At 68.3% G+C, this 114075-nt stretch carries 104 protein-coding genes, 1 tRNA gene, 4 pseudogenes and 2 riboswitches (2 of these 111 running past the window's edge); of the genes and pseudogenes, 46 read left to right on the top strand and 63 right to left on the bottom strand.

What is annotated here, in order from left to right:
• Nucleotides 1–629, top strand: the 3' portion of a protein-coding gene (locus GKO32_RS02460; RefSeq protein WP_154755061.1) for a beta-ketoacyl-[acyl-carrier-protein] synthase family protein. It extends 619 nt beyond the left edge of the window; only the last 629 of its 1248 coding nucleotides appear in the window; its start codon lies off the left edge, out of view; the stop codon is at nucleotides 627–629.
• Nucleotides 630–669: 40 nt separating this feature from the next.
• Here the strand turns inward: GKO32_RS02460 and GKO32_RS02455 are convergent, their stop codons facing one another.
• The 3 genes from GKO32_RS02455 to GKO32_RS02445 form a co-directional block, all read right to left on the bottom strand.
• Nucleotides 670–1266 carry a hypothetical protein gene (locus GKO32_RS02455; RefSeq protein ID WP_312867439.1) on the bottom strand — a complete coding sequence of 199 codons (597 nt, stop codon included), beginning with the start codon at nucleotides 1264–1266 and terminating at the stop codon, nucleotides 670–672.
• A gap of 85 nt (nucleotides 1267–1351) precedes the next feature.
• Nucleotides 1352–1855, bottom strand: a complete 504-nt coding sequence (locus GKO32_RS02450; RefSeq protein ID WP_312867438.1) for a DUF3145 domain-containing protein — start codon at nucleotides 1853–1855, stop codon at nucleotides 1352–1354.
• Between the two features lie 190 nt (nucleotides 1856–2045).
• Nucleotides 2046–3515 carry a S8 family serine peptidase gene (locus tag GKO32_RS02445; RefSeq protein ID WP_154755060.1) on the bottom strand — a complete coding sequence of 490 codons (1470 nt, stop codon included), beginning with the start codon at nucleotides 3513–3515 and terminating at the stop codon, nucleotides 2046–2048.
• A 187-nt stretch (nucleotides 3516–3702) separates the two neighbouring features.
• Here GKO32_RS02445 and GKO32_RS02440 point away from each other — a divergent pair, with 187 nt between their 5' ends.
• The gene (locus GKO32_RS02440) at nucleotides 3703–5058 is read left to right on the top strand and encodes a hypothetical protein (RefSeq protein WP_312867437.1); all 1356 of its coding nucleotides are present in this window, start codon (nucleotides 3703–3705) and stop codon (nucleotides 5056–5058) included.
• Here the strand turns inward: GKO32_RS02440 and GKO32_RS02435 are convergent.
• Complete coding sequence (locus GKO32_RS02435) at nucleotides 5055–6449, bottom strand: dihydrolipoyl dehydrogenase family protein (protein ID WP_154755059.1); 1395 nt, start codon at nucleotides 6447–6449, stop codon at nucleotides 5055–5057. The genes GKO32_RS02440 and GKO32_RS02435 overlap by 4 nt on opposite strands.
• A gap of 83 nt (nucleotides 6450–6532) precedes the next feature.
• On the opposite strand from GKO32_RS02435, the gene GKO32_RS02430 reads away from it, so the two are divergent.
• Nucleotides 6533–7174 (top strand): histone-like nucleoid-structuring protein Lsr2, encoded by a 642-nt coding sequence (locus GKO32_RS02430; protein ID WP_312867436.1) that lies wholly within the window; start codon nucleotides 6533–6535, stop codon nucleotides 7172–7174.
• A gap of 67 nt (nucleotides 7175–7241) precedes the next feature.
• Here GKO32_RS02430 and GKO32_RS02425 read toward each other — a convergent pair whose 3' ends face one another.
• Entirely contained in the window at nucleotides 7242–8576 is a 1335-nt protein-coding gene (locus GKO32_RS02425; protein WP_154755058.1) for an NtaA/DmoA family FMN-dependent monooxygenase, read from the bottom strand.
• A 9-nt stretch (nucleotides 8577–8585) separates the two neighbouring features.
• Nucleotides 8586–9647, bottom strand: a complete 1062-nt coding sequence (locus GKO32_RS02420) for an LLM class flavin-dependent oxidoreductase (protein WP_154755057.1) — start codon at nucleotides 9645–9647, stop codon at nucleotides 8586–8588.
• 127 nt (nucleotides 9648–9774) lie between these two features.
• Between GKO32_RS02420 and GKO32_RS02415 the strand changes: the two genes are divergently transcribed.
• From GKO32_RS02415 to GKO32_RS02405, 3 genes are all read left to right on the top strand, one after another.
• Nucleotides 9775–11007 (top strand): sensor histidine kinase, encoded by a 1233-nt coding sequence (locus GKO32_RS02415; protein ID WP_312867435.1) that lies wholly within the window; start codon nucleotides 9775–9777, stop codon nucleotides 11005–11007.
• Between the two features lie 27 nt (nucleotides 11008–11034).
• Nucleotides 11035–11679, top strand: coding sequence for a response regulator transcription factor (locus GKO32_RS02410; protein WP_154755055.1), 645 nt, complete (start codon nucleotides 11035–11037; stop codon nucleotides 11677–11679).
• Between the two features lie 114 nt (nucleotides 11680–11793).
• Nucleotides 11794–12204, top strand: coding sequence for a YjbQ family protein (locus GKO32_RS02405; RefSeq protein WP_154755054.1), 411 nt, complete (start codon nucleotides 11794–11796; stop codon nucleotides 12202–12204).
• A 22-nt stretch (nucleotides 12205–12226) separates the two neighbouring features.
• Here the strand turns inward: GKO32_RS02405 and GKO32_RS40400 are convergent.
• Together GKO32_RS40400 and GKO32_RS40395 are read right to left on the bottom strand one after the other, a co-directional pair.
• Nucleotides 12227–12541, bottom strand: a pseudogene (locus GKO32_RS40400) (ABC transporter permease); the annotation flags it as partial.
• Nucleotides 12542–12601: 60 nt separating this feature from the next.
• Nucleotides 12602–13243, bottom strand: coding sequence for a hypothetical protein (locus tag GKO32_RS40395; protein WP_376765918.1), 642 nt, complete (start codon nucleotides 13241–13243; stop codon nucleotides 12602–12604).
• Nucleotides 13244–13367: 124 nt separating this feature from the next.
• Between GKO32_RS40395 and GKO32_RS02395 the strand changes: the two genes are divergently transcribed.
• Nucleotides 13368–14051, top strand: coding sequence for an HAD family hydrolase (locus GKO32_RS02395; protein WP_312867434.1), 684 nt, complete (start codon nucleotides 13368–13370; stop codon nucleotides 14049–14051).
• Here GKO32_RS02395 and GKO32_RS02390 read toward each other — a convergent pair.
• Nucleotides 13958–15508: a nitrilase-related carbon-nitrogen hydrolase gene (locus tag GKO32_RS02390; protein ID WP_154755052.1), complete on the bottom strand. Its 1551-nt coding sequence runs from the start codon at nucleotides 15506–15508 to the stop codon at nucleotides 13958–13960. The two genes, GKO32_RS02395 and GKO32_RS02390, sit on opposite strands and share 94 nt — an antisense overlap.
• Nucleotides 15509–15606: 98 nt before the next feature.
• On the opposite strand from GKO32_RS02390, the gene GKO32_RS02385 reads away from it, so the two are divergent.
• Nucleotides 15607–16608 (top strand): AraC family transcriptional regulator, encoded by a 1002-nt coding sequence (locus tag GKO32_RS02385; RefSeq protein WP_166459334.1) that lies wholly within the window; start codon nucleotides 15607–15609, stop codon nucleotides 16606–16608.
• 9 nt (nucleotides 16609–16617) lie between these two features.
• Here GKO32_RS02385 and GKO32_RS02380 read toward each other — a convergent pair whose 3' ends face one another.
• A complete protein-coding gene (locus tag GKO32_RS02380; protein ID WP_312867433.1) occupies nucleotides 16618–18369 on the bottom strand; it encodes a proline--tRNA ligase in 1752 nt (583 codons plus the stop codon).
• Nucleotides 18370–18479: 110 nt separating this feature from the next.
• Between GKO32_RS02380 and GKO32_RS02375 the strand changes: the two genes are divergently transcribed.
• Complete coding sequence (locus tag GKO32_RS02375; RefSeq protein ID WP_154755050.1) at nucleotides 18480–21458, top strand: AfsR/SARP family transcriptional regulator; 2979 nt, start codon at nucleotides 18480–18482, stop codon at nucleotides 21456–21458.
• Here GKO32_RS02375 and GKO32_RS02370 read toward each other — a convergent pair.
• On the bottom strand, nucleotides 21437–21745 hold the full coding sequence (locus GKO32_RS02370) for an ArsR/SmtB family transcription factor (protein WP_154755049.1): 309 nt from the start codon (nucleotides 21743–21745) through the stop codon (nucleotides 21437–21439). The two genes, GKO32_RS02375 and GKO32_RS02370, sit on opposite strands and share 22 nt — an antisense overlap.
• 109 nt (nucleotides 21746–21854) lie before the next feature.
• Here GKO32_RS02370 and GKO32_RS02365 point away from each other — a divergent pair, with 109 nt between their 5' ends.
• The gene (locus tag GKO32_RS02365; protein ID WP_154755048.1) at nucleotides 21855–22595 is read left to right on the top strand and encodes an SDR family NAD(P)-dependent oxidoreductase; all 741 of its coding nucleotides are present in this window, start codon (nucleotides 21855–21857) and stop codon (nucleotides 22593–22595) included.
• Here the strand turns inward: GKO32_RS02365 and GKO32_RS02360 are convergent.
• The 6 genes from GKO32_RS02360 to GKO32_RS02335 form a co-directional block, all read right to left on the bottom strand.
• Entirely contained in the window at nucleotides 22564–23757 is a 1194-nt protein-coding gene (locus tag GKO32_RS02360; protein ID WP_154755047.1) for an FAD-dependent monooxygenase, read from the bottom strand. The genes GKO32_RS02365 and GKO32_RS02360 overlap by 32 nt on opposite strands.
• An 81-nt stretch (nucleotides 23758–23838) precedes the next feature.
• Nucleotides 23839–24042, bottom strand: coding sequence for a hypothetical protein (locus GKO32_RS02355; protein ID WP_154755046.1), 204 nt, complete (start codon nucleotides 24040–24042; stop codon nucleotides 23839–23841).
• 53 nt (nucleotides 24043–24095) lie between these two features.
• Nucleotides 24096–24965: a non-homologous end joining protein Ku gene (gene ku / locus GKO32_RS02350; protein WP_154755045.1), complete on the bottom strand. Its 870-nt coding sequence runs from the start codon at nucleotides 24963–24965 to the stop codon at nucleotides 24096–24098.
• Nucleotides 24966–25039: 74 nt separating this feature from the next.
• Nucleotides 25040–25495: a mycothiol transferase gene (locus GKO32_RS02345; protein WP_312867432.1), complete on the bottom strand. Its 456-nt coding sequence runs from the start codon at nucleotides 25493–25495 to the stop codon at nucleotides 25040–25042.
• 9 nt (nucleotides 25496–25504) lie between these two features.
• On the bottom strand, nucleotides 25505–26872 hold the full coding sequence (locus GKO32_RS02340) for a vWA domain-containing protein (protein ID WP_154755044.1): 1368 nt from the start codon (nucleotides 26870–26872) through the stop codon (nucleotides 25505–25507).
• Nucleotides 26869–27744 (bottom strand): AAA family ATPase, encoded by an 876-nt coding sequence (locus tag GKO32_RS02335; RefSeq protein WP_154755128.1) that lies wholly within the window; start codon nucleotides 27742–27744, stop codon nucleotides 26869–26871. The genes GKO32_RS02340 and GKO32_RS02335 overlap by 4 nt, the downstream gene beginning before the upstream one ends.
• A 194-nt stretch (nucleotides 27745–27938) precedes the next feature.
• Here GKO32_RS02335 and GKO32_RS40390 point away from each other — a divergent pair.
• Nucleotides 27939–28388: pseudogene (locus GKO32_RS40390) on the top strand (PhzF family phenazine biosynthesis protein); the annotation flags it as partial.
• Between the two features lie 90 nt (nucleotides 28389–28478).
• Here the strand turns inward: GKO32_RS40390 and GKO32_RS38655 are convergent.
• Entirely contained in the window at nucleotides 28479–29228 is a 750-nt protein-coding gene (locus tag GKO32_RS38655) for an IclR family transcriptional regulator (RefSeq protein ID WP_154755043.1), read from the bottom strand.
• A 175-nt stretch (nucleotides 29229–29403) separates the two neighbouring features.
• Between GKO32_RS38655 and GKO32_RS02320 the strand changes: the two genes are divergently transcribed.
• The 9 genes from GKO32_RS02320 to GKO32_RS02280 are packed head-to-tail and all read left to right on the top strand — an operon-like array spanning nucleotide 29404 to nucleotide 37668.
• A complete protein-coding gene (locus GKO32_RS02320; RefSeq protein WP_154755042.1) occupies nucleotides 29404–30663 on the top strand; it encodes an MFS transporter in 1260 nt (419 codons plus the stop codon).
• On the top strand, nucleotides 30663–31373 hold the full coding sequence (locus GKO32_RS02315) for an alpha/beta fold hydrolase (protein WP_166459333.1): 711 nt from the start codon (nucleotides 30663–30665) through the stop codon (nucleotides 31371–31373). The genes GKO32_RS02320 and GKO32_RS02315 overlap by 1 nt, the downstream gene beginning before the upstream one ends.
• Nucleotides 31370–32116, top strand: a complete 747-nt coding sequence (locus GKO32_RS02310) for an SDR family NAD(P)-dependent oxidoreductase (protein ID WP_154755040.1) — start codon at nucleotides 31370–31372, stop codon at nucleotides 32114–32116. Before GKO32_RS02315 ends, GKO32_RS02310 begins: the two co-directional genes overlap by 4 nt.
• A gap of 17 nt (nucleotides 32117–32133) precedes the next feature.
• Nucleotides 32134–32751, top strand: coding sequence for a nuclear transport factor 2 family protein (locus tag GKO32_RS02305; RefSeq protein ID WP_312867431.1), 618 nt, complete (start codon nucleotides 32134–32136; stop codon nucleotides 32749–32751).
• Nucleotides 32752–32759: 8 nt separating this feature from the next.
• Nucleotides 32760–33590: a sugar phosphate isomerase/epimerase family protein gene (locus GKO32_RS02300; protein WP_166459332.1), complete on the top strand. Its 831-nt coding sequence runs from the start codon at nucleotides 32760–32762 to the stop codon at nucleotides 33588–33590.
• Nucleotides 33587–34462, top strand: coding sequence for an intradiol ring-cleavage dioxygenase (locus GKO32_RS02295; protein ID WP_154755037.1), 876 nt, complete (start codon nucleotides 33587–33589; stop codon nucleotides 34460–34462). Before GKO32_RS02300 ends, GKO32_RS02295 begins: the two co-directional genes overlap by 4 nt.
• The gene (locus tag GKO32_RS02290; protein ID WP_154755036.1) at nucleotides 34459–35517 is read left to right on the top strand and encodes a maleylacetate reductase; all 1059 of its coding nucleotides are present in this window, start codon (nucleotides 34459–34461) and stop codon (nucleotides 35515–35517) included. The genes GKO32_RS02295 and GKO32_RS02290 overlap by 4 nt, the downstream gene beginning before the upstream one ends.
• A 35-nt stretch (nucleotides 35518–35552) precedes the next feature.
• A complete protein-coding gene (locus GKO32_RS02285; RefSeq protein WP_154755035.1) occupies nucleotides 35553–36902 on the top strand; it encodes an MFS transporter in 1350 nt (449 codons plus the stop codon).
• Nucleotides 36903–36915: 13 nt separating this feature from the next.
• A complete protein-coding gene (locus GKO32_RS02280; RefSeq protein ID WP_154755034.1) occupies nucleotides 36916–37668 on the top strand; it encodes an SDR family NAD(P)-dependent oxidoreductase in 753 nt (250 codons plus the stop codon).
• 1 nt (nucleotide 37669) lies between these two features.
• Here the strand turns inward: GKO32_RS02280 and GKO32_RS02275 are convergent, their stop codons facing one another.
• From GKO32_RS02275 to GKO32_RS02265, 3 genes are read right to left on the bottom strand one after another with little or no spacing between them, the layout of a single operon-like run.
• A complete protein-coding gene (locus GKO32_RS02275; RefSeq protein WP_246243046.1) occupies nucleotides 37670–38323 on the bottom strand; it encodes a nitroreductase family protein in 654 nt (217 codons plus the stop codon).
• Nucleotides 38320–39204: an alpha/beta fold hydrolase gene (locus GKO32_RS02270; protein WP_154755033.1), complete on the bottom strand. Its 885-nt coding sequence runs from the start codon at nucleotides 39202–39204 to the stop codon at nucleotides 38320–38322. The genes GKO32_RS02275 and GKO32_RS02270 overlap by 4 nt, the downstream gene beginning before the upstream one ends.
• Before the next feature lie 53 nt (nucleotides 39205–39257).
• Nucleotides 39258–40217: a LysR family transcriptional regulator gene (locus GKO32_RS02265; RefSeq protein WP_154755032.1), complete on the bottom strand. Its 960-nt coding sequence runs from the start codon at nucleotides 40215–40217 to the stop codon at nucleotides 39258–39260.
• A 109-nt stretch (nucleotides 40218–40326) separates the two neighbouring features.
• Between GKO32_RS02265 and GKO32_RS02260 the strand changes: the two genes are divergently transcribed.
• Nucleotides 40327–41196, top strand: coding sequence for an alpha/beta fold hydrolase (locus tag GKO32_RS02260; RefSeq protein ID WP_312867430.1), 870 nt, complete (start codon nucleotides 40327–40329; stop codon nucleotides 41194–41196).
• Complete coding sequence (locus GKO32_RS02255; RefSeq protein ID WP_312867429.1) at nucleotides 41193–42605, top strand: MFS transporter; 1413 nt, start codon at nucleotides 41193–41195, stop codon at nucleotides 42603–42605. The genes GKO32_RS02260 and GKO32_RS02255 overlap by 4 nt, the downstream gene beginning before the upstream one ends.
• Nucleotides 42606–42638: 33 nt before the next feature.
• On the opposite strand, the gene GKO32_RS02250 is transcribed toward GKO32_RS02255, so the two are convergent.
• Nucleotides 42639–42992, bottom strand: coding sequence for an ArsR/SmtB family transcription factor (locus tag GKO32_RS02250; RefSeq protein ID WP_154755125.1), 354 nt, complete (start codon nucleotides 42990–42992; stop codon nucleotides 42639–42641).
• Between the two features lie 140 nt (nucleotides 42993–43132).
• On the opposite strand from GKO32_RS02250, the gene GKO32_RS02245 reads away from it, so the two are divergent.
• The 4 genes from GKO32_RS02245 to GKO32_RS02230 all read left to right on the top strand — a co-directional run bounded on the left by GKO32_RS02245 (nucleotide 43133) and on the right by GKO32_RS02230 (nucleotide 50603).
• Nucleotides 43133–44326, top strand: a complete 1194-nt coding sequence (locus tag GKO32_RS02245) for an MFS transporter (protein ID WP_154755030.1) — start codon at nucleotides 43133–43135, stop codon at nucleotides 44324–44326.
• Between the two features lie 309 nt (nucleotides 44327–44635).
• Nucleotides 44636–48295 (top strand): ACP S-malonyltransferase, encoded by a 3660-nt coding sequence (locus tag GKO32_RS02240; protein WP_208024240.1) that lies wholly within the window; start codon nucleotides 44636–44638, stop codon nucleotides 48293–48295.
• Nucleotides 48292–49776: a hypothetical protein gene (locus tag GKO32_RS02235; protein WP_154755029.1), complete on the top strand. Its 1485-nt coding sequence runs from the start codon at nucleotides 48292–48294 to the stop codon at nucleotides 49774–49776. The genes GKO32_RS02240 and GKO32_RS02235 overlap by 4 nt, the downstream gene beginning before the upstream one ends.
• A gap of 128 nt (nucleotides 49777–49904) precedes the next feature.
• Complete coding sequence (locus GKO32_RS02230; protein WP_376765920.1) at nucleotides 49905–50603, top strand: response regulator transcription factor; 699 nt, start codon at nucleotides 49905–49907, stop codon at nucleotides 50601–50603.
• Here the strand turns inward: GKO32_RS02230 and GKO32_RS02225 are convergent.
• Nucleotides 50577–51665 carry an Lrp/AsnC family transcriptional regulator gene (locus GKO32_RS02225; RefSeq protein WP_154755028.1) on the bottom strand — a complete coding sequence of 363 codons (1089 nt, stop codon included), beginning with the start codon at nucleotides 51663–51665 and terminating at the stop codon, nucleotides 50577–50579. The genes GKO32_RS02230 and GKO32_RS02225 overlap by 27 nt on opposite strands.
• Nucleotides 51666–51744: 79 nt before the next feature.
• On the opposite strand from GKO32_RS02225, the gene GKO32_RS02220 reads away from it, so the two are divergent.
• Together GKO32_RS02220 and GKO32_RS02215 are read left to right on the top strand one after the other, a co-directional pair.
• On the top strand, nucleotides 51745–52650 hold the full coding sequence (locus GKO32_RS02220) for an NADP-dependent oxidoreductase (RefSeq protein WP_312867428.1): 906 nt from the start codon (nucleotides 51745–51747) through the stop codon (nucleotides 52648–52650).
• A gap of 46 nt (nucleotides 52651–52696) precedes the next feature.
• A complete protein-coding gene (locus tag GKO32_RS02215; RefSeq protein ID WP_154755027.1) occupies nucleotides 52697–54121 on the top strand; it encodes a hypothetical protein in 1425 nt (474 codons plus the stop codon).
• A gap of 311 nt (nucleotides 54122–54432) precedes the next feature.
• Here GKO32_RS02215 and GKO32_RS02210 read toward each other — a convergent pair.
• From GKO32_RS02210 to GKO32_RS02195, 4 genes are all read right to left on the bottom strand, one after another.
• Nucleotides 54433–54506: transfer RNA gene (locus GKO32_RS02210), tRNA-Arg, on the bottom strand.
• 86 nt (nucleotides 54507–54592) lie between these two features.
• Complete coding sequence (locus GKO32_RS02205) at nucleotides 54593–55324, bottom strand: SDR family oxidoreductase (RefSeq protein ID WP_154755026.1); 732 nt, start codon at nucleotides 55322–55324, stop codon at nucleotides 54593–54595.
• Between the two features lie 4 nt (nucleotides 55325–55328).
• Nucleotides 55329–56714, bottom strand: a complete 1386-nt coding sequence (lpdA, locus tag GKO32_RS02200; protein WP_154755025.1) for a dihydrolipoyl dehydrogenase — start codon at nucleotides 56712–56714, stop codon at nucleotides 55329–55331.
• Between the two features lie 67 nt (nucleotides 56715–56781).
• Nucleotides 56782–57186: a nitroreductase family deazaflavin-dependent oxidoreductase gene (locus tag GKO32_RS02195; RefSeq protein ID WP_154755024.1), complete on the bottom strand. Its 405-nt coding sequence runs from the start codon at nucleotides 57184–57186 to the stop codon at nucleotides 56782–56784.
• A gap of 156 nt (nucleotides 57187–57342) precedes the next feature.
• Between GKO32_RS02195 and GKO32_RS02190 the strand changes: the two genes are divergently transcribed.
• A complete protein-coding gene (locus GKO32_RS02190) occupies nucleotides 57343–58383 on the top strand; it encodes a LacI family DNA-binding transcriptional regulator (protein WP_154755023.1) in 1041 nt (346 codons plus the stop codon).
• Nucleotides 58384–58568: 185 nt separating this feature from the next.
• Complete coding sequence (locus GKO32_RS02185) at nucleotides 58569–59195, top strand: TetR/AcrR family transcriptional regulator (protein ID WP_154755022.1); 627 nt, start codon at nucleotides 58569–58571, stop codon at nucleotides 59193–59195.
• Between the two features lie 40 nt (nucleotides 59196–59235).
• On the opposite strand, the gene GKO32_RS02180 is transcribed toward GKO32_RS02185, so the two are convergent.
• Entirely contained in the window at nucleotides 59236–59898 is a 663-nt protein-coding gene (locus tag GKO32_RS02180) for a histidine phosphatase family protein (protein ID WP_154755021.1), read from the bottom strand.
• 107 nt (nucleotides 59899–60005) lie between these two features.
• Complete coding sequence (locus GKO32_RS02175) at nucleotides 60006–61175, bottom strand: S8 family peptidase (protein ID WP_154755020.1); 1170 nt, start codon at nucleotides 61173–61175, stop codon at nucleotides 60006–60008.
• A gap of 135 nt (nucleotides 61176–61310) precedes the next feature.
• On the opposite strand from GKO32_RS02175, the gene GKO32_RS02170 reads away from it, so the two are divergent.
• Nucleotides 61311–62204: a hypothetical protein gene (locus GKO32_RS02170; protein WP_312867427.1), complete on the top strand. Its 894-nt coding sequence runs from the start codon at nucleotides 61311–61313 to the stop codon at nucleotides 62202–62204.
• Here GKO32_RS02170 and GKO32_RS02165 read toward each other — a convergent pair whose 3' ends face one another.
• Nucleotides 62205–63809, bottom strand: coding sequence for an acyl-CoA synthetase (locus GKO32_RS02165; RefSeq protein WP_154755019.1), 1605 nt, complete (start codon nucleotides 63807–63809; stop codon nucleotides 62205–62207).
• A 112-nt stretch (nucleotides 63810–63921) separates the two neighbouring features.
• Between GKO32_RS02165 and GKO32_RS02160 the strand changes: the two genes are divergently transcribed.
• Nucleotides 63922–65556 (top strand): bifunctional 3'-5' exonuclease/DNA polymerase, encoded by a 1635-nt coding sequence (locus GKO32_RS02160; protein ID WP_376765917.1) that lies wholly within the window; start codon nucleotides 63922–63924, stop codon nucleotides 65554–65556.
• Here the strand turns inward: GKO32_RS02160 and hrpA are convergent, their stop codons facing one another.
• Together hrpA and GKO32_RS02150 are read right to left on the bottom strand one after the other, a co-directional pair.
• Nucleotides 65557–69516 (bottom strand): ATP-dependent RNA helicase HrpA, encoded by a 3960-nt coding sequence (hrpA, locus tag GKO32_RS02155; RefSeq protein WP_154755018.1) that lies wholly within the window; start codon nucleotides 69514–69516, stop codon nucleotides 65557–65559.
• 308 nt (nucleotides 69517–69824) lie between these two features.
• Nucleotides 69825–70988 carry a lactate 2-monooxygenase gene (locus tag GKO32_RS02150; protein WP_312867426.1) on the bottom strand — a complete coding sequence of 388 codons (1164 nt, stop codon included), beginning with the start codon at nucleotides 70986–70988 and terminating at the stop codon, nucleotides 69825–69827.
• A gap of 148 nt (nucleotides 70989–71136) precedes the next feature.
• Here GKO32_RS02150 and GKO32_RS02145 point away from each other — a divergent pair, with 148 nt between their 5' ends.
• The gene (locus GKO32_RS02145) at nucleotides 71137–72315 is read left to right on the top strand and encodes a multidrug effflux MFS transporter (protein WP_154755017.1); all 1179 of its coding nucleotides are present in this window, start codon (nucleotides 71137–71139) and stop codon (nucleotides 72313–72315) included.
• Here GKO32_RS02145 and GKO32_RS02140 read toward each other — a convergent pair.
• Nucleotides 72269–73468, bottom strand: coding sequence for an NAD(P)/FAD-dependent oxidoreductase (locus GKO32_RS02140; protein WP_154755016.1), 1200 nt, complete (start codon nucleotides 73466–73468; stop codon nucleotides 72269–72271). The two genes, GKO32_RS02145 and GKO32_RS02140, sit on opposite strands and share 47 nt — an antisense overlap.
• Nucleotides 73469–73647: 179 nt before the next feature.
• Between GKO32_RS02140 and GKO32_RS37855 the strand changes: the two genes are divergently transcribed.
• Nucleotides 73648–73806 carry a hypothetical protein gene (locus tag GKO32_RS37855; RefSeq protein WP_166459331.1) on the top strand — a complete coding sequence of 53 codons (159 nt, stop codon included), beginning with the start codon at nucleotides 73648–73650 and terminating at the stop codon, nucleotides 73804–73806.
• Between the two features lie 49 nt (nucleotides 73807–73855).
• Entirely contained in the window at nucleotides 73856–74665 is an 810-nt protein-coding gene (locus tag GKO32_RS02135; RefSeq protein ID WP_154755015.1) for an ABC transporter ATP-binding protein, read from the top strand.
• 9 nt (nucleotides 74666–74674) lie between these two features.
• Here the strand turns inward: GKO32_RS02135 and gcvT are convergent, their stop codons facing one another.
• From gcvT to GKO32_RS02090, 9 genes are all read right to left on the bottom strand, one after another.
• The gene (gene gcvT / locus GKO32_RS02130) at nucleotides 74675–75751 is read right to left on the bottom strand and encodes a glycine cleavage system aminomethyltransferase GcvT (RefSeq protein WP_154755014.1); all 1077 of its coding nucleotides are present in this window, start codon (nucleotides 75749–75751) and stop codon (nucleotides 74675–74677) included.
• Between the two features lies 1 nt (nucleotide 75752).
• Nucleotides 75753–78569, bottom strand: a complete 2817-nt coding sequence (gene gcvP, locus GKO32_RS02125; protein ID WP_154755013.1) for an aminomethyl-transferring glycine dehydrogenase — start codon at nucleotides 78567–78569, stop codon at nucleotides 75753–75755.
• A 27-nt stretch (nucleotides 78570–78596) separates the two neighbouring features.
• A riboswitch (glycine riboswitch) is annotated at nucleotides 78597–78695 on the bottom strand.
• Nucleotides 78696–78787: riboswitch (glycine riboswitch) on the bottom strand.
• 25 nt (nucleotides 78788–78812) lie between these two features.
• Nucleotides 78813–79892 carry an NAD(P)-binding domain-containing protein gene (locus GKO32_RS02120; RefSeq protein ID WP_312867425.1) on the bottom strand — a complete coding sequence of 360 codons (1080 nt, stop codon included), beginning with the start codon at nucleotides 79890–79892 and terminating at the stop codon, nucleotides 78813–78815.
• Between the two features lie 68 nt (nucleotides 79893–79960).
• Complete coding sequence (locus GKO32_RS02115) at nucleotides 79961–80647, bottom strand: SRPBCC family protein (RefSeq protein ID WP_312867424.1); 687 nt, start codon at nucleotides 80645–80647, stop codon at nucleotides 79961–79963.
• Between the two features lie 172 nt (nucleotides 80648–80819).
• A complete protein-coding gene (locus GKO32_RS02110) occupies nucleotides 80820–81674 on the bottom strand; it encodes an FAD binding domain-containing protein (protein ID WP_312867423.1) in 855 nt (284 codons plus the stop codon).
• On the bottom strand, nucleotides 81671–84121 hold the full coding sequence (locus GKO32_RS02105; RefSeq protein WP_312867422.1) for a xanthine dehydrogenase family protein molybdopterin-binding subunit: 2451 nt from the start codon (nucleotides 84119–84121) through the stop codon (nucleotides 81671–81673). The genes GKO32_RS02110 and GKO32_RS02105 overlap by 4 nt, the downstream gene beginning before the upstream one ends.
• Nucleotide 84122: 1 nt before the next feature.
• Nucleotides 84123–84653: a (2Fe-2S)-binding protein gene (locus GKO32_RS02100; RefSeq protein WP_154755011.1), complete on the bottom strand. Its 531-nt coding sequence runs from the start codon at nucleotides 84651–84653 to the stop codon at nucleotides 84123–84125.
• Between the two features lie 209 nt (nucleotides 84654–84862).
• Nucleotides 84863–85978: an XdhC family protein gene (locus GKO32_RS02095; protein WP_154755010.1), complete on the bottom strand. Its 1116-nt coding sequence runs from the start codon at nucleotides 85976–85978 to the stop codon at nucleotides 84863–84865.
• Nucleotides 85971–87077 carry a vWA domain-containing protein gene (locus GKO32_RS02090; RefSeq protein WP_312867421.1) on the bottom strand — a complete coding sequence of 369 codons (1107 nt, stop codon included), beginning with the start codon at nucleotides 87075–87077 and terminating at the stop codon, nucleotides 85971–85973. The genes GKO32_RS02095 and GKO32_RS02090 overlap by 8 nt, the downstream gene beginning before the upstream one ends.
• A gap of 132 nt (nucleotides 87078–87209) precedes the next feature.
• On the opposite strand from GKO32_RS02090, the gene GKO32_RS02085 reads away from it, so the two are divergent.
• The 4 genes from GKO32_RS02085 to GKO32_RS02070 are packed head-to-tail and all read left to right on the top strand — an operon-like array spanning nucleotide 87210 to nucleotide 90277.
• Nucleotides 87210–87635 (top strand): hypothetical protein, encoded by a 426-nt coding sequence (locus GKO32_RS02085; protein ID WP_154755009.1) that lies wholly within the window; start codon nucleotides 87210–87212, stop codon nucleotides 87633–87635.
• Nucleotides 87632–88237 carry a DUF3558 family protein gene (locus GKO32_RS02080; RefSeq protein WP_154755008.1) on the top strand — a complete coding sequence of 202 codons (606 nt, stop codon included), beginning with the start codon at nucleotides 87632–87634 and terminating at the stop codon, nucleotides 88235–88237. The genes GKO32_RS02085 and GKO32_RS02080 overlap by 4 nt, the downstream gene beginning before the upstream one ends.
• Before the next feature lie 10 nt (nucleotides 88238–88247).
• A complete protein-coding gene (locus GKO32_RS02075; RefSeq protein ID WP_154755007.1) occupies nucleotides 88248–89528 on the top strand; it encodes a hypothetical protein in 1281 nt (426 codons plus the stop codon).
• A 2-nt stretch (nucleotides 89529–89530) separates the two neighbouring features.
• Nucleotides 89531–90277 (top strand): ESX secretion-associated protein EspG, encoded by a 747-nt coding sequence (locus GKO32_RS02070; protein ID WP_154755006.1) that lies wholly within the window; start codon nucleotides 89531–89533, stop codon nucleotides 90275–90277.
• Between the two features lie 39 nt (nucleotides 90278–90316).
• On the opposite strand, the gene GKO32_RS02065 is transcribed toward GKO32_RS02070, so the two are convergent.
• The 11 genes and pseudogenes from GKO32_RS02065 to GKO32_RS02015 all read right to left on the bottom strand — a co-directional run.
• A complete protein-coding gene (locus GKO32_RS02065; protein ID WP_154755116.1) occupies nucleotides 90317–91183 on the bottom strand; it encodes an AAA family ATPase in 867 nt (288 codons plus the stop codon).
• Nucleotides 91183–91767: a nucleotidyltransferase family protein gene (locus GKO32_RS02060; protein WP_154755115.1), complete on the bottom strand. Its 585-nt coding sequence runs from the start codon at nucleotides 91765–91767 to the stop codon at nucleotides 91183–91185. The genes GKO32_RS02065 and GKO32_RS02060 overlap by 1 nt, the downstream gene beginning before the upstream one ends.
• 4 nt (nucleotides 91768–91771) lie before the next feature.
• Nucleotides 91772–92560, bottom strand: coding sequence for an IclR family transcriptional regulator (locus GKO32_RS02055; RefSeq protein ID WP_154755005.1), 789 nt, complete (start codon nucleotides 92558–92560; stop codon nucleotides 91772–91774).
• A 9-nt stretch (nucleotides 92561–92569) separates the two neighbouring features.
• Nucleotides 92570–92947, bottom strand: coding sequence for a 4-carboxymuconolactone decarboxylase (gene pcaC, locus GKO32_RS02050; protein ID WP_154755004.1), 378 nt, complete (start codon nucleotides 92945–92947; stop codon nucleotides 92570–92572).
• A complete protein-coding gene (pcaD, locus tag GKO32_RS02045) occupies nucleotides 92944–93711 on the bottom strand; it encodes a 3-oxoadipate enol-lactonase (RefSeq protein ID WP_312867420.1) in 768 nt (255 codons plus the stop codon). Before pcaD ends, pcaC begins: the two co-directional genes overlap by 4 nt.
• A complete protein-coding gene (locus GKO32_RS02040) occupies nucleotides 93701–95026 on the bottom strand; it encodes a class-II fumarase/aspartase family protein (RefSeq protein ID WP_154755003.1) in 1326 nt (441 codons plus the stop codon). Before GKO32_RS02040 ends, pcaD begins: the two co-directional genes overlap by 11 nt.
• Entirely contained in the window at nucleotides 95019–95549 is a 531-nt protein-coding gene (pcaG, locus tag GKO32_RS02035; protein WP_312867419.1) for a protocatechuate 3,4-dioxygenase subunit alpha, read from the bottom strand. Before pcaG ends, GKO32_RS02040 begins: the two co-directional genes overlap by 8 nt.
• Nucleotides 95546–96283: a protocatechuate 3,4-dioxygenase subunit beta gene (gene pcaH / locus GKO32_RS02030; protein ID WP_154755002.1), complete on the bottom strand. Its 738-nt coding sequence runs from the start codon at nucleotides 96281–96283 to the stop codon at nucleotides 95546–95548. Before pcaH ends, pcaG begins: the two co-directional genes overlap by 4 nt.
• A gap of 10 nt (nucleotides 96284–96293) precedes the next feature.
• Nucleotides 96294–97469, bottom strand: coding sequence for a thiolase family protein (locus GKO32_RS02025; RefSeq protein WP_154755001.1), 1176 nt, complete (start codon nucleotides 97467–97469; stop codon nucleotides 96294–96296).
• Nucleotides 97469–98194 carry a CoA-transferase subunit beta gene (locus GKO32_RS02020; protein ID WP_154755112.1) on the bottom strand — a complete coding sequence of 242 codons (726 nt, stop codon included), beginning with the start codon at nucleotides 98192–98194 and terminating at the stop codon, nucleotides 97469–97471. The genes GKO32_RS02025 and GKO32_RS02020 overlap by 1 nt, the downstream gene beginning before the upstream one ends.
• A gap of 140 nt (nucleotides 98195–98334) precedes the next feature.
• Nucleotides 98335–99123, bottom strand: a pseudogene (locus GKO32_RS02015) (CoA transferase subunit A); the annotation flags it as partial.
• A gap of 98 nt (nucleotides 99124–99221) precedes the next feature.
• Here GKO32_RS02015 and GKO32_RS02010 point away from each other — a divergent pair.
• On the top strand, nucleotides 99222–100139 hold the full coding sequence (locus tag GKO32_RS02010) for a 2-hydroxyacid dehydrogenase (protein WP_154755000.1): 918 nt from the start codon (nucleotides 99222–99224) through the stop codon (nucleotides 100137–100139).
• 25 nt (nucleotides 100140–100164) lie between these two features.
• Entirely contained in the window at nucleotides 100165–100848 is a 684-nt protein-coding gene (locus GKO32_RS02005) for an HAD family hydrolase (protein WP_312867418.1), read from the top strand.
• Nucleotides 100849–100900: 52 nt separating this feature from the next.
• On the opposite strand, the gene GKO32_RS02000 is transcribed toward GKO32_RS02005, so the two are convergent.
• On the bottom strand, nucleotides 100901–101209 hold the full coding sequence (locus tag GKO32_RS02000; RefSeq protein ID WP_154754999.1) for a HesB/IscA family protein: 309 nt from the start codon (nucleotides 101207–101209) through the stop codon (nucleotides 100901–100903).
• Nucleotides 101210–101296: 87 nt separating this feature from the next.
• A pseudogene (locus GKO32_RS01995) lies at nucleotides 101297–101545 on the bottom strand (hypothetical protein); the annotation flags it as partial.
• A gap of 99 nt (nucleotides 101546–101644) precedes the next feature.
• Between GKO32_RS01995 and GKO32_RS01990 the strand changes: the two are divergent.
• Together GKO32_RS01990 and shbA are read left to right on the top strand one after the other, a co-directional pair.
• Nucleotides 101645–102076: a GtrA family protein gene (locus GKO32_RS01990; RefSeq protein ID WP_154754998.1), complete on the top strand. Its 432-nt coding sequence runs from the start codon at nucleotides 101645–101647 to the stop codon at nucleotides 102074–102076.
• A gap of 296 nt (nucleotides 102077–102372) precedes the next feature.
• A complete protein-coding gene (gene shbA / locus GKO32_RS01985; protein ID WP_154754997.1) occupies nucleotides 102373–103047 on the top strand; it encodes an RNA polymerase sigma factor ShbA in 675 nt (224 codons plus the stop codon).
• Here the strand turns inward: shbA and GKO32_RS01980 are convergent.
• The 4 genes from GKO32_RS01980 to GKO32_RS01965 form a co-directional block, all read right to left on the bottom strand.
• Nucleotides 103038–104018, bottom strand: coding sequence for a TIGR03557 family F420-dependent LLM class oxidoreductase (locus GKO32_RS01980; RefSeq protein ID WP_312867417.1), 981 nt, complete (start codon nucleotides 104016–104018; stop codon nucleotides 103038–103040). The genes shbA and GKO32_RS01980 overlap by 10 nt on opposite strands.
• Nucleotides 103997–104317 carry a WhiB family transcriptional regulator gene (locus tag GKO32_RS01975; protein WP_154754996.1) on the bottom strand — a complete coding sequence of 107 codons (321 nt, stop codon included), beginning with the start codon at nucleotides 104315–104317 and terminating at the stop codon, nucleotides 103997–103999. Before GKO32_RS01975 ends, GKO32_RS01980 begins: the two co-directional genes overlap by 22 nt.
• Nucleotides 104318–104396: 79 nt before the next feature.
• Nucleotides 104397–104855 carry a MaoC family dehydratase gene (locus GKO32_RS01970; protein WP_154754995.1) on the bottom strand — a complete coding sequence of 153 codons (459 nt, stop codon included), beginning with the start codon at nucleotides 104853–104855 and terminating at the stop codon, nucleotides 104397–104399.
• Nucleotides 104856–105170: 315 nt separating this feature from the next.
• Nucleotides 105171–105662 (bottom strand): metallophosphoesterase family protein, encoded by a 492-nt coding sequence (locus GKO32_RS01965; RefSeq protein ID WP_154754994.1) that lies wholly within the window; start codon nucleotides 105660–105662, stop codon nucleotides 105171–105173.
• A 97-nt stretch (nucleotides 105663–105759) separates the two neighbouring features.
• Between GKO32_RS01965 and GKO32_RS01960 the strand changes: the two genes are divergently transcribed.
• Complete coding sequence (locus GKO32_RS01960) at nucleotides 105760–107544, top strand: VanW family protein (protein ID WP_154754993.1); 1785 nt, start codon at nucleotides 105760–105762, stop codon at nucleotides 107542–107544.
• Here GKO32_RS01960 and GKO32_RS01955 read toward each other — a convergent pair.
• Nucleotides 107528–108244 carry a TetR/AcrR family transcriptional regulator gene (locus GKO32_RS01955; protein WP_154754992.1) on the bottom strand — a complete coding sequence of 239 codons (717 nt, stop codon included), beginning with the start codon at nucleotides 108242–108244 and terminating at the stop codon, nucleotides 107528–107530. The genes GKO32_RS01960 and GKO32_RS01955 overlap by 17 nt on opposite strands.
• 135 nt (nucleotides 108245–108379) lie before the next feature.
• Here GKO32_RS01955 and GKO32_RS01950 point away from each other — a divergent pair, with 135 nt between their 5' ends.
• On the top strand, nucleotides 108380–108565 hold the full coding sequence (locus tag GKO32_RS01950) for a DUF5302 domain-containing protein (protein WP_154754991.1): 186 nt from the start codon (nucleotides 108380–108382) through the stop codon (nucleotides 108563–108565).
• Between the two features lie 1236 nt (nucleotides 108566–109801).
• Here the strand turns inward: GKO32_RS01950 and GKO32_RS01945 are convergent.
• Together GKO32_RS01945 and GKO32_RS01940 are read right to left on the bottom strand one after the other, a co-directional pair.
• Entirely contained in the window at nucleotides 109802–110875 is a 1074-nt protein-coding gene (locus tag GKO32_RS01945; RefSeq protein WP_312867416.1) for a Glu/Leu/Phe/Val family dehydrogenase, read from the bottom strand.
• A 118-nt stretch (nucleotides 110876–110993) separates the two neighbouring features.
• Nucleotides 110994–111719 carry a tryptophan 2,3-dioxygenase gene (locus GKO32_RS01940; protein ID WP_154754990.1) on the bottom strand — a complete coding sequence of 242 codons (726 nt, stop codon included), beginning with the start codon at nucleotides 111717–111719 and terminating at the stop codon, nucleotides 110994–110996.
• Nucleotides 111720–111870: 151 nt separating this feature from the next.
• On the opposite strand from GKO32_RS01940, the gene GKO32_RS01935 reads away from it, so the two are divergent.
• Nucleotides 111871–113805: a S53 family peptidase gene (locus GKO32_RS01935; protein ID WP_312867415.1), complete on the top strand. Its 1935-nt coding sequence runs from the start codon at nucleotides 111871–111873 to the stop codon at nucleotides 113803–113805.
• A gap of 48 nt (nucleotides 113806–113853) precedes the next feature.
• Here the strand turns inward: GKO32_RS01935 and GKO32_RS01930 are convergent, their stop codons facing one another.
• Nucleotides 113854–114075: the 3' portion of an FAD-binding and (Fe-S)-binding domain-containing protein gene (locus tag GKO32_RS01930; protein WP_312867414.1), read on the bottom strand. 2550 nt of this gene lie beyond the right edge of the window; only the last 222 of its 2772 coding nucleotides appear in the window; its start codon lies beyond the right edge, outside the window — the gene reads right to left on this strand; it ends in the stop codon at nucleotides 113854–113856.

Genomic DNA, 114075 nt, shown 5'->3' with positions numbered 1-114075 from the left:
CCGGGTTCGCCCAGGCCAGGACGGTGTCGACGAACAACGGCGACCCGGCGCACGCGTCGCGGCCCTTCGACACCGCGCGCGACGGGTTCGTCCTCGGCGAGGGGTCGGGCGTGGTGGTCCTCGAGCGCGCGGACCGGGCGAAGGCGCGCGGCGCCAAGATCTACGGCCGGCTCGCCGGGTACGGGATCACCTCGGACGCTTACCACATCACCGGTAACCACCCCGAGGGCATCGGGCAGATCGCCGCGATGACGCACGCGATCCAGATGGCCGGGCTGACCAGCGCGGACGTCCAGCACGTCAACGCACACGCGACCGCCACCGTGGTCGGCGACATCGGCGAGGCGAACGCGATCCGCAAGGCGATCGGCTCACATGCGGTGGTGACCGCACCGAAGGGCGCGCTGGGACACCTCGTCGGCGGCGCGGGCGCGGTCGAAGGCATCGCGACGCTGCTGTCGCTCTACCACGGCATCGTGCCGGCGACGCTGAACCTGGACAACCTCGACCCGAAGGTCGAACTGGACGTCGTGTCCGGTGAGCCACGCAAGGGCGACTACACCGCGGCCCTGAGCAACTCGTTCGGCTTCGGCGGCCACAACACGGCGCTGCTGTTCACCGCCGCCTGAGACACGCGAATCCGGCCGGTCCCCGCGGGGACCGGCCGGATCAGCATTTGATGGCTTCGGGAGTGGTGTAACCGGCCACGGTGTCGACCTTCCAGTGGCCGGATTCCAGTGTCACCGGCAGCGTCAGCTTCCACTGCACGCAGGACGCGCCCGGCAGCTCCTGCGGGGCCGAGCGCGGGTCCTGGACGCTGGTGAACCCCAGCAGGACCCGCAGGTCCTGGCTGGACACTGCGTCGATCCGGTAGACGAGGATGCTGCCGTCCTTGGTGGACTCGAAATCCTGCAGCCAGGCCGCGCGCGATTTCGTCTGGATCCGCGCCTGGGTCACCGTGGTCTGCCACTGGTTGTAGTTGCGGTTGTTGATCGAGTCGAAATACGTCTGCAGCAGCAGCCGGATCACCTCGTGCTGCGGATGCGCCGCCGCGTCGGGGGTCAGTTCCACCGTCGACGGGCCGGGCTGCTGCCCGAGCGGGCGCGCCGTGGAGCTGGGCAGGGCGAGGATCGCGTCCGGCTGCTGATCGGGCACCCGGTAGAACTCTCTGGCCAGCAGCCCGCCGCCCACCATCAGCGACACGACCACGATGATCGTGGGCAGCAACCAGCGGTGAGGGCTCGACGAGGCCGGCACGGCTGACACATCGGCAGCCTAGTGCTTCCCGATCAACTCCCGTTCGCCAACCGGCCGTCCGCTGCACGAATGCATCGGACACCTGTCCCGAACGTCAGCCCACGCGGTGCAGCCAGGTGACGGGGGCGCCGTCACCGGCGTGCCGGAACGGTTCGAGGGCTTCGTCCCAGTTGGCGGCCAGCAGCTCGTCGAGCCGGTGCGCGAACGCCTCGCCCGCGCGGGCCTGACTCACCAGGGCACGCAACTGGTCCTCCCCGACCACGATGTCGCCGTTGGCGCTCGTCCGCCCGTGCCACAGGCCGAGCCCGGGCGCGTAGCAGTACCGCTCGCCATCGACCCCGGGGCTGGGGTCCTCGGTGACCTCGAAGCGCAGCATCGGCCACGCTTTCAACCCGGCGACCAGCTTCCCTGCCGTGCCGGCCGGCGCACTCCAGCCACACTCCGCACGGAGCTGCCCCGGTGCGGCGGGCTGCGCCGTCCACTTCAGATCCACTCGGGTACCCAACGTGCCCGAGATAGCCCACTCGACGTGCGGGCATACCGCAGACGGCGACGAGTGGACGTACACCACACCACGGGTGTTTCCACGGGTGCTCACTGCTGACCTCCGCTACTCGACGAGGGGCGTCTTCCCCTACGACCTCGCGAGCTTCGACGGCCTGGTAACTCGTGGCGTGGCCTTCCACATTGTGCACTGCGATCACCTGTTTGGCCACATGAACCTCAGGAGTCGCAGGTATCTCAAGGAAATGAGGGACCCCTTCACCCGAAGAGGTCCCTCACCGTAGTTATCCGGCTGCGCCGAGAGACCGGGCGGCCGCCACGGCGTCCACAAGCCCGGTTCCCTTGTCGTAGCTGGAAGTGTAGGACCCGGCCGCCTGGTACGGCGCGCCGTTCGAGTACTTGTACGCGGTTGCTTTGATGGCGTTCTCGACCTGTCCCGGCGTCGCACCGGGATCGGCCTGGAACAACTGCGCGACGATCCCGGTGATCTGCGGGGCCGCCATCGACGTTCCGCTGATCACGTTATAGGTCCCGAGATCCAGTGCACCGGGGCCGTTTTCCGGCTGCAGTCCCTGCGCGCAGATGGCCAGATACGGCCGGCACGAAGACACGATGTTCTCGCCCGGCGCCGACACGTCGGGCCAGCTCGCCGGGTTGCTTGCCAGGCCACGCGAGGAGTAGGCCGACACCGTGCCGTCCCGGGTGCCCGTGCCCTGGTCGTTGTAGGAGGCCACGGAAATGATGCCCGGTGTCGGGTCCTGGCCCGGCGGGTTCGACAGGTCGGCCGAACCGTCGCCGCCGTCGTTTCCGTTGGCCCACACCGTGACCACGCCCTCCGCGGCGAGCGCACGCTGTAACTGGACGGTCGCGGAGTTCGGGTCGAAGCTCCCGCCACCACTGGGACCGTAGGAGTTGTTGATCACCTTGATCGGCGGGCAGGTCGAGGCCGGGACACCCGGTCCGCACGGCGCATTGTGGTTTTCCAGCACCCAGTTCAGCGCGGCGTCGGTGCCCAGGACGAGGATCGCGAGCCCGGTCGAGAGCGAGACGATCTTCGCGCCTGGGGCGGAGCCGCCGACCTTCGTCCCGTCGGGCAGCGTGTAGGCGTTGCCGGCGGCGATTCCGGTGACATGCGTGCCGTGCCCGCCCAGCGACGTGGTGTCCGTGTCGACCGACGTGGGCACGTCGACGATGCAGGATGTGGCGGTTCCGCTGGTACACAAGCTCTTGAGGCTGCGCACGACGCGGGTCTTGCCGCCTGTCTGGAAAGCCGGGTGGGTCGGGTCCACACCGGTGTCGATGATCGCGACGGAAACCCCGCTGCCGTCCAGTGCCTTGCCGTTCGCGCCCGTCAACGTCGCCTGTGCTTCGGCGCTGCGGGTGGCCGTCGTGCCGGAACTCCCGTGCGTGGCAAGCCGATCGTTGTTCTCGACGTAGGTCACTCCCGCGACCCGGCGGGCCGCGCGGACCTGCGCGACGGTGCCCTTCGCGGCGACCACACCGATTTTCGTGAATCTGGCGAGCTCCGTCAGGCCGGCTTGGCGCACCGCGCGTTCGGCGGTGGTGACGTTCTTGGCATGCACCAGCGTCGTCAGCTCGCCGGCCGCGGAACCCTTGCCCAGCAACGTACTCAGGGTGCGGGAAACCGGGGCAAGCGATCCCGCGGCGTCCGCCGGGGCCGCCGTGCTCATGGGCAGGACGAGGACGGCGGCGATCGCGGACGATCGTTTCCACCAGGTGGAGCTCCAGCGCATTCGGCATCTCCTCGGTTGAAACGGTCAGCAGGCGAAACCTACTAACGAGTTACATCCCAAAGAGTGATGTCGATAACGAAGGATGACGCTTGGGCAGAAGGGCGTGAGATTTTCACACTGCCGGCCCATCGGCCAGTAACCGCACGCTACCGTGTGCACTCAGCAGCGACCGTTAGGGGAGGATCAGGTGCGGCTCGTCCGCCTCGGGCACCAGCCGTCTCGTGTCGCCGACGACATCCGCGCCGCGCTGGCCTCACTCGGCCGGGGCGAGACCGTCGTCGGCGGGGTCGCGCTGATCGGGGCGCGGCCGATCCCCTCGGTCCGCAGCGTCGACGCGATGGTGGTGATGCCGCGCGGGGTGCTGATCGTGCTCGGCGTCGATCTGCCTGACCCGGCGATGAAACTCGAGGCGCCGCTCACCGGACCGTGGAAAGCGGACGGGTGGCCGTTGCCCGTGCCGGACAAGGCGATGAACCCGGCCGCACCCAAACTCGCGCTCGCCGAACTGATCACCAGGCAGCTGCGGCCCAACGTGCCTGCCGCGCTGCCGATCGGCACGATCCTCGCGGTGGGCCCGTTCGTCAACGAGGTCGACCAGCCGCCCACGGACGTCAGCGGGCAGGTGCGGGTGCTGCATCCGACCGCGACGCACATGCTCGCGGCGACCGTGTCGCTCGCCGCCGCATCGCGGGCTTGTTCGGTCGAGGAGGCCCGCACCCTGCTGAAAACGCTTGCGCCGGAAGCACAACCGCTGTCGGACGAAATGCTCGCGGCGGAAGGCTTCGCCGGGGAAGCACCCGAAACGACCGAGAAAATCCTGCCGCCGTCACCGGAAAAGACAGACAAGATTGCGTCTCCGCCGCCGCCTCCTCCGCCGCTGAGACCGCCGGTCGTGGCCCCGCCGCCACCGGCGCCCGTCGAGGTCACCACCCCGGTTCCGCGCATCGCGGCGGCGGCCCCGGTCCGCGTGCCGGTCACGACGAAACCCCGGACGGTGCGCTGGCTGCCGTTCGCGGCGATCGGGCTCCTGGCCGTATTGCTGGTGACGGCCATCGTGTTCGCGATCGGTGGCACCACAGGGGAAAGCGCGGCGCCACCGGTTCAAGTTGCCAATGGCATCTCGCTGACTCAGCGTGCGGCCGCGAGCGATGGCAAATGCGCGGCGCATGCGGTCGGCGATCTGCAGGCGAGCTTGCAGAAGACGGGATGCGTCAGTATGCGGCGCGCGAGTTTCGAGGCGACGGTGGACGGGAAACCGGTCGCGGTTTCGGTGGCGGTGGTGACATTCGGCGACGCCGCGGCGGCGGCCGCGTTCAAGAAGGCCGCCGACACCCCGGGCGGCGGAACCGTCACCGATCTCGCCGGGGAAACCCGGAAATGGTCCCGCACGCCGCATTTCGACGGCACCGGCGCGTACCTGAGCGCGGCGGACGGGGCCGAGGTGCGGCTGGCGCTGGCGGCATGGTTCGACCAACCGTCGAGCGCCGAAGACCCGGCCCTGCTCCGCGCCGCACGGGCCGGGGTGACGGCGAAGATTTCCTAGAGCCCGTAGGTTTCCAGCAGCCGCAGCCAGACTTCACTGATCGTCGGGAACGCGGGCACGGCATGCCAGAGGCGATGCAACGGCACCTCACCGACGATGGCGATCGTCGCCGCGTGCAGCAGATCCGCCACGTCCTGTCCGACGAACGTGACGCCGACGAGCACGTCGCGTTCGGTGTCCACCACCATCCGCGCCTTGCCGTGATAGCCGTCCGCGTGCAGCGACGAACCGGCGACCGCGATGTCGATATCGACCGCACGGTGCGGTTTCCCGTCCTGAGGTGACGCCACGCCGACGGAGGCCACCTCGGGGTCGGTGAACACGACCTGCGGTACGGCATGGTGGTCGGCGGTGCTCGCGTACCGGCTCCACGCCGCTTCACCGACCGGCTCGCCCGCCGCACTCGCGACGATCACGTCGCCCGCGATCCGCGCCGCGTACTTACCCTGGTGGGTCAGCGGCGCCCGCCCGGTCACGTCACCGGCCGCATACAGCCAACCACCGTCCACATCAGACACCAACCCGGAGTCGCGGGTGGTCAGCGTCGAGCCCGGCTTGAGCCCGACCGCCTCCAACCCCAGCTCGTCGGTGGCCGGACGGCGGCCCGTCGCGACGAGCAGCTTGTCCACGATGAGGGTCTGCCCGCCGGTGAGTTCGAGCCGGGCCGCTCCGTCCACTTCGGAGGCCGCGACGAGCCCCGAGTTCGCGTGCACCCGCACGCCGTCCTCGGTCAGGCCCTCGACAACGAGATCGCCCGCGAAATCCGGGTACCTCGGCAGCGGGCGCGGGCCGGTGATGACGAGATCCACCTGTGCCCCGAGCCGCGCCCACGCCTGCGCCATCTCGACCCCGACGACCCCGCCACCGAGGATCCCGAGCCGGCCGGGTACCTCACTCGCCGACGTGGCATCACGTGAACCCCACACGGGGATCTGGTCGAGACCGGGGATGTCCGGCAGTTTCGGCGAACTGCCGGTGCACACGACCACGGCGTGCACCGCACGCAGCACGTGGTCACCGTCCACTGTGACCTCTCGTTCGCCGGTGATCCTGGCGTGCCCGCGGCGGGTCTCGATGTTCGCGCCGTGTGCCCACTCGACCTGACCCGAGTCGTCCCCTTTCGCAGTGAACTCGTCCCGCCGCTGGAAAACCTTGCTCGCATCGAGCGCGCCGTGCACGGGGACACCGGGCAGGCGCCGCGCGGCGGCGAGCGCGTTTCCCGGGCGCAACAAGGCTTTGCTCGGGATGCAGGCCCAGTACGAGCATTCGCCGCCGAACCGTTCATGGTCCACCAGCACCGTTTTCAGCCCGCCACGCGCGGCTCGCTCGGCGGCGTTCTCCCCCACGGGACCGCCGCCGATCACCACCACGTCGAAAGTCTCCTCGGTCATCTGCTCAGCGCACACCAGGCAAGCGCGGCACGCAAGCGGGGGGAGGTATTCTCACCGAAGCAATTCGAGCACGGGAGGTTTCGGTGGCCAAGAACACCGCGGTGCAGTTACTGGACGACCTGAACGGCGAGCCGGCCCAGGAGCAGGTCCGGTTCGGCCTGGACGGTGTCGACTACGACATCGATCTCTCCGACGACAACGCGGATAGCCTCCGGGCGCTTCTGGCGCCGTATGTTCAGCACGGCCGCCGCACCGGTGGCCGCAAGCGCCAGCCGCGCCGACTGGCCCCGCCGACTCGCGGGCGCAAGAAGGCGGCGAATTCCCGTACGGCGGCAAAGAAAACCGCAGAAGCACCGGCGAGCCGCAAGCAGGCAAGCACGAAGACGACGACCGCGGCGAAGTCCGCCACCACGAAGGCGGCTCCGGCGAAGACGACCGCGGCGAAGTCGACCGCGGCGAAGTCGACGGCGAAGAAAACCACGACAACAAAAAAGGCGGCCCCCGCGAAATCGGCGGCCACCACCGCGAAAACACCCGCCAAGACGAGCACCGCGAAATCGCGCACGACGAAGCCGGCTTCGAAATCGACGCCCGCCGCGAAGTCGTCCGGCGCGAAGACCACCGCGAAAAAGCCCGCCGCGGCGAAGAAGGCGACCACCACCGAGAAGGCACCGCGCCGGAGCACCCGCAAGGCCCCGCCGGTCCTGTTCTCGAACGCCGACTGATACACCGCTGACGAACGGGTGCGGACGGCGCGATTCGACGCGCCGTCCGCACCCGTTTTTTCGCCCGTCAAGGGCGGGTGATGCCCAGGTGGTCGCGCAGGGTGGCACCGGTGTAATCCGTGCGGAAAACACCGCGTTCCTGCAACAGCGGCACCACTTTTTCGGCGAACGGGTCGAGCCCGCCCGGCGTGACATGGGGAACCAGAATGAATCCGTCGCATGCGTCCGACTGCACGAGATCGTTGATCGATTCGGCGACCGTCGTGGGTGAGCCGATGAATGACTGGCGCGCCTGAACCTGAATCATCAATTCCCGGATCGACAGATTCTTTTCCGCCGCCAGCGCACGCCATTGCTTCGCGGTCTCCAGCGGGTCCCGGTACATCCGCACACTCGCCCGGCCGCGGGCGATCGTGTTCTCCCCGACCACCGGGTCCGCCTCGGGCAGCGGGCCGTCCGGGTCGTATGCCGACAGATCCCGGTTCCACACCTGCTCCAGAAACTTGATCGCGGTCTGGCCGCTGACCTGCTGGTGCCGCACGATCTCGGCGAGTTCCTGTGCTTCGGCGTCGGTGTCGCCGAGAACGAACGTCGCCGCGGGCATGACGACCAGGTCCGAATGGCGGCGCCCGTACTTCGCGAGCCTGCGCTTGACGTCGGTGTAGAACTCCTGGCCCGCTTCCTTGGTACCGTGCCGGGTGAAGATCGCGTCCGCCGAAGCGGCGGCGAACTCACGGCCCTCGTCGGAGTCGCCCGCCTGCAGGATCACCGGGCGGCCCTGCGGGCTGCGCGGCACGGTGAACCGGCCGGAGATGTCGAACTGCGCGTCGTGCCGCTCGAACGCACCGACGTCGCCGCGGCCGACGAACTGCCCGGATGCCTTGTCCGCCAACACATCCCCGTCACGCCAGGAGTCGAACAGCTCTGTGGCCGTCTCCAGGAAAAGCTTCGCGCGCACATATCGCTGGTCCTGCGGCAGATATCCGCCGCGACGGAAGTTCTCCCCGGTGAAGGCATCCCATGACGTGACAACGTTCCAGCCCGCGCGCCCGGCGGAAAGGTGGTCGAGGCTCGCGAACTGACGCGCGACCTCATACGGCTCGTTGAACGTCGAGTTGATCGTGCCGGTCAGGCCCAGCCGCTCGGTCACCGCCGCCAGCGCGGCGAGCACGGTGAACGTGTCGGGCCGGCCGACCACGTCGAGGTCGTAGATCTCGCCGCCCTGCTCGCGCAGCCGCAACCCCTCGGCGAGGAAGAAGAAGTCGAACTTGGCCCGCTCCGCGGTCTGCGCGAGGTGCACGAACGAGCTGAACTCGATGTGGCTGCCTGCTGCCGGGTCGCTCCACACCGTGGTGTTGTTGACGCCGGGAAAGTGCGCGGCCAGATGAACCTGCTTCGTCATCGGAACCTCCTAGGCGGCGTAACGGTTTGCCGGACGGTCGAGGCCGAGCAGGCCCCGCAGCGTGTTCGCTTCGTACTCGCGCCGGAACACCCCGCGCCGCTGCAGTTCGGGCACCAGTCCGCGGGTGATCGCGGTCAGGTCGTGCGGGATCGCGGCGGGGCGCAGCCGGTAGCCGAACACGTCCTGTGCCAGTAGCCGGTCCGCCAGCTGAGCCGGGGTGCCGACGAAGATCTCGGCGTCGGAGGTGTAGTCCTCACCGGCCACCTCGTCCAGCCGTGCCTTACGGTCTTCCGCCGCCCGCTCGCTTTCGTCCAGGAACACCACCAGATCCGTGAACACCAGCGGGCCCTTCACCGCCGCGTCCCTTTCGGTGACGAACACGACGTCGGCGCTGCGCTCGGCGAGCCGGTACACCGGATCCGCGTGCGCGAGCACCGCGACCGGCGGCTGTCCCTGCGGCGGGCGCGGCGTGATGGACGGGCCCTTGACCTTGAAGAAACGGCCCTCGAAATCGATGTAGTGCAGCTTGCCGCGGTCGACGAACCGGCCGGTGGCGACGTCGCGGATCTCGGCGTCGTCCTCCCAGCTGTCCCACAGCCGCCGCAGCACCTCGACGTAGTCCGCGACCTCGTCCAGGAGTTCCTCGGGCCGCACCTCGCGGCGGCCGAAGTGATCGGCTTCGCTCTGTGCGACGGAAATCCGCGGCCGCACCCCGCCGCGGCCCTGGCTGACGTAGTCGAGGGTCGCGATGGCCTTCGAGATGTGGAACGGCTCGGTGTGGGTCGCGATGACGGTCGGGAGGAAACCGATATTCCGGGTCAACGGTGCGATACGGGACGCGATCAGCACCGCGTCGAGCCGCCCCTGCACGCGGTCGGTGCGGTCGGTCTGCGGCCCGAGCGAGTCCTCGATGGTGACGAAGTCCAGCAAGCCGCGCTCGGCCTCGGCGGCGAGCCCGGCCCAGTAGCCGGCGGTGAACAACGCATCCGGCTGTGCGTCCGGTTCGCGCCACGCGGCCGGGTGCCAGCCGGCCCCGTCGAGTGCGGCGGCAAGACGAAGACTTCGTGACATGCCCTGATCCTTTCGCCCGAGCGGTCCTTCCCTGATTCAAGTCGCCCGGCGGCCCGGATATTTTCCGTACCAAAGAGTGGGAAAAACCCGATGGCCGGACCGGGTCCCGGCACGGCAAGCTGAGGCGGTGACCAGCACCCGCCACCTCGCCGGGCTCGAGAGCCGCCAGTTCTACGGCGAACTGGTGTGGGCGCTGGTCGGCTTCCCGCCGACGCTGGTGTTCGTGATCGTGCTCGGCGTCTGGCTCGTCCTGAGCGCGGCGCTGTCGCCGCTGTTCCTCGGTGTGCTGCTCGCGGCCGGCGCGCTGATGGCGATGCGGGAACTCGGCCGGCTGCACCGGCGGCTCGCCCGCGCCCTGCTGGACGCCCAGGTCGCCGACCCGCCACCACCGCGGGTCCGGCCGGGTCTGTGGAACTGGCTGCGCGCCCGCATCGGTGACGCGGCGGCGTGGCGAGCATTCGGTTACCTGCTCGTCCGGCTGCCGCTGTCGTTGCTGAACCTCGGTGTCGCGGCGGCCCTCGTGCTCTACGGCCTCGGCGCGCTGACCTATCCGCTCTACTGGTCCGGCACCGACGGCCGCCTGGTGCCGATCACCGATGTCCAGGTGCCGTGGCCCGTGACGCTGCCGATCGCGGTGCTGGGGGCGGCGATCGTGCTGGTCGCGCCGCGGGTGCTGCACGCGCTGACGGCGGTCGACCGGGTGCTCGTGTTCGGCCTGCTCGGGCCCACGACGCTGACCGAACGCGTTCGTGACCTGGAGGAGAGCCGCGCGAACGCGATCGAGGACGCCACCGTCCGGCTGCGCCGGATCGAGCGGGATCTGCACGACGGCGCGCAGGCCCAGCTCGTGGCGCTGGCCATGAAACTCGGGCTCGTGCGGGACGAGCTCAAGGCGGGAAACGTGGAACTGAGCGGAAAACTGGTCGACGCCGCGCACGGTGATGCCAAGCAAGCGCTTGCGGAACTGCGTGACCTCGCCCGCGGGATCCGGCCGCCGGCGTTGGACGCGGGTCTCGAGGTCGCGCTGACGACGCTCGCCGCACGCAGCACCGTCGACGTGCGGGTGCGGGTGGACCTGCCGCGCCGCCCGTCACCGGCGATGGAAACCCTGCTGTACTTCACCGCGGCCGAGCTGCTGACCAACGCCGTGAAGCATGCCGGCGCGCCGGTCGTGCACGTCGACGTGACCCCGACCCGGCTGCGAGTGTCCGACGAGGGCAGGGGTGGCGCCCGGATCGTGCCGGGCGGCGGGCTGGCCGGTGTCGCCGAACGCGTGGGGACCGTGGACGGGCGGCTGGACATCGACAGTCCGCCGGGTGGTCCGACGGTGATCACCGCGCAGTTGCCCAGCCGAAGCTAACATCGAGACTGTCTCTGGGGGTGGCTGATGCGGATCGTGGTGGCCGAGGATTCCGCGGTTCTGCGGGCCGGGCTCGTGGAACTGCTGACGTTGCGGGGCAACGAGGTGGTCGCCGAGGTGAAGGACGGGGAATCCTTGCGTCGTGCGGTGATCGAGCACGCCCCCGATGTGTCCATTGTGGACATCAGAATGCCGCCGGCGTTCACCGACGAGGGACTGCGCGCGACGATCGACCTGCGCCGGCAGGACCCGTCGCGGGCCGTCCTGCTGTTCTCCCAATACGTGGAAACCTCCTACGCCGCCGAACTACTGGCCGATCGGGCGGGCGGCGTCGGCTACCTGCTCAAGGACAGGGTGGCCGACGTGTCGGATTTCCTCGACGCGCTGCGCCGGGTCGCCGCCGGAGAGACCGTGCTGGACCCGGAGGTGGTCAGCCAGCTGTTCGGCGCCACCAGGAAAGCCGCGGCGCTGGACCGGCTCACCGGCCGCGAACGCGAGGTGCTCGCGCTGATGGCCGAAGGCCGGTCGAACGGCGCGATCGCGGCGAAACTGTTCCTGTCGTCGGGTTCCGTGGAGAAGTACGTCACGAGGCTGTTCGACAAGCTCGGCCTGCCACCGTCCGAAGAGGACAATCGCAGGGTGCTGGCCGTGCTGCGGTACCTCGGGTCGTAATACCAATCCGGCCGAAAGTAGGCCAAGCTGATCAACCGGCGGCCGGCCTACGTTGAGACGATCGCCGTGGCTGCCGGCCGGATTGGTATCGATCGGCGCAGTACGGTTGGTTGCATGTATTCGGAAGAGATCGAGGTCCGCACCGGCAGCACGCCCGTCGTGCACGACCTGACCAAGCAGGCCGAATCCTTCCTCGCCGAAGCCGGTGCGGGTGACGGGCTGCTGCACATGTGGGTCCCGCACGCCACAGCCGGTCTCGCGGTGCTGGAAACCGGCGCGGGCAGTGACGACGATCTGCTTGCCGCGCTTGACGAACTGCTGCCCCGCGACAACCGGTGGCGCCATCAGCACGGCAGCCGCGGCCACGGCCGGGACCACATTTTGCCCGCCTTCCTCCCGCCGTATGCGAGCGTGCCCGTCCTCGGCGGCGCGCTCGCGCTCGGCACCTGGCAGTCGATCTGCCTGGTCGACACGAACGTCGACAACGCGGCACGGAAGGTCCGGTTCAGCTTCCTGACCGGCTGAGCACAGGCGCCGGAATTGCCGGCCGCAGTGTCCGGCCCGGCCAGACGAGCACGACGAGCCCGGCCACGAGCAGCACGCCGAGCACCCACAGCGCCGTCGTGACATCGTGCGCGCCGGGGGTGCCCTGCAGGATGCTGCGCATGCCCTCGGTCGAGAACCGGAACGGCGTCCACGACCACAACGCGATCCGGTAAACCGGGTTCAGCAGCTCTGGTACCTGCCCGGCGACGGCGGGCGCGAGCAGGTAGAGCGGGGCGAGGATGGCCAGCGCGGCGAACCCCAGCAGCCGCAGCAGCGCACCCTGGATCGCCGCGAACGCGGTCGAGACCAGGAACATACTGCGCCAGTCGTTACCAATCCGACCACAGTCACGGCCATACGGCTTGCGTAGCAACGGTTACCCGCAGCTCAGGGTCGGCCTGCTTTTGGTCGGATTGGTAAAGCCCAGCACATCCCAGCCCAGCGGCAGGCTCGCATCCCACAGCTTGACGAACCCGGCGAGCACAGCGGTCATCAGCACCCCGCTCAGAAGGACGCGTGCCAGCCGGGCGCCGAGCGTGAGCGGGTGATCGCCGCGGCGAGCCAGCACGAGCAACACGGCGCCGGCGGCGAGCGAACCGAGCCAGGCGAGGATGCTCACGGCCAGCGGCACGACCCGCCCGGCCGCGCTCGCCGGGTGCAGGGTTTCGACCTGCGCGGGCGCCGCGGCCGTCGTGAGGATCTGCTGCACGACCTGGGTTCCGGCGGGGTTGATCGCGCCGGAGACGATCACGTTGTTCGGCTGACCGAGTTCGAGAATCCCGTAGACCTCCTTGTCCGCCAACAGTTTCCGCGCTTCGGCGGGGGCGGAGACCCGCCAGGCGAGCGTGCCGGCGCCCTGGGTGGCGACATGTTCGGCGGCGGGGCGAAGCTGCGGCGGCGCGGCGACCGCGACTGGGAGGTCGTGCGGGCTCACGGTGGCCTGGACGCCGACCGTGACCAGGCCCAGCACGATGGCGACGACGGCACCGGCGAGTGCGGCGAGCGAAGCCGGTTTCATGACTGCCTCTGGTTACCAATCCGCGGCACAGTATTCTCCACACGTTGAATTCTTCGCCACGGTAGCTCCATGCCTGAGAAAAAGTCAATGCGTGTTGAAAAGCCCGCCCGGTACCGTCGTGGGCGTGAACAAGCGACTCGTGCTGTGGGATATCGACCAGACGCTCATCGACCTTCGTGGTGCCGGCCGCGAGTGGTACGCGCAGGTGTTACCGCAGGTCACCGGGGTCGCGTTCACCGGGATGCCGCCGCTTTTCGGGCATACCGAGCTGGCGATCACGTCTCAGGTGCTCACCCTGCACGGCATCGAGCCCGACGACGAGACCGTGCGGAAGATGTGGGCCGCACTGGTGACCGCGGCCGAGCAGGCGGTCCCGACGATGACCACCCGCGGCATCGCACTGCCCGGTGCCGCAGCGGCGCTGTCCGCGCTGGCCGAGACCACCGTGCAGACCCTGGTGACCGGGAACCTGCGGGAGGTCTCGTGGCACAAGCTGGCGGCGTTCGGCCTGCATGAGCACCTCGACTTCGAGATCGGCGGCTACGGCTCGCTCTCGGCGCACCGCCCGGACCTGGTGGCGCACGCCGTGTCGCTGGCGGGGAACCGGCACAGCCCGTTCGCCGCCGATGCCGTCGTGGTCATCGGCGACACGCCGCATGACATCGACGCCGCCCTCGCCCACGGTGCGCTGGCCATCGGCGTGACGACGGGCCGCTACGACGAATCAGCCTTGCGCGACGCGGGCGCGCACGTGATCCTGCCCGACCTGTCGGACACCCAAGCCGTACTCGGCGCCGTGCTGGCCTGACGTCGCCACACGGCGAAGCCGATGACGCCGAGCGTGAGCGCGACGCAGAGCCAGGCGAAGACGTCGCCGGTAAGGCGGTACAGGGTCGTGGAACCGCGGGTGGGCACGTCTACCAGCCACGGCTGGTTGTCGCCGGGAACGGTGTCCTGCCACGAAAGCACGCGCCCCTGGCGATCGAAGGCCTGAGACGAACCGTTGAAGTCTTGCCGCACCAGCGCGTAACCGTTCTCCATCGCGCGAAGGCTCGCCATTTTGGTGTGCAGGTAGCCGATCTCCGGCCAGTCGCCGCCGGGCACGAGCACGATGTCCGCGGGAATGTGCATCATCGCTGGGAAGTCGGCGTCATAGCAGATGACGTTGGAAAGCCGGCCGTACGGTGTGTCCACCACGGGTGCCGCGCCCTCGCCGGGCACGTACGGCTCCAGGCCGGGGATGGGATGGCGCTTCTGATACGTCCACAGCGTCGCGCCGTCGGGACCGAAGAGGACGGTCTCGTCCCGTCCGTAGGGCGCGCTGGGCAGCAGGACATTCGCGGCGACGCTGAGGTAGATCCCTTCCTGCCTGGCGAGTGCCGCTGCTCCGGCGAGAAATCCGGGCTCGTCGGCGGAGCGCACCCGCGCCGCGTTTTCCGACCAGAACACGATCTTCGCGCCCGACCGGGCCGCCTGCCGGGTGTCGGCGAACAACTGGTCGGTGAGCACGGCCGAGGCGGCGCGTACCGCGGCGGGGTCGACGCGGGACACGGCTTCGAGATCGACCGGAGACGTGCCCAGCAACCGTTCTGCCTGCTCCAGCGTCGCCTTGGCCGGGTTGATCCCGGCAACGCGCACAGTCGGCGCGCTCGACGCGAAGGCCAGACTCGCCTGCCCGCCTACGAGTATCGCGGCCACCAGTGCCGCCACGGCGACCGCCGGCCGGACCCCGCCGTGCTCCCACAGCTGGTTGGCCGCGGTCGCGACGAGCCCGATGAGGAACGTGATCGGGTACGGGCCGGCGACGGAGAGCACTTGGAGCAACGCGAGATTGTCGTGCTGGGTGACCGCGAGCAGTCCGTAGGCGGTGCCGAAGGGGTTGTAGCTGCCAACGAGGAACGCCACCGTGGTCAGTGCGGCCGGGAAGGCGAGCAGCCGGCCCAGCCACCCGAGCCTCGGATACAGCAGCCGGTCCACCGCATAAGGCACCACGGCGGCCAACGCGAGCACGAACGCCCCGGCAGCCGCCGGCCAGGTCATCGGCACCGCGAGCTGCCAGGCCCACCACAGCTCGCCGACGGTACCGACGAGCCCCACCAGCGGCAGGCCGTGCCCCGCCCCGCCGGTCCGCAGAAATCTGATCAGGAAGATCTGAAAACCCCATGCGGCAAGGGAAATGTCCCACCGCCCGCCGACCGCGAACAGCTGCAGGAGCAGGCCGAGTGTGAGCCACAGATACCGGCGCCGCGTGGTGTCGATTGCCATGGTCAGCACGCTAAGGATCTTCACGAGTGCTGCCGAGCACCGTGGCGAGCACATCTCATGACCGCGGCGCGCATCCGACCGTGGGATATCGTGCGAACGTGAGCGGCTCGATCCTGCCGCCCGACGTGGCCCGGCGGCTGGTGCTGATCGGCGAACGGCAGGGCCTCGACGTGGCTTCTTTGTTGCGACGCACCGGAATTTCCGCCGGAACCCGTCCCGGCGAGGTCACGGTCGCGCAGGCCGCGGAGCTGACCCAGGAACTCTGGTGCCTCACCGGGGACGAACTGTTCGGGCTCGGCCCTCCCGTTCCGTTGCATTCGTTCCGGCTCGTCATGCGTTCGGTGCTGCACGCCCCCGATCTGCGGGCGGCGCTGCATCGGGTGGTCGAGGCCTGCCAGGTCCTGTCCACCCTGCCGCGGGTACGGGTGTCGGCCGAGGAGACCGAGGTGGAGGTCGAGCTGGACGTCAGCAGGCTGAACGACCCGGAGCACCTCGCAGCCGAACTGGTGGCCATGCTGATCCACCGGGTACTGGGCTGGCTCGCCGGGCGGCGGATCGGGCTGCGGAGGCTGGAATTGCCGTGGCCGGCGCCGCCCTCGGCCGCGGCGTACGGGACGGTCTTCGGCCGCCAGCCGAGGTTCGGCGGGGCGCGGCTGGTGCTGGCCTTCGACCAGGCGCTGCTGGACGCACCGGTGATCCGGGACGAAAAGGAGCTCGACGACTATCTCGCCGACCAGCCCAACGTCTGGTTCGTCACGCGTGACTACGGGTCCTCGGCGGCGGACCGGGTGCGCCGCATTCTCGAGCACGGGCTGCGAGGGCAGTGGCCGACCCCGGACGAGATCGGCTCCCGGCTCAGTGTGAGCCCGCAGCACCTGCGCCGCCTGCTACGGGCCGAGCACACGTCGATCGGGCAGATCAAGGAGGATCTGGTCCGCGACGCCGCCATCGCCAGCCTCACCCGTGGCGAGGAATCCGTGGAAGAGCTGGCCCGCCGGCTGGGCTTTTCCGAAGCCAGCTCGTTCCGGCGCGCCTTCCGCCGATGGACCGGCCAACCACCCGGCGCCTACCGGCGGCGGCCCGTTGCCGCATCCGGCTGATGCGGCCGGTCAGCGGCGGATGAGCTTCACCAGGTGCGTGACCACCTCGTCGACCGGGACGTCCTGACGGTCACCGGACGCGCGGTCCTTGACCTCGACCACGCCCTTCGCCAGGCCGCGGCCGACCACCAGGATCGACGGCACCCCGATCAGTTCGGCGTCGGCGAACTTGACGCCCGGGGTGGCCTTGCGGTCGTCGAGCAGCACCCGCACCCCGGCCTCGTCCAGTTCGGCGGCGAGCTTCTCGGCGCCGGAGATGACCGCCTCGTCCTTGCCCGCGATCACGACGTGCACGTCCGCCGGCGCCACCGCGCGCGGCCACACCAGCCCGAGTTCGTCGTGGTACTGCTCGGCGAGCACGCCGACCAGCCGTGACACCCCGACGCCGTAGGAACCCATCGTGATGCGGATCGGCTTCGAGTCGGCGCCGAGCGCGTCCACCTCGAACGCGTTGGTGTACTTGCGGCCGAGCTGGAAGATGTGCCCGATCTCGATCCCGCGTGCCGCGACGAGCGTGCCCTTCCCGTCGGGTGACGTGTCGCCCTCTCGGACCTCGGCCGCCTCGATCGTTCCGTCGGGCGTGAAGTCGCGGCCTGCCACCAGGTCCACGACGTGGTGGTCGGCCTTGTCCGCACCGGTCACCCACGCGGTGCCGGTGACCACCCGCGGGTCGACCAGATAGCGGATTCCGTTGTCCTGCAAAGCTTTCGGACCGATGTAGCCCTTGACGAGGAACGGGTTGGCGGTGAAGTCGGCCTCTTCGAGCAGCGCGACCTCGGCCGGTTCGAGCGCGACTTCCAGTCGCTTCTGGTCGACCTCGCGGTCCCCGGGGAGACCGATTCCGATGATCTCCCAGTCCTTCGCGCCGGGTTGGCGGGTCTTCACGATGACGTTCTTGAGCGTGTCCGCCGCGGTGAACGTGCGGCCGAGACCGGCCTGGTTGTTCAGGTACTCGACCAGCGTCGCGATGGTCGGGGTGCCGGGAGTGTGGTGCACCTGCGCGGCGGGCAGCCCGTCGACCGGGCGGGCAGGCGGCGCGGGCGTCACGACGGCCTCGACGTTCGCGGCGTAGCCCGACTCGGTACTGCGGACGTAGGTGTCCTCACCGGTCTCGGCGACGGCCAGGAACTCTTCCGAGGCCGAGCCGCCCATCGCGCCGGACGTGGCGGCCACGATGACGTACTCGATGCCGAGCCGGTCGAAGATCCGGATGTAGGCGTCGCGGTGCGCCTGGTAAGAGCGGGCCAAACCCTCGTCGTCGAGGTCGAAGGAGTACGAGTCCTTCATGACGAACTCGCGGCCCCGCAGGATGCCGGCGCGCGGGCGTGCCTCGTCCCGGTACTTGGTCTGGATCTGGTACAGCGTGACCGGGTAGTCCTTGTAGGAGCTGTACTCGCCCTTCACGGTGAGTGCGAACAGCTCCTCGTGCGTCGGGCCGAGCAGGTAGTCGGCGCCCTTGCGGTCCTTGAGCCGGAAGATGCCGTCGCCATACTCGGTCCAGCGGCCGGTGCGCTCGTACGGTTCGCGCGGCAGCAGCGCGGGGAACTGGATCTCCTGCGCGCCCATCGCGTCCATTTCCTCGCGCACCACGTTCTCGATGTTGCGCAGCACCCGCAGGCCCAGCGGCAGCCAGGAGAACCCGCCCGGGGCCACGCGGCGGACGTAGCCGGCGCGCACCAGCAGCCGGTGGCTGGGCACTTCGGCGTCCGCCGGGTCCTCACGCAGGGTGCGAAGGAACAACGACGACATCCTGGTGATCACAGGGGTACTCCTCGGGGTAGCGCGCGGGGCGCCGATAAACGACCAGCCCAGCGTAGTCAACCCCGCGCCGGTGACTCCAACCGGTTATCGCGGCACGGCATGATGGGACCATGCTGATGCGGTTCGGCATCCTGGGGCCGGTCCTCGCGGACGGCGAGGTCGGCGGGCCGCGACCACGCGCGCTACTGGCCCTCCTGCTGCTCGAAGCCGGGCGAGTGGTCAGCACCGGCCGGTTGTCCGAGGCGTTGTACGGCGACGAACCACCTGGGGCGAATGCCTTGCAGGCACAGGTATCCCGGCTCCGGCGGCGCCTCGGCGTGCCGATCGAGCGGCAGCCGGCGGGGTACCGGCTCGTGGTCGATCCCGACGACGTCGACGTGCACCGGTTCGCCCGGCTCGCCGGTGCGGGACGGCAGGCGCTGCACACGGGTGAGCACGCTGAGGCGGCGAGGCTGTTGCGGGAGGCGCTCCTGTTGTGGCGCGGCCCCGCGCTGGCCGACGTCGAGGCGCCGTTCGCCGAGGGGCAAGCCGTGCGGCTGGCCGAGGAACGTGCCACGGCGATCGAGGATCTGGCGGAGGCGGAGTTGGCGCTCGGCGAGGCCGAGGTGGCCCCCGAACTCCGGGAACTGGCCACGGCGCAGCCGCTGCGGGAGCGGACGCAGAGCCTGCTCGTGCGCGCGCTGAGCAAGTCCGGTCGGCAGGCGGAGGCGCTCGCGGTGTTCGAAGGCACTCGCCGCCGGCTCGCCGACGAACTGGGCGCCGACCCGTCCGCCGAGCTGGCCGAGGCGCATCTCGTCGCGCTGCGCGCCGAACCGTTGCGCACCACCGCGGCGCCCGCGCAACTCACCAGTTTCGTGGGCCGTGAGGACGAACTGAACCGGGTCGCGCACCTGCTGACCGGATCGCGGCTGGTCACGCTGACCGGCACTGGCGGCGCGGGAAAGACCCGGCTCGCGATCGAGGTGACCGGCCCCGGTGCGTGCTTCGCCGATCTCGCACCGGCGGACGGCGGCGCGGTGCCACAGGTGGTGCTGGATGCGTTGGGGCTGCGGGAAAAGCGGCTGTTCGGGATGGCTGCTGAGGCCGATCCGGTGCGACGTATCGTGTCCGCGCTCGCCGACCGGGAGCTGCTGCTGGTACTGGACAACTGCGAGCATGTGATCGACGAGGCGGCCGCGCTGGTGCACCGGCTGCTCGCCGGCTGTCCCGGGCTGCGCGTACTGGCCACGAGCCGTGAGCCGCTCGGCATCACCGGCGAGGCGTTGTGCCCCGTGCCGCCGCTGGCGGAGGAAACGGCGTTGCGGTTGTTCGCCGATCGTGCCGTCGCGGTGTCGCCCGAGTTCACTATGGACACCGATGTCGTGCGCCGGATCTGCGCGGCGGTTGACCGGTTGCCGCTCGCGATCGAGCTCGCCGCCGCCCGGCTGCGCACGCTTCCCTTGCCACAGCTGGAAACCCGGCTCGCCGACCGGTTCCGGTTGCTGTCGCGAGGCAGCCGCACGGCCGCGCCACGGCACCAGACGTTGGGTGCTGTCGTCACGTGGAGCTGGGACCTCCTCACCCTGGAGGAACAGCAACTGTTGCGGCGCCTGTCGGTTTTCCCGGGTGGCGCCACGGTCACCAGCGCGTCTGTCGTTTGTGGACTGTCCGAAGTGGCCGCCGATGAGCTGCTCACCGGCCTCGCCGACAAGTCACTGGTGGAGGTGCACGGCGACCGGTTCCGGATGCTCGACACCATCCGCGCCTACGCGGCCGAGCGGCTCGCCGAAGCCGGGGAGCGGGACGCGATTTCCCGCGCACACGCCGAATTCTTTCTCGACCTCGCCCGCACCGCAGACCCGCATCTGCGGCGGACGGAGCAGCTGACCTGGCTGGCCCGGTTGACGGCCGAGCACGCGAACCTGCACGCGGCGCTGCGCTGGGCGGTGTCTGCGGACGTGGAACTGGCGCTGCGGCTGGTCGGCGCGCAGACCGCGTACTGGCGGCTGCGCGGCGTGCTCAGCGAGAACATCCCACTGGCCGCACGGCTGCTGGACGAGCTCGGCCCGAGGACGCCACCCGGTCTGGAAGAGGAGTATGTGCTGACGGTGCTGAGCGCGGGACCGTCCGAAGTGGACCGTCAGCGGGCGGAGACGATCATGCACACCCTGGACTGGCCGTTGCGGCAGCCGCAGCTGCTGATCGGGTGGGCGATGTTCGCCGGCCCGCCCCGCCCTGACGAGCCGCCGACCCCGATGCAGCGGCGGCTGGGGACCGTCGACGATCCGTGGCTCCGGGCGCTTTGGCATTTCTCGCAAAGCTATCTGCGGCTGTTCAACGGCCAGATCGACGAAGCGGGGCCGGACCTGCGGGCCGCGCTGGCGGGTTTCCGGCAGGTAGGTGACCGCTGGGGCATTTCCCAGACGCTCGACGGGCTGGCCACACACGCGGATCTGACCGGAGACTGGGCCCGCGCGGTGGAGCTGACCGACGAGGCGATCGTGCTGCTGGAAGAACTGGGCGCGCTCGAGGACCTGGCGGAACTGTGGGCACGCCGTGGCGATCGGTTGTGTCATGGCGGAAAGCTGACCGATGCCGAAGTCGCCTATGACCATGCGGTGGAACTGGCGCGACGGAGTGGTGTTCCGGCGATTCTCGCGGCGACGTACTTGGGCCGCGGCACTCTCGCGATGCGACGCGGCGAGGTCGCCGAGGCGCGCCGGTGGCACGAAAGCGCGCTCGAAACCTGCGGCACGGACTGGCTGAGCGCAGGAACACGTTCGCGGGTGCTCACCGCGCTGGGCCGGGTGACGGGTGACGGGTCGCGGCATGATGCGGCGGTGCGCAGCGCGCTGGGGCAGCAGTTCGACATCGACGTCGCCGAGGCGACGGAAGGCCTTGCCGAATTCGTGGCGCGCGGAGACCCGGGCCAGGCGGCCTACCTGCTCGGCCTGGCCGAGGCGCTCCGCGGCCGGCCTCGAACCGGCGACCCGGCCCTGACCCGGCTGCGGGAGCAGCTCGGCGACAGCCCGGATTTCGCCCGCGGGAAAGCAAAGTCCGCCGCCGCGGCGCGTGACTGTCTGCGGACTTACCGCGGCGAATCCTGTTGAGCCAGGACGGCTGTGAGCAGCCCGGGGAAACGGTCCTCGAGTTGGGGACGCAGTGACACGAAGCACCGCGTCCCCTCGCGCCGGGCGAGCGCGATGCCCGCGTCGACAAGGGTCTTGACGTGATGGCTGATGGTGGACTGCGCCAGCTCGTATTCGAACTCGCCGCGCAAATGTTCCTCGCCATCAGAGAGCGTGCGCACCATCCCGAGACGCACCGGGTCGCCCAGAGCGGACAACACTCGGGGCACGGAGACATCCTGAAGATCGGGATGAGGCAACTGACGCATGTCTCGATTCTATCACCCAGATCGACCATCGTCGATTATCGAACTTCCTGCTAAGGTCCAATCATCGATGTTCGTCGAACATCGAAGGACTCTCGAGAGGAACCACTCCATGAGCACGCTGACCGGAAAGGTCGCGATCGTCACGGGCGCCTCCAAAGGCATCGGAGCGGGCATCGCCCGTGCGCTCGGCGCCGCCGGTGCAACCGTTGTCGTCGACTACAGCAGTGACGAGCAGGGCGCCGCGGCCACCGTTTCCGCCATCACCGACGCGAACGGGAAAGCAATCGCCATCCAGGCCGACGTGTCCCAGCCCGGCGACGTCACCCGGCTGTTCGAGGAAGCCGGGCCGGTCGACATCCTGGTCAACAACGCGGCCGCGTACTCGTTGCAGCCTTTCGAGGACATCACCGTCGCCGAGTTCCATCGCCAGTACGAGGTCAACGTCCTCGGCACCATCCTGACCAGCCAGGCCTTCAGCGGGCAGGCCGGTGACCGCGGCGGCGCGATCATCAACATCCTCACCGCAGGCATCACCGCGAACCTGCCCGGCCAAGCCCTGTACACCTCCACCAAAGGCGCCCTCACGAACCTGACCAGGGTTCTCGCCAACGAGCTCGCGCCACGCGGGATCCGGGTCAACGCGATCGCCCCCGGTGCCACCGACACCGAGGGCTCCCGCGCGCAAGGGTTGTTCGAGAAGGACCTGACCGACGCGGTTGTCAGCCGGACCCCGCTCGGCCGCATCGGACATCCGGACGACATCGGCCCGGTCGCCACCTTCCTCGCCTCCGACGACGCCCGCTGGGTGACCGGCGATGTCATCTTCGCGTCCGGAGGCCTCCGCTCGTAGCGGCTGGATAATCCTTGAGCGTCAACACATTCGCCGCCTTCACGGCCAGTTTCAGGAACAGCCGGAACAGCGGCCGGGCACAGAGCAGGCGGTAGGTGAGAATGCGCCGCCTGATCGCGGCGGAGGTCGCGGGGACCAGGAAACCGCCGGCGCCACGGGCCTGTTTCAAACCCGCCTCGGCGGCGCCCCGGACCTCACGCTCATAAGCCGGGAAAGCGATGCGGTGATCACCCTCGGCGGCGGCAAGCTCACCGGCCAGCACGTACGCCGTCATCATCGCCAGGCCGGTGCCGCCGCCACCGGGGCCCGCGCCCCAGGCGGCGTCACCGACCAGCGCGATCCGTCCCCGGGTGTAGTGGTCGAGATGCACCTGGCACAACGAGTCGGCGAACAGATCATCCGCCTCGTCCAGCGCCGCCAGCAGCGCGGGCATTTCCCAGCCGACGTCACGGAACTGCTCGTGCAGGATCTCGCGAACATCGCGGCGGGCAGCCGGAAGCCGCTCGGCGCGGAACCACAACCCGACATTCGCTTGCGCGCCACCGTGTTTGCTCTGCAGCATCACACCGCGGCCCGGCACGTTGTACAGCAGCCCACTGCGGTCCAGCCCCAAATGGTTCGGGGCGGTGAACCCGGCGAAATGCACGCCGGTGTCCGTACGGAAGCGCGATTCCGGCCCGAACGCCAGCGCCCGCACCCCCGAGTGCAACCCGTCGGCACCGATGACCAGGTCGAACTTGCGCGGCCCACCGTGGGCGAAGCGGACCTCGACGCCGTCGGCGACCTCGGTCAGCGACGTGATCCGGTCGCCGAAGACGTACTCGGTCCGGTCTTTCGTCGCGTCGAACAGGATGCGGCTCAGGTCGCCACGCAGGATCTCGACCTCACCGCTCATGAACTCGGCGGGAATGCTCGCGACCTGCCGGCCCCGCTCGTCGAGCACCGCCTGCGGCCCCATGTTCGTCTGGTGCCGGCGCACCTCGTCGAGCAGGCCGGACCGGCGCAGCACGTCCAGCTGGTTGCCGCGGAAATCGACCGCCTGGCCGCCGTCACGCAGGGCGGGCGCCTTCTCCACCACGGTGGTGGTGAAGCCGTACCGGTTCAGCCACAGCGCCAGCGCCGGGCCCGCGATGCTCGCACCGGAAATCAGGATGTTGCGCATTGCCAGCTCCTTCGTCGTCTCGGTGTCCCGAGCTTCGACGAAGGAGCTGACCAGGCACTGACCGTCCGCTGACCGCGGCGGTCAGGATGCTTTTGCGTACTCTTCGACCAGCACGGCCGTGCAGTGGCACTCACCATCGATCTCGGCGCAGGTGACGGTCAGGAAGTGCCGCACGAGGTCGAAATCGCCGCACTGCGGGTCGGTGCACTCCACGAAGTCGTCCTCGTGAATGACCAGCGTGCCGTGGCAGTGGTCCAATTCGCTGACGCAGCTAGCGCACTCCATGCCCTCTTGGTAACACCGCGGCATGATCGACTCGGGGACGAGCGAGCGGCGTGTCACGCACTTTTCGGCGAGCGCCTGCTCCGGCCCGTCGTGGACTTCTCCGCCGCGGGCTTCTTCGCGGGTGTCTTGCGCGCCGCGGGTTTGCGTGCCTTCTTGGCTTCCGAGACGCTCGCCTCCAGCGCCGCCATCAGGTCCACGACGTCGGACTTCGCGGCCTTCTTCTGCGGTTTCGTGGTGTCCTGGCCCTCGACTTTGGCCTGGATCAGCGCTTCGAGCGCCTCACGGTAGCTGTCCGTGTACTTGTCCGGGTCGAATACCGGCTCGGTGAGCGAGTCGATCAGTGAACCGGCCATGGCCAGCTCCTGCGAACGCACCTGCGGCGCGTCCTCCCGGAGGAACCCGAAGTCGGGCGAGCGCACCTCGTCGGGCCACAACATCGTGGTCATCACCAGCACATCCGCGTGCACCCGCAGCAGCGCAAGCGTTTCCCGCTGCCGTAACGCGACCTTCGCGATCGCCACCTGCTGCGATTTCTGCAGCGCGTCCCGGAGCAGCACGTACGGCTTGAGGGCGGCCTTCTGCGGTTCGAGGTAGTAGTGCCGGTCGTAGTGCAGCGGGTCGATCGCCTCCAGCGGCACGAACTCCAGCACATCGATGACGTTCGAGCTGGCCAGCGGCAGCCCTTCGAGGTCGGCGTCGGTGATCACGACCATCTCGCCGTCGTCGAGCTCGTACCCCTTGGCGATCTCCGCGTACGGCACTTCGACGCCCTCGATCGAGCAGAACCGCTTGTACTGGATCCGGCCGCCGTCCGACTCGTGGACCTGCCGCAACGAGACGTTCTTGTTCTCCGTCGCCGCGTACAGGTGGATCGGAATGGTGACCAGCCCGAACGAGACGGATCCCTTCCACATCGAGCGCATCGCCGGTGCCCTCCCGCCGTTTTGCGGACGTAACCCCTGGTCACACCGTACGCGGCGATCCACGATGCGACTAGTTAACCGAGGAGGACGTCGCGGGTCAGCTCGAGCTGGCCGTGGTGCTGTGCCAGCTCCTCGTAGACGTGTTGCAGCGCCGCACCCTGGGTCCGTCCGATCAGGGTGTCGCGGTAGCGCGGCATGGCCTCCTCGTGCAGTGGCGCCCTCGGCTCGGCCACCGCGACGTACTCGCGCAGCCGTCCCTTCGCCTCCTCGATCCGCGCGAGGAGGTCGGCGACCTTGCCGGAGGCACGGAACTCCGCGTCCCGATCACGCTCCAGCGGCCGGCCCGCCACCAGCCGGCCGGCCCAGTGGTCCACGACGCCGATGCAGTGCGTCACGATCGCGTACGGCGTGTTCGCGCCGGGCAGCTCGGGCCGCCGGTTCGCCAGCTCGTCGCCGAGCTCGGTCAGCACGGCCGCCATCCCGTCGAAGGCCCGGTCGGTGAAGTACAGGTACTCCTCGGTGGTGAGCACGGCCCGAGGCTATCCGGGCAGCAGCTCGGTGACCAACCGGCTCAGCTGCCGCAGGTTGCGGCATTCGTGCATCGGCACTTCGCGGGCGTACTCCAGCGCCGCGGAATCCCCTGTGCCCCAAGAGGATCGTGGCTCGGGGTTGAGCCAGTACACATGCTTCGCGCGATCCGCGATTTCCCGCAGCGCGGCCAGATTCGGGTCACCGCCGTTGGTCCGGCCGTCCCCGAGGACCAGCACGGACGTGCGCGGACCGACCGCGTCGGCCCACCCGTCGACGAAGCTGCCGAGCGAGCCGCCGTAGTCGCTGCTCATCCCCCAGCGGGTGAGCCGGGCCCCGGTCAGGATCCGGCGCGCGAGCCCCTCGGGATCGGCCGCGGTGACCAGCCCGGTGATCTCGTCGGTCAGCTCCACGAACGCGAACGTGCGGACCTTGCTGAACTGGTCGGCCAGCGCCTGCACGAGCAGGAGGGTGAACTGGGCGAACCCGGCGACGGAACCGGACATGTCGCACAGCAGCACCAGTTCCGGGCGGCCGGGACGGCGGTCGCGCAGGGCCGGGCGCATCGGCACCCCGCCGGTGGCCAGCGAACGGCGCAGGGTGCGGCGCAGGTCGATCTGCCCGCGCCGGGCCCGTCGCCGCCGCGACGCGAGGCGGGTCGCGAGCTTGCGCGACAACGGCTGGATCGTCCGCCGCAGCTCGGCCAGCTGTTCGCTGGTCGCGTTGGAAAAACTGACGAGATCCGGCTGCGGCGCCACGGCGTAACGCGCGACCCGTTCCCGGCCACGGTATTCCGCCGTCCGGCGGCGCGCTTCGGCCTGCACCTGCTCGCGGAACGACGAGATCCGCGACTGGGCTTCCTGCCGGGAAAGCGCTTCCTCGAGCCCGTCTCCCCGCTCGCCCCGCAGCGCCGCGAGCACCCGGTTCAGCAAGGCTTCCGGCCGGACCCGGTCCAGCGTCTGGTACGCCGACCAGCCGCTCATCCCACCGCCGCCGGACCCGCCATCGCCGAACGAGCCGTACTGGCCGAACACTTCGACCCCGGCGGCGGCCAGCGCCCGCATCCGCGCGGCGTCACCCTGGGCGAGGGCGGTGACGAGTTCGTTCCGCAGCTGCGCCAGATCCGGCGTCTCCGCGGCGATTTCCGCCGATCCGGTCGCGGCCGGGAAATACAGGTCGAACAACGCGTCGAACGCGGCCCGCTGACCCGTACGCCGGAGCACGGTGGCCGCCAGCGCGGCCCGCAGCTGTTCCCGATCGTCGAGCCCGAGCACGCCGACCGCAGCCGCGGCGTCGATCGTCTCCCCCGGGCCCACCGGAATCCCGTGTTCCCGCAGTGCGCCGACGAACTCGACCAGCCGGTCCGGCAACCCGCTCATGTCAGCAGCCGGTCCAGCCTCAGCTCGGCGGCGGCCTTCTGGTGGTCGCTCTGGTACTTGAGGAGCACACCCAGGGTCGATTCGACGATCTGCTCGTCGATGGTGTCCGCGCCGAGCGCGAGCAACGTGCGCGCCCAGTCCACGGTCTCCGCAATGGACGGTGCCTTCCGCAGTTCCAGTGCCCGCAGCGCGCCCGCCACGCGAACGACCGATTCGGTCAGCCGCGCGTCGAGGCCCGGCACCTTGAGCGTCACGATGTCCCGCTCGAGCTCCGGTGACGGGAAGTCCAAGTGCAGGAACAAACAGCGCCGCTTGAGGGCCTCCGACAGCTCGCGCGTCGCGTTCGAGGTCAGTAGCACGAACGGGCGGCGGGTCGCGGTGATGGTGCCCAGCTCCGGCACGGTGACCTGGAAATCGCCGAGGACCTCCAGCAGCAGGCCCTCCATCTCGACGTCGGACTTGTCGGTCTCGTCAATCAGCAGGACGGTCGGGTCAACGTTGCGGATCGCCTTGAGCAGCGGGCGGGGCAGCAGGAACTCCTCGCTGAACACCTCGTCCCGGGTTTCCGCCCAGCCCTCGTCACGGCCCGCGGTGATCCGCAGCAGCTGTTTGGCGTGGTTCCACTCATACAGCGCGCGGGCCTCGTCGATACCCTCGTAGCACTGGAGCCGGACCAGCTCGCTGCCGGTCGCCTCGGCGAGTGCCCGCGCCAGTTCGGTCTTGCCGACCCCGGCCGGGCCCTCCACCAGCAACGGCTTGCCGAGCCGGTCCGCGAGGTAGACCGTGGTCGCGACCGGGACGGACGCCAGGTAGCCGGCACCGGCAAGCCGCTCGACGACCTCGTCCACCGATCCGAACAACGGTTCCTGCATCAGACCATTGTCGGGGTCGTGCGGTGACGCGTCGAGCGTGCGCAAGGTCACTCGCTGCCTACCATGATTCCCATGCCTGAGGTTCACCTCGTCCACGTCTTCCCCGCCGGACCTGGCGGTGGAAATCCGGCCCCGATCGTCGTCGACGCCGACGGCATGTCGGATCACGAGATGTCGCAACGGACGAGCTCACCGTGGACACGCTCAGCAGCACGGTGCGTGCCCGGATCTCCGACGGGCTCGTCGAGATCACCCAGCCCGCGGGTGTGGTGGAGGAAGTGGACCCGGCGGCGATCCCGGAAATCCTGGACGTCCTCGGCATCAACGCCGCCGACCTCGCGCCGCGACCGGTCCGCAATGCCCGTACCAGCCGGGTCAAGACGCTGATCCCGCTCGCCGGTCAGTCCATTTTGGACAGCATGAGTCCGGATTTCGGGCGGGTGGAACAACTCTGCACCCGGCTGGACTCGACCGGGCTGTACCCCTACGTCCCGTCCGACCCCGCCGCCGGAGTCTTCGACGCGCGGCAATTCCCCCGCTCCTCGGGTTATCCCGAAGACGCGGCCACCGGCATCGCCGCCGCGTCACTCGCGTTCGGCCTGCTCGCCGACGGCCTCGTCTCGCCCAGCGAAACCCGGCCGATCCGCGTGCGGCAGGGACGGGCGATGGGCAAGCCATCGGAGATCATGCTGCGGTTCTCCGCCTGGGTTGTGGCTGGGCGGGCAGGTGCTCGGCTAGCCGGCCCAGCGTGCGATCCCGAGTGCGGCGGTGCGGACCGCGGGGGCGAGCCGGTCCACGGCGGACCGGGAGTGCGCCACGATGCCGAGTGCGGCGCGGACCCCGCCGTCCAGGCCGAGGATCGGGGCGGCGACGGACGCCGCGCCCAAGGTCATTTCCTCGTACGAATAAGCGACCCCGGACTTGCGGACCTCGGCCAGCGCGGCGGCGAGCCGACCCGGCTGGGTGATGGTGTGCGGGGTCATCCTGGTCAAGCCCGCCGCCGCGAGTGAACCGAGCAGCTCCTTGCCCGAGAAAGCCAGCAGGGCCTTGCCGACCCCGGTGGCGTGCAACGGAAGTCGGCCACCGATCTGGGTTTGCGTCGGCACGGCCTTGTTGCTGGAAATCTTCTCGATGCACAGCGCCTGCGTGCCTTCCAGGACGGTCAGCTGGATGTTCTCCTGGGTCGCCTGGAACAGGTCGTGCATATACGGCAACGCCGCCTCCCGTAACCCACGCTGCTGCGGCGCGAGCGTGCCGATCGTCCACAGCCGGATCCCGATGCGATAGCGGCCGTCGTCGAGCCGCTCCAGACCACCCCAGTTGCGTAGTTCGGTGATCAGCCGGCGCGCGGTCGAGACCGGCAGGCCGCTGCGCGCGGCCACTTCGGTGAGTGTCAACGCGGGATGAGCCACGTCGAAGACGTCCAGGACGGCCAGCAGCCGCCGGGAGACCGTCTGACCGGGCGTGCTGGTTCGGCCTGCCATATCTCCAACCTACGGCCGAGTGCCACTGGATGGCAACGAGTGCTGGTGCCGGATACGGGTCACAGCTCAGGATCGCCTGAGTCACCGCAACTCCACCGCAGGACAAGGAGGTTCTGAGGATGCCGAAAAACACTGGCACAGCCCGGAATCGCAGCGCCACTGAGTGGGAGATGTGATGACCGGATTCTGGACACGACAGGGCATCGTCCCGAACCTCCGCTGGGGGTTCGTGGCCCTCACCCTGTTCATGATCGGCGACGGAATCGAGTCCGGCTTCCTGTCCCCTTACCTGGCCGAGCACGGGTTCGGCTCGGGTCAGACATCGCTCCTGTGGGGCAGCTACGGCTTCGTCGTCGCCATCGCGGCCTGGCTCTCGGGCGCACTCGCCGAAGCATTCGGTCCCCGCCGCGTGATGCTCGCCGGCTTCGCGATCTGGGTCGTTTTCGAGATCGCGTTCCTGATCGCGCTGGCACCGGGGAACTTCACGTTCATGCTGATCAGCTTCGGCATCCGTGGCCTCGGATATCCGCTGTTCTCCTACGGTTTCCTCGTCTGGGTCGCCATGGACACCCCGCAGTCGGTGATGGGCAAGGCCGTGGGCTGGTACTGGTTCTTCTTCGTGCTCGGCCTCGGCGTGGTCAGCTCCTACTATGCGGGCGCGGTCATCCCGCTCATCGGCGAGTTCGCGACACTGGCGTCCTCGCTGGTCTTCATCGCCGTCGGCGGGCTCCTGCTGGCGTTCTTGGTCAAGGCACGCAAGCAAAAACCGGTCAGCCTCGGCACCAGCATGCGGTCGATCCTCAGCGCGTTCACGATCGTCGTCGAACGACCGAAGGTCGGTATCGGCGGCATCGTCCGGGTGATCAACACCCTGGGTTTCTACGCCTTCGTGGTGTTCCTGGGCACCTTCATGATCCAGGACGTCGGGCTGTCCACGCCGCAATGGCAGACGGTTTGGGGAACACTGACGCTGACGAATATCCTCGCCAACATCGTGTTCGGCTACCTCGCCGACAAGGTCGGTCGCGTTCGGACGGTGGCGTGGTTCGGCGGATTCCTTTGTGCCATCAGTGTTCCCGCCTTCTACTATGTGCCGAAACTGCTCGGCCCGAACTTCTGGGTCATTCTGGTGGTCGGCATCGTGTACGGCGCCGCGCTGTCGGGTTTCGTCCCGTTGTCGGCGATCATGCCCGCGCTGGCCCCGCATCGGGTCGGCGGCGCCGTGGCCATCCTCAACCTCGGCGCGGGGGTGAGCCAGTTCCTGGGACCGGCCGTGGCCGGGCTGGTGGCACCGATCGGGGTCGCCGGAACACTGTGGACGATCGCCGGTATCTACGTCGTCGGCATCGCACTCACCTACGGCCTGCGCGAACGAGTGTCTACTGTGGACAATGCGTCCACAGTAGACCATGACATGGTCGAGAGGAGCGCATGATGAGCACCTTCCCCACCATCGTTCTCGTGCACGGAATGTGGCACGGCGGCTGGGCATGGGAACGTGTCGCGACGCGCCTCGAGGACGCCGGATATCCCTGCGTCCGGGTCACGTTGCCGGGCAAGGAACGCGCGCCCGGTGACCCCACGTTCCGCGGCCACTGCGACCATCTCGTCGAAGTCCTCGCCCGCATTCCCGGTGACGTCGTGCTGGCCGGGCACTCGTATTCCGGGGCCCTGCTGACCGAGGTCGGCGACGCGCCCCAGGTGCGCGCCATGATCTACGTGAGCGCGTTTTGCCTCGAACCCGGGGAATCCGTGGCGTCGGTCAACGACGCCGAGGCCGGATCGCAAGCCGGCAAGGACGATATCCGGCAGGTGGGCGACTATCTGGTCATCGACCCGGAGACCGCCCGGCACGCGTTCTACCACGACTGCACGCCCGCCGACGCGACGAGCGCGTCCGGACGCCTCACGCCGGAACATGCCGGCGCACGGGTCGCCGTCATCTCCCGTGCGGCATGGCGGACGGTGGCATCGCATTTCGTCGTCTGCACGCTGGACCGCGCCTGCACACCGGAGGTCCAGCGCATGATGGCGGCCCGCGTCGGCTCGTCGAGCGAGCTCGAATCGGGCCACTCCCCGATGCTGTCGATGCCGGACGCCCTGGTCCAGACCATTATCAAGTTCACAAAGGAGCACATGTCATGAACGCACCTGTCGCGATCGTGACCGGCGGTGCCGGCGGGATGGGCATGGCCATCGCCACCGTCCTGCTCGGCGACGGGTTCCGGGTCGCGCTGCTGGATCGCCGTGATGCCAAGGAAGCCGCCGGCCGGCTCACCGGTGAGGTCATCGGCATCGCGGCAGATGTCACGGACGAGGAGTCGATCCAGGCCGCCATCGAGCAGGTGGACGTCACGTGGGGCAGGGTCGACGCGCTCGTCAACAACGCCGGGATCGAACCGCCGCATACGGTGGAAACCCTGGAGCCGGCGACGTGGCAGGCGACGTTGGAGGTCAACCTGACCGGACCGGCGCTGATGATCAAGCACTGTATTCCGTTGTGGCGGCGTCAGGGCGGCGGCCGGGTGGTCTCGATCGGCTCGCGCGTGTGGCTCGGTGGCGGGTCGACGCCCGCATATTCGGCGTCGAAAGCGGGGCTCGTCGGCCTGACCCGGGCCGCGACGCACGAACTGGGCCGGCTCGGGGTCACCGTCAACGTCGTCGCGCCGAGTTTCGCGCACACGCAGTTCAACGCGCAGAAGGCTGATCCCGAATTCCTCGAGGAATTCGCCGTCCGGTTCGCCGCAGCCTCACCCCTTGGCAGGCTGGTGGAGCCGGTGGACGTCGCGAATGCGGTGGCATTCCTGGTATCCGATCGGGCCCGGAACATCACGGGTGAGGTCATTCACGTGGCCGCCGGCACCCAACTGGCGCCGGCGATTCAATGACAAGGAGGGTGGAGAACGTGTCGACAAGTCTCGAAGACAGGCTGGCACTCCGCGAACTGGTCGACAACTGGGCCGTCTGGCGCGACGCCGGTGACTGGGACCGCTTCGCCACGGTCTGGCATCCGACCGACGGGTGGATGACCGCCACCTGGTTCCAGGGGCCCGCGGCGGAGTTCATCACGGTCAGCCGCGAGGGTTTCGACCGTGGCGTGAGCATCCTGCATTTCCTGGGCGGACACAGCGCCGACGTGAACGGCGACCGGGCCATTGCCCAGACGAAGATGACGATCAATCAACGCGCGAGCATCGACGGGGTCGACGTCGACGTGCTGTGCACCGGCCGGTTCTACGATTTCTGTGCCCGGTACGACGGCGAGTGGAAAATCGTGCGCAGGCAACCGATCTACGAGAAGGACCGGCTCGATCTCGTCGACCCGTCCGCGCGGCTGGCGCTCGATCCCGAGCTGCTGCACCGGTTCCCCGCCGGTTATCGCCACCTCGCCTACCTGCAGACCAAAGCCGGGTTCAGCGTCAAATCCGGGCTGCCGGGGCTGACCGGTGCCGCGGTGCGGCGCCTTTACGACGAGGGCGCGAAATGGCTGGCCGGCTCGGCAAACCCCGGCGACACCGAATGAGCAACGAGATGACGACGAAAACACTGAACTGCAGCGCGAGCACATTGCGTTTCGCCGACCTGCCGACCCGGATCGCCGTCGCGGCCGATGCCGGATTCGGCGGTATCGGGCTGCGGGTGACCGATTACCTCGACGCGAATATGGCCGACGGGCAGATCCGGGATCTGCTCGACCAGCACGGTCTGCGGGTGCTCGAACTGGAGCACAACTGGGACTGGGCACTGGGCGAGGACCCGGCGGAGGAAGCGATGTTGACCTTCGCCGACCGGATCGGGGCACGCCACCTCAACGTCCCGATGTTCGCCGCGCATCCACTGGCGGATCTGGTGGAATCGTTCGGTGCATTGTGTGACCGGGCGGCCGGGCACGGCGTGCTGGTCGGCTTTGAATTCCTTCCCTACAGCCAGGTTCGCACCCTGCGCGAGGTGTGGGAGATCGTCTCCGCCGCGGACCGGCCGAACGGCGGGATCACCATCGATCTGTGGCACTGGTTCCGTTCCGGCGCCAGGCCCGAAGAACTCGCCGATATTCCGGCGTCGATTATCACGACGGTGCAGCTGTGCGACGTGCTACCCGAACCGCGTCCCGATATGACCGACGAGGCCCGCCACCACCGGCAGCTTCCCGGCCACGGCGCCGGGGACACGCTCGGCGTGCTCCGTGCCTTGCGGGACAACGGCATGACCGCGCCGGTGTCGGTGGAGGTCTTCTCCGACGAACTCGACGTACGCCCCCCGGCGGAAACGGCCCGGCGCGCGTTCGACGCGGGCGTCGCGGTCCTCGAGCGCGCCGGATACACCGCGCCGTCGTGGACGACGACCCGCGAGGAGGCCCGATGAGCAAGGTGTCCTTTTCGGAGGAAGCCTCGGTTGAGGTCGTCACCGAAAGCTTCGCCGACACACCGGATCCGCGCCTCAAACACATCCTCACCAGTCTGGTCGAGCATCTGCACGCCTTCGTGAAGGATATCGAGCCCACCGAAGCGGAATGGGAACAGGCGATCGGCTTCCTCACCGCCACCGGTCACCTGTGCGACGACACCCGGCAGGAGTTCGTGCTGCTCTCCGATGTGCTCGGGGTGTCCATGCTGGTCGACGCGATCAACAACCGGAAATCCGTGGCCGCCACCGACACCACCGTGCTCGGGCCGTTCCACATGGTCGAGTCCCCGCCACGGGACCTGGGCGCGAACATCTCGCTGGACGGCAATGGTGAACCGTGTGTGTTCGCCGGGCAGGTCCGCTCCTCGGACGGGACTCCGCTGGCCGGTGCGCGGGTCGATGTGTGGCAGGCCAACGGTGCCGGATACTACGACGTTCAGCAACCCGATGTGCAGCCCGAGCGCAACCTCCGCGGGCTGTTCGAGACCGACGAGCGCGGCCGTTTCTGGCTGCGCACGGTGGTTCCCCGCTACTACCCGATCCCGGACGACGGACCGGTCGGCCGGCTGCTCACCGCCACCAAGCGGCATCCCAACCGTCCCGCGCACATCCACGTCATCGCCGAAGCTCCCGGCCACGCCTCGCTGACCACTCACGTTTTCGTCGAAGGCAGCCCGTATCTGGATTCGGACACGGTATTCGGGGTAAAGGAGTCGCTGATCCGGCCGGTGACGAATGTCGACGATCCGGCTCGCGCCGAGCACTACGGCATCGCGAACCCGTTCCGGCTCATCGAGTTCGACATCATCCTGGACCCGGTGCGGCCATGACGCACGATTTCGTCCACGAGAGCCGGCCCGGCCGGGTCGTCTTCGCGGTGGGGGCCAGAACCCGGCTGCCCGAAGAGATCGACCGTCTCGGCCTGCGCCGGGTGATGGTGGTGTCCACACCGGACCAAGCGAACCACGCCGCCGAGCTCACATCCCCGCTCGGCGACCGGATCGCGGACCTCCATGCGCACGCCGCCCGGCACGTACCGGTTCCGGTGGCGGAGAAAGCCGTCACCCGAAGCCGGGAAATCGGCGCCGATGGTTGTATCGCCATCGGTGGTGGCTCGGCGATAGGGCTGGCCAAGGCCATCGCGAAAGATACCGGGCTGCCCATTATCGCGGTGCCGACGACCTATGCTGGTTCGGAGATGACGCCGATCTGGGGCCTGACCGACGCCGAGCGCAAGACCACCGGCCGGGATCCCCGCGTACTTCCGTCCACTGTGGTCTATGACCCGGAGCTGACCCTCACCCTGCCCGGCAAGCTTTCGGTGACCAGCGGCATGAACGCCCTCGCACATTCCGCCGAAGCGCTCTATGCTCCCGACGGCTCACCGATCGTCGCGTTGATGGCGGCGGAATCGGCCCGCGCCCTGGCCGATGCGCTGCCCCGGGTGGTCGCCGATCCACGGGATATCGATGCCCGATCGGACGCCCTCTACGGGGCCTGGCTCGCCGGTAGCGTGCTGGGCGCCACCACGATGTCCTTGCACCACAAGCTTTGTCACATCCTCGGTGGCACGTTCGACCTGCCGCACGCCGAAACCCACACCGCGGTACTCCCGCAGGTGCTCGCCTTCAATCTCCCGGCCGCGCCACAAGCGCGGGCCGCACTGGAGAGCGCGTTCGGCGCCGAGCCGGCCGGGCACCTGTTCCACCTCGCCGGAAGCCTCGGTGCCGAAATGTCGCTCAAGGCACTCGGCATGCCGGAGGACGGCGTGAAAACCGTTGTCGCGCAAGCACTTTCCGCACCGTATGCCAACCCACGGCCTGTCACCGGTGCCGATCTCGAGCACATCCTGGGCAACGCCCTCGCGGGCGTAGCACCCGTATAGCGCCGCCGCGCTTTACCCTGTCCAATGGAGGACACATGCCCACCTTCGATCTGCAGAGTGTCATCGACCGGCACAAGGTCGGCCGCCTGCAACGCCGGATCCTGTTGCTGTGCCTTGCGGTCGTGACCCTCGACGGGATCGACGTCGCGATGGTCAGCTATATCGGCCCGTCGCTCATCAGCGACTGGCACATCACGAAAGCGCAGCTCGGCCCGGTCGTCACGAGCGGGCTGCTCGGCCTGGCGCTCGGTTCCCTGTTCGCCGGCCCGCTCGCGGACCGGCTCGGCCGGCGCAAGGTGATCCTCGCGTCGCTGATCTTCTTCGGGCTGATGAGCGCGGCCACCGCGCTGACCTCGGACATCCTGTGGTTCTCGATCCTGCGGGTGCTCACCGGTTTCGGTCTCGGTGCCGCACTGCCCAACGCGACGACACTGGTCTCCGAATACGCCCCTTCGCAGCGGCGCAGCCAGATGATGGCGCTGACCTACTGCGGGATGACGCTCGGCGGCGCCGTCGCCGGCTACCTCACCAACCTGTTCGTGCAGGTCGCGAGCTGGCATTGGGCCATGGTCGCCGGTGGTATCCTCCCGCTCGTGTGTGCCGTGCTCGTCGCCGTCGCGCTGCCCGAGTCGCCGAAGTTCCTTGCCCGCCAAGAAGAACGGCGGAGCGAGCTGGTCACGCTGATGAACCGCGTGGTGCCAGAACAGTTCACTTCGGACACTCTGTTCACGCTCGACGAACCGGCGGTCGCCGCCAAGGTCCGCGTCGCCGGGCTGGTCACCAGCCGCTACCGGATCGGGACGCTCACCATCTGGGTCGGCTTCGTCTGCGCCTTCTTCATCGTGTACCTGATGAACAGCTGGATGCCGATCCTGATGACCGACGTCGGTTTCTCGCTGACCGCCGCCGCGACGATGGGGCTGCTGTTACAGGCCGGTGGCACGCTCGGAAACCTCGGTATCGGCTGGCTGATGGACCGTTTCGGGCTGCACCGCACGGTCGGCATCGCGATGGCCTGCGCCGCTGCCCTGCTCGTCCTCATCGCCCTCGCACCCAAGCAGGGCCTGGTGCTCGGCACGTTGGTGTTCGTCCTGGGCATGTTCACCAACACCGTCGGCACCGGGTTCCCCATTCTGTCGGCCGCCTTCTACCCCACCTCGATCCGCGCCACCGGCACCAGCTGGGCCACCGGCATCGCCCGGTTCGGCGCCATCGGCGGTGCGGCCGCGGGCACCGTGCTCGTCGCACTGGGCTTCAACTACCGGCAGGTCTTTCTCGCCCTGCTCATCCCGGCCGCCGTCTGCATCATCGCGCTGACCGTCAAGGCACGGTATGCGGCCAAGGAAGCGGTGCCGACGGCACAAGAACTGACCCGCGCCAGCTGAGAAAGGGATTCCCATGCGCCTGCAAGAAAAAATCGCCCTGATCACCGGTGCATCCAGCGGAATGGGACGTGCCACCGCAGAACGGTTCGCCCGCGAGGGCGCGACCGTGGTCGTCGCCGACATCGTCGACGAGGACGGTGCCGCCGTGGTCGAGAAGATCCAGGCCACCGGCGGCCGGGGACACTACCTGCACCTGGACGTCACGGACGAGAGTGCGTGGACCGCCGTGATCGACGAGGTCCTCACCCGGTTCGGACGGCTCGACGTGCTGGTCAACAATGCCGGGATCAGCGGCACGTTCGACCCGGATCTGACCAGCACGCAGTTCTTCGATCAGCTCATGCTGGTCAACGCGAAGGGCGTCTTCCTCGGCATCAAGCACGGTGCCGCCGCGATGGCCCGATCCGGCGGCGGCTCGATCGTCAACCTGTCCTCGATCTCGGCCTCCGTCGGCCAGCTCGGCGTGCATCTGGGTTACGGCGCGTCCAAAGCCGCCGTGAAGTCGATGACCAGGACGGCCTCGGTGCATTACGCCGATGACGGGATCCGGGTCAACGCGGTCGCACCGGGCATGCTGCCGCCGATGCGGACCTCCCGCGGCTCGGCCGACCCGGTGTGGCGGGCCAAGCAGATCGACGGGGTGCCGATGAAACGAGCCGGCGAGGTGCGGGAGGTCGCCGACGTGATCCTTTTCCTTGCCAGCGAAGAAGCTTCTTATGTGACCGGGGTGGAAATCCTGGTGGACGGCGGGCTGACCGCGGTCTGATTCACCACTTGTCCCAGTGCAGGACGTCGTCGACCGGGATCCTCGGTGCCGCCCGGAAATCGGTGCCGACCGTGTGCGCAACCGGGATCACGGCCGCCTGCATCACGGTGTCGTACGGGATGCCGAGCAGTTCGGCGACTTCCCGTTCGACCGGCATGTTGCCGGTGGTCAGGACCGTGCCGAGGCCGTGCAGCCGGGCGGCGAGCATGAAGCTCCACACGGCGGGGAACAGCGACCCCCACTTGCCCGCCTGCCGGTCGGCCCCGAGCCCATCGGTCCGGCCCTCGATGCACGGGACCACCAGCGCGGGCACCCGGTGCAGGTTCTCGGCGAGATGACGCAGACCGCTCCACACCCGCTCCATCGACCCGGGCCGGACGTAGGCGCGTTCCATCGCGTCTGTCGACATAGGACGATCACCCTGGCCGAGTCCCTTGCGCCACAAGCGGGCCAGTGCCGCGCGTCGCTCCGGGTCGGTCACGACGACGAAGCTCCAGCCCTGCTCGTGACGCCCGGTCGGGGCCTGGGTGGCAAGCTCCACGCAGCGCCGCAGCAACGCGGGATCGACGGGCCGGTTCAGGTCGAGCCGGTAGCGGACCGACCGGGTGGTGGTCAGCAGCTCCTCGGGCGTGAGGTCGAGCATGGGAAAGGTCATCGGGTTCCTTCCTTTGCCTTGCGCAGGAACGTTTCGACAGCCAGCACCAGTTCCTCGGGTGCTTCCTCCGGAACGTAATGTCCACCGGGAACCGCATGACCGCACACCGCGGTGGGATCGGCGTGATGTTCCTGCCAGATACGCACGACATCGCGTCCACCGAGTCCGCCCGCGGCGCCCCACAGGACGAGCAGCGGCGCCTGCACCCGGATCCCCTCGGCGTGGTCCGCCTGATCACGTTCGAGATCAGAGGAAAAACCGGTCCGATAGTCCTCAAAGGACGCCTTCAGCTTCGCCGGATCGCTGAACGCGGCGACGTAGTGCTTGAAGGTTTCCGGGTCCACGGCACCGGATTCGAGCACGCCGGCGAAGAAATGGCCGAGATACGCCTCGACGTTCCCCGCAACCAGTTTCGCCGCCAGCTCCGAATTCCGGTGAAAGAACCAATGCCACATCGCACTCGCCGAGTCACGGTCGAAGGTGTCCATGACGACCCTCGTCGGCAGGATGTCCAGCAGTACCAGTGCCTCGATGTCCGAAGGACGGTCCAGCGCCCAGCGGTGCGCGACGCGAGCGCCGCGGTCGTGCCCGATCACCACCGCCGAGTCGAAACCCGCATGCCGGATCAGGCCGCTCAGATCGGCGGCGGTGGCGCGCTTGTCATACGCGCCGGAGCGGGCCAGGCCCGAGTCTCCGTACCCGCGCAGGTCCGGCACGATCAGGGTGCGGCCACGGCTCAGCGGCTCCACCACGTGACGCCAGCACGCGTGCGTCTGCGGCCATCCGTGCACCAGCACAGCAGGCTCCGGCCCGTCCCCGACGACGCGGTAAGCCAGCTCGACGTCGCCGAGGTTCACCGACTCGAGCGTGTCCCAAGGCATGGTTCTCCCCTTGCGATCATGGGTGTTTTCAGTGACCACAGTGGACGCACCGGTCAGGACACGCCAAGCGCCGGTTGCCGCCCAGTGGCAGCCGGGTGCCGGGCGAGCAGGTCGTCGAGCCTGCCGCCGACATCCGGGCAGTTCTGCCGCACCACCGAAAGAAACGCGGCGAGCACCGGTGAGGAATCGGTCACCCGGAACGACATCTGCAGATCCGGCAACCGGAAGCGGGGTTCGACGTCACAGAACCAGATGTCGTTGCGGGCGATGAGCCGCATCCGGTCGGGCCCGAGCCCCACGCCGGCACAACACGCGGCGAGCCCGGCGATCGTGTGGATGTCCCGCGCTATCGCGGCACCGTCGAGGGGGTCCGGTTCGAAAAGCGACCTCAGATAGGAACCCGCCGCGTCAGCACTGACCACGAGCGGTTCACGGGCCAGCTGCTCGATCTCGACGGACGGGCGCCCGGCGAAGGGATGCACCGTGGACACCACCGCCACCAGGTGGTCCGCGCCGATGGGCACGGTGACCAGATCCTCGGCGCCGGCGCCGCGCGGGGCGCCCCGCCCCACCGCCACGTCCAGCTCACCGGCGAGCAGCGCGGCCGACGCAGCCGAGCTCTCCAGTTCCTGGAGCGTGAGCCGGACCTTCGGATGGGTGCGGCGGAACCGGCCGATCACGCCCGGCAGCGGGGCGAGCAACGCGGAGCCGATGAAGCCGAGCCGCAGCCGTCCGGTCTCGCCGCGTGCCGCCCGGCCCGCATCGACGCGGGCGAGGTTCATCTCGGCGAGCGCGCTGCGTGCCCTGGTGAGGAACGCCTGCCCGGCGGCGGTGGGGAAAACGCCATGGGGTGTGCGGTCGAAAAGCCGCTCGCCGATTTCCCGTTCGAGCGCGGCGATCTGGGTGGACAGCGGCGGCTGGGCGATACCGAGTGACTTGGCGGCGCGACCGAAATGCTGGTGCTCGGCAAGGGCCAGTGCGTAACGAAGATGACGAGCTTCCACACAGGCCATGATACGTCCAAAGTATTGCGAAGGCACTCGTCAGATAAAGCGGTAGATGATGGGTGGCTGGTGCTGTGCCATGGTGACGTCAACGAACACGCTTTCCGAAGGGGTCCACGTGAACCGTCCCTCGTCATCCGAGACCGTCATCCTGCTGGTGCACGGGGCCTGGCATGCCGCGCAGCACTGGGCGTCAACGCAGCGGTTCCTCGCCCGCCACGGCCTGGCCAGCGTGGCCATCGACCTGCCGGGAGCGGGGCTGGACGCCCCGGCCCCGACCGGGTACTTCCAGCCCGGCCAGCCTGGGCTCGACGGCGAGAAGTCGGCCCTGCACGACGTCACGATGCGGGACACCGCCGAGGTCGTGCTCGACGCGCTGGTCAGCGCCCGCACGCGGTACCGCAATGTGGTCGTGGTGGGGCACAGCGCCGGGGGTGCCGCGGTTTCGGCCGCCGCGGAGCAGGCGCCCGAACTCGTCGACCGGCTCGTGTATCTCTCCGCGTTCGTGCCGGCTGGGAGGCCCCGGTTCGCCGACTACATCGAGGCCGGGGAAAACGCCGACGCCGTCCGGGTGCCGCCGATCGGTGATCCGGAGAAAATCGGCGCGGTCCGGATCAACCCGCTTTCCCCCGACCCGGCTGTGACCGGCGTGATCCGCAAGGCCTTCCTCAACGATCTGCCCGCGGACAGCCCGGAATCCTGGCGCCAGTTCCTGCACCCGGATCTCCCGTTGTCGACCGTGAGCACTCCGGTCCCCGTCACCCCCGAGCGCTGGGGACGGCTCCCGCGCTCCTACGTCAGGTTGACCGACGACCTCGCGCTGCCACCGGTGACCCAGGACCTGATCATCTCCGAAGCCGACCAGCTGACACCGGACAACCCGTTCGGCGTGCATTCCCTGCCGGGCGGCCACTCGCCGTTCGTGACGCGCCCCGGCGAACTGGCGACAGTCTTCGCGACGATCGCCTTGCAAGGCGGCGCCCGGTGACCGTGCTGCGTTCACCGGCGCTCGCCTCGAAACTCCTTCTGCCCATCATCTTGTCCGGTACGTTCGTCCAGCTGTTCAGCGTGACGGTCATGCAGGTGGGCGTCGTCGACATCCGGCGGGATCTGGGCGCCGGAGCCGGCGAGAGCCAGCTGGTTCTCGCCGGCTACACGCTCACCTACGCCTGCTCGCTGATCGTGTCGGCGCGGCTGGGCGACCGATACGGCTACCGGCGCATGTTCATCACCGGGATGGCGTTGTTCACCGCCGCCTCGATCGGCGCGGCCGCGGCACCCGACGCCTGGGTGCTGATCGTCGGCCGCCTGCTACAGGGTTTCGGCAGCGGGCTGATGGCGCCGCAGATCCTGTCGATCATCCAGTCCGCGGTGCCGCCGCACCGCAGGCCTGCCGCACTCGGCGCGTTCGGGGCGACCATGGCGGCGGCCTCGCTTGCGGGCCCGGTGCTCGGCGGCGTGCTGCTCCAGCTCAACCCGCTCGGCCTCGGCTGGCGAGCGGCGATATTGCTGACGGTGCCCATCGGGATCGCGGCGCTCGCACTTTCGCCCACCATTCCATCCGTCCACAGTGGACGAGAGAGGAGGCGCGTCGATCCGGTCGGGGCAAGTCTGAGCCTGCTGGGCTTCGCGCTGCTGGTGTTCCCGCTGACGATGGGACGGGACGCGGGCTGGCCACTGTGGACATGGGTGAGCCTCGGACTGGCCGTAGTGCTGCTGGCCGGGTTCGCGATTTCCCAGCGCAGGGTGGCCGATCCGCTCGTGCATCCGTCCACATTGGCCGAACCGGCGACGAGGTGGGGTCTGGGCATCGTGCTGGTCTTCAACGCCGCCGTGCCGTCTTTCACACTGCTGCTGTCGATGCACCTGCAAGGCGCGCGGGGCTGGAGTCCACTTGAGACTGGACTGAGCGTCACCCCGTATGCCCTCGGTGCGCTGGCCGGTAGTGGGGTCGCGAACAGCCTGGGCCGCCGGTTCGGTCCCTGGGCACTCGCCGCGTCCTCGCTCACCTTGGGCCTCGTGTCGCTCGTCGTGCCGGTGACCATCGGCGATCACCACCTGCTGTGGGTGTACTGGCTCGCGCTGTGCGCCGGTGGCGTCGCCTTCGGGGTGTTCACCGCGTCGGCGTTCACCCAGATCATCGAGCGGCTCCGCCCGGAGGCGGCAACCTCGGTCTCGGGTCTGCTCCCGACCGCACAACAACTCGGCGGGACGCTGGGCGTCACGTTCGCCGGCATCGCTTATGCGGCGCCCGCCGGGAACGCCGAAACGGCACTGTGGCACGCGATGACCTACGAGGCGGCGACTTTCGCGGTGGCCGCGTTGTTCGCGGCCGGCCTGATGAACCGCCGCGCGACCCGGGTGGCACCGGCTCGCCCATGCGCGGGGATGTCGTAGCGAGAACCGCCCGCAGCCAGCGGCGCCTGCGGGTCAGGTCCGGTCGCCGACCTCACTGGCCATGAGATCGAGCAACTCGCTGATGCGTTCCTCGTCGCGACGGTAGTGCGTCCACTTGCCGACTCTCGTCGAGCGCACCAGACCGGCTCGCTCCAGCGTGGCCATGTAGGCGGACACGGTGGACTGGGCCAGCCCGGTCCGCTCCTGGATGTGGCTGACGCAGACGCCGACCGTGTACGGATCGGTGATTTCCGGCTGCACCGGGAAGTTCCGCTCCGGCTCACGCAACCAGCGCAGGATCTGCCACCGCACCGGGTTCGCCAGCGCCTTGAGCGCCTCCACCACGGTGGACGAGTCCTCGGACGTGTTCGTTGCGACCACGCTCATCACGACGTAGCCACCCCCTTCACTGCCGCCGTCAAGGATAGCCGCCGTCCGCAGCCGGGTGACACGCTTGACAACTCGCATCGTAATTCTGCGATACTACGATGCGTTCTCGCGTCGTAGGGTAACGGAGGGGTAAGCACATGCCTATCGGGCTCATCGCCCTAGCACTGGGCGGGTTCGGGATCGGGCTCACAGAGTTCGGGATCGTGGGCCTGCTCCCGGAGATCGCCCGTGACTTCCAGACCTCGGAATCCACGGCCGGTCTTCTCGTCTCGGGCTACGCGCTGAGCGTCGCCATCGGGGCGCTGCTGTTCACCGCGGCACTCGCCCGGTTCGACCGCAAGAACGCCCTCCTCGGCCTGATGCTCCTGTTCATCGCCGGCAACCTGGTCTCGGCCGTGGCCCCCGGCTACGGCGTGCTGCTCACCGGCCGGATCGTCGCCGCACTGTGCCATGGCGCGTTCTTCAGCGTCGGCGCCGTGGTCGCCTCCGATATGGTCGCGCCGAACAAGAAGGCGAGCGCGGTGGCGCTGATGTTCGGCGGGCTGACCGCGGCCAACGTCCTCGGCGTGCCACTGGGCACTTTCCTCGGCCAGCAGCTGGGCTGGCGTTCGACCTTCTGGGCGATCACGGTCATCGGGATCATCACGCTGATCGGTATCCAGATTCTCGTGCCCAAGACGCCCGCCGCGGCCGGCACCAGCCTGCGGCGCGAACTGTCGGTGTTCCGGCGTGGGCAGGTCTGGTTCTCGATCCTGCTCGGAGTGCTCACGTTCGGTTCGGTGGTCGGCGCGTTCACGTATATCGCGTTCACCCTGACCGAGGTGAGTGGTTTCGCGACCACCGCGGTTCCGTGGCTGCTCGTGCTCTTCGGGGTCGGCACCTTCGTCGGGAACTTCGTCGGCGGCAAGGCTGCCGACAAGGCACTCGACCGGTCGCTCATCGGCATCCTGGCCGTGCTGACGGTGGTTCTGGCCCTCTTCGCACTGACCGCGCACAACCAGATAGCCACCATCATCGCCCTGTTGCTGATGGGCACGGTCGGCCTGTCCGGTGCACCGGGACTCCAGGTACGGGGCATGAAATACGCCCAGGACGCCCCGAGCATGGCGTCGGCCGCGACCATTGCCGCCTTCAACGTGGGCAACGCCATCGGCGCCTGGATCGGCGGGCTGACACTGGCCGCCGGGCTGGGCTTCGTGTCCCCACTCTGGGTCGGCGCGGCACTGGCCTTGGCCGGCTTGGTGGTCGCCATCGGCGCCGCCGCGACGGCACGCCGGCAGGGGCCGCCGGTACCCGCGACACCCGAAGTAACGATCGAAGAGCGTCTCTGACCACGGCCCGGATCCGGCCCCGGAAGGCGAATGCCTTCCGGGGCTTTTTCTTTTTCTCACTTGACAGCAAGACGTTCTGACATTTCCTGACATACGCCGTCTCGGGATTTTGAAAAGATTGACAAAGCAACGGCGACTTCGTCATTCCCCGGTATTGAAAACGCGTGGATCGATAGCCACTATTGGATGGCGCTGCCGTCATGTGGATCAATGGTGAATTCCACCCGCCACCTAGGGGAAAGTCGATTCATAATGACCTCAACCGATGCTTCCTGCGTTAATGTAATAACGGGCAGGGAAAATTCCCGATTGATTTCCCCACACAGCCCGATACACCCGGAAATACGGCTCGCCGGGTTCTTTCCCGGCCTGGGCAGCCGATCGTTCTACCGGGACATCGGCGGTCAATTACCGCACTCCGGTTCGCCGGAAATCGCCGCCGTATACGAGGAGGCCGCCGACGCTCTGGGGCTCAGCGGTCCGGCGGCGATCGAGTCACTGGCGGTCGACCCGGCCGCGGGACGGCTCGACCGCCAAGGGGCGCTCGGGGCCGGCGTCCTGGTGCACAGCCTGGCATTGCACGTCCAGTTACGGGCGCGGGCCGCCGCGGCGGGATATCCGCTGGATTTCCTTGTCTACACTGGGGAAAGCTTCGGAATTCTCGCCGCGGCGGTGGCGGCAGGCGCGCTGACAGTGGCGGACGGTGCCCGGATCGCTCGTACGTTCACGCCTTTGGTGCTGCTCAGTGCCGGGGAGCGGGACGGCGGCCGAATGCAAAACGAACTGCTGCCCTATCTGCCTGACTCGGTGCGCCATCGACCGGTCTCCGAACCACACCATGTGGTGGGCTTGCGCGCTACGACCCGCGCCGATCTCGCCTCCGCGGTGGAAGGGCTGCGGTTACGGTTCCCGGCACACGAGGTCGAATTGCACAAAAGGTACTCGGCACGACAGGCGAACTTCTACGTCCGCGGCGGCGCATACGGCGAATTCGCCGAGTTCATGCGGGCCAACAATCCCGGTGTCGGAGTACTCGAACTCAAAGCGCCCACCACGTTTCTCGCACATTCGGCACGAATGCGGCCGGCACGGGGCGCCTTGCGCGACTATCTCGCGGCCAACAGAATCGAGTTCACCGCGCCCAGCGTGCCCATACTGTCCAACAGCGGCGGCGGACTACTGCGTTCGGCCGACGCGGTGCAGGATGCGGTGCTCGCCATGACCGACCTCGTGATGGATTCCCGGACCACCTGCCGCGAGCTGGGCCGCATGGACCTCGACGCCATCCTCGAACTGGGCCCCGGCGGCAAATCGATCGAACTGTTGCACGACAACGAATCGCCGGCAATCGTACGGACCGCCCCGCTGTCGGCGCCTGACGCCGACCGGTTCGGCCGTTCCCTCAGTGTGGTCGGCAACCTGCTCAGCCACCTGACACAGCTGTACTCGTCCACGGGCCCCACCGACCTCAGCGTGCTCCGGCGGGCCGTCCGGGCCACCGCGACCGACGACTTCGGCCGTGCGTTGCTGTGCCGGAAGATTGCCGTGACGAGCGGGTGGCCGCAGTCGACCGCCCCCGCGCGGAGCTCGGCATTCGTACGTGGTGTCGAGATCGTGCAACACACGTTGCAGCACAGCGCGCTGATCCGGCCGGAAGCCGGCGAGCTGGTGGTCCGGGCCCGGCTGCGTAAAAGACTGTGCACCGAGCTGCCGCCGGTCCCGGGCAGGACGCAGCTCGAACTGACCGTATCCGGGCCGGATGGAAACACCAAGACCCGGCTGATCGACACCGATCTTCCCGAGGTGCAGATCGTCCACTTCGGACAACCCCATGGCGCGGACGAGACGACTTTGCGTTTGTGGATAAGGCAACTGCTGGAGTCCGGGCCACGACAACGGGAAAGATGTGGCTTCCTCGCCGGAGCATCGAAGCCGGCCGGTGACGAGCTGGCGATCATCCACCAGTACCTGCTGTTCCACGAGCTGGCCGACCAGCGTCCCGGGTTGTTCGAGCACAGCGACCTGTGCCTGCACGCCGGTGATCGTGTCGGCTGGCTCAGCGCGCTCGCCGTATCCGGCGCCCTCTCGATCGCCGATGCGCTGGCGCTGCACCGCGGTGAGCGCACCGACGACGAATTGCCCGGCCTGGTCGGGACCGCGGCCATCCCGGTCATTTCGCCGCACGGAATACCGATGCAGTCCCGGCGCGACGTGCTCGCTGCCGTACGCACAGTGCTGTCAGAGCCCGGGATACGCCCCGCGGGCTTGCGGTTGAACGCCAACTGTCACGCCATCTCGCTCGGCGGAAAATTGAACGTCGGCGATATCGATGCCGGCCCGTCTGCCGTGCAGGTGGTCACCGTGTCCGGTCCGGACGACGTCCGAGTACGGCGTGACAGTGCGCTCGACCGGTATGAGCTCTCTTGCCAGCTCCGGCGGACCAGGGAAAACACCATGGTGGTCAACACCGCGAAGCACCGGCGGATCACCATCGGGACGGTCAACGCCTACGTCCGGCCCGCTGAGTCGATCGTCGGTTTCGGTGACGGCGGCAGCGAATCGATGACGATTTTCCTTCTCGAGGACGGGCAGGACCAGGTCACCGTCCGGAAGATCCTGAGTGAATCGCTCACCACAGCCCGATGGGATCCGCGCGGCGCCGGTGTGATGCTTCCGCCGTTCGCCAAAGCGCGGAAGCAGGCCGAATTCCTGGACGGCCTGCCTGATCCGGTGCGCCGGTATTTCCCTCGGGTACTCGAAACCCGGGAGCGCCGGATCCACACGCTGACCGCGGAACACGGGTACCGCTCCGACCGTGAAGTGATCTACGAAATGACCTACGTCGCCGGCGAAGAGGTCAGCGGATTCGTGCGCCGGTACTCGCCGCCGCCCGCCGTGATCGCGCGCCTGTACGAGCAGATCATCCGGGTGTTGCGGGACCGAGTTCACAGTATCGGCCGGATTCCCGCGCCCGGGGAGACGCTGGAGACCTCCTACTTCCGCAAGATCGAGGATCGGCTGCAACTGTGCCGCCGGACGGCCCCCAAGACGTTTGGTCCGGCGCTGCTCGACAGCGAGTTCATCGTCATCGACGGCGCCTCCTATCTGAATTCGGCCGCGCTGCTGCGGCAGTTCCGGGAGAACCCGCTGTTCCGGGAGGTGCTGGAACCCCGATACCACTCGCTGGTCGTCGGTGACACCAACACGGAGAACATCAAGATCGGTGACACCCGTTCCCTGCTGCACGCCCAGCGGGTGATCGAAAGCGGCGGCAGCGCCGCGGCGGTGGACGCAGCCGTGCAGGCGATCACCGAGGAATCACTGGACCTGCGTTTCCTCGACCCTCGGGCCATCGGCTTCGCCGGCACCGGACGCGAAACCCGCGACGATCCGATGTACGACAACAAACCGTGGCACAACTCGATCGGCCACTACGACGAAATCCATTACGAGCATTTCTCCCTGTCGATGGACACGACGCCGGCAGCACCCCGGATCGCAATCCGGTTCACCACGGGCAATCCATACCAGCGGTCATACCGGGTGCGTGACCTGGTCGCGAACGGCGGCCGGGCGGACCATCGCCGTCCCCGTGGCCTGGAAGACCACTTCGCGCCGGTGATGAGCGCCGCGCTCGATCTCGCCGATCCCGACCGTTCTCATGAACGGAGCGATCCGTTCTGGCTGGTCAGATTCGTCTTCATGATGGGCCAGCATTTCACCGCCATGCCCCCGTTTCATTTCCAGCGGGAACTCGACGGCACCCTGCTGGACAGTCACCAGAACCAGCGTCGCCCGATCGCGATCTATTGCGAAGGCATCAAATGGCTCAACTGGAGCCTGCAGATGTTGCAAGGCAGACGCACGGATTTCCTGGGAATCCCGGTGGCATTGCCCGACGAACTCCGGATCGACTCCGGGACGGCGCCGTCCATCCCGCAAACTACTGAGGGGAGCTCCATCGCATGAGGACGCCCAGCGTCAAACCTCCGGTGACCGGATTGGCGGACCTGCGGACCGAAAGCAGGATCATCGCCACGCCGTGGAGCAGGATGGTGCGCGGTATCGGCCTCGGCCAGCATCCGGTCGGCTACGACGCGGCCGCCGCCGACCGGATACGCCACACCTTCGCCGCGTTGTCGGCACGCGGGGTGGAGCAGAATGCCTATGCCCGGTTCGCCCGGCTGCTCGCCGAATTCGCCTTGGAGCACGCCGTATCGGGCGCGGCGGACCCGGCACGGATGCAGGAGATCGTGGCGCAGGCACAGGCACACCCCAACCCGTATTTCCGGGTCATGGCCTGGTGTATCGCGATGGACGCGTTCGGCAAGCTCGGACTGGGCGACGAACTGATTTCCCTTCCGGGCACGGATATCGCCGGCGAGTTGCCCGCCGCCGTTGACGCCATCGAACCGGACCGCATTCGCGACGAGAACTCCGGCAGGCATGGTCACTACGAGCGATTGTCGGCGTCGTCGGCTATGTTTCTCGCGATGGCGCAACTCGGCCTCGGACACCGGCTGACGAGTGGCCGTCGCAACTACCTGCTCGACGCGCTGGACCTCCTCGACAGTGTGCCCTCACCGTTTTTCCGGGGACGTGGCGGCTCCGTCCTGATGTCGGCAGTCGCACTGCTGGGCCACGAGGACCTGTGGCGCGCGGGCGGCCGGGACCGGATCGCGGAAACATTGAATTATCTGGACCGGTCAGGCCCCGGCGTGACGGTTCCGGTTTTCCCGCAACCCATGTCGCGGGCGTTCGTCGAGATCTACCCGCTGCTCACCATGCTCAATACCATCGCGATGAGCGGCAGGGCCACGGAATATCTGCACCACGGGCGGGATCGGCTCGCACAGGCCGACGAGCTGTTGCGGGCACTGCGCCCGGTGGAGCGCACGCATATGGGGCTGTACTACATAATGGCGCTGCACAACCTGGGCCGACTGGAAGATCAGCTGCCGGCATATGACGATTTCGTCGAAGAACTCGTCGGCGAGTGGCGGAACATCGACCCCGGGAGGAACTACTTCCTGAATGGGATTTCCTACGCATATCTCATCCAGGCCGCGGTGTTCACCGGCCGGTCCGACTTGGTGACCGACGATTTCCTGAACCGCCTTGTTGACTGCTTCCCCGACCTGGACCGCACCGACGACGACCGGGTCAATCGCCCGTACCCGTTCGCTTACGCACTCAACGTGCTCGCCGAAGTGGGCCGTGATCACCTCCTTTTCGAGCCACGGCCCGCCTATGGTGGCGCTTGCGCGATCGACTGGGTGATCTCCCGGCTTTCCCCTGGCGCACACCGGGAACCTCGGCTCTACATGCTGCACCACGCGCTCATCGGTTATGCGCTGCGGCTGCGTTCGCCCGCACCGGAGGCGCCGGTGTTCCGGAATTTCCGGTTCGCCGCAGACAAACTCGCGACGGGACGCGCAATACGGGACTGAGGTCTGCTGCGATCGGCCCAAAGAACTGCGACGTGCGCCGCAAAAAATGCAATTTGCAGCCGAGAGTGTGCTACCTTGAACGAAGCTCCACAATTTCTGTCTGCATACTTTGTCATTATCTGGGGAGGATGGCGAGTGTGGTATTGATGAGGCGAGTTCTTCTTGTCGATGCCGCGAAATCAAAATCAGACTTGGCCGAATTCTTGCGGCAATCGGAATGGGCGGTCGAATACGCCGGTCACGGGCGGTCGGCGGTGGAGCGGTTGCCGGATACGGATCTGGTGCTGCTTGGCACGGACTTCGTCGACCTCGATGCACTGGTAGTTTGCCGGACGATTCGCGCGAAAAGCCGAGTGCCCGTGATCATGCTGGTCGACCGGGACAGTGAAGGCGAGCGAATACTGGCATTGCAGACCGGCGCCGACGACTGCGTGCTCAGCACCTGCGGCCACGGTGAGGTGCTGGCCAGAATGGAGGCGGTGTTGCGCCGCTGCCGGCAGTGGCCACTGTCCGCGGAAAGCGAGCAGATCCTGCAACTGGGCGGATTGCGGATATATCTGGAAGACAGGGAAGTCTGGCTGGACGAACGGCGGATACCGACCACGGCGAAGGAGTTCGATCTGCTGCGGGCACTCGCGCTGCGCCCGACGGATGTGGTGTCCCGCAAGGAACTCATGGCCGGCGTGTGGAACTGCGATTCCCGTGTCCCGACCAGGACGCTGGATACGCATGTCAGCAGCCTGCGCGCGAAACTCGGTTCGAAGAACTGGATTCTCAATGTGCGGGGCGTCGGTTACCGGTTAGCCGTGCGCCGCGCCGATGGCTGAGGGCCGGCGGCCGGCACGTTTGACGACGCGGATCACGGGCGCGGTCTGGACCTCGTGGATCTGTGGCAGGGCACCGAGGCGTTCGGTCAGATATCGGTAGAGGTCCCGGCTGTCGCGGCAGACCGTGGAGATGAGCAGGTTGGCCGGTCCGGTGGTGGCGGCGCAGAAGGTGACTTCGGGGTGGGTGGCCACGGCGGCACCGGTATCGGCGAGGTGGGCGGGGGGCACGCTGGCCCACAGCCGTGCTTCGGCGTGGTATCCCAGCGCCGCCGCGTTGACGTCGAGATCGAACCGGAGCAGGTCGGCCGCGCGCAGTGCGTGGATACGGCGGGCGACGGTGGATTCGGACCAGCCGGTCGCGACGGCGAGTGCCGGATAAGGTGCGCGGCCGTCGACGGCGAGTGCCTCCAGCAGTGGCCGATCGTCGTCGGCGAGAGTGCCCGCGCCGGCGTCGTAGGCCGGCTGCAGGGCAGCGATTTGGTGTCTGGTAAGGGATCCTGGGCCTTCGAAGCCGTGCCGGGTGGTGCTGAACACGTGCAGCACACTGTGCGCGGTGACCGAAACGACCGGCGCGGTGCGGTGCAGGCGTTGCAGGATCGGCTCGTTACTAATCCGGCCGAAAGTAGGCGGACACGGTCCGCAGCGGACCTGCTCGTAGAAACCCGTTTCCGCCGTGGCTGCCGTCGGATTGGTAACGAACGGCACAGGACGTTCGCGTGCGGACCAGGCCCGCACACTGGCGCTGATCTCGGTGCCGCCGGAGAGCAGGCTGACCCATCGGGTGTCGTCGCGGCGGGCGAGTGCGTCGGCGACCTGCACGGCGGATCCGGGCTTGCACTGCATACGGACGACCCATTCGGCCCCGTCGAGGCGGCTCGAGTCGGTGATGCCCACGAGGTTGATCACCTTGCGCTCACGCAGCCGCACGTAACGGCGCGCGACGGTCCGATCGGATACGCCGAGCACATCCCCAATCCGCGCGAAAGACGCCCGCGCGTCGACGTGCAGGGCGTGCAGCAGCTTCCGGTCGACGTGGTCGAGTGTGACGGAATCCTTCTCCATAGTCGATATTGTGCCGGATTCTTGCAGTGTGGCTGGAAGTAGTTCAGGTTCCGGCGCTCAGCGCCGATCATGGAGAACTGTGAAAGCTGTGCGATTCGCCCGCTACGGCGGGCCGGAAGTCCTGGAATTCGTCGACGTCGAGGCGCCGCATGCGGAGGCGGGCCAGATCCGCATCGCCGTGCGTGCCGCGGGCGTGAACGGGCTGGAATGGAAGATCCGGCAGGGTCTGCTGGAGGAGTTCCAGCCGCTGCGGCTGCCGGCCGGTATCGGCGGTGACGCGGCCGGCGTCGTCGATGAGGTCGGTGACGGCGTCACGGATGTCCGGGTCGGCGATGCCGTTTTCGGTTCGGGACAAGAAACTTATGCCGAACACGCGGTGCTCACGTCGTGGGCGCCGAAGCCGGAAAAGGTGTCTTTCGAGGAAGCGGCCGGGTTCCCCACCCCGTTCGAGACCGCTCTGCGGGTGCTCGATGAGGCAGAAGTGCGGCGCGGCCACACGGTTTTGGTCAATGGCGCGAGTGGTGGCGTCGGGTCGGCCGCCGTCCAGTTCGCGGTCGATCGTGGTGCCACGGTCATCGGTGTGGCGGGTCCGTCCAATCAGGACTATGTCACGTCGCTGGGCGCCGTCGCGACCACCTACGGCCCAGGCCTCGTCGACCGGGCGCGTGCACTCGCCCCGCACGGTATCGACGTTGCCGTGGACGTGGCCGGTTCGGGTGTGATCAGCGAACTGATCGACCTGACCGGGGATCCCGGCAGGGTTGTCTCCATCGCCGACTTCACCGCCCCTGCCCACGGCGCCCGCGTATCGACCGGCTTCGGCCGGGACAAGACCCCGGCCCTGCGCGAAGGCGCCCGCCTGGCCGCCACGGGCCGGCTCACCCTGCCCGTGACGCAAACCTTCCCACTCCCCCAGGCGGGGGCCGCCCAAGCCGCAAGCGCAACCGGCCACGTCCGAGGCCGCATCATCATCACCATGCCCTGAAGCGATGTCCACCGGCGCTGAATCGCCGTTCGCTAGGCTGACGCGCATGTCTGGGGACCTGACGGAAGCCGAGCTAGCGCTGGTGCAAGCGGCACGCGTCGGCGAGTGGGCGGACCTTTCGGAAGCGGAAGATCAGCAGGTACGGGGTGTCGTCTTTCGTGATCTGGTGCTGGGCAGGCTCGGCGAGGTGGATCCGCGGGGAATCTGGCTCAAGCGCGCGCACCTTGTCGGTGGGCTGGACCTGTGCGACATCGAGACCCGGTTTCCGTTGCGGCTGCTGAGCTGCCGGACCGACGAGCCGGTCCAGCTCATCCGTGCCAACTTATCCACTGTGGACCTTACCGGGCTCGTGGCGCCCTACGTCGCCGCCCAGGAGGCGACGTTCGAACACAGCTTTACTTTGCGTGACGCGCGGCTGACCAGCGTTGGACCTCCCGCGCTGCACGTCGGAGGCAGCGAGATCGGCGGCCTGCTCAACCTTGCCAGGGCGCGCCTGGCCAATACGGATGGCGTGGCGCTGCAAGGTAGCAACGTACGTACGGGCGGAGGTGTGTTCCTCAACCACCGCTTCCGCGCGGAGGGCACGGGAGATCTCGGTGCGGTGCGGCTCTCGGGTGCGTCGATCGGCGGTCAACTCAACTTCACCGGAGCCCGAATCACAAATCCGGACGGGCCCGCGCTCATCGCCGACTACCTACGCACCGAGAGCAGCGTGATGCTTGGCCAGGGTTTCGTTGCCGAGGGACGGCAGGACACCGGCACCGTGCGGCTCGTCGGTGCTCGCATCGGCGGCAGGCTCACGGCCGAGGACGGCCTGGCGCGCGCAGCCGACCACGAGCACCTGGCGTTGAACCTGTCGCAGACATCCGTCGTCGGCGACCTGCTGCTGCCCGCGTCGTTCACCGAGGGCCGGCTCGATGTGAACGGCCTGACCTACGGCGGCCAGCCACGCCTCGCCACCCTCGACGAGTGGCTGGAGCTACTGACGACCCGGACGAACTATTACGCCAGCCAACCGTACTTCCAGCTCGCGACCGCGCATGCCGCTGCGGGCCACGAACGGGACGTCCGGCGCATCCATATCGTGCGGCAGAAGGATTTGCTGCGGCGCGGGCAGCTCGGATTCTGGGGCCGCCTGTGGCATCGCATCACAGGTCTGACTGTCGGCTACGGTTATCGCCCGGCACTCGCACTTGTGTGGCTCATCGGTACCGTGCTGACGTCGGTGCTGGTAACGGTGGTCGCTGCGCGGCCGACCGGATCGTGCTCGGTGGTGGAGCGGGTCGGGCCGGCACTGAGCACGGTAACGCCGCTCGTGAAGGCCGACACGCCCGCACGCTGCCTGGTCAACACGACCACGGTCACCGGGCAGGCCGTGCTCGTGGCGAACTGGGCGCTGCAGGCGCTGGCATGGGCGTTCCTGACACTGTTCGTCGCCGGCTTCACCGGCCTGGTCCGCCGGTCGCAGTAAGGCGCACCAAACCGGCTGTCCTCGCCCGGACGCCGCATCCTCGCTCAGCATTGAAAATCATCACCATGCTGGGCGCCTTCGAGGAGAGGGCCGCGGCGGGCCGCGTCCGTGAACCTGACGCTGCCAGGCGCCACCGCGGGCTGGCCCCGGGACTTCCGGTTCTCCTCACGGACGAGCCCGAAGTCTCCTTATCGCGAGCCGGCGGGGCCGCGCACCCGAAACGCCCGAACATCTCTTGCTGAAACAATGAGGCATAAGCATGTGCCAGCCGGGGCGATGCGTACCGCCACCGCCTCTGACCTGCACCGTTGCGCCCTGGGCAGGACTCGAACCTGCGACCTAGAGATTAGAAGGCTCTTGCTCTATCCGGCTGAGCTACCAGGGCCTGACGCCGACGGCCGCTGCAGGCGCGGTCACGTCTGCAGCTTAGTCGACGTCACCCTACGTATCGCTCGACACCGGCCGAGCGTTTCAGCCTCTGCCGAGATAGGGCATCTTCGTCGCGGCGAGGGTCATGAACTGCACGTTCGCGTCCAGCGGCAAGCGTGCCATGTACAGCACCGCCTCGGCGACATGCGCCGGGTCGAAGGTGGGTTCCGGGCGCACCGAGCCATCGGCCTGACGCGCGCCCTCGCCGATGCCCGCCGTCATCTCCGTCGCGGCGTTACCGATGTCGATCTGGCCGCACGCGATGTCGAAACGCCGTCCGTCCAAGGAAATCGACTTCGTCAGGCCGGTGATCGCGTGCTTGGTCGCCGTATACGCCGCGCTCCCCGGGCGCGGCGTGTGCGCCGAGATCGACCCGTTGTTGATGATGCGGCCACCGTGGGGCCGCTGCTCCTTCATCAACCGGACGGCCGCCCGCGCACACAGGAACGCCCCCGTCAGGTTGGTGTCCACGGTGCGTCGCCACGCGGCCACGTCCAGCTCATCGACGTCACCCGATGGGCCGAACGTGCCCGCGTTGTTGACGAGCAGGTCGAGGCGGCCCCACTTCCCGCGGACCGCCTCGAACAGCGCATCGACCTGGTTCTCGTCCGCCACGTCGGTGGGCACGACAAGCGCGTCCCGGCCTTCGGCGGTCTCGGCCAGCGCATCGGGCCTGCGACCGGCCAGCGCCACCTGGTATCCCGCGCCGAGCAGGGCACGCGTGATCACCCTGCCGAGACCGGACCCGGCCCCCGTCACCACCGCGACCGGCATGAACTCAGAAGTTGATCATGTGGCCGGCGAGACCGTGGATGGCCTCCTTGACCGCCTCACCGAGTGTCGGGTGCGCGTGTACATTGCGCGCCACCTCGTGCACGGTCAGGTCCCACTGCTGGGCGAGCGTCAGCTCCGGCAGCAGCTCGGTCACGTCCGGGCCGATCAGGTGCGCGCCGAGCAGCTCGCCGTACTTCGCGTCCGACACGATCTTCACGAAGCCGCCCGGGTCCGCCAGCCCGTGTGCCTTGCCGTTCGCGGTGAACGGGAACTTCGCGACCTGCACATCGAAGCCCTTTTCCCGCGCCTGCTCCTCGGTCCAGCCGAACGACGCCACCTGCGGCTGGCAGTACGTCGCGCGCGGGATCATCGGGTAGTCCAGCGGCATCGTCTCGGCGCCGCCGATCGTCTCGGCCGCCACGATGCCCATCGACTCGGCCGCGTGCGCCAGCATCAGCTTCGCGGTCACGTCCCCGATCGCGAAGATGTGCGGCACGTTCGTCCGGCAGTACTCGTCGACCGCGATCGCGCGGCGCTCGGTCAGCTCGACGCCGGTGTTCTCCAGCCCGTAGCCCTCGACTCGCGGGGCGAAGCCGATCGCCTGCAGGACCTTGTCGGCCTCCAGCGTCTGCTGGGACCCGTTCGACGAGACGGTGACTTTGACCTTGTCGCCGCTGTCGTCGATCGACTCGACCTTCGTGGAGGTGAGCACGTTGATGCCGAGCTTCTTGTACCGCTTCGCCAGTTCCTTGGACACCTCGGCGTCCTCGAGCGGCACCATCCGGTCCAGGAACTCGACGATCGTCACGTCGACGCCGTAGTTGTGCAGCACGTAGGCGAACTCGACCCCGATCGCGCCCGCGCCGGCGATGATGATGCTGCCGGGCAGCTCCCGCGACAGGATCTGCTCCTCATAGGTCACCACGCGCTCACTGAGCGAGGTACCGGGCAGCAGCCGCGTCGTCGCCCCGGCGGCGATGATGCAGTTGTCGAACGTGACGGTCTCGCCGTTCACCTGCAACGTGTGCGAGTCGACGAAGGAACCGCGCCCGTTGTACTCGGTGATCTTGTTCTTCTTCATCAGGAAGTGCACGCCCTTGACCCGGCCGTCCGCGACCGACCGGCTGCGGTCGTATGCCGCGCCGTAGTCGAAGCGGATCTCACCGTCCGAGGAGATGCCGAAAGTCTTCGCCTCGTTGGTGACAAGGTGCGCTAGCTCCGCGTTGCGCAGGAGCGCCTTGGAGGGAATGCAGCCGACGTTCAGACAGACGCCGCCCCAGTACTTTTCCTCCACCACGGCCGTCCTCAGTCCGAGCTGCGCCGCCCGGATCGCCGCGACATAACCGCCAGGCCCGGCGCCCAGCACCACAACGTCGAAGTGTTCAGACATGTGACCAGCCTATGCCGCCTGGCGCCGACATCAGGACGCGGTACCGAGGCGCCAGGCGGGGCGGGAATCAGGCGCGTTCGAGCACGACGACCGGGATCTGGCGGTCCGTTTTCTTCTGGTATTCGTCGTAGCTCGGCCACACCTTCGCCATGACCGGCCACAGCTTGGCGCGCTCGGCGGCGTCCGCGGTGTGCGCTTTCGCCGCGAACTTGTCACCCTTGACCTGCACCTTCACCGCCGGGTTCGCCTGCAGGTTCAGGTACCAGGCGGGGTGCTCGGGCGCACCGCCCTTGGACGCGACGACCACATACGCGCCGTCGACCTCCTGGTAAATGAGCGGGGACTTGCGCTCCTGCCCGCTTTTGCGACCGGTCGTGATGAGGATCAGCGCGGGAACACCGGGCTGCCAGTCGTGACCGACTTCACCGTCGGTCTCTTCGTAACGACGGACGTGTTCGTCACCGAAGAGCATCAGTCATCTCCCATTCCTCGTCGGGCACAGCCACCTTCCCACGCCAGTCCCACACCTGCTAATCGGACCCGTTCGAGTGCATGTGACCAGGCAAAATCCGGGAACCGACTTAGAATTCCTCTCTACTGAGAGCGCTTACCGGCAGGGGGAGGACCGATGATCGCCAGGAGCCATGTGACACTCGAAGATGTCGCGCAGCTGGCCAATGTGTCACTGGCCACGGCATCTCGAGCGCTCAACGGAACCACCAAGGTCCGCGATGATCTCCGCGACCGGGTGCTGGCCGCCGCGACCGATCTGGAGTACACGCCGAACGTGCACGCGCAGGCGCTGGCCGGCGCGTCCCGGAAGGCGGTCGGTGTTGTGTGCCATGACGCCGGCGATCCGTACTTCGCCTCGGTCATCCGTGGTGTGCTGCGGGTGGCGGACCGCAACGGGCTGCTCGTGATGCTCGTGAACACGTTCCGCGACCCGGAAAAGGAAGTCGCGGCCGTCTCGGTCCTGCGCAGCCAGCGTGCGTCGGCGATCCTGCTCGCCGGCTCGGCCTTCGAGGACAAGGCTTGGGAGCGGGCGCTGGCCGCGGAGCTGGACCCGTACCGGCGCGGCGGCGGGCAGGTGGGCGTGCTCACGCGGCATCGCACGCTCAAGGCCGACAGTGTCCAGCCGGAGAACCGGACGGGCGCGAAGGCGCTCGCCGAAGCGTTGGTGCGGCTGGGACACCGGCGGTTCGCGGTGCTCACCGGCCCGCGCACGATGACCACGGTGCTCGACCGGCTGTCCGGGTTCCGGGAAGGGCTCTCCGAGGGCGGGATCGAACTGTCCGAACGCGACGTGTTCGAAGGTGATTTCGACCGGGACGGCGGTTACGCGGCAGCGCGTGCGCTGCTCGCCGCCGGGCACCGGGCGAGCTGCGTGTTCGCGGTGAACGACCAGATGGCGCTGGGCGCGATGAGCGCGCTACGTGAGGCGGGGCGCTCGGTTCCCGACGACATTTCGGTCGCGGGCTTCGACGACATTCCCGTGTCACGTGATCTGAACCCCTCTCTCACCACCGTCGCCTTGCCGTTGGAGGAGCTCGGCGAGCAGATGCTCGATCTGGCACTGAGCGGGACCCGCACCGGCCGCAGCCGGGTACGGCGGGTGGCCGCCGAGGTGGTCCTGCGGGACAGCACGGCGAAGGTCCGGCGCCGCCGCTGAAAGTCCACAATGGACTGATTACCGGACGCGGAAAAGCGCGGCCAACTCCGTCCGGCGAAAATGGCCCCCTTGCTTTTTCGGTGGGGTTCCCCCTTTTCCGGTTACCGTGGTCCAATCGACTGACGCTGGACGGAAACTGAGCGGAAAACCACTCACCCACTCGATAAGCGTGCCACGATTGCGCCATGACGACCGCATCGGAGCCCCGCTGGCGAAGACTCGAACCCGATCAACGACGGGAGCAGATCTTTGCCTGCGCCAGCCGGTTGTTCGGCGAGCGGCCGTATGCCAGTGTGTCCACTTCGGACATAGCAGCCGCGGCGGGCGTCGCACGTGGCCTGATCAATCATTATTTCGGGACCAAACGGGAACTCTATCTGGCGGTGATCCGCCGTGCGGTCACGATGCCGGCACCCGAAGCCGGCCCGTACGGTGCCGCCGATTCTTTGCCCGAAAGGGCACACGACATGGTCGACTGGTTCCTCGACATGGTGGTCAGCCAGGGAAAGATGTGGCTGGTCGCCACCTCCGAGGGCATCGGCAAGGACACCGAGGTGGACCAGATCATCATCGAAGCCGAACGTAAATCCGCCGAACGGCTGCTGGACGCTTTCGAGCTGCCGTCGGACAGCGACGCCCGGCCCCGGCTCAACGCGATGTGCCGGGCTTTCGGGGGCATGGTGAAAGCGGCCGGCCGGGAATGGCTGCTACGCGGTGAACTCGACCGGGCTCAAGTGCATTTGATGCTGTACCACACGCTGATCGCGCTTCTCGAGGATGTGTTCCCGAAAGTGCAGGCCGACGCGAGCTGACTTTGCCCCGGAAAGGAAAGTACTGGCGCGTAGTTTTCCTTCACCGATAACTCAGCAACCGGGAAGCCCGGCCGTCGAAATGCGAGTGTTCGTTGAACGACAGCAGGGAAACCCCACTACGCCCGGACACCAATTTCGTGACACCGCCGTTGACCATGACCCGCTGCAGCCGGCACAGCCCGACCGCGGGATCTCCCAGCAACTGCCCGGCGATCGTGCCGATCACACCACCCGAGGTGAACACGACGGCGTTTTCTCCCTTGCCCAGCAAGGAGACCAGCTCTGCGAGCGCATCGCACACGCGCGTGAGAAACGCGGGCCAGGTTTCCGCGCACGGACTTTTGTCCCCGGCGGCGACCCACTCCTCCAGCGCACCGTCGAGAATCGCCTGGTAGCCATGGGGATCGATACCGTGCGGCAACGCACCGGCGCCATGGCAGGCCAGCACGTCGACATGGTCGTACTCGTTCCACCGCGGGTCTTCTTTGGCCGGTGTCTTGACGCCCAGCCAGTCGAGCACGGTCTCGGCGGTCTTTTGTTGCCGCACAAGCGAACCCGAACGCACCTCGGTGAAGCGGACGTGGCGGCGCAACAGTTCCGCCCCGACGATCACGCCCTGCTCGAGGCCGAGCGAGGACAACCGGTCGTAGTCCACTTCACCGAAAGTGGCCTGACCATGCCGAATCAGGTAGATCGCTCCCATGGAAAAGCCTGTCTCGAGTTGGCTGCGCGAGTGGCGGAGCCGCAAGGATGCGGGGCTTTCCGGCCCACACCGCGCGCGGCTCCGCCTGGAGTCAACCTACCTGCCGGTCACTGACCGGTGTAGAGCAGCTTGTTCGGCGTGCCCGCCGTCGCGTTGCTGATCTTGCCCGGCGTCGCGGCCGCGGTCAGCGCGTCGGACACCTGCGCCGGGCCGGCGTCCGGGTGGTCGGCGAGGTAAAGCGCGGCCGCGCCGGTGACGTGCGGGGTCGCCATCGACGTGCCGCTGATCGTGTTGGTCGCGGTGTCACCCGTGCCCCAGGACGACGTGATGTTCACGCCCGGCGCGTAAATGTCCACCGCGGCACCAAAGTTGGAGAAATCGGCCTGCTGGTCTTTCTCGTCGCTCGCCGCGACGGTGATCGCCTCGGGAACGCGGGCCGGCGAGTAGTTGCCTGCGTCGTCGGCGGAGTTCCCGGCCGCGACGGCGAACGTGACGCCCTTCGCGATCGCGCCCTGCACGGCCTGATCGACCGCGTCGTCCGCGGAACCACCGAGGCTCATGTTCGCCACCGACGGGCCGGACGCGTTGTCCGCCACCCAGTTGATCCCGGCGATGACCTGCTCGAACGTGCCGCTGCCGCTGGCGTCGAGCACCCGCACCGGCACGATCTTGACGCCCTTGGCGACGCCGTATTCGTTACCGCCGATGGTGCCCGCGACGTGCGTGCCGTGGCCCTGCTCATCGGTCGGGTCGTCGTCGTTGTCGACGAAGTCGTGCCCACCGGAGACCCGGCCGCCGAAGGTCTCGTGCGTAGCGCGCACACCGGTGTCGATGACGTAGGCCGTCACATTGGACGCCGTCGTGTTGTACGTGTACGACGAGTCGACCGGCAGGTCGCGCTGGTCGATGCGGTCCAGACCCCACGACGGCGGGTTCTGCTGTGTGTCGGCGACGTGGACGAAATGGTTCTGCACGACGTAGGCCACGTTGCTGTCGGCCGCGAGCCGCTTGGCCTCACGTTCCGTGGCGTGCACCGAAAAACCGTGCAGTGCGGAGTCGTAGGTGCGCAGGACATCCGTGCCGTAACGCCCGGCCAATGTCTTCGAGAGTGTTTCGACGACGCCGGCTTTCTTGAGCACCACGATGTAGCTGTCGGTGACCGCGCCGGTCGTGTTCGCGTCGCGGACCTGTCCCTCCTGTGCCTGCGCGCTCGCGGTGCCGCCGGCGACGGCCGCCAGGGCCACACCAGCAACCAGCAATTTCCGAGCGTTGCTCATGAACTGTCCTCTCCACCCGACTGGTGACTAGGAGTTCATGCAATCTGGTTCTGAAACCACTCGGCAATGGTTCACAGTTACCAGTATTAACCCGCATGGGTTAGCGTTGCTCAACGGGGAAGGAGGCGTAAACCAGTGTTCGAGGCGGCAAAGGTGGACAGTTCCGACACCGCGTTCTCGAACGCACTCCGGGCGGCGATCGCGCGCAGCGGGTTGAGCCTCGACCGGCTGCAAGCCCGGATCCAGGCCAACGGCATCCCGGTCAGCGTCACCGCGCTCAGCTACTGGCAATCCGGCAAACGCCAGCCCGAACGGCGCAACTCTCTGTCCGCGGTGCGGGTGCTCGAAGACATCCTCGGGCTGCGGCCGGGTGAGCTGCTCAGCCTGCTGCCGCCCCCGCGCCCGCGTGGCACCGCGCGACGCCGCCCCGAGCCGGTGAACTTCCCGCTGGAAGCACTGCAAGCACTGCTCGAGCGGATCGGCGCGCCACACGCGCTCGAACAGCAGCACCAGCTCAACCTCGCGAGTCTGCACGATCGCTGCGAAATCGCGGAGGACGGCGGGCAACGCTCGATGACCTCGCGGGCAGTGTTCCAGTCCACTGCGGACGGTCAGGACCGGTGGTTGCTGGTGTACGACCACGGCGGCGCCGACCCGCCCCGGTTGCACGCGCTGCGCAACTGTCAGGCGGGGCGGGTCGAGGTCGACGTGGAACACGGCCTGACCGCGGCAGTGCTGATCTTCGACCGGACAATCGACCGCGGCGAGACCCATCTCATCGAGTACACGCTGACCAACGGTGGTCCGCCCTATCCCGAGTGCGCGAACACCTACTACCGCGAGTTCCGCCGTCCCGTCCGCGAATACCTGCTGGAGATCCAGTTCGACGCGGCGCCCGGCCTGTGCTGGCAGTACGCGCGGACCGACGATGCCGATGAGAAGCGGGACCTCCAGCTGGACGGGACGGGCGGAGTGCACGCGGTGGCACTGGATTTCGGGCCGGGCGTGTTCGGCATCGAATGGCGCTGACTACGCCAGCCTGTTGCGCAGCACCTTCCCCGTGGCGTTCCTCGGCAACCGCGCCAGGAAGGCCACTTCACGCGGCACCTTGTACCTCGCGAGGTTCGACCGCACATATTCCCGGACCGTGTCGGCGTCGAGCCTGGACCCCGCCGCCGGCACCACGAAGGCTTTCAGCCGCTGGCCGAATTCCGGGTCCGGCACGCCGATGACCGCCGCCTCGACGACGTCCGGGCGCGCCTCCAGCAGGTTCTCCACTTCGATGGGGAACACGTTCTCCCCGCCGGAAACGATCATCTCGTCGTCCCGGCCGTCGATGAACAGCAAGCCGTCCTCGTCGAAATGCCCGACGTCCCCGGTCGAGAGCAGCCCGTCGATCAGCTCCTTGTTCCGCCCGTCGGTGTAGCCGTGGAAGCTCAGCGCGCTGCCGACGAAAACCCGCCCCGTCACGCCGGGTTCGGTGATGCGCTTGCCCTCGGCGTCGTACAACGCGACCGTGCAGCCGACCGGCGGGCGACCGACGGTGCCCGGCGCCTTGCGCCAGTCCTCCGGCGTCGCCACGGTCGCGACAGCTACTTCCGTTGAGCCGTAAAGGTTGTGGATGACGTCACCGAAAGCCGCGGTGGCCCGGTTCCCCAGGTCCGGGGACAACGCCGAGCCGGCCACGAAGATGATCCGCAGCGACGACGTGTCGTACCGGCTGAGTATCCGCGGCCCCAGATCGACGATCCGTTGCAACATCGTCGGCACCAGCACAAGCGCCGTGCACCGGTGCTCGTGCACCCCGCGCAGCGTCGCCTCCGGGTCGAATCGCCGGCGCAGCACGACCTTGCAGCCGAGCGCGTACGAGAGAATGAACTGCGAAACCCCGGTGGCGTGGAACAACGGCGCGCCGAGATACGTACATTCCCCGGAACGCAAGGGAATCCGGTCCAGGAACTGCACCGACGACATCAGTGAGGTGTGATCACGAGGCGCACCCTTGGGAGTGCCGGTCGTCCCGCTGGTCAGCAGCACGAACCCGCCTCGGCGCTCCGGCGACGGTACCGGGCGGTCGTCCGTGCTCGCGATCAGCTCGTCCAGCACGGGGATGCGGCCCAGCGCGCGCCGGTTGTCCACCCACGCCGCGTAGCGCTCGACCTGACCGGAAACGTCGGCGAGCAGTTCTGCGAACTCCTGGTCGTAGATGAGGACGGTGGCGTTCTCGCGCCGGACCACATCGGCCAGCTGCGTGCGGCCGAACCCGGTGTTCAGCAGCACGAGGCGGGCGCCGAGCTTCCCGGCGGCCGACATCGTCAGCACCAGCCCGCGATGGTCGCGGCACAGCGCGGCGATCACGGTTCCGGTCGTCACCCCGCGGGACTGCAGGGCGCGGGCGAGTGCGTTGGACTGCTGTTCGAGCTGCTTGAAGGTGAGCGAGCCGCGATCGTCCACGAGGCCGGTCACGTCCGGGGAGCGCCGGGCCGCGACCTGCGCCGCCGCCGCGAACGGGCCGATTCTGCGCATCGCCAGCAACGCGAAGAGCCCCTCGTCCACACGCGGGAACGGAATGAGGCCCGCTCTCCACATCACCTCGATGCTGCGGACGGTCTCCGTCACCTTGCCGACGAGCATGGCACCTCCGTTGGTCCGACCGGGCGAATGAGCCTACCGGAGAGTAGTAAAGGGGCCGCCTGTTGACCAGGGGGCCGTCGAATTTGGCGGTGGCGGGGCGCAGAATCAGTTTGTGTACATTTTCGCCGGTCAGGATCGCGACGGCACGTGGTCCGTGCTGGAACCATCCGGCCGGCGGACGACCGACCTCGCGGGGCTCGCCGAGCTGGAGCGAAAACACCGGCCGCGCTGGGTTTTCGCTTCCGTCGAGCGGCTGTACCCGGAGCTGGTGCGCGGCGGCCTGCGCATCAGCCGCTGTCACGATCTGTCGCTCGCCGAGGGGTTGTTGCTGGCGCACGAGGGCCGCGGCGGGCCGCGTGGGCTGGCGGCGGCGCTGGCCAGAGCGAACGGGCAGGAGCCGCCGCCGGACGAGCCGTCGCACGCCGATGCGCAACCGGCGTTGTTCGACACCCGCGGTTCGGGGTTGCCGCCCGGTCTGTCCGAAGTGGACGCCGCGAAAATCGTGCTGGCCGAACAAGAACGCCGCATGCGGGCGAGCGAGTACTCAGATCGGCTGCGGCTGCTGATCGCGGCGGAGTCGGCGAGTGCGCTGGTGGCCGCTGAAATGGCGGATGATGGACTGCCGTGGCGAGCGGATATCCACCGTGACCTGCTGACCGAGATCCTCGGTCCGCGCGTGCCCTCCGGTCAGCGGCCGCGGAAACTGGTGGAGCTGGCCGCGCGGATCAGCGAGGAGTTCGGCGGCAAACCCGTCAACCCGGACAGCCCGCCGTCGATCGTGCGTGCGTTCGGTCGCGAAGGGATCTCGATCCCTTCGGCGCGGGCGCATGTGCTGCGCAAGATCGATCATCCCGCGGTGGCGCCGCTGATCGAGTACCGCGAGCTGTCGCGGCTGCATTCGGCCAACGGCTGGGCGTGGTTGGACGAGTGGGTGCGTGACGGCCGATTCCGCCCGGCTTGGGTGGTCGGCGGGGTGGTCTCGGGCCGGTGGGCGAGCCAGGGCGGCGGTGCGTTGCAGATCCCGAAGACGCTGCGGGTGTGTGTGCGCTCGGATCCGGGCTGGAAGCTCGTGGTCGCCGACGCGGCGCAGCTCGAACCGCGCATCCTGACCGCACTGTCCGGTGACCGGCGGCTGGCCGAGGTGTCGGCGTCGACGGACCTGTACGCACGGCTGGCCGAGGCGATGTTTCCTGCCGTGGATGAAAAATCGCGTGGGCGGGCGAAGATCGCGATGTTGTCGGCAATGTACGGCGGCACGGCAGGCGAGGCCTCATCCCTGCTCGCCTTGCTGCGCCGTCGTTTCCCGGACGCAGTGTCCTATGTGGAGCGTGCGGCGCAGGCAGGCGAACGCGGCGAGCGCGTCCGTTCCCGGCTGGGGCGCACATCGCCCGCGCCGTCGGAGGCGTGGCGCACCCTCACCGGCGCGGCCGAAGACGACGGCCGCGCCCGGCAAGCTGCTCGCAACTGGGGCCGGTTCACGCGCAATTTCGTCGTCCAGGCCAGCGCGGCGGACTTCACCGCGGTCCTCCTGGCAACCTTGCGCCGCCGCCTGCCCGAAGGCGCGCAACTGGTGTTCTTCCAGCACGACGAGGTGATCGTGCACGCCCCCAAAGCCGTCGCAAGCGAGGTACCGGCCCTCATCGACTCCGCGGTGGCCGAAACCACGGCGCTCCTGTTCGGCGCCTCCTGCCCGGTCCACTTCCCCATGCACACCGCGGTCGTCGACACCTACGCGGACGCGAAGTGATCAGGCGGCGTCCAGTGCCTTCAGGATTCGCTTCGAGGAGACCGGGTATGCGGTGCCCAGCGTTTGGGCGAAGTAGCTGACCCGCAGTTCTTCCAGCATCCACCGGACTCCGACGAGTGCGGGGCCCGGTGCGACGCCGGGCGGCAGGGCGTCGACCGCGGCCTGGTACTCCTCGTGCAACCACCGCAGGTCCCGCATCAGCTCGACGTCCTTCGCGGCGGCGGTGGGCAGCTTGTCGATCCGGCGCTCGATCGCCCGGAGGTAGCGCACCAGATCGGGCAGTCTTCCGAAGCCCGTCGCGGTCACAAAACCGGAAAATATCAAGGAATCCAGCTGCTGCCGGATGTCCGAAAGCGACTCCGCGGGGCCACGCGCGTCCGGTAGCCGGGCCTCCACGTCGTTGGCCGCACGCAGGATCCGCTCCACTTCGGACAGTACATCCAGGACAGTCGAGTTCACCCCGCCACGGACCTTTTCCAGCAGCACCGCGAATCCCGCCTCGTCCCACACCGGTCCGCCGTTGTCGGCGATCAGCTTGTCCACCGCGCAGTTCACGCAGTCCTCCAGCAACCCGGCGACGCTCCCGTGCGGGTTCCGCCCCAGCACGAGTTTCGACGCGTTCGACAGGTTGCGGCTGATGAACTTCATCGGCGAGGGCAGGTTGAGCCGCAACAGTTTGCGCGTGCCCAGCCACATCTGCTGGCTCTGCTCGATCGGTGTGTCGAGCATCCGCACCGCCACACTGTCACCCTCGTCGACCAGAGCGGGAAACGCCTTCACGTCATGCCCGCGCTGGGTGCTCGCGAACACGCGCGGCAGCTCACCGAACGCCGGCTTGGTCAGCCCGCCGCGCTCGATACTGGTCGCCGCCTTCGAGATCGTCGCCCGGACCTGCCCGCTCAACGCATGCTTGAGCGCCACAAGATCCTTGCCCTCACGCAGTTTCCGGCCCTTGTCGTCGATCACCCGGAACGTGACGCGCAGATGCTCGGGCACGGCGGAAAGCTGCCATGCGTCCGCCGGCACGGTCACCCCGCTCAGCTCCGCCAGCTCGGCCGCCAGCACGTCGAGCAACGGCCCGTCCGCCGGGTCCACACGCGACAGTACGTACTTCGCGGTGTCCGGTGCCGGCACGAAGTTCCGCCGCAGTTGTTTAGGCAGTGACTTGATCAGCGCGGTCACGAGCTCCTCGCGCAGGCCCGGTACCTGCCAGTCGAACCCGTCGGGGGTGATCTGGTTGAGCACCGGCAGTGGAATGTGGACGGTCACACCGTCGGCGTCGGCGCCCGGCTCGAACTGGTAGGTCAGCGTCAACGGCTGCGTGCCCTGCAGCCAAGTGTCCGGGTAATCGGACTCGCGGACCTGCTCGGCCGCGGAGTTGATCAACATGGCCTTTTCGAAATTGAGCAGGTCCGGCTGATCGTGCCGCGCCTTCTTCCACCAGGTGTCGAAATGCCGCCCGGACACCACTTCCTGCCCGACCCGCTGGTCGTAGAACTCGAACAACGTCTGATCGTCGACCAGCAGATCACGCCTGCGGGCCCGGTTCTCCAGATCCTCGACCTCGTCGAGCAACGCCCGGTTCTCCGCGAAGAACTTGTGGTTGGTGTCCCAGTCACCCTCGACCAGCGCATGCCGGATGAACAGCTCGCGCGACAGTTCCGGGTCGATCCGGCCGTAGTTGACCTTGCGGTCGGCCACCAGCGGTACGCCATACAGCGTCACGCGCTCGCTCGCCATCACCGCGCCGCGCTTGCGTTCCCAGTGTGGCTCGGAATAGTTGCGCTTCACCAGGTGCCCGGCGAGCGGCTCGACCCACTCCGGCTCGATACGCGCGTTGACCCGCGCCCACAGCCGCGACGTCTCCACCAGCTCGGCCGAAATCAGCCAGCGCGGCGGTTTCCGGAACAGCGCCGAACCGGGGAACACGGCGAATCGCGCACCGCGGGCGCCGACGTAGTCACCCTTTTCCGGATCCTTGAGCCCGATATGCGAAAGCAGCCCGGCGATCAAGGAGATGTGCACGCGCTGCGGATCGGCAGGCTCACTGTTGAGCGTGACGCCCAGCGGTTTCGCGAGCTGGCGCAGCTGACTGTAGATGTCCTGCCATTCGCGCACGCGCAGGTAGTTGAGGAACTTCGCACGGCACAGCTTGCGGAACTGGTTGTTGGAAAGCGCTTTCTGTTGCTCCCGCAGGTACTCCCACAGGTTCAGGTAGGCCAGGAAGTCGGAGGTCTTGTCGGTGAACCGCGCATGCTGTTGCCGCGCGGCCTCCTGCTTGTCCGCCGGGCGCTCGCGTGGGTCCTGAATGGACAGTGCGGCGGCGATGATCATCACCTCGCGGACGCACCCGTTCTTCGCAGCCTCCAGCACCATCCGGCCCAGCCTCGGGTCGACGGGCAGCTGTGCCAGACCGCGCCCGGTCTCCGTGAGCTTTCCGGACTCCAGCGCACCCAGTTCCGCCAGCAACTGCATGCCGTCGTTGATCTGACGGCGATCCGGTGGCTCGACGAACGGGAATGCGGCGACATGAGCAATCCGACCGAAAGTAGGCCCACCCTGATCAACCGGAAGTTGGCCTACGCCAGCCGGATCGCCGTGACTGCCGGTCGGATTGGTCACGTTCGACACAGTACCGAGGCCGAGCGAAGTCATCTGCAGGATCACCGACGCGAGGTTCGTCCGCAGGATCTCCGGGTCCGTGAATTCGGGCCTGGTCTGGAAATCCGCTTCGGTGTACAGCCGGATGCAGATACCGTCGGACGTACGACCGCAGCGGCCCTTGCGCTGGTTGGCCGAAGCCTGCGAGACCGGCTCGATGGGCAGCCGCTGCACCTTGGTGCGGTGGCTGTAGCGGGAAATCCGCGCGGTGCCAGGGTCGATGACGTACTTGATTCCGGGTACGGTCAGCGAGGTCTCGGCGACGTTGGTGGCGAGCACGATCCGGCGGCCGGTGTGCCGCTGGAAGACCCGATGCTGATCCGCCGCGGAAAGCCGGGCGTACAGCGGAAGAATCTCGGTATTGCGACGCTCCTGTTTGGACAGTGCATCGGCGGTGTCGCGGATTTCCCGTTCCCCGGAAAGGAAAACCAGGATGTCACCCGGACCTTCGGCGCACAGCTCGTCCACCGCGTCGGAGATCGCCGTGACCTGGTCGCGGTCCTCGTCCGGCTGATCGGGGTCCACAATGGGCCGGTAGCGCACCTCCACCGGATACGTGCGCCCGGACACCTCGACGATCGGCGCCCCGTCGAAGTGTTCCGCGAAACGCTCGGGGTCGATGGTCGCGGAGGTGATGATCACCTTGAGCTCGGGGCGGCGCGGCAGAAGCTGCTTGAGGTAGCCGAGCAGGAAGTCGATGTTGAGGCTGCGCTCGTGCGCCTCGTCGATGATCAGCGTGTCGTACTGGCGGAGCATCCGGTCGTGCTGGATCTCGGCGAGCAGTATGCCGTCGGTCATCAGCTTGACCAGCGTGTCGTCGCCGCTCGAATCGGTGAAGCGGACCTTGTAGCCGACGGCGCCGCCGAGTTCCGTGCCGAGCTCACTGGCGATGCGCTCGGCGACGGTGCGCGCGGCCAGCCGCCGGGGCTGGGTGTGCCCGATCTGCCCGCGCACGCCGAGGCCGAGTTCGAGGCAGATCTTCGGCAGCTGGGTGGTCTTGCCCGACCCGGTTTCGCCCGCGACGATCACGACCTGGTTGTCCCGGATCGCGGCGGCGATATCGTCCTTCCGCTGGCTGACTGGCAGCTCGGCGGGGTAGGTGATGTCCGGCAGGCTGTCCCGCCGTTGGCGCACCCGCTCCTCCGCGGCATCGACATCCTGCGCGATCCGCCGCGCCACACGCTCGGGATCCCGTGCCTTGCGCGCACCATCAAGCCGGCGACGCAGCCGGTGCTCGTCGCGCAACGTCAACTCGGGCAGCTTGGCCCGCAACTGGCCAAGGGGGGATGCGGTAGACATACGACGTCCAGAATAGCGCCGCGTGATCTCAGTAGCCTGCGAATATGCGGCACCTCGCAGACGACGCGCGGCGACTCGGGCTGCCGCGGGTAGTGGCCACGGCGCGGCTGGACTGCGCGGATGGATCGCGCTATGTGCTCCGCTGGTACCCGCACGGCGCCGAGGTGGAGGCCGCGCTGGCACGCCTGGTATCCGGACGTGGTGCCGGTCGCGCCCGTCGTCACTGTCGAACCAGGCCTGCTGCTGCTCGAATTCGTCCCGGAAGCGGCAGGCTGGCGCATCAGCGCGGTGCTCGACTGGGCCATTCGTCAGCCGCGCCGCAGGACGCTCGGGGAAAGCTCCGCCGGCGTGCGGTGCCCGGCCAGACCCAGCGTGAGTTCCAGTTCCGCGAGCAGGCTGCGCACCACATGCCGCACCCCGGCTTCGCCGCCCAGCGCCAGGCCATACACGTACGGCCGTCCGAGTAGCACGGCCTTCGCGCCCAGTGCCAGCGCCTTGACCATGTCGGCACCGGTGCGCACACCCGAGTCGAACAGCACCTCCGCCTGATCCCCGACCGCCTGTGCGATACCCGGCAACGCCTCCAGCGCCCCGAGCGCCCCATCGACCTGCCGGCCACCGTGGTTGGACACCACGATCCCGTCCATCCCGGCATCGACCGCGCGCCGCGCGTCGTCCGCGTGCTGGATGCCTTTCAGCAGGATCGGCCCGTCCCACAGTTCGCGCAGCAGCGGCAGCTGACCCCAGCCGTGATCGGTACCGGTGAACAGGTCGATCCAGTGCAGGATCGCCGTCGCCTCGTCCTCTTCCGGTGGCTTCTGCAGCCGCGCCCGGAAGGCCGGGTCGGACATCGCGATCGCGGTGCCTTCGTTCCTGATGAACGGCAGGTACGCGCGGTCCAGATCCCGCGGGCGCCACGCAAGCGTCCACGTGTCGAGCGTGACGACGAGCGCCGTGAACCCCGCCTTGCGCGCCCGCGCCAGGATGCTCGCGCAGACATCCGGATCGCTCGGCCAGTACAGCTGGAACCAGCGCGTCCCGGCCCCACTGGCGGCCGCGACCTGCTCGATCGTGTGGGACGCGGCGCTGGACAGCACCATCGGCACGCCGAGGCCGGTCGCGGCACGCGCCGTCGCCAGCTCCGCTTCGGGATGGACGATCGACTGCACGCCGATGGGCGCGAGCAGGACCGGGGCGGGGATCTCCGCGCCGAACAGCGTCGTGGTCAGGTCGCGGTCGGTGGCGTCGGTCAGCATGCGGGGCACGATCTTCCAGCGCTCGAAGGCGTCCCGGTTGGCCCGCATCGTCGCGCCCGTGCCGGCGCCGCCCGCGATGTACCCGAATGCCTCCGGGGTGAGCACCGCCGCGGCGGCCTCCTCGAGTGCCGCCAGATCGGTCGTCATCGGTGGGGTCTGACCGGCCAGCCCCTGCAGGTAGATCTCGTTCTGGTAGCCACCGAATCGCCCGGCCACGAGCACCTCCTCGTCGACGCTGGGCCGCAGCCTACGTGCTCGCGCTGAGCGCCGCCCGTCACATCCCGGAATAGAAACGCGCTCGCGCCCGGTTGCGGCGGAGGTGACGGCGACCCGTATTCCCCCGCGCCCAGGGACCGTACGCAGCATGGTGATCTTGGGCGGGTTGACGGCCTTCGCGCCACTGTCGATCGACATGTACCTGCCCGCGCTGCCGGCGATGACCGGCGAACTGCACGCCGCCGAAGCCACCCTCCAACTGACGCTGACCGGCTTCATCATCGGGCTCGCGCTGGGTCAGCTCGTGCTCGGACCCATCTCCGATTCGGCCGGCCGCCGCAAGCCGCTGCTCGCCGGACTCGCTCTTTATGCCGTCACGTCGCTGCTGTGCGCGGTGAGCCCGTCGGTCGAACTGCTGATCGCGGCACGCGCGCTGCAGGCACTCGGCGCCGCGGCCGGGATCGTGATCGCCAGGGCGGTCATCCGGGATCTCTACTCCGGTACGGCGATGACGAGATTCTTCTCGATGATGATGCTGGTCAGCGGCCTGGGACCGGTGCTGGCGCCGGTACTCGGCGGCCAGGTCCTGCGGGTGACATCGTGGCGCGGTGTGTTCGTCGTGCTGGCGGTGCTGGGGACGGTGTTGCTGCTCGCGACCGTGTTCGGACTGCCGGAGTCGCTCCCGCGGGAACGCCGGAGCCCGAACCGGCTCGGCGCCACACTGCGCACCTACGGCCGGTTGCTGGCCGACCGTGCGTTCCTCGGGAACGCGCTCGCGGGCGGCCTGATCTTCGCCGCCCTGTTCGCCTACATCTCGGCGTCTTCGTTTGTGCTGCAAGGTGTTTACGGGCTCAACCCACAGGTCTACGGTCTCGTGTTCGGCGCGAACGGGGTCGGGATCATCCTGGCGGGCCAACTCAACGCCCGGCTCGTCGGCCGGTTCCGGGAGCGGACGCTGCTGGTGACCGGGTTGAGCACGGCGACGGCGGGAGGGCTCGGGGTGCTCGCGGCCACGCTGTTCACGTTGCCGCTCTTCGCGCTGCTGATCCCGTTGCTGGTACTGGTTTCCAGCGTCGGCGTGGTGATGCCGAACGCGGCCTCGCTCGGCCTCGCCGGGCACGCCCGCAGCGCCGGCGCGGCGTCGGCGCTGATCGGCGTGCTGCAGTTCGCCACCGGCGCGCTGGCCACCCCACTGGTCGGCATCGGCAGCGGCGCGCTCCCGATGGGTGTGGTGATGGCCGGTTTCTCCGTCACGGCATTGGTGACGTTCTTGGCGCTGGCTAGACCAGCGAGGACAGCTCCGATTCCCGCAGCTGCTCAGGCGTGACGGGCACGTCTTCCTCCACCAGCGCCTTCAACGCGTCACCGGCATCCCAGATGTTCACGTTCATCGCGGCCGTCACCTTCCCCTGGTGCGTCCAGAACGCGATGAACTCGCGCTTGCCGAGATCACCGCGCACCACCAGCTGGTGACTGTCCACATTGGCCAGACCGCGGTACTCGCAGCCGAGACTGTACTGGTCACTGAAGAAATATGGAGCCCGCAGGTAGGGTTCGTCGTCGCCGAGCAGGCTGCCCGCGACGTGGGCGCCCTGGTTCTTCGCGTTCGCCCAGTGCTCGACCCGGACACGTTTGCTGTAGCGCGGGTGGAACTGCGAAGCGATGTCCCCGGCGGCGTACACGTGGGGCGCGGACGTGCGCAGCGTGGGGTCCACCGCGATCCCGCCGTCGTCGGCGATGTCGAGCCCGGCCGCGTGGGCCAGGTCGACCCGTGGCGCGACGCCGACCGCGACGAGCACCAGGTCAGCCGGCAGCACGGTCCCGTCGGACAGGCGGACCTGATCCGGGGTCATCTCGTCGACGCCGGTGCCCAGGCGCCAGTGCACACCGTTCTCGCTGTGCAGCTCCTGGAACACCGCCCCGATTTCCGGGCCCAGCACCGACAACAGCGGGGCACTGACCTGGTCGACGACCGTCACGTCGGCGCCGTGCCGCCGTGCGGCGGCCGCGGCTTCGGTCCCGATCCAGCCGGCGCCGATGATCACCACTCGCGGCGACTTCGAGAAGGCGTCCCGCAGCGCCAGCGAGTCGTCGATCGTGCGAAGCGTGTGGACCTGCGGCGGCGCGCCGGGCAGCAAGCGCGGCTGCGAGCCGGTCGCCAGCAGCAGCCGGTCGTAGGTGTGTTCGCCGCCCTTGTCGTCGACCACCAGGCGAGCGCCCGGGTCGACGCGGACGGCGGTCGTGCCGAGGCGCAGGTCGACGTCGTTCTCGCGGTAGAACCCCTCGTCACGGACCCAGTCCGGTTCGTCGGCGTCACCCAGCAGCACGGCTTTGGACAGCGGCGGCAACTCGTACGGACGGTGGTTTTCCGCGCCGAGTACCACGACTTCGCCCGGATAGCCGCGCTCCCGCAGGGTCGCGGCCGCGGTCGCACCGCCCAAGCCGGCACCGATGATCACGATTCGCCCGGGGTCGGACATCAGGTCTCCCTTCGCCGCTGATCTGACTCAGGTTAGCGGTGATTCGGCATTCGGGTGACTTTCACCACCCTGGCCGTCACGGTCCGCGCGAATACCGGTCACACGCACGGTCCGGGCGAACGTGCGAGAGGGGAAGGCGAGGCGAGGTGGCGGAAGAATGGTCCGTCCCATGCCGGGACATGGCCGGCAGGAAGCGCGATCTGACCGTGTTCATCAGCGAAGACAGGGTCGTCGTCATGGCACCCCCTGGCGAAGCCGCGGTGCTCGAGCCGCTCGACGTCGGACGGCTGCGCGCCGCGCTGCGGGACGCGGTCGTGACCATGGGCAAGCGGGGGTGATCGAAAACGGCCGTTCCACCAGGGCAGCGGGGTAGGTTAGCCTAACTTCATGACCGCGATCGCCGACACGACGACGACCACCAGGCTGCACGGCGCCGGCCTGACCCTGGCCTACGACGGGCGCACCGTCGCCGAAGATCTCGGTGTCACGATCCCGGACCAGTCGTTCACGGTGATCGTCGGCCCCAACGCGTGCGGCAAGACCACGCTGCTGCGTGCGCTGGCCCGGCTGCTGAAGCCCCGCAAAGGCATGGTGTACCTGGACGGCGAGGTCATCACGTCGTTACCGGCGAAACAGGTCGCGCGCCGGCTCGGCCTGCTGCCGCAGAGCTCGATCGCGCCCGAGGGCATCACGGTGTCCGATCTCGTGGCACGCGGCCGGTATCCGCACCAGCGGCTGCTGCGCCAGTGGTCGAAGGAGGACGCGGCGGTCGTCGAGCGGTCCATGGCGGCGACCGGGGTGAGCGAGCTGGCCGACCGGCTGGTCGACGAGCTGTCCGGCGGCCAGCGGCAACGGGTGTGGCTGGCGATGGCACTGGCGCAGGAAACCGAGTTGCTGCTGCTGGACGAGCCGACGACGTACCTGGACATCTCCCACCAGCTCGACATCCTCGACCTGTGCGCGAAGCTGCACGCCGAGCAGGGACGCACGCTGGTCGCGGTGCTGCACGATCTCAATCACGCCGCCCGCTACGGCACCCATGTCATCGCCATGCGCGCTGGTGAGGTGATCGCGACGGGCAGCCCGGACGAGGTGGTGACCGCGGAGCGGGTGGAGCAGATCTTCGACCTCCCGTGCCGGGTCATCCCCGATCCGGAAACCGGAACCCCACTGGTGATCCCGAAATCCCGTCGCTGACCCAGCCTTTCAGCTGCGCCGGTAGAACGGCGTGGGCACGACTTCGACCGGTTCCGCCCTGCCACGGACGTCGACGGACAGGGCTGTGCCCGGCTCGCTCAGTTCCGTTGGCACATAAGCAAGAGCGATCGGGTAACCCAGGGTGGGCGACAACGCGCCGCTGGTCACCTCGCCGACCTCACGGGACCCGTCGACGACCTTGTACCCGTGCCGGGGCGCGCGACGGCCGCTGCCACGGAGGCCGACCAGCACGTGGGTCGGCTCGCGGCGGCCTTCGAGCGCCGCCCTGCCGACGAAATCCGGCTTCTCGAACTTGACCACCCGGCCCAGCCCGGCGTCGAACGGTGACCGGTCACGACTCAATTCGTTGCCGTACAAGGGCATCCCCGCTTCGAGCCGCAGCGTGTCACGGCAGGCGAGCCCGGCGGGCAGCAGACCGTGCGGTTCACCTGCGGCGGTGAGCACTTGCCAGACCTCCGTGGCCTCCGCCGCGGGAACGTAGAGTTCGAACCCGTCTTCGCCGGTGTACCCGGTACGGGCAAGCAGTACGTCGTGGCCACGCACGTTCGCCGGCATGCTCGCGTAGTACTTGAGGTTCGTTGAGTCCACATCGGACACTTCACCGACGATCGCCGCCGATTTCGGGCCCTGTACCGCGATCAACGCCGTGCCGGCCGATCGATCGTCCACAGTGGCCTCGAACTTCGCCGCCCGCGCCACCAGCTCCGAAGCCACCCGTGCCGCGTTCCCGGCGTTCGCCACGACCAGGAACTCCTCGTCCGCGAGCCGGTAGACCACCAGATCGTCAAGCACACCACCGTCTTCGGCGCAGATCATCGTGTAGCGGGCCCGGCCGGGCTTGATCGCGGACATGGTGCCGACGAGTGCGTAATCGAGCGCATCGGCGGCCTGTGGCCCGGTCACGTGGATCTCGCCCATGTGCGACAGGTCGAACAGCCCCGCCGCCTCGCGCACGGCACGGTGCTCGGCGAGCTCGCTCGAGTACCGTACCGGCATCTCCCAGCCCGCGAAATCGGTGAACAGCGCGTTCAGTCCTTTGTGGACACCATAGAGCGCGGTGTGCATGTCAGCTCCCGTAGGCTTCGATGGGCGGGCACGAGCAGACGAGGTTGCGATCGCCGTAAGCGCCGTCGATGCGGCGGACCGGCGGCCAGTACTTCGTCTTCGGCGTCACCCCTGGTGGGTAGACGGCGAGCTTGCGGTCGTAGGGCAGATTCCAGTCGCTCGTCAGGGTTTCCGCGGTGTGCGGGGCGCCCCGTAGCGGGCTCTGCTCGACCGCCCAGCGCCCCTCGGCGACCTCTTCGATCTCGCGGCGGATCGCGATCATGGCGTCACAGAACCGGTCGATCTCGGCGACGTCCTCGCTCTCGGTCGGCTCCACCATCAGCGTGCCCGCCACCGGGAACGACATCGTCGGGGCGTGGAAACCGTAGTCTACCAAGCGTTTCGCCACATCGTCCACGGTCACACCAGTGCGCTTGGTGAGCGCACGAAGGTCCAAAATGCACTCGTGCGCGACCAGGCCGCCACGGCCGGTGTAGAGCACCGGGTAGTGCGGCGAAAGTCGCGCGGCGATGTAGTTCGCGGCGAGCACGGCCACCTTGGTCGCGCTGGTCAGCCCCTCGGCGCCCATCATCCGCACGTACGCCCAGGAAATCGGCAGGATCGACGCGGAACCGTACGGCGCCGCCGACACCGGACCTACCCCGGACTCCGGCAGGCCCGGATGCCCCGGCAGATACGGCGCGAGATGCGCACGCACCGCGACCGGGCCGACACCAGGTCCGCCGCCCCCGTGCGGAATGCAGAAAGTCTTGTGCAGGTTCAGATGTGACACGTCGCCGCCGAACTCGCCGGGCTTGGCCAGGCCGAGCAGCGCGTTGAGGTTCGCACCGTCGACGTACACCTGTCCGCCCGCCCCGTGCACGATCCGGGCGAGCTCACCGATCCCGTTCTCGTACACCCCGTGCGTGGACGGGTAGGTCACCATGATCGCGGCCAGCGTGTCCCGGTGACTGTCCACTTTGGCCTGCAGGTCACCGAGATCGACGTCACCGTCGGCGTTGCAGGCCACGACCACCACACGCATCCCGGCCAGCACGGCGGACGCGGCGTTCGTGCCGTGCGCGGACGACGGGATCAAGCACACGTCACGCTCGGGCTGCCCGTTGGCCTTGTGGTACGCGCGAATCGCCAGCAGGCCGGCGAACTCGCCCTGGGAACCGGCGTTCGGCTGCAACGAAACCTTGTCGTACCCGGTGACTTCGGCGAGCCAGCCGCACAGCTGCTCGATCAGCTCGTGATACCCGGCGGCGTCCTCGGCCGGAGCGAAGGGGTGCAGGCCCGCGAACTCGGGCCAGCTGATCGGCTCCATTTCGGCCGTGGCGTTGAGCTTCATGGTGCACGAGCCGAGCGGGATCATCCCGCGATCGAGCGCATAGTCCATATCGGACAGTCGCCGCAGGTACCGCAGCATCGACGTCTCGGAACGGTGCTGATGGAACACCTCGTGCGTCAGGTATTCGCTCTCCCGCGCGAGCCCCGGCGGCACCGCAGACGGCCCCGGCTCGACGCGAGACTCCAGCTCGAACGCGAGCAAGACGCCGCGCAGAGTGTCCACTGTGGTCACTTCGTCACAGGCGATGCGGACGTGATCCGCGTCGACGGGGCCCAGGTTGATACCGGACCGGCGGGCGGCGGCGATCACCTGCTGGGCGCGGCCGGGCACGTGCGCGAGCACCGTGTCGAAGAAGCTTTCGTGGACGACCTCGACACCGCCTTCGCGCAGCGCGGCGGCGAGACCACTGGCCAGCCCGTGCACCCGCTCGGCGATGGCTTTCAGCCCCTCGGGGCCGTGGTAGACCGCGTACATCGCGGCGAGCACCGCCGGCAGGACCTGTGCGGTGCAGATGTTGGAGGTCGCCTTCTCACGGCGGATGTGCTGTTCTCGCGTCTGCAGGGCGAGCCGGTACGCGGGGTTGCCGTCCGCGTCGACCGAGACCCCGACGAGCCTGCCGGGCAGCGAGCGCTCCAGTCCGGTGCGCACGGCCAGGTACCCGGCGTGCGGGCCGCCGTACCCCAGCGGCACGCCGAATCGCTGCGTCGACCCGGCGGCGATGTCCGCGCCGAACTCGCCGGGCGCGGTGACCAGCGTCAGCGCGAGCAGGTCCGCGGCGACTGTGTAGAGCGCACCCGCGGCCTTGGCGACGGTGCCGATCGCTTCGTAGAAACCCTTGCCCCGTAACACTCCGGAGGCGCCCGGATACTGCACGACCACACCGAAGAACTCGTCGGGAAGACCGCTGTGCAGATCACGCACATCGACCTCGATCCCGACTGCCTCCGCGCGGGTCCGCACGACCGCGATCGTCTGCGGCAGGCACTCGGCGTCGAGCACCACCCGCGGCGATTTCGCCTTGGACTGGCGGCGCATCAGCATGACGGCTTCGGCGACCGCGGTCGACTCGTCCAGCAGCGAGGCGTTGGCGGTGTCCAGCGCGGTCAACGTGGACACCATCGTCTGAAAGTTCAGCAGCGCTTCGAGCCGGCCCTGCGAGATCTCCGGCTGGTACGGGGTGTACGCGGTGTACCAGGCCGGGCTCTCCAGCACGTTGCGCCGGATGACCGGCGGGGTGACCGTGTCGCTGAACCCGAGCCCGATCATCTGCGTCAGCCTGCGGTTCTTCGCGGCGAGCACACGCAGTTCGGCCGTCGCCTCCGATTCCGACGCCGGTGGCAGCAGGTCCAGCTCGCGCGGGTTGCGGATGGCGGCCGGTACCGCGGCCTCGACCAGCGCGTCGAGACTGCCGTACCCGCATTCGGCGAGCATCTTGGCTTGTTCGTGCGCGGAGGGACCGATATGACGGTCGGCGAATCCAGACATCGGGAGCTCCTCATTCGGCGGCTGCGGAACTCCCCCTCTGTCATCGGCACCTGAGAGTTTCACCGCGGCCAGCGCGGCTTTCACCTTGGGTGAGACGCAGCTGTCGCGCCTGCTTTCCAGAGTGGCCTGGCCAGAACGGTAACTGGTACCTGAGAGATTGGCGGGGAAGTTGCTCCTTCGGTGCCCCGAATACTCGGGGACTCTCCCGCTCCGGCTCATGACGGCCCATGTTCAGTTGTGCGGTCAGTCTATCCCGGCCGCGTCGCCCGAGCCCTGGCTGTCCAGGAGTTTCCGGATTTCCGTCACCGCGGCACGACCCGCGCGGTTCGCGCCGATCGTGCTCGCCGACGGGCCGTAACCGACCAGATGCAGCCGGGGCTCGCCGACCACCCGCGTCCCGTCCATCCGAATTCCGCCGCCCTGCCCGCGCAGGTGCAGCGGTGCGAGATGGTCCAGCGCGGCCCGGAACCCGGTCGCCCACAGGATGACGTCGGCGCGCCGGCTCGTGCCGTCCGGCCAGACGATGCCGTCCTCGGTGATGCGCTCGAACATCGGCTTGCGGTCGAGGATGCCGGCGTCGATGCCCGCCCGCACTTCCGGGGTCAGGGCCAGCCCGGTGACGCTCACCACGCTGCCCGGCGGGAGTCCCGCGCGGACGCGGCGCTCCACCTTCGCGACCGACTGGCGGCCGTGCTCCGGCATCAACGTTTCGGAGTCGAACCATTCGGGCTCGCGGCGCGTCACCCACGTTGTACCGCTCGCGAACTCGGCGATCTCCAGCAGCAGCTGCACCGCCGAGGCCCCGCCGCCGACCACGACGACCTGCCTGCCGCGGAACTCCTCGGCACTCTGGAAATCCGCCGTGTGGAGCTGGCGCCCGCGGAACGTCTCCTGTCCCGGGTAGTGCGGCCAGAACGGGCGGTCCCAGGTGCCGGTGGCGTTGATCACCGCGCGCGCCGACCACGAGTCCGTCGCGCTTTCGACCAGCAGCCGCTCCCCCTCGTCGCGCACCGCCAGCACATCGACCGGGCGCTGCACGGGCAGGTCGAAAACCCGTTCGTAGCGCCCGAAATATTCCGAGACGACATCCGATGCCGGGCGGCTCGGGTCCGGCGTGCCGAACGCCATCCCCGGCAGGTCGTGGATGCGGTGCACCTTGCCGAGGCGCAGCGACGGCCACCGGTACTGCCACGCGCCGCCGGCCCGCTTGCCATGGTCGAGCACAACAAACCCGGAGCCGTTACGGAACCCCGTCCGCCGCAGGTGATAGGCGGCCGACAAGCCGGCCTGCCCCGCGCCGATCACCACCACGTCAGTTCGCACATGGTCTGGAACGGCGAGACGGGCGCGGAGCTTCCGGCTGTGTCCGGTGACACTGCCGGGCCGGCGGATTACCTGCGGCGCAACATCCGGATGATCGCCACGATCACCAGCAGGCCCGCGAGCCCGGCCAGTGCGGGAGCCAGCCGCTTCACGACCGAGGAACCCGCGAGATCGAACAGGTCGATGGCCTCGGTTTCCTTCGGCGCGGGCGACTCGACAGGCGTCCCGGCTTCGGCCGGCTTCGTCGTTTCGGCGGGCTTCGCGGGCTCGGACTCCGGCTCGGTCGTGCTTGCCGGGGTCGCGGGACTCTCCGTGGCCGTCAGCTTCTCCGCCAGGTTCGCGGCGAACTGGTCCAGGATCTTGCCGCCGACCTCCGTGATCATGCCCCGGCCGAACTGCGCCGGGCGCCCGGTCACGTTCAGGTCCGTCTCGACCGCGCCCTTGGTCTGCCCGCCGTCCTCGCGCAGCGTCACGGTGACGGTCGCGGCCGCGGTGCCGGCACCGCGCGAGTCCTTTCCGGACGCTTTGATCACGATCTTGCGGGCGGCTTCGTCCTTCTCCAGGAACTCACCAGAACCCTTGTACAGCAACGAGATCGGCCCCAGCTTGACCTTGACGGTGCCGGTGAAGCTGTCACCTTCGACCTTCGTCAGGGTGGCACCGGGCATGCAGGGTGCGACGCTCTCCGGGTCGGTGACGGCCTTCCAGACCTCGGCCGGTGGTACCGGAACGCTGAACTCGTGGTCAAGCCGCACAGCCTGACCTCCCTTCTCGACACTGCGCTGTTCGTTACCAATCCGTCGGCAGCCACGGCGGAAACAAGTGTCTACGAGCAGGTCGGCTGCGGACCGTGTCCGCCTGCTTTCGGTCGGATTGGTAACGGTGCTCTGACGGAACCTTACGCCCGCCAGAGCACCATCGGCGCCGTTACGCGGTCACCGCAGCGGAGACCGCGCGACCGGTGAGCACCCTCGCCAGCTCCTGCCGGTACTCGACATCCGAGTTGCTGTCCGGTGTCGGGTTCGTGCCCTCCGCGGCATGCGCGGCGGCCGCGCGGATGTTCTCCGCCGTCGCCTCCTGCCCGACGAGGGCCTGCTCGACGGCGGTCGCCCGCACCGGCGTCGAGGCCATGTTGGTCAGCCCGATCCGCGCCTCGGCGATCGCGTTGCCCTCGGTACGGACGGTGACCCCGACCGCGACCATCGACCAGGCCTGCGCGACCCGGTTGAACTTCTCGTAGTGCGCGCGCCAGCCGGTGTGCTTCGGCACCCGGACCTCGACCAGGATCTCGTCCGGCGCAAGCGTCGTGGTGAAGAAGTCCTGGAAGAACTCGGCCGCGGGCACGGTGCGCCGCCCGTCCTGCCCGGCGATGACCATCTCGGCGTCCAGCGCGAGCGCCGGGGCCAGCAGGTCACCGGCCGGATCGGCGTGCGCGATCGAACCGCCGAACGTGCCACGGTGGCGCACCTGCGGGTCGGCCACCGTGTCCGTCGCCTTGGCCAGCAGTGCGGCGTGCTCGGCGATCAGGTGATCACGCTGCACGTCGTAATGCGTCGTCATGGCACCGATCGCGAGCTTGTCGCCCTCGTCGCGAACACCGCGCAGCTCGGTGATCTTGCCGAGGTCGACGATCGTCGACGGCGCCGCCAGCCGCATCCGCAGCACCGGCAGCAGACTCTGCCCGCCTGCCAGCACCTTGGCGTCCTCGCCGGCACTCGCCAGCGCGCGGACGGCTTCGTCCACTGTGGACGGAGCTACGTAGTCGAACGCCGCGGGGATCACTGGGCACCTCCGGAACTGTCGATCGAACCAAGTCCACCACCGGCTTCACTCCCGAGGCCGCCGGCAGCCGTGCGGCCACGGTGGATCGCCGACCACACCCGCATCGGCGAGCACGGCATCTCGATGTCCTCGACCCCGAGATGGCGCACCGCGTCGACCACGGAATTGACCACCGCCGGTGTCGAGGCGATCGTGCCGGCCTCACCGACTCCCTTGACACCCAAGGGATTCGACGTCGCCCTGGTCTCCGTGCGATCGGTCGTGTAGCTCGGCAGATCCGCCGCCGACGGCAGCAGGTAGTCGGCCAGCGTGCCGGTGGTCAGCGTGCCGTTGTCGTCGTAGACGGCCTCCTCGAACAGCGCCTGCGCGATGCCCTGGGTCAGCCCGCCGTGCACCTGGCCTTCGGCCAGCAGCGGGTTGATCACCGCGCCGATGTCGTCCACGGACACGTACTTCCGGATCCGCACGCGCCCGGTCTCGGTGTCCACCTCGGTCGCGCACAGGTGTGTGCCGTGCGGGAAGGAGAAGTTCTCCGGGTCGAACGTCGCGTCGGCGTCGATCGAGGGCTCCATGCCCTCGGGGAAGTTGTGCGCGGTGAACGTCGCGAGCGCGACTTCCTGGATCGTCACGCCCTGGTCGGTGCCCTTGACCCCGAACCGGCCGCCACTGAACTCCAGGTCGTCTTCACCGGCTTCCAGCAAGTGCGCGGCGACCCTGCGGGCCTTCGAGACCACCTTCTCCGCGGCCTTCACCACGGCGATCCCGCCCACCGCGAGCGAGCGCGAACCGTAGGTGTCCAGGCCGCGCGGAGAGATCTGGGTGTCCCCGTGCAGCACCTCGACATCCTCGAACGGCACGCCCAGCTGGTCGGCCACGATCTGGCTCCACGCAGTCTCGTGCCCCTGGCCGTGCGGCGAGGATCCGGTGACGACCTCGACCTTGCCGGTCGGCAGCATCCGGATACTCGCGGCCTCCCAGCCGCCCGCACCCGCGCCGAGCTGGCCGAGCACCCGCGACGGGGCCAGCCCGCACATCTCGGTGAACGTGGAAATCCCGATGCCGAGCTGGACCGGATCGTTGCGGTCACGCCGCTCCTGCTGCTCACGACGCAGGCCCGCGTAGTCGAACAGTTCCAGCGCCTTCTCGGTCGCGGCCTCGTAGTTGCCCGAGTCGTAGGTCAGCCCCGCCACCGTGGTGTACGGGAACTCCTCGTGCTTGATCCAGTTCCGGCGGCGCAGTTCGAGCGGCTCGATCCCGAGTTCGGCGGCGAGCTCGTCCATCATCCGCTCGATCGCGAACGTCGCTTCCGGACGCCCGGCGCCACGGTAGGCGTCGGTGAACGTCTTGTTCGTGAACACCTCGGTGAGCGTGAACCGGTACGCCGGGATCTTGTAGATCGCGTTGAACATGAACGCGCCGAACGTCGGCACCGCCGGCGTGAACAGCCCGAAGTAGGCACCCATGTCGGCGGTCAGCTCGACCTTCAACGCGGTGAGCGTGCCGTCCTTCTTCGCCGCGATTGTCATGTCCTGGATCTGATCGCGGCCGTGATGCGCCGCCACCAGCGACTCCGAGCGCGCCTCCGTCCACTTCACCGGGCGGTTCAGCCGGCGGGCCGCCATGATCACCAGCATTTCCTCGCGGGTCACCTGCAGCTTGCCGCCGAACCCGCCGCCGACATCCGGTGCGATCACGCGGATCTTGTGCTCGGGCAGTCCCAGGGTCAGCGCCGCCATCGTCTTGAGGATGTGCGGCACCTGCGTCGCCGACCACACGGTCAGCTGGTCACCGGTGGGATCGGCCATGACCGAACGGGGTTCCATGAACGCGGGGATCAGCCGCTGCTGGCGAAGCCGCCGCCGCACCACGACGGAGTCCGCGTCGCTCTCGGCCGCCCGGATCGCGTCGTCGGCGCTGCTGCCCGTGCCGACCTCGGCGGAGTCGAACACGAAATGCGTCCACTTGTTGCTGCCGTGCTCGGGATGGACCAGCGGCGCGCCCTCGGCGAGCGCGGCTTCCATGTCGAGTGCCACCGGCAGCTCGTTGTAATCGACGTCGACCGCTTCCGCGGCGTCGTGCGCGGCGGCGGCGTTACGGGCGACCACGATCGCCACGATGTCCCCCGCGAAGCGCACCTTGTCCACCGCCAGCGGCGGATGCCGCGGCGGCGCGGCTTCGGCGTTGACCGGCATCGCGCACGGCAACGAGCCCTGCTCGTCGTCCAGATCGGCGCCCGTGAGGACGGCGATCACGCCGGGCATGGCGCGAGCCGCCTCGGTGTCGATACTCGTGATCTCGGCGTGCGCGATCGGGCTGCGCACCGTGGCCAGATGCAGCAGTCCCGGCAGTGTCAGGTTGTCCGTCCAGCGGGTACGGCCGGTGATCAGCCGTGCGTCCTCCTTGCGAACGCGGGCACGGCCGATCTCGGGCTCGATCGTCGCGGTCACCTCACTCGCCCCCGATCGCGCTCGGCGTGCGTGCCGCGTCGCCGACCCGCTCGGCCTCGGGTCCGGCACCTGGGCTCATGTGGTCCGCGGCGTCACGGACCGCGCGCACGATGTTCTGGTAGCCGGTGCACCGGCACAGGTTGCCTTCGAGGCCCTCGCGGATCGTCTTCTCGTCCGGATCGGGATTGTCGGCGAGCAGGTCGATCGACTGCATGATCATGCCGGGCGTGCAGAACCCGCACTGCAGCGCATGGTTGTCGTGGAAGGCCTGCTGCACCGGATGCAGCTGCCCGTCGCGCGCCAGCCCCTCGATCGTGGTGATCTCACAGCCGTCGGCCTGCACGGCGAGCACCGAGCATGACTTCACGCTGTGACCGTTGAGATGGACGGTGCAGGCACCACAGTTGCTGGTGTCGCAACCGATGACCGTGCCGACTTTCCCGAGTGTCTCCCGCAGGTAGTGCACGAGCAGGGTGCGGGGTTCGACCTCGTCGGAGTACTCGGTTCCGTCGACGGTGACGGTGATACGCATTGAGGCCCTCCAGTGGTGGGAGCTGGGGTGATCGGCTTCACATCGAGCGTGCTACGGAAGTCCCGCCGCGACAAGTCCTGACCGGGTGACGACTTTTGGATGGTTCCGCAGGCGCGTCGATTTCCCTTGCTTTCCACCGCTTTCGCGGAAATCCACAGTGCACGGAACGACAAGAATTCCGCGAACGATCATTCGCGTGTGGAACCAACCTAGGAGGCGTGAATCCGGCCGGACATTTCCGTGAGCCGCTGACCGCCGCCGCCCCACCGCAGTGCGATGATTTCCGCCGCGATCGACACCGCCGTCTCTTCTGGGGTGCGAGCGCCGAGGTCGAGCCCGATCGGTGAGGACAGCCGGTCCAGTTCCTCTTCTGTCATCCCGATTTCGCGCAGCCGCGCCAACCGGTCGTCGTGCGTGCGCCGCGAACCCATCGCGCCGACGTAGCCGACGTCGAGTCGCAACGCGACCTCCAGCAACGGCACGTCGAACTTCGGATCGTGGGTCAGCACGGCGATCGCGGTGCGCCCGTCGATGCGGCCCGCTTCGGCTTCGGCCTTGAGATAACGATGTGGCCAATCGACGACGACCTCGTCCGCGTCGGGGAAGCGGCTGGCGGTCGCGAACACCGGCCTGGCATCGCACACCGTCACCTGGAACCCCAGGTAGTGGCCCATCCTGGCCATCGCGGCCGCGAAGTCGATCGCGCCGAACACCAGCATCCGGGGCGGCGGCTCGAAGGTGTTGACGAACACCGACATGCCTTCGCCGCGGCGCTCGCCCTCCAGTCCGTAGTGGAGTGTCCCCGTGCGGCCGGTGGCGAGCAGGCCACGCGCGTCGTCGGCCACCGCGTCGTCGATGCGCTCGGTGCCGAGGCTGCCCTTGAGGCGGTCGTCCCAGACGATCATGTGCCTGCCGACGCGCCCGGGGTCCGCGTGCTCGATCACGGTGACCACCGCCACCGGCTGTCCTTTGTGGACGGACGTGACAACGTCTTCCAGCTCCGGCAAGGATTCCTTGTCGATCCGCTCGACGTAGACGTCGATGATCCCACCGCAGGTCAGGCCGACGGCGAAGGCGTCGTCGTCGCTGACCCCGTACCGCTGCAGCACGGGTTTGCGCTCGGCGACGACCTCCTGTGCCAGCTCGTAAACCGCACCTTCGACGCAGCCGCCGGAAACGCTGCCGACGACCTCGCCTTCCTCGGCGACGAGCATCGCGGCACCGGGTGCGCGCGGCGCGGACGAGAACGTCGACACGACGGTGCCGAGACCGACCGCCTCGCCCTCGGCCCAGCGCTTGTAGAGCTCGTCCAGTACGTCATGCATCGCGTATCTCCACGAGAAGTCGTTCCAATGTCGCCAGGCTGTGCCCGGCGAGCAGGTGGTCGAGATGCGGGAGGGCAGCCACGATTCCCGATTGGACCGGCGCGTAGCCGTCGCGCCCCGCATGAGGATTCACCCACAACACAGCGTGCGCCAATCTGCGCATTCTGGCCAGTTCCTCACCGAGCAATGCCGGATCTCCGCGTTCCCAGCCGTCGGAGAAGATCACCACGACCGCGCGCCGGGCCAGCCCGCGCTGACCCCAGCGGTCAAGGAAGACTCGGAGGGTCTCGCCGAGTCGGGTGCCGCCGGCGAAGTCGGGCACGGCCTGGCCGGCGCCGAGCATGGCGCGTTCGGGATCGCGCTGGCGGAGCTGGCGGGAAACGCGGGTGAGCCGCGTGCCGAGCGTGAAAACCTCGGTGTGTGGCGCGTTCCGCACGACGACGTGACTGAAGCGCAGCAGCGAGTCGGCGTACGGGCTCATCGAACCGGACACGTCGATCAGGAACACCACCCGGCGGGGGCGGGTGGTTTTCTTGCGGTGCGCCAGTTTCACGGGCTCGCCGCCGCCGGCGATCATGCCGCGCAACGTGCGGCCAGGATCGAGGCGGCCCTTTTTGCCGGGCTTCTGGCGTTGGGATTTCCGCTTCGGGGGGACGGGTTTGAGCGTCGCGAGCAGCTCGCGGAGGTGGCGTCGCTCGGCGGGGGTGAGCTCGGCGAGGTCACGGTGACGGAGTAGTTCGGTGTCACTGGCGGCGACGCGCAATTCTTCGGTTTCGGGCTTGCCCGTGCCGTCGGCCTGCCGCTCGCCGGACATGGCCGCCAGCTGGGCTTTCTGTTGTTTGGTGGCGGTGGCGGGGCGCGGTGAGGGCGGCTCGGCGGCGAACCACTGGGCGAACGCGTCGTCGTAACGAGGCAGGTCATCGGGGTCGGCGCAGAGTGTCACCCGGCCGGCCCAGTAGAGGTTGTTGATGTCGGTGAGGTCGATGGTCTCGACGGCCTCCAGGTAGGAATGCATCCGCTGGGGTCCGGCAGGCACCCCGGCCTCCCGCAGGGCGGTGGCGAACCCGACCAGGGAAGGGAGGGGATCAGCGGTGGTCACATTTCCATTGTGCCGCCGTTCAGGCTTTGCCGGTTACCCCCGTGCGGCCGGGCGGAATCCGCCCTCGCCGACGGGAACCGTCCGCTAGGCTCTCTACGTCAGACGGTCACCGTCCGGTAGCGGGGAGGCAGCATGCTGGAGCCGATCGGCCAGGCCACCCAGGCCGCGCAGAACATCTTCGGCGAGGTATCAACCTGGTCCGACGTCGGCTCGACGGCACACAGCGTGGCGGGCGCATTCGAGTTCCCGAGCGTGGAGGAGATCGACGGGGTGCTGGCGTCGTGGCGAGCACGCCAGGAAAGCATCGCCAAGCGAGGGACGACGCTCGAACAGTTGGTCCAGGCCGTCATGAACCCACCGGCAAACGATGATGCGACCAACGGCTACATGATGACCTGGAAACAGTCACTGACCCAACTTCGGGATCAACACAGCTCAATGCTTGCTTACATCGGGAACTACATTCAAAAGCTTGAGGCCGCGAAGACAGCCAAACAGACTGGTGAGGGCGAGACCACCGACGCCTTACGCAAGGCCTCCGGAGGCATCACCCAGTGACCAGAACGACGCGCGGTCTGATTGCCGCCCTCGCATTGGGAACTGCGCTCATACTCGCCGGTTGTTCGCAGACGACTGCTGGTACCCCGACTGGCACCACCGCTTCTGAAACATCATCCAGTTCCGGCTCAGCGATGCCCGCCCTCGACCCCGAACCCTATCGCGACAAGCCCTGCGAACTGCTTTCTGCGGACCTGCCACGGTCACTGGGCTACACAGCACCCGGCACGGCCGACATCTCAAGTCGAGTCTCAACGCTCTTCACCGGTCAAGGATGCGCCTGGATTTCCGGGGCCAAGACCATCCAGATCCAGATCCTGTTGAAGAACCAAGACCCTAACCTTCCGGGAATTACCAAGACCTTCCTGCAACGCGACAGGGGTGTTCTTGCCTACGCCGACCCGACGGAAGCGTCGGGTTACCAAGCCGCCTTCGCCGACCTGACCGACGAGCGGGCTCGAGGAAACTGTGCGGTGATAGTCGCGCTCAGCAGCGACGAGAGCGCGGTAACGCGAGCCTCTGGCTACAACAACGCGCAGGACTCCTGCGATACCGCGAAGCAGCTGGCCGAGGCTATGATCAAAACGTTGCAGGGTTCCTGAGGGGGGAGCGATGGGCGGCCTGGATGGCACCCAGATCTACAACAACTTCAACGCCGGCCGGCCTGAGGTTCTCCAGGCGATCGGCGACACGATCGCGGAGCTCTCTCGGGGGTATAGCGACGAGGCGCAAGCGATTGCGGAGCTGCAGAGCCGCATGAACAAGGCCTGGACGGGGGCCTCCGGGGACGCGGCCAGCGCGGGTGCCGGGCCGCTGGCGGTGGCCTTCAACGCCTCCTCGTATCCGCTCGATCAAACCACCAACGCGATGAACGTCCAGACCGGGTCGTTGGAGATGGCCAAGAGCACCGTCGTGCCGGTGCCGCCCGCGCCGGAGAAGCCCAGTGGCTGGACGGTGGGCCTCAAGGCAGCCATCCCGATCGTCGGCCCGTCGCTCGCCGTCGGCGACATCAAGTCGTATCAGGACGGCATGAGCCAGCACAACGCCGCCAACGAGACGAACGTCCGCGTGATGGACCAGTACTCCTCGGCCACCAGCTCCACCCAGAGCACCATCCCGATGAGCTACCAGCCCCTCCCCATCGACGGGACCTCGGTCGGCATCAAGTCAGCCGGCCTCAACGTCACGGCCGGGCACCTCAACTCCGAGTACACGACCAACCTGAACAGCCCCACCTCCACCCCCACACCATCAGCGGGCCAGGTAACCACCGGCGGGTCCATCGCCCCCTCACCGACCTTCAACGGCGGCCGGCCGGTCATCACCTCGCCGGCCCCCAGCGGCACGACGAACCCGGTGAGCACACCACCGCCCCTCGTCGGCGGGACCTCGACCCCGACGACCGGCGGCACCCGGGCCAGCACCTCCGGCCCCGGCGGGCAGAACCGGGGGCCCGGCCGCACCGGGGACAGCGCCGGGCGCGTCAGCAACGGCAACAGCGCGGCCAACCGCCTGTACGGGACCGACAACGAGAAGCTCCGTGGCGGCACAGGACGTGGCGGCGGCGCGGCCGAGGAACGGCTCGGGCGCGCCACCGAGAACGGCAAGGTCAGCGAGAACGGCAGGCTCACCGAGAACGGGAAGCCCACCGAGAACCGCCTCGGTGCCGGGAAGAACACCGGCTCGGGCAACTTCGCCGGCGCCGCCGAGGAAGCGGCCGCCAGCCGGAACGCCGCCAAGGGCGCCAACGGCGCGCCGCTCGGGACAGCGGGCCAGCGCGGCCGCGGCGAGGACGACGAGGAGCACCAGCGGCCCGACTACCTGCTGGAAGCCGACCCCGATTCAATCTTCGGCACGGACGTGCGGGCCACCCCGCCCGTCATCGGCGAATAGGGATGACGGCCGTTCGCACCGACTACCTCAGCCTCCCACTCGACGCGCTCGCGGGCGCGGTCGACGAGGAAGGGCTGGGCACGCTGCACCTCGCCCTGCGCCCGGAGCCGGTCTGGTTACCCGAGACGGAAAAAACCGCCGCGCGGCAACGGATGCGTGAGGCGCTCCGGGAAGCCCGGCTGCTGGATCACCGCGGCCGCCTCGACGCGGAATTCCTCGACTGGCTCCCGCTGCTGACCAACGCCTCACTCGAGTACTACGGCTGGGTCCACAATGGACAGAAGACCTACGGGATTCTCGCTGCGGCACGCGGACTCCAGGGCATCATCGCCGTGCGAGTCGACGACGGGATCGCCCTCAAACCCATCAACCGCGAAGCGCTCGTCGACGCGCTCGTGGCGGAACTCCCCGACGTCCGCCCCGGCGGCGGGCGCCCGTTGACGATCCGCGTCGCCGAGCTGGAAGACGCGGCCCGCGAGGACCGCATTCCCAGCTGGGACATCCGCGATCTGGTGAACGTGCTGCAACGCCCGGTCACCGGCACCGGCGAGCTGTACGTCGCCCACCGCGACGAGCTCAACCGCTACCACCGGCTCGAAGAGCCCCTGCACTACGCCGACACCGACTGGGGCCGCTACCTCAACTACACCCAAGGCACCGGCCCCGACGCGGAAATCCACCTCGCCCCCGGCTCGCCGGCCGCACTCACCGAGCATCTGCTGCGGCTGGAGCAGACACTCGCAGGCTGACCTCGCAGACTGCCCGCACCGGCCAGGCGCCTCCGGGCCTCAGGCCAGTAGTGCGTCCAGCTTCGCTCGTACGCGTTCCATGTCCTCTGTGTACTTGAGCACCGCCCCGAGGGTGCGCGCCGCCGTTTCGACGTCCAGTTCGTCCCGGTCCAGTGCGAGCAAAGCCTGCGCCCAGTCCAGCGATTCGGCCACCCCGGGCGGCTTGAGCAGCTCCAGCTCACGCAACCGCCGCACGGCGACCGCGATCTGGGTCGCCAGGCGTTCGCCCACCCCCGGCAGGCGCCGCCGCAGGATGGCTACCTCTCGGGACAAATCCGGGTGCGCCAGCCAGTGGTACAGACAACGCCGCTTGAGCGCATCGTGCACCTCGCGTGTGCGGTTCGACGTCAGTACCACCAGCGGCGGCTCCGCCGCCCGCACCTCGCCGAGTTCCGGGATGGTCACCGCGTTCTCATCCAGTAACTGCAACAAGAATGCCTCGAACTCATCGTCCGCGCGGTCGATTTCGTCCACCAGCAACACACACGGCGACTCAGTAAGCGCTTTCAACAGCGGCCGGGCGAGCAGAAATCGCTGAGTATACAAAGATTGTTCGGCCGCATCGACGTCAAGCGTCTCGCTGCCCGCTTCCAGCGCACGCAAATGCAGCAGCTGCCGCGGGAAGTCCCATTCGTACAACGCCTGCGCCGCGTCGATCCCCTCGTGACACTGCAACCGGATCAGCGGCAGCCCCAGCGACCGCGCCAACGCGACCGCGAGCGACGTCTTCCCCGTGCCCGGTTCCCCTTCGCAGAACAACGGGCGCCGCATGCGCAGCGCGAGGAACGCGGCCGTCGCGACGCCCTCGTCGGCAAGGTAGCCCGTGCCTTCGAGCGCCGTCGCCAGCTCTTCCGGTGAGTTGACCATCACGGTTCCAGCCTAGATGGCAAATCGGCGGGCGTGTCGACGTCGAAGCCGCTGCCCAGGTCGGCGCATTCCACGAGCCGCAGATCCGTCCTGGTCGCCAGCCAGTCACGGGCCCCGCGATCGCCCCGCGCGGACTCGGCGACCTCCGGCCACCACCGCTGTCCGAAAAGCACCGGATGTCCGGGAACACCGTCGTAGGCCGCCCTGGCGACGACGCCGGGTGCGGCCAGTGCGGCGAGCCGCGCGATCACGCGCGCGTCCACGTTCGGCAGGTCCACCAGGTGTACCAGCACGGCGTCCGCCGCCGGCAACGCGCGCAGACCGGCTCGCAGCGACGCGCCCATCCCGGTCTCCCAGTCCGTCGCGATCACCGCCGCGGACGGATCCGGCAGCAGGGCGCGGGCATCCTCGGCCTCGGCGCCGAGCACAACCCGGATCGGCGCGCAGCCCCCGTCGGCCAGCACCCGCAATGCCCGGCGCACCAACGGTTCCCCGTCGAGTTCGACGAGCGCCTTCGGCCGGCCGAACCGGCGGCCGGCGCCGGCCGCAAGCAGCAGACCCGCGCACCGCGCCGACGGCGCCATCGACTCAGCCACGGCGGGCCTGCGCCGGGGTGATGGCGAGGTCGTCCTCGATCCGCTTGGCCGCCGCCAGCAACAGCGGCAGCATCTCGTCCCGCACGGACTCGCGGCTCGTCCGGCTCGCGTGGGTGGACACGTTCACCGCGGCGACCACGGTGCCGCGGCGGTCACGGATCGGCGCGGCGACCGACCGCAACCCCTCTTCCAGCTCCTGATCGACCAGGGCCCAGCCCTGTTCACGCACCACGTCGAGCTCCGCCCGCAGCGCACCAGGCTCGGTGAGCGTGCGTGCGGTCAGCTTGTCCAAGACCGCCGACGACAAGTAGCTCTCGAGGGCGGCCCGGTCGAGACCGGCCAGCAGGACATGGCCCATCGAGGTGGCGTGCGCGGGAAAACGGGTGCCGACATTGATGGTCACGGTCATGATCCGGGAAACCGCGACGCGCGCGACGTACACGATGTCGGCGCCTTCGAGGACGGAAACCGAACTGGACTCGTGCACCTCCGCCGACAAACGCTCCAGATGCGGCTGCGCGACCTCGGGCAGCGTCATGCTCGACAGGAATGCATAGCCGAGTTCGAGGACCCGCGCGGTGAGGGAGAAGTACTTTCCGTCCGTGCGGACGTAACCGAGGTCGGTGAGGGTGAGCAAGAACCGCCGCGCGGCGGCCCGGGTCAGGCCGGTCACTCTGGCCACATCGGACAGAGTGAGTTCGGGGGCGCCCGTGTTGAAGGCGCGGATCACGGCGAGACCGCGTTCCAGCGACTGCACGTGGTGTGCCGCGCGTTCCTCCATACCCCTAACTTACTGGCTCATTTCCGACAAGGTTTTCTGGGCGACGGCGAACGCGGCGTTCGCGGCGGGCACGCCGGCGTAGGCACCGGTGTGCAACAGGACTTCGCCGATCTCGTCGGGAGTGAGCCCGTTCGTGATCGCGGCGCGCACATGCATGGGAAGCTCATTCTCGCAGTGCAGTGCGGTCAGCACGGCGAGCGTGATGCAGCTGCGGGTCCTGCGGTCCAGCCCGTCACGGGTCCAGATCGAACCCCACACCGACCGCGTGATGTAGTCCTGGAATTTTTCGCTGAATTCGGTGGTGTTCGCGCTCGCGCGGTCCACATGGGCGTCACCGAGCACCTCGCGGCGGACCCGCGTACCGGCGTCGAAAACGTCGTCGTTCATGCGTCCTCTTTCAGGTGGGCCAGAATCAGCTGGGTGAAGCGCCCGGCCTGTTCATAATTGCCGAGATGGGCCGCGTGTTCCACGATCTCGAACCGCGCGCCACGGATGCCGTCCGCGAGGACGCGGCCGTGCTCCAAAGGCAGTGCCCTGTCCTCGGCCCCGGAAATGACCAGGGTCGGGGCGGTGACCTTGGGCAGGCCGGGTACAAGGTCGAGATCCGCGAGCAGCTCACAGCACGACGCGTAGCCCTCGGCCGGGGTGGTGGCGGCCATCTCCAGCATGGCGGCGGCCTCGCCGGGGTTCGCGTCGATCCAGGGCCGGGTGAACCAGCGGCCGAGCGCGCCGTCCGCGATGCTCGCCATGCCCTCGATGCGCGCGGTTTTGGCTCGGTCAAGCCACATTTGGGTGTTGCCGGGCTGTACGGAGGTGCAGCACGCGACGAGAGTACGGACGCGGTTCGGGGCGTTCTGCGCCAGCCAGACCCCGGTCATCCCGCCGAGGGAGAGCCCGACGAAATGCGCCTCGGTCACGTCCAGCCGGTCCAGCAACGCGAGCACATCCTCGCCGAGGTCGTCGATACCGTAGGGACCATTCGGCGCGGGCGAGCGGCCGTGCCCCCGGGTGTCGTAGCGGATCACGCGGAAACCGTTGTCCACCAAGGGTTTCACCTGCGGCTCCCACATCCGCAGGGTGCTCCCGATGGAGTTGCTCAACACGACGGCGGGGCCGTCACCCTCGACGACGTGGTGCACCTCAACGCTCACTGCGTTCCCTTTCGTTCAACGCCCGCTCGACGAATACCCGCGCACTGCCCAGATAATCAGCCGGATCCAGCAGCTGCGCGATCCGCTCCCGGCTCAACTGCTTGCCCACCAAAGGATCCTGCGCGAGCAGATCGACCAGCGCTCCCTCACCCGCGAGCGCCCGCCGCACGCATTCGGTGACCGCGTCGTGCGCCGCGAGCCGTCCCGTTCCGGCCGCCAGTTCGGTGGTGACGCGTTCGGACAAGGCGGCCCCACCGGTCGCGTCGAGGTTCTTCCGCATCCGCTCAGGATCGACCCGCAGGCGCTCGAAACTGGTGCGCAGCCAGTGGATCGCAGAGCCGGTGCCGCGGAACAGTTCCGTGAGCGGCCGCCATTCCGCGTGCCATGATCCGGCTGCCCGCTGGTGTTCCTGGGGCATCGCGCCGAGCACCGTGCTCACCAGACCGGGCGCCTGCTGGGCGGCGGCCTGCGCGGCGATCGCCGCGATCGGGTTTCGCTTGTGCGGCATGGTGGAGGAACCGCCACTGCCTTCGCCGACTTCCGCCACCTCGGCGACTTCCGTCTGTGCCAGCAACGTGATCGTCCGGCTCACCGCACCGGCCACTCCGGACAGTTCGCCGAGCGCACCGGCGAGTTCCGCGATCCGGGTCCGCTCGGTGTGCCACGGCAGCGCGGGCTCGTCCAGGCCCAGCCGGCGGCTGAAGGCGGCGAGCACCGCCGGCCCGTTTTCGCCGAGCGACGCGAGTGTGCCCGTCGCACCGCCGAGTTGAGCCGCGAGCCGCACCCCACGCAGGCGGCGGGCCGCGGCGTCCAAACCGGACAGCCAGCCCGCCGCAGTGAGCCCGAACGTCACCGGAATCGCCTGCTGCAACAGACTTCTCCCGGCCTGCACGGTCCCGGCGTGGGCACGCGCCAGCTGGGCCGCCTCGGCGGCCGCCGCGTCCACGTCCTCCAGGAGCGGTTCCAGCGCGCGCTTCGCCAGCAGCATCACCGCACTGTCCATGATGTCCTGGCTGGTCGCTCCTAAGTGGACAAACCGGCCGGCGTAACCGGCCTGCCTGGTGAGCTCGCGGACCAGCGGCGCGGCGGGATTGCCGACGCCGACCGCCTTCGCGCCGAGCTCGGCGACGTCGAAGAACCCCTCACGGCACACCTCGGCGATACGGTCGGCGTGCTCGCGTGGAATCAAGCCGCCATCCGCCTCGGCTTGTGCCAGCGCCGCCTCGACGTCGAGCAACGCGCGCACCCACGCGGCGTCGCTCACCTCGTCGCGGACGGGACCGGCCGCCAGCACCGGATCGAACAGCTCAGACATCAAAAAATACTGTCTCGCCTTCGCCCTGTAGGCGCACGTCGAAGCGGTAACCGTCCTCGGTTTTCTGCGCGACCAGGGTGTGCCGCCGCTCCTCGGGGACCGAGCGCAACACCTCGTCGGCGGCGTTTTCCGCGGCCTTGTCGGCGAAGTAGATCCTGGTGACCACGCGGTTGAGCAGACCGCGGGCGAACACCGAGACGTCGATATGCGGGGCCTGCCCCTGCAGCGCGCCGGGCACCTGGGTGAGGATGCCGTACGTGCCGTCGCTTCCCGTCGGGCAGCGGCCGAACCCGCGGAACCCCGGCACCCGGCCGCGCGGGTCATCGGGATGGTCGAATCGGCCGTCCGGATCGGCTTGCCAGGTCTCGACGAGCGCGTCCGGCACCACGTCGCCGTTCCCGTCGTAGACGGTGCCCCGGATCCACACCGCGCCCGGCGTGCCTGCGGACACCACGGTCGGCCCGTCCTCCCACGGCAGCCCGATCGCCAGGTATGGCCCGACCGTCTGCGATGGCGTGCTCACTCGTCCTCCTCGTCCTCGAAAACGGACTGTTCACGGCCGCGCACCACGATGTCCCACTCGAACGCCAGCGCCCAGTGGTCGGTGGTGCGGCTGTGGTCGTAACGCGAGATCATCCGCTGCCGTGCCTTTTCGTCCGGGACCGAGTTGAAGATGGGGTCCTGGAAGAACAACGGGTCGTCGGGGAAATACATCTGCGTGACCAGCCGCTGCGGAAACGCTTGCCCGAACACGGAAAAGTGGATGTGCGCCGGGCGCCAGGCGTTGTCGTGGTTTCGCCACGGGTACGCGCCGGGCTTGATCGTGGTGAACTCGTACCGGCCCGCCGAGTCGGTGACCGTGCGCCCGACACCGGTGAAGTTCGGGTCGATCGGGGACGGCCAGTTGTCGCCTGTGTGCCGGTAACGCCCGCCCGCGTTGGCCTGCCAGATCTCGACCAGCGAGTCGGGAATCGGCCTGCCGTCGGAGTCCAGCAACCGGCCGTGCACGATGATGCGCTGCCCCTGCGGCTCGCCGTCGTGCTGGACCGTCAGGTCGTTGTCGTGCGCACCGACCCGGCCGGGGCCGAGCAGCGGGCCGGTGACCTCGGTCAGTTTCTGTGGCAGCAGGACGAGCGGCTGCTTCGGGTGGCGCAACCTCGTCGAGCCGTAGCCCGGCGAACCGAGCGGAGGATGCGTGCCCTCGGGATCCCGCCGATAGCGCGGCAGGATCAGCCTGTCACTGGCCGGAGCCGCCATAGTCATCTCCCTATGCTTCGAGTACGACTGCCAAACCTTGTCCGACACCGATGCAGATCGCGGCCAGGCCCCAGCCACCACCACGACGGCGCAGCTCGTGGGCGAGGGTGCCGAGAATGCGGCCGCCGGACGCGCCGAGCGGGTGCCCGATCGCGATCGCCCCACCGTTGACGTTGACGATCTCCGGGTCCACTTTGGACCATTCGGCGAGGCAGGCGAGTGACTGCGCCGCGAACGCTTCGTTGAGCTCGACCGCGGCGAGGTCGTCCCAGCCGATTCCCGCACGTGCCAACGCGATTTCCGCCGCGCGCACCGGGCCGATGCCGAACACATCGGGGTCCACCCCCGCCGCGCCACGGCCGGCAATGCGCGCGAGCGGCACCTTCCCGAGCCGGTCGGCGGCTTCCTGGTCGCCGAGCAGGACCGCGGACGCGCCGTCGTTGAGCGGGGACGCGTTGCCCGCGGTGACCGTACCTTCCTTGCGGAACGCGGGTTTGAGCTTCGCCAGCTTGTCCACAGTGGAGTCAGGACGGACACCTTCGTCACGGGTCAGCTCCGTGCCGGGCACCGGAAGGACATGCGAATCATAGAAACCGGAGTCCCACGCCTTCGCCGCATTCAGATGGCTGCGTAGCGCGAATTCGTCCTGCTCGGCACGGCCGATGCCGTAACGCTCGGCGAGCCGTTCGGTGCTCTCGCCCAGCGAGATCGTCCACTGGTCCGGCATGTCCGGGTTGACCATGCGCCAGCCCAGCGTGCTCGAATGCAACGTCTGATTTCCCGCGGCGTAAGCCTTTTCCGGCTTCTGCAGGATCAGCGGCGCCCGGCTCATGGACTCCACGCCACCAGCGACGACGAGCGAGGCATCACCGGTGGCGATGGACCGGCTGGCCTGCATCGCCGCGTCGAGCCCGGAACCGCAGAGCCGGTTGACAGTGCTGCCGGGCACACTGGTGGGCCAGCCCGCGAGCAGTGCCGCCATCCTGGCCACGTTCCGGTTGTCCTCACCGGCCTGGTTGGCGTCCCCGAGGATCACTTCATCCACAGTGGACGGATCAAGATCGTTGCGGGAAGCCAGTTCCCGGAGCACATGTGCGGCGAGGTCATCGGGACGCACCTTCGCCAGCGCCCCGCCGTAGCGGCCGAATGGAGTGCGGATCGCGTCCAGGACGAATGCGTCGGTCATCACGCCGCCTTCAATTCGCGCAGGGTCTTCAGCTCGGCTTCGCTGGGCGGTTCCGTAGTGGACAGTTCCGGGGAGACCTTCAAATCCCAGCCCGTCGCCTCGCGGACCTGCTCGACCGTCACGCCGTCATGGACTTCGGTCAGCACCAGCTCGGCGGTCTCCGGGTCGGGCCGGAACACGCCCAGATCGGTGATCACCAACGTCGGCCCGGCACCGTGGAGTCCGAGCTTCTCACGCTCTCCCTTGCCGCGGCCGTGGCCGAAGGAGGTGATGAAATCGACCTGCTCGACGAAGCTGCGCTTGCTCTGCCGGACCACGACATACACCTCATGGCAGGACGCGGCGATCTCCGGCGCACCACCCGCGCCCGGCAGCCGCACCTTCGGATGCTCGTAATCCGCACCGATGACCGTCGTGTTGATGTTGCCGAACTTGTCCAGCTGCGCGGCACCGAGGAAACCGACGTCGATCCGGCCAGGCTGCAACCAGTAGTTGAACACCTCGGGCACGCTGATCACCGCGTCCGCGGTCTCGGCGAGGATGCCGTCACCGATGGACGCGGGCAACCGGTCCGGTTTGGACCCGAGCGTGCCGGATTCGTAGACCAGCACCAGATCCGGCGCGTGCGTGCGACGCGCGAGATTGGCCGCGGTGGAGGGCAGGCCGATGCCGACGAAGCACCGCTGCCCGTTTCTCAGCGACCGGGCGGCGGCGATCGACATCATCTCGTCGGACGTGTAGGTCCGCTCTTCCGTGACACTCACTTGGCCGCCTCCTGCGCCTTGCGGGACACCCGCACCCGGTCGGCGCTCACGAGCGGGGCTCCGCCATCGTCGCTCGTGTTCACCTCCATCGAGAACACCTTGTCGCTCAACCACTCTTCGAACGAGTCCCGATTCCGCCCAATGGAATCCCAATACTCGTAATAGCCGTTGTCGCGCTCGTAGTAACCCTGCGCGTAGGAGGGATGGGCACCGTGCGGCACCTCGGCGACCGCCGTGACCGCCCACGACGGCAGGATCAGCTGACCCGGCACGGGCTCCAGCTCGTCGACGATTTCCTCGACCGTGACGAGGCTGCGCTTCGCGGCCAGCACCGCTTCTTTCTGTACGCCCACGAGCCCCCAGATCTGCACGTTCCCGGCACGGTCCGCGCGCTGCGCATGGATGATCGACACGTCGGGGTTCAGTGCGGGCACCGCAGCCAGCTGCTCACCGGTGAACGGGCAGGTGATCTGCTTGATCGTGCTGGTGTGCTTGGGCAGGTCCGTGCCGGTGTAGCCGCGCAGCACCGCGAACGGCAGCCCGGACGCGCCCGCGACATACCGGTTGGCCATCCCGGCATGGCTGTGCTCCTCGATTTCCAGTGGCACCGGCCAGGAGTTCTGCACCGCGTCCCGGAACCGGTGCAGCGAACCGACCCCGGGATTGCCGCCCCACGAGAAGATCAGCTTGCGCGCGCAGCCGGCACCGATGAGCTGGTCGTAGACGATGTCCGGGGTCATCCGGACCAGCGTCAGGTCCCGCCGCCGCTGGCGGATGATCTCCTGCCCGGCCGCGTGCGGGATCAGGTGTGTGAACCCCTCCAGCGCCACCGTGTCGCCATCGTGGACCAGCCGCGCGACCGCGTCGCGCAAGGACAGTATCTCGGCCATTGAGCTCCCTCATGACAACGCGATGTTCGCATTCCGCACAGTAGTTCTAGATACGAACATAGTTGGTGCCGCGAGGGCTCGCAAGAGAAGGTGGACGCATGCGGATCGTGGTGACGAGGCGGATACCCGAAGCGGCGCTGGTCGAACTCCGGGCACTGGGCGAGGTCCGGGTGTCCACACAGGACCGGCCGCTCGAACCGGACGAGTTGCGGAAGGCCGTCGCGGGCGCGCACGCGATCGTGAGCATGCTGCACGACCGGATCGACGAGTCGGTCGCCGAAGCCGCCGGGCCGCAGCTGCGGATCGTCGCGAACGTCGCCGTCGGCCACGACAACATCGACGTGCGCACACTCACCAGCCGCGGCATCGTCGTCACGAACACCCCGGGCGTGCTCACCGACGCGACCGCCGATCTCGCATTCGGGCTGCTGCTCACGCTCACCCGCCGCATCGCCGAGGGAGACCGCCTGCTGCGCGCCGGGCAACCGTGGTCGTTCCACCTCGGCTTCATGCTCGGCAGCGGGTTGCAGGCCAAGACACTCGGCATCATCGGTCCCGGGCAGATCGGGCGCGCGATGGCAAAGCGAGCCGAGGCGTTCGGCCTGCACGTCGTCTACAGTGGACGGTCAGAACCCAAGGAAACCCTGCTGCGCCAGGCCGATGTGGTGTCGCTCCACTGCCCGCTGACCCCGCAGACGCACCATCTCATCGATGCCGCCGCGCTGCGGATCATGAAACCGACCGCCGTATTGATCAACACGACCCGCGGGCCGGTGGTGGATGAATCGGCGCTCGCCGACGCCCTGCTCACCAAGCAGATCGCCGGCGCCGGGCTGGACGTGTTCGAGCACGAGCCCGACGTGGAGCCGCGGCTGCTCGAGTTGGACAACGTGGTGCTCACGCCACATCTGGGCTCGGCGACAGTGGAGACCAGGACGCAGATGGCGCTGCTGGCCGCAGACAACGTGACTGCCGTGCTCACCGGGAAGGCGCCGGAAAACCCGGTGCGAACCTGACTGGTACGGCAGTACAGTTTTTCGAGTGCGGAAAACCCTGATCTTCGACGCCGATGACACGCTCTGGGAAAACAACGTCGTCTTCGAGCGCGTCATCGACGACTACCTCGACTGGCTCGCGCATCCGACGCTGGACCGAGCCGAGCTGCGCGCGATCCTCGACGACATCGAGCGGGCGAACGCGGTCGTGCACGGCTACGGCACCGCCGTTTTCCTGCGCAGCCTGCACGACTGCCTGGCGCGGCTGCGTGAACGCCCGGCGACCGAGCAGGAGCGGCAGCAGATCCTCGAACTGGCCGACCAGCTCGTCAACCAGCAGGTCGAGCTGATCCCCGGCGTTGCCGACACGCTCGCGCAACTCGGCGCGCGGCACGAGTTGTTCCTGCTGACCAAGGGGGATCGCGAGGAGCAGCAACGCAAGATCGACGCGTCCGGGCTCGATCACCACTTCTCCCACGTGCACATCGTGCGGGAGAAGGACATCGGCACGTACCTGGAGCTGGTCGAGCGGCACGCGCTGCGCCCGGAGCACGCGTGGATGATCGGCAACTCGCCGAAGTCGGACATCGTCCCCGCCCGCCGGGCCGGGCTCAACGCGGTCTTCATCCCCAGCAAGAGCACCTGGGTGCTGGAGCACGACGTGGTCGATCCGGCGGACGAGAAGGTGCTGCACCTGGCTCGCTTCCCGGAGCTGCTGACCCACTTCTGACGGCGGTAGGCCGGGCCCACAGGGGGAGCCCGGCCTTCCGCGCGCTTTCGGTTCAGGCTTGGGGTGTCTCAGGGGCGGGCATGACGGCGAAGTTGAGCTGGCCCTGGTCATCCTGCTGCACGTCGAGGACCTTGTCGTCGAGGAACTGGGCGGCCTGCGGCTCCAGGAACACCCGGGCTCCGGCGTCCGTCCCCACCACCTGGTCACCCGCCTCGGGCTGCTCGGCCACGGACAGCGCCAGCTGCGCACCCGCGTCCTGCTGGGCCTGCACGGCGAACCGCAGTCCGCCCGTCTCCTGTTTGCCTTCCTGGGCGGTCAACGCGCTGATCGCCTCGGCGGCAGCGTCGGTCAAAGCGAGCATGGTTGTTCTTCCCTTCGGTTACGTGCGCTCGTGTCTTCCGACCATAGGGGCCCCGGGACGCTCACGCGCGACGGGTCAGCCTCATCGCTCATCGGCCGGCGGGGGCTGGACATCCGGGCGTTCCTGTCGCAACCGCTCGTCGAGCGACTCCCCTTCGCGTTCTTCGCGGGGTGTAGTGCCGAAACGATCGGAGTGGGCATACCGCTCCGGTGGTTCGACGCCCTCCTCCAGCGGGTCGGCGCCGAGCCGGTCTTCATCCAGATCTTCCGCACTGTTCAACGCGGCCGGATCGGACTCCACGGCATCATGAACGGGATGTCCGTGTGCCTCACTCATGCCACAGCGGTACCCCCGGCCCGAACCGGGCAAACCCGGAGAGCAACGTCACTCGGTTGTACCGTGCAAGAAGTTGCTAAGGCTAGGTAAGTTGACGTCATGACCATGGTGCAGTGGAGCGGACGGCACACCGGCCGTCGGTTCGACACTGCTCACCCGATCGTCTGGTATGTCGCCGCCGGAGCGGTGACGACGGGATTGCAGGAACTGGTCTTCCTCGCCGCCCGCCCCTTCATTACGTCGGTCGCCGCGAATGTCCTGGCTATCGCGCTCACGACATTGGCCAACACCGAATTCCATCGCCGCGTCACCTTCGCGCAGATGCGAACTTCCGCGCTGAAACTTCATGTCCAGTCGCTCGGGACTTTCGTCTTCTATGCCGGCTACGGATCGATTGTTCTGCTCTTGCTCCAAACATTTGTCGATGCGCCGTCAGCAACGCTGGAAGCGGTAATTCTTGCCCTCACCAGCGCAGTTGGTGGTGTCTTACGATTTATCGTTCTTCGCTGGTGGGTTTTCACCACTCGTTGACCACCCCTTGTCGACAACGCACCGATGTCAGTTGTGCACGAAAATCGCTCGGAACTGCGCACAGTGCTCAACCGGCGATCGTCAGCAAACAGACCGCTGCGGCAAACGGGGTATCTCAATGAGATCTCTTGTTGAAATATGGACTGCCGGACATCGGCCGCATACGATTACGCTCAGTCGCATCGGTAGCGGATGGGCAGGGACCTAAAGGGAGTATCCGCTCACCGAGGGTGACAGACGTTGACCTCCGGCTGCGACCGGCCGTAGGGGTCGCCGTTGTCGTTGGGGAGTCGACTATGAGAACCGAAGTCCCACCGGATACCGCCGTGCCCGCAGAAGCATCGGTACCCGGTTTCACCATCCCGCAGTCCTTTCCGCGGGGTCCCGCACAGCGACTGACCAAGGAGGAACTCGACCCGGCCGTCAAGGAAGCCGCCACCGGGGATCCGGCCGCCATCGCCCGGCTGATCAGCATGATCACGCCCGTCGCCGTGCGGTACTGCCGTGCCCGGCTCGGCGGTCGAGACCTGTCCTACCTTTCGGCGGACGACGTCGCGCAGGAGGTCTGCCTGGCTGTCCTGCACGCGCTGCCGAACTACCAGGACCGCGGCGGCTCGTTCCTCTATCTCGTGCACGCGATCGCATCGAACAAGGTCGCCGACGCGTACCGGCTGGTGTCACGGGATCGCTCCGACCCGGTCGCCGAACTGCCCGAGCGCCCGCTGACGGACAACGAGCCGGAAAAGCGCGTCCTCGACGTGGACCTCGGCGCGCGGCTGAACAAGCTGGTCGCGACGCTGCCGCCGCTGCAACAGGAGATCCTGACGCTGCGGTTGGTGGTGGGTCTGTCCGCGGGCGAAACCGCCGAAGCGCTCGGCATCTCCGCCGGCAACGTGCGGGTCACCCAGCACCGCGCACTCACCAAGCTGCGCGCGATGATCACCCGGGAAGGAGATCTCGTTCAGCCGTAAGCCTTTTCGAGCTCGGGGAGGAGCTCCGAAGAGGCGAACTCGAAGAACCCGTCCTGTTCGCCGCCACCGATCTGGATCAGTGCCAGATCGGTGAATCCGGCATCGGCAAAAGGTTTCACCGCTTCCACGATCGCACCGGCGTCGGGTCCACACGGGATCGAGTCGGCCACGTCGTCCGGCGTCACGAACTTGGTCGCGCCCGCGAACGCCGGGGTGCCCGGCAGTTCGGCGTTGACCTTCCAGCCGCCACCGAACCAGCGGAACTGCGCGTGCGCGCGCCGGACGGCTTCGTCCCGGTCCGGGCCGAACGCCACCGGCAGCTGCGCGAACTTGCGAGTCGTGTCCAGACTCACCTGTTCCCGTTCGCCGTCCCACCACTTGATCAGCTCCGGGTCCGGCTCGGTGGTGATCATCGCGTCCGCGACCGGCGCGTACCGTTCGACCGACTGCCGCCCGGACACCGCGACCGCGATCGGGGTGCGTCGATCGGGGAGATCCCACAGCTTCGCCGAATCCACGCGGTAATGCTCGCCGGAGAAGTTGACATAGCCGCCGTCGAACAGGTCGCCGATGATCTTCACGGCCTCGCTGAGCATCTCGTGCCGCACGTTGACCGGCGGCCAGCCGCGGCCCACGACATGCTCGTTGAGGTTCTCCCCCGCGCCGAGACCCAGGATGAACCGGTTGTCCGACAGCAGGGACACGGTCGCCGCCTTCTGTGCGACGACCGCCGGGTGGTATCGCATGATCGGGCACGTCACGAAGCTCAGCAGCTCCACCCGATCCGTCACCTGGGAGACTGCGCCGAGCACACTCCAGGCATACGGCGCATGCCCTTGCTCGTCGAGCCATGGCGAGTAGTGGTCACTGCAGACCTCGAACCGGAACCCGCTGTCCTCAGCGGCTTTCGCGAACCGGACCAGATCCTTCGGCCCGGCCTGCTCGGTCATCAGTGTGTAACCGAAACGCACTTCTCGCTGTCCTCCTCACGCTGCTTGCGACGCGAGATCGCGGCACGGCGCTCCGACTCGTCCAGACCGCCCCAGACCCCGAACGGTTCCTCGGCGGTCAACGCGTGGTGCCGGCACTCGACGATGACGGGGCAGGACTGGCAGATCCGCTTGGCCCTGGCCACCCGGTCCGCGCGGGCGAAACCGCGCTCCCCGTCGGGATGGAAGAAGACGGAGCTGTCGAGGTTCCGGCAGTTGCCGTTGCGCTGCCACTCCCAGATTTCGGCGACCGGGGTGGGCAGCCGTGACGTATCGGCCATGGTCAGACTCCCTCACGTGACGCTGTCGCAAGGGAACTACCCCGCCCGATTCGCGGCTACACCTGCCTTTTTGTGTGACTCAAGTTGCGGTCGCCCACCGGCGGAGGACGAAGTTGAGCGCGACGGCGGTGAACACGGTCTCGTCATCCTGGTTGCGTAGCTCGACGAGGCTGCGCAGCAAACCACGGTCCGGCTTGGATTTCGACGGCCGCGCTTCGAGCACCTGAACCCGGGCGCGCAGCTCGTCACCGGGGCGCACCGGCTTGAGCCAGCGCAACTCGTCGATGCCGGGGCTGCCGAGGCTCGACGCAGCGGACAGGTAGTTCCGCACGACCAGCTTCATCATCAGGCTCGCGGTGTGCCAGCCACTCGCGATGAGGCCGCCGTACGGGCCGGCCGCGGCCGCCGGGGGGTCGACGTGGAACGGCTGCGGGTCGTACTTGGTGGCGAACTCGAGGATTTCGTCCTCGCTCACCTTGATGCTGCCCAATTCTTCCGTCGAACCCTCGACGTAGTCCTCGAAGTAGCGATCGCTCATGACGAGCAGCCTCCCACACCAACCGGTCACGGTACCGGCATGACCGGCCTTGACCTGGTTCTTTCGGCGCGACGGGGTTCACCGGCGCGCCGCCACGCGAGTTGCGCGTTCCCGCAGCGCGAGTTGCGCGTTCCCGCCACGCGAGTCGAGCGTTCCCGTCGCGCGAGTTGCGCGTTCCCGCCGCGCGAGTTGCGCGTTCCCGTCGCATGGAACGCACAACTCGGCCGCACGCAACGTGCGACTCGGCCGCACGCAACGTGCGACTCGCGCGCAGGCTGATCTTCCGGGTCGTCGCCTGAGTCAGAGGCGGTTGAGTCAGAGGCGGTGCAGCCGCACGTCGGTCAACTCCGCATCCGCGATGAGCGCGGTGAGATAAGTACAGTGCGGCTGGCGGCGACGGTCGGTCGGCGACCCAGGGTTGAGCAGGCGCAATCCGTTGTCCGCCAAGGAATCCCACGGAATGTGGCTGTGCCCGAACACCAGCACATCGGTGTCCGGGAAGGCGGCCGCGCAACGCTGCTCGCGCCCTTTCGCCGCCCCCGTCTCATGTACGACCGCGAAGCGCAGCCCGTCCAGCTCCGCGCGAGCGATCTCGGGCAGACGTGCGCGAAGTTCCGGACCGTCGTTGTTGCCGTACACACCGATGAGCTCGCTGCTGCGCGCTTCGAGTTCGTCGAGCAGGCTCACTTCGACCCAATCTCCCGCATGGATCACGACATCCGCCTCCTCCACCGACCGCCAGACCTGCGCCGGCAGGCGCCGCGCGCGCCGGGGTACATGGGTGTCCGCGAGGATGACGAGACGCATGCCTCAGCTGTACACACCCGCTGTCCGGCACGCCACCCGACCGCCGTAACCTTTCTCCCTGTTGTCCGGATTCCGCCTGCCCCCGGGAAGGTGCCCCTTGCCGCAGGAACCCGTGTGGCCCACGGCCGACGCCGAGCAGACCGACGTCTTCGACCCGCCGACCGTGGTCATCCCCCGAGTCGAACCTCCGCACAAGCCCCGCCGGGCACTGCGCCGCGCCGGCATCATCGCGGGCTCGGTGCTGGGCGTCCTCGCCGCGCTGTACGCGGTCGATTTGCTGGTGAGCCAAGGCAATGTGCCGCGCGGGGTGACGGTCGCGGGAGTGGATGTCGGCGGGCTCAAGCGCGCGGACGCGGAGGAACGACTCCGCTCGCAGATCGAGCCGCGGCTGGTCAAACCGGTGTCGGTGCGCGCTGGTGACGTCAGCGCGACCATCGACCCCGCCCGCGCCGGGCTGAGCCTCGATTGGGCGTCCACTTTGGACCAGGCGGGTGCGCAGCCCACCAACCCGTTCACCCGGCTCACGTCATTCTTTACCACCCGCGAGGTCGGTGTGGTGACGCGTGCGGACAAACCGCAACTGGTCAACGCACTGCAAAACCTGCGCTCACAAACGGATCGCGCGCCCGCGGAGGGTGCGATCCGCTTCGAGGGCGCGACCCCGGTCGCCGTGCAGCCGCGCGCGGGTCAGCAGCTGCAGATCGACGACGCGGCGATCACAATTCTGGCGAACTGGGCGTCAGGGCAGCCGGTGACGCTGCCGGTGCACCAGACGCCGGTGAACGTGTCGGCCGAAGCGGTCCAGACCGCGCTCACCCAGCTCGCCCAGCCCGCGGTGTCCGGACCCGTCGTGGTCCACGGCGACGGTGTGAACGCGACCCTCAGCCCGGCGGCGATCGCGGCCGCACTGCGTTTCGAGCCCGCCCCGGACGGCACGCTCGCGATGAAGGTGGACAACGCGAAGATCGTCCAGGTCGCGGGTCCGCAGCTGAAAACCACCGAGAAACAAGGCAAGGACGCGCAGATCGTGTTCGCGGGCGGGCGGCCGACCGTGGACCCGTCGGTGGACGGCCGTGGCGTGGACTGGAACCCGACCCTCGAGCCGCTGCCCGAGCTGCTCAAGCACAGCGACCGGCGTGAGCTGACGGCGAAGTACGTCGACATGCCGGCGAAGGTCACCACGGACCAGGCCGACCAGCTCGGCATCACCGAAGTCATCGGCGAGTTCACCACCGGCGGGTTCGCCGCGGACTCGGGTGTCAACATCCGCATGGTCGCGCAGAAGGTCAACGGGGCGATCGTGAAACCAGGGGAAACGTTCAGCCTCAACGGTTTCACCGGTCCCCGTGGCGCGGCGCAGGGATACGTCGAGGCCGGGGTCATCGAGAACGGCGCGCCGGGACGCGAAGTCGGTGGCGGCATCTCGCAGTTCGCGACCACGCTGTACAACGCGTCGTACTTCGCCGGGTTGAAGGACGCCGGGCACCGCGAGCACAGCTACTACATCAGCCGCTACCCAGCCGCGCGCGAGGCGACGGTGTTCCAGAACCCCGACGGGTCCAGCGTCATCGATTTGAAGTTCACCAACGACTCGCCGACCGGGGTGGCGATCCAGACCATCTGGACGCCCTCGTCGATCACGGTGAAACTGTGGGGCACCAAGCGGTACAACGTCGAATCGGTGCCGGGCGAGCGCACGAATCCCGTTGACCCGCAACCGAAACCGGGTCCGCCGCAGAACTGCCACGCGTCGAACGGTGCGCCCGGATTCACCACGTCCAACACGCGGGTGCTGCGGGATGTCGCGACCGGCCAGGTCGTGCGCTCGGACAAGCGGACCGTGCACTACAACCCGCAGCCGAAGATCACGTGCGGCGGATGACGTCCAGCCGCACTCCGGCGCCGTCGAGGCAACGCTCGATCGAATAGTCGAAGATGTCGGCGAAGTAGCTGGCGCGGCGTTCGGGGTCCGTGGCAATCGTGTACACCGAGGCGCTGAGCGCGGCGAGGCCTGGCATCGTCTGGTCGTCGCGGTAGTTGCTCCACAGCGCGAGGTTGCGGGCACGGACGTCGGCGTGGCGCACCTGCTCGTCCTCGACGGAGACGAAGTGGCAGATGACGTTGGCCAGGAATTGGTAGAGCTCCGGGCTTTCGTCGCCGAATCCCGCCTGCTGCAGGACGCGGATGCCGCGGTCGATCGACGGGGCCGCGGCCAGGACGGTCACCCCGTACACGACGATCCGGCGCGCGACGCCGGGGTAGCGGAGCAGGACGGTGCGCAGCTCGCGAGCAAGGCTGCGGAACCAGTCGCGCCAGTGCAGGTCCTCCGGTGGCAGCGGGAACATGCCGATGACCCGGTTGACGACGGCGGTGACAACCGCGTCGCGATCGCCGACGTGGTGGTAGACGACGGCGGGATAGGCCTGCACGGCGGCGGCGAGCTGGCGCAGGGTCCAGTCTTCGAGCCCGTGGCGGGCGGTCAGCTCCAGCGCCGCGTCCACGATCCCGTCCGGCGTGACGGCAGGCAGGCCCGCCGCGTCCCGGGAACGAGGACGGCCGGGTACCGCAGCAGAGTTCGCCATGGCGTTACCCTAGCTGGCCTGCTCCGCCTTACTGGCAGCCTGCCAGTTTCGGGCGGGGGGGTGACGGAAATCCGGTTGGCCACAGGACTCGGGACGTGGAAGGGTGACACTGTCGTCCGCAGCCAGGAGGGTCTCATGTCCGATCCCGCACCTTCGTCCGAGCCCACGGAGGACGACCAGAAGCGCCGGTTCCGCGAGGCGCTGGAACGGAAGCAGGCCCAGGCCCGCTCCGGTGATCAACACGGCAAGGGCGGTGACCGCAGCCAGCACGCACACGGTCCCGCTGCCGCGAAACGCACGTTCCGCCGCAAGTCCGGCTGACGGATTCTGGCGGGCGGGAGCTCAGCAGGCCGCGGGGCTCACGCGAACTCCCTGCGCTGGCACGGAAAGCTGCCGGGGCCGTTCGAGCCGCTACGAGCACGGGGCGCCAAGATCGCCGTTTGACTCCGACGGCGCCGCCCCGGCTGGCGAGCTTCACCGGCTGGGTCGACGACTCTCGGTCCGCGCCGACCCGGCAGCCCGCGGTCACGCCTCTGCCCGACCACGTCTTTACCACGCACGCAAATAACGCGAGCGGAAACCTCTCGCGCGGAAACAACTTCCCGGGCAACGGCTCTACCGCACGGCTTCACCTTCTGACCCGGAGCCGACGAGAGCTGAGCGAGCCGCGAGATTCGCGCGAACTCCCTGCGCTGGCGAGGAAAGCTGCCGGGGCCGTTCGAGCCGCTACGGGCAAGGGGCGCCAAGATCGCCGTTTGACTCCGACGGCGCCGCCCGGGCTGGCGAGCTTGACCGGTTGGGTCGACGACTCTTGGTCCGCGCCGACCCGGCAGGCCGCGGGCGCGCCTCCGTCCGACCACGTCTTTACCGCGCGCGGAAATAACGCGAGCGGAAACCTCTCGCGCGGAAACAACTTCCCGGACGACGGTTTTACCGCACGGCTTCACCTTCGCAGCACCGACGGGAGCTGAGCGGGCTGCGAGGTTCGCAGCAGCGAGCCGGCGAAACCCCCTGCGCCGGCGGGGAAAGCTGCCGGGGCCGCTCCAGCCGCTACCGGCCACGGGCGCCAAGATCGCCGTTTTGCTACGACAGCGCCGCCCCGACCGAGTTTCACCGGCTGGGTCGACCACCCGGCCGCACCGGCCCGGCAAGCCGCGATCGCGCGTTTGTCCGAGCAGGTCCTTACCGCGCGCGGAAGTAACACGAGCGGAAACCTCTCGCGCGGAAACAACTTCCCGGTGACAGCTTTACCGCGCCGCTTCACCTTCTGGCCCGGGGGCGACGGCAGCTGAGCGGGCCGTGAGGTCCGCGCGAACTCCCTGCTCCGGTGGGGAAAGCTGTCGGCGGCGCCCCCGGTACTGCCGATGAGCCCTACTGCCGACGGACGTCGGCGCTCGCCGCTAACGAACCCGGCTGGCGCTCGCCGCCACCAACCCGACTCGCGCCCGCCGCTGCGAGTTCGACTGGCGCTCGCCGCCACGAGCCCGGCTCGCGCTCGCCGCCCCGTGACGGGCCAGCGCACCTCGCCGCCCGTCACGGGCGGCGAGGTCGCGGGCGTCAGCGCGTCAGGATGCTCCGCAGGCGGCCGACCTCTGACATGCGGCGTTCCGCGAGCCGGTCGGCGGCCGTTGCTGGGGGGACGCCTTCCGTGTCCGCCAATGCGAAGACATCCCGTGTCGTATCGAAGATCGCCGTCGCCTTGCGCTTGGCGCGGGCGAAGTCAAAACCGTGCAGCTCGTCGCTGACCTGGATCACGCCGCCGGCATTCACCAGGTAGTCCGGCGCGTACAGGATCCCGCGGTCCACCAGCTGCTTCTCGATATCCGGCGTCGCCAGCTGGTTGTTCGCCGCGCCGCAGACAACCTCGGCGCGCAGCTTGGGCACCGTCCGGTCGTTCAGCGCCCCGCCCAGTGCACACGGCGCGAAGACATCCAGCGTGGTGGCGATCAGCTCGTCCGCATCAGTGGCGACATCGACATCCGGGTGCGCGGCCAGCACCCGCTCGATCGCCGCCGGCGACACATCGCTGATCACGACCTGCGCCCCCGCCTCGACGAGATGCTCGACGAGGATGTGCCCGACCTTCCCGACCCCCGAAACACCGACCCGCCGTCCGGTCAGATCCGTTGTGCCCCAACGGTAAGAGGCGCACGCCCGGATGCCCTGGAACACACCGAACGCGGTCAGCACCGAGGAGTCACCGGCCCCGCCGTCATCGGGCGAGCGGCCCGTCACGAACCGCGTTTCCCGCGCCACGACGTCCATGTCCTGGACATAGGTGCCCACGTCACACGCGGTGATGTACCGGCCGGAAAGCGACTGCACGAAACGTCCGTACGCCCGCAGCAGCGCCTCCGTCTTGACGGTCGCGGGGTCGCCGATGATCACGGCCTTGCCTCCGCCGAGATCGAGCCCGGCGAGCGCGTTCTTGTAGGCCATCCCCTTCGACAGCGCCAGCACATCGGCGATGGCGTCGTCCTCGGAGGCGTACGGGTAAAATCGGGTGCCACCGAGCGCGGGCCCCAGCGCGGTGGAGTAGATCGCGAAGATCGCCTTCAGGCCGCTCGGCTCGTCCTGGCAGAACACGACCTGCTCATGACCGCTTTCGCGGCCGAATATCCCTTCGGTCACGGTGGTGACTCCTCGTCGACGGCGGACGGCGGTTCGTGGCGCCGGCCGATTCCGGTTGTGGTCGAGTGGAAAGGTCGTTTCCGCTCAAGAGCAACTTAACCGGGATCGGACGCCGCGCCTAGAGATCGCGGCGAATCGCCCACAACTCGGGGAAGACCGGCTGGAAGAGTGTGGCCCGCAGGTACCCGGCGCCGGATGAACCGCCCGTGCCCGACTTGTCACCGATCGTGCGCTCGACCATCTTCACGTGCCGGTATCGCCACTCCTGGATGCCCTCGTCGAGGTCCACGAGATGCTCGGCGATCAGCGCCGCACCGCCGTCCTCCGTGTAGACCCGTGACAGGTCTCCGTCATGACCCTGCGTGCGCAGATAGGCCTGGAAAGAGTCCCACAGCGTCGGCCGCGCCATCGCCGACACGATCCGCTGCCGCCCCGTGCTGCCCTCCGGATAGTGCTCGAACGCCGCGGCGTCTCGCCGGCCCAGCACCACCTCCAGCTCCCGGAACTGCGCGGACTGGAACCCGCTGGCCGCGTCGAGCCGGGCGCGGAAGCCGGCGAACTGGCTGGGCGTCATGGTTTCCAGCACGTCGATCTGGATGACCACCACCTTCAACACCGTCAGAACCCGGCGCAGCGTGCGGATCGCGTGTGCGGTGTCGCCCGCCTCGAGCCGCTCCTGCAGGTACACGAGTTCGTGCAGCAGTTGTTTGAACCACAGCTCGTACACCTGGTGAATCACGATGAACAGCAGTTCGTCGTGCTCATCCGAGCGCGGCCGTTGCGCGCCGAGGATCTCGTCGAGCGCAAGATAGGACGTGTAGGTGAGCGAGGCGTCTTGTGCCATACGGTCAGATTACGTCGGCGAAATGCCCGTTTACCGACCATCTGCGGGAATCGGACTTTCCTTCTTTGTGCGCTGTTTTCCTTCCCCTGGCCGGTTTTCGGCTCTAACCTCGGCGCAGTTCCACCTTTCACATCAAGAGGGGAAGTCCTCAGTGCGAAGAGCCCTTACCCTGTTCGTTTCGCTGGCCGTGGCGGGTGGTGCGGCGGCCGCGATCCCGGCGGTCGCGACCGCGCAAGGCCGCGCGGTGATCCCGCTGTCCCACCCACGCTGGGCTACCCCGCAGGCCAAGGTCGCCGACACCACGCCGTCGTCGAAGCTGGACTTCCGCGTGTACCTGTCGATGCGCGATCAGGCTGGCGCAGAGGCCGCCGCGCAGGCGGTGAGCGACCCGGCAGGCCAGACGTATCATCAGTATCTGAGCCCCGACCAGGTCCGTGACCGGTTCGCCGCGAACGACGCAACGGTCGCGTCGGTGCGCGACTGGCTCGCCGGCAGCGGGTTCTCGATCGGCGACGTGCCGTCGAACAGGGCCTACGTCGAGGCGACCGGCACGGCCGACCAGGTGGAGAAGGCGTTCTCGGTCGATCTCGCCAAGTACAAGATCGACGGTCAGGTCCTGCGGGCCTCGGACAGGGAGCTGTCGGTGCCCGCGGCGCTGGCGAGCGACGTGCTCGGGGTGGTCGGCGTCGACCAGGCCGCGCAGCTGCTCAAGCCCGACCACACCGACGGCACCCCGAACGACGTGCCGCCGGGGCCGGGCTTCCACAACGCACCGCCGTGCAGCAGCTTCTACGGCCAGAAAACCGACACCACCGACCCGGCCTACGGCGGCAAGGTCTTGCCGTACGCGCCATGCGGCTACACGCCGGGCCAGCTGCGCTCGGCGTACGGCATCGACAGTGCACGCGCGGACGGCAGCGGGACCACAGTGGCCATTGTGGACGCTTTCGCCTCGCCGACGCTGTACGCGGACGCGTCCGAGTACGCGCGGCGTAACGACCCGGGGCACCCGCTCAAGCAGTCCCAGTTCGCGGAGAAGGTCTTCCCGGCGAACCCGGAACTGGAGCCGCCGGACCAGTGTGACGCCGCCGGCTGGTACGGCGAGCAGACACTGGACGTCGAAGCGGTGCACGCCATGGCGCCTGGCGCGAGGATCCTCTATGTCGGCGGCTCCGACTGCCAGGATTCGTCTTTGGACGAAGCGCTGAACTGGGTCGTCGCGGGGCACACCGCGGACATCGTCAGCAACTCCTACAGTGACGCCGGCGAGGACATCCCGGCCGCCGAAGTGCGGGTGTGGAACCAGATCGCGATCCAGGCCGCGCTGGAGGGCATCGGCGTCTACTTCTCCTCCGGTGACAACGGTGATGAGGCCGCGCGGCTGGGCACCCCGGCCGTCGACTTCCCATCGTCGGACCCGTGGGTCACCGCGGTCGGTGGCACCAGTCTCGCGATCGGCAAGGACGGCAAGCGGCTGTTCGAAACCGGTTGGGAGACGGGCAAGAGCACGCTGACCAACGGGGCGTACGTGCCCGGCTCGCCCGGCGCGTACACCTCGGGTTCCGGTGGCGGCACGAGTGTCCTGTTCGACCAGCCCTTCTACCAGAGGGGAATCGTGCCGGACGCACTGTCCACTGTGAACCAGAACGGCAACCACAAGGGCCGCGTCCTGCCCGACATCTCGGCGGTCGGTGACCCCAACACCGGTTTCCTCATCGGCCAGACGCAGACGTTCCCCGACGGCGTGCACTACGACCAGTACCGCATCGGCGGGACGAGCCTGTCTTCGCCGATCCTCGCCGGGATCGTGGCGGTGTCGGACAGCCTGACCCGTTTCCACCACGGGTTCCTGAACCCGCTGGCGTACCAGATCGCTTCGCGCACACCGGCGATCACCGACGTCCGCCATGTGGACGGGGCGGTGACCCGCGTGGACTACGCCAACTCGGTGGACGCCACGAACGGGTTGATCACCTCGGTGCGGACGTTCGACTACCCGAACCTGACGATCCACACCACGGGCGGCTACGACAATGTCACCGGGCTCGGCACGCCGAACGGCGTGGGGTTCCTGCTGTCGCCGTAACGGGATTCGCTGTCCAGGGCCGGCCTCCCACGCGGAGGCCGGCCCTTCTCATGGGCGCTGGAGCGCGTCGCGGATCAGTTCCGCGAGATGGACGGCGGTGCGCTCGGATTGCTGCGCGATCTGCGTGCGGCAGCTGAAGCCGTCGGAGATCACCACGGTGTCCGGTGCGGCCGCACGGATCGCCGGGAGCATCCTGTCCTCCGCCACGGCGGCCGATACGTCGTAGTGTCCATGCTCGAACCCGAAGTTGCCGGCGAGACCACAACAACC

This window comes from Amycolatopsis pithecellobii, assembly GCF_009707865.1.
Taxonomy (GTDB): Bacteria; Actinomycetota; Actinomycetes; order Mycobacteriales; family Pseudonocardiaceae; genus Amycolatopsis_E; species Amycolatopsis_E pithecellobii.
Note: the sequence above shows the minus strand (reverse complement) of the source record. Positions and strands in the feature narration are given on the sequence as shown.

Coding starts and splice junctions, on each gene's coding strand:
- GKO32_RS01940 (WP_154754990.1), bottom strand. CDS start 111,719: ATGGCACAAGACGCCTCGCTCACCTACACGTCCTATCTTGCGCTCGAC.
- GKO32_RS02265 (WP_154755032.1), bottom strand. CDS start 40,217: ATGGCCTGTGTGGAAGCTCGTCATCTTCGTTACGCACTGGCCCTTGCC.
- gcvT (WP_154755014.1), bottom strand. CDS start 75,751: ATGCACACCGCGCTCTATGGTGTCCACAAAGGACTGAACGCGCTGTTC.
- ku (WP_154755045.1), bottom strand. CDS start 24,965: ATGCGCTCGATGTGGAAGGGATCCGTCTCGTTCGGGCTGGTCACCATT.
- GKO32_RS02390 (WP_154755052.1), bottom strand. CDS start 15,508: ATGGCAATCGACACCACGCGGCGCCGGTATCTGTGGCTCACACTCGGC.
- shbA (WP_154754997.1), top strand. CDS start 102,373: ATGAGAACCGAAGTCCCACCGGATACCGCCGTGCCCGCAGAAGCATCG.
- GKO32_RS02410 (WP_154755055.1), top strand. CDS start 11,035: ATGCGGATCGTGGTGGCCGAGGATTCCGCGGTTCTGCGGGCCGGGCTC.
- GKO32_RS02000 (WP_154754999.1), bottom strand. CDS start 101,209: ATGCTCGCTTTGACCGACGCTGCCGCCGAGGCGATCAGCGCGTTGACC.
- GKO32_RS02405 (WP_154755054.1), top strand. CDS start 11,794: ATGTATTCGGAAGAGATCGAGGTCCGCACCGGCAGCACGCCCGTCGTG.
- GKO32_RS02040 (WP_154755003.1), bottom strand. CDS start 95,026: ATGTCTGAGCTGTTCGATCCGGTGCTGGCGGCCGGTCCCGTCCGCGAC.
- gcvP (WP_154755013.1), bottom strand. CDS start 78,569: ATGTCTGGATTCGCCGACCGTCATATCGGTCCCTCCGCGCACGAACAA.
- GKO32_RS01970 (WP_154754995.1), bottom strand. CDS start 104,855: ATGAGCGATCGCTACTTCGAGGACTACGTCGAGGGTTCGACGGAAGAA.
- GKO32_RS02280 (WP_154755034.1), top strand. CDS start 36,916: ATGCGCCTGCAAGAAAAAATCGCCCTGATCACCGGTGCATCCAGCGGA.
- GKO32_RS02335 (WP_154755128.1), bottom strand. CDS start 27,744: ATGCAGGAACCGTTGTTCGGATCGGTGGACGAGGTCGTCGAGCGGCTT.
- GKO32_RS02435 (WP_154755059.1), bottom strand. CDS start 6,449: ATGACCGAGGAGACTTTCGACGTGGTGGTGATCGGCGGCGGTCCCGTG.
- GKO32_RS02180 (WP_154755021.1), bottom strand. CDS start 59,898: ATGGGAGCGATCTACCTGATTCGGCATGGTCAGGCCACTTTCGGTGAA.
- GKO32_RS38655 (WP_154755043.1), bottom strand. CDS start 29,228: ATGGCAGGCCGAACCAGCACGCCCGGTCAGACGGTCTCCCGGCGGCTG.
- GKO32_RS02195 (WP_154755024.1), bottom strand. CDS start 57,186: ATGCTCTTCGGTGACGAACACGTCCGTCGTTACGAAGAGACCGACGGT.
- GKO32_RS40395 (WP_376765918.1), bottom strand. CDS start 13,243: ATGAAACCGGCTTCGCTCGCCGCACTCGCCGGTGCCGTCGTCGCCATC.
- GKO32_RS02230 (WP_376765920.1), top strand. CDS start 49,905: ATGGCGAGTGTGGTATTGATGAGGCGAGTTCTTCTTGTCGATGCCGCG.
- GKO32_RS01975 (WP_154754996.1), bottom strand. CDS start 104,317: ATGGCCGATACGTCACGGCTGCCCACCCCGGTCGCCGAAATCTGGGAG.
- GKO32_RS02365 (WP_154755048.1), top strand. CDS start 21,855: ATGAGCACGCTGACCGGAAAGGTCGCGATCGTCACGGGCGCCTCCAAA.
- GKO32_RS02270 (WP_154755033.1), bottom strand. CDS start 39,204: ATGCCTTGGGACACGCTCGAGTCGGTGAACCTCGGCGACGTCGAGCTG.
- GKO32_RS02275 (WP_246243046.1), bottom strand. CDS start 38,323: ATGACCTTTCCCATGCTCGACCTCACGCCCGAGGAGCTGCTGACCACC.
- GKO32_RS02420 (WP_154755057.1), bottom strand. CDS start 9,647: ATGTCACGAAGTCTTCGTCTTGCCGCCGCACTCGACGGGGCCGGCTGG.
- GKO32_RS02145 (WP_154755017.1), top strand. CDS start 71,137: ATGGTGATCTTGGGCGGGTTGACGGCCTTCGCGCCACTGTCGATCGAC.
- GKO32_RS37855 (WP_166459331.1), top strand. CDS start 73,648: ATGGCCGGCAGGAAGCGCGATCTGACCGTGTTCATCAGCGAAGACAGG.
- GKO32_RS02175 (WP_154755020.1), bottom strand. CDS start 61,175: ATGAGCAACGCTCGGAAATTGCTGGTTGCTGGTGTGGCCCTGGCGGCC.
- GKO32_RS02445 (WP_154755060.1), bottom strand. CDS start 3,515: ATGCGCTGGAGCTCCACCTGGTGGAAACGATCGTCCGCGATCGCCGCC.
- GKO32_RS02245 (WP_154755030.1), top strand. CDS start 43,133: ATGCCTATCGGGCTCATCGCCCTAGCACTGGGCGGGTTCGGGATCGGG.
- GKO32_RS02315 (WP_166459333.1), top strand. CDS start 30,663: ATGAGCACCTTCCCCACCATCGTTCTCGTGCACGGAATGTGGCACGGC.
- GKO32_RS02060 (WP_154755115.1), bottom strand. CDS start 91,767: ATGGCGCCGTCGGCGCGGTGCGCGGGTCTGCTGCTTGCGGCCGGCGCC.
- GKO32_RS02235 (WP_154755029.1), top strand. CDS start 48,292: ATGAGGACGCCCAGCGTCAAACCTCCGGTGACCGGATTGGCGGACCTG.
- GKO32_RS01950 (WP_154754991.1), top strand. CDS start 108,380: ATGTCCGATCCCGCACCTTCGTCCGAGCCCACGGAGGACGACCAGAAG.
- GKO32_RS02085 (WP_154755009.1), top strand. CDS start 87,210: ATGCTGGAGCCGATCGGCCAGGCCACCCAGGCCGCGCAGAACATCTTC.
- GKO32_RS02320 (WP_154755042.1), top strand. CDS start 29,404: ATGACCGGATTCTGGACACGACAGGGCATCGTCCCGAACCTCCGCTGG.
- GKO32_RS02165 (WP_154755019.1), bottom strand. CDS start 63,809: ATGCTCGTCGGCAAGGTGACGGAGACCGTCCGCAGCATCGAGGTGATG.
- GKO32_RS02250 (WP_154755125.1), bottom strand. CDS start 42,992: ATGAGCGTGGTCGCAACGAACACGTCCGAGGACTCGTCCACCGTGGTG.
- GKO32_RS02295 (WP_154755037.1), top strand. CDS start 33,587: ATGAGCAAGGTGTCCTTTTCGGAGGAAGCCTCGGTTGAGGTCGTCACC.
- GKO32_RS02065 (WP_154755116.1), bottom strand. CDS start 91,183: ATGGTCAACTCACCGGAAGAGCTGGCGACGGCGCTCGAAGGCACGGGC.
- GKO32_RS02370 (WP_154755049.1), bottom strand. CDS start 21,745: ATGCGTCAGTTGCCTCATCCCGATCTTCAGGATGTCTCCGTGCCCCGA.
- GKO32_RS02355 (WP_154755046.1), bottom strand. CDS start 24,042: ATGGAGTGCGCTAGCTGCGTCAGCGAATTGGACCACTGCCACGGCACG.
- GKO32_RS01965 (WP_154754994.1), bottom strand. CDS start 105,662: ATGCGTCTCGTCATCCTCGCGGACACCCATGTACCCCGGCGCGCGCGG.
- GKO32_RS02075 (WP_154755007.1), top strand. CDS start 88,248: ATGGGCGGCCTGGATGGCACCCAGATCTACAACAACTTCAACGCCGGC.
- GKO32_RS02225 (WP_154755028.1), bottom strand. CDS start 51,665: ATGGAGAAGGATTCCGTCACACTCGACCACGTCGACCGGAAGCTGCTG.
- GKO32_RS02285 (WP_154755035.1), top strand. CDS start 35,553: ATGCCCACCTTCGATCTGCAGAGTGTCATCGACCGGCACAAGGTCGGC.
- GKO32_RS02340 (WP_154755044.1), bottom strand. CDS start 26,872: ATGAGCGGGTTGCCGGACCGGCTGGTCGAGTTCGTCGGCGCACTGCGG.
- GKO32_RS02425 (WP_154755058.1), bottom strand. CDS start 8,576: ATGACGAAGCAGGTTCATCTGGCCGCGCACTTTCCCGGCGTCAACAAC.
- GKO32_RS02055 (WP_154755005.1), bottom strand. CDS start 92,560: ATGGAGGAACGCGCGGCACACCACGTGCAGTCGCTGGAACGCGGTCTC.
- GKO32_RS02190 (WP_154755023.1), top strand. CDS start 57,343: ATGATCGCCAGGAGCCATGTGACACTCGAAGATGTCGCGCAGCTGGCC.
- hrpA (WP_154755018.1), bottom strand. CDS start 69,516: ATGTCTACCGCATCCCCCCTTGGCCAGTTGCGGGCCAAGCTGCCCGAG.
- pcaH (WP_154755002.1), bottom strand. CDS start 96,283: ATGGCGGCTCCGGCCAGTGACAGGCTGATCCTGCCGCGCTATCGGCGG.
- GKO32_RS02185 (WP_154755022.1), top strand. CDS start 58,569: ATGACGACCGCATCGGAGCCCCGCTGGCGAAGACTCGAACCCGATCAA.
- GKO32_RS01990 (WP_154754998.1), top strand. CDS start 101,645: ATGACCATGGTGCAGTGGAGCGGACGGCACACCGGCCGTCGGTTCGAC.
- GKO32_RS02010 (WP_154755000.1), top strand. CDS start 99,222: ATGCGGATCGTGGTGACGAGGCGGATACCCGAAGCGGCGCTGGTCGAA.
- GKO32_RS02100 (WP_154755011.1), bottom strand. CDS start 84,653: ATGCGTATCACCGTCACCGTCGACGGAACCGAGTACTCCGACGAGGTC.
- GKO32_RS02360 (WP_154755047.1), bottom strand. CDS start 23,757: ATGCGCAACATCCTGATTTCCGGTGCGAGCATCGCGGGCCCGGCGCTG.
- GKO32_RS02310 (WP_154755040.1), top strand. CDS start 31,370: ATGAACGCACCTGTCGCGATCGTGACCGGCGGTGCCGGCGGGATGGGC.
- GKO32_RS02025 (WP_154755001.1), bottom strand. CDS start 97,469: ATGACCGACGCATTCGTCCTGGACGCGATCCGCACTCCATTCGGCCGC.
- GKO32_RS02020 (WP_154755112.1), bottom strand. CDS start 98,194: ATGATGTCGATCGCCGCCGCCCGGTCGCTGAGAAACGGGCAGCGGTGC.
- GKO32_RS02140 (WP_154755016.1), bottom strand. CDS start 73,468: ATGTCCGACCCCGGGCGAATCGTGATCATCGGTGCCGGCTTGGGCGGT.
- GKO32_RS02205 (WP_154755026.1), bottom strand. CDS start 55,324: ATGCCGGTCGCGGTGGTGACGGGGGCCGGGTCCGGTCTCGGCAGGGTG.
- GKO32_RS02070 (WP_154755006.1), top strand. CDS start 89,531: ATGACGGCCGTTCGCACCGACTACCTCAGCCTCCCACTCGACGCGCTC.
- GKO32_RS02375 (WP_154755050.1), top strand. CDS start 18,480: ATGCTGATGCGGTTCGGCATCCTGGGGCCGGTCCTCGCGGACGGCGAG.
- GKO32_RS02215 (WP_154755027.1), top strand. CDS start 52,697: ATGTCTGGGGACCTGACGGAAGCCGAGCTAGCGCTGGTGCAAGCGGCA.
- GKO32_RS02095 (WP_154755010.1), bottom strand. CDS start 85,978: ATGCATGACGTACTGGACGAGCTCTACAAGCGCTGGGCCGAGGGCGAG.
- GKO32_RS01955 (WP_154754992.1), bottom strand. CDS start 108,244: ATGGCGAACTCTGCTGCGGTACCCGGCCGTCCTCGTTCCCGGGACGCG.
- pcaC (WP_154755004.1), bottom strand. CDS start 92,947: ATGAACGACGACGTTTTCGACGCCGGTACGCGGGTCCGCCGCGAGGTG.
- lpdA (WP_154755025.1), bottom strand. CDS start 56,714: ATGTCTGAACACTTCGACGTTGTGGTGCTGGGCGCCGGGCCTGGCGGT.
- GKO32_RS02300 (WP_166459332.1), top strand. CDS start 32,760: ATGACGACGAAAACACTGAACTGCAGCGCGAGCACATTGCGTTTCGCC.
- GKO32_RS02135 (WP_154755015.1), top strand. CDS start 73,856: ATGACCGCGATCGCCGACACGACGACGACCACCAGGCTGCACGGCGCC.
- GKO32_RS02290 (WP_154755036.1), top strand. CDS start 34,459: ATGACGCACGATTTCGTCCACGAGAGCCGGCCCGGCCGGGTCGTCTTC.